We start from the raw sequence: 115,343 nt of genomic DNA on the forward strand, positions 1-115,343 counted from the left end.
CGACGGCGAACAGGGTCGCCGCACAGACGGCCGCCACGGCGCTGACCGGAATGCCCAGGGGCTCCAGGGCGAAGAGGCCGGCCAGCAGCACCAGCAGGGTCCACCCACCCACCACGAAGGTGGCGCGATCGCGGATCGCTGTCTCCGGCGCCGGCAACGCCTCCAGGGCGTAGCGCCGGGGCAGGTCACGGCGGAAGAACAGCCACAGCACCAGCAGCGTGGCAGCGACGCTGGCCAGGTTCACCGGCACCATCACCGCGGCGTACTCGCTGAAGCCCAGGCCGAAGTAATCGGCGGAAACGATGTTCACCAGGTTGGAGACCACCAGCGGCAGGCTGGCGGTATCGGCGATGAACCCGGCCGCCATGACGAAGGCCAGCGTGGTGGCCGCCGAGAAGCGCAGCGCCAGCAGCATGGACATGACGATGGGCGTGAGGATCAGTGCCGCGCCGTCGTTGGCGAACAACGCCGAAACCGCGGCGCCCAACAGCACGCAGAAGCAGAACAGGCGATGACCGCTGCCCTTGGCCCAGCGGGCTACATGCAGCGCCGCCCACTCGAAGAAACCGGCCTCATCCAGCAGCAGGCTGATGACGATGACGGCGATGAAGGTAGCGGTGGCGTTCCAGACGATGGCCCACACGACGGGGATGTCGTGCAGCGACACCGCCCCCACGCCCAGCGCGATGACCGCGCCGAGGGTGGCGCTCCAGCCCACCCCCAGGCCTTTGGGTTGCCAGATGACCAGCACCAGGGTGAAGACGAACACGGCAATGGCGACAAGCATGAACCAGCGCTCCAACAGGCTTAGCAGCAGGCGGCCGCACGGACGGGGCGGTCATCCATGTTGTGCAGGCGCGAGGCGTTTTCCCGCAGCCACTCGGCATTGGCCTTGAGCGTCACCTGCAGCATCTCGTGCACCCAGGCGGGCAGCTCCGGGTTGAGGCGGTAATACACCCACTGGCCTTGGCGGCGATCCAGCAGCAAGCCATTGCTGCGCAGTTGGGCAAGGTGGCGGCTGACCTTCGGCTGGCTGTCATCCAGGGCGCACATCAGTTCGCAGACACACAACTCGCCAAGGTGGGCGATAAGCAGCGTGGCGCGGGCGCGCGTTTCATCGGCGAGGCTTTTGAAGACGTCGGTCGGGGTGATCATGGGAGGGCCAGAACATATGGGAAATCGAATATACGGATTTCCATATATCCAGAAAAGACATTTCGACGCCCAGACTCACGCCTGTGCGGTTTTTTTGCCCGCCGCCCGCAGCTCGGGTGCTGACCGACATGTAGGGTGGATGACGCTCTTTTCATCCACCAAGCGATGCCGCCAGGGGCAACGTGTCAGGGTAGGGTTGCGAGCGCTGGGCGTGTTTCTGCTTCCCGTGGTGCGGTGTTCTTGCACCCAGATGACCACGCTTGACTCTGACCCTAAGGGCAACCTGCATGCTGCCGGCTCTCCTTCATAACCAGGGCTAGCAGATGAGTGCTTTATCGATGGTGACCGGTGCCAATGGGCATCTTGGCAACAACCTGGTTCGGCAGTTGCTCGCTCGCGGGCAGCCTGTGCGTGCAGGTGTACGTGATCTGCGGCACGGCTCCGCACTGAGTGGCCTCGGCTGCCAGGTGGCACGCGCAGAGTTGCAGGATTTCGACTCCCTGCGCCACGCGCTACAAGGTGTTGATGTGCTGTACCAGGTCGCAGCCGTTTTCAAGCACTGGGCGAAGCACCCGGACGCCGAGATCATCGACGTCAACGTGCAAGGAACGCGCAATGTGCTGCGCGCCGCTGCCGAGGCAGGTGTTCGCCGCGTGGTTTATGTCAGCTCTGTCGCGGCAGTTGGCCACAACGGCCACTACCTGGACGAGAGCACCTGGAACACCAACCTGCAGAACCCCTATTACCTGTCGAAGATCCTCTCCGAGCGTGCCGCCTGGGAGGCCGCGCAAAACCACGGCCTGGAAATGGTGGCGGTACTGCCCTCGGCAATCACCGGCCCCTATGCCGAACGCCTGACCGACACCATGGGTTTCCTCACCGCCGTGCCGCAGCGCAAGCTGGTACTGGACCCCAATTTTCACTTCAATTTCGTCGATGTGCGGGACGTGGCCGACGGCTTGATCCGTGCAGCCGAGCAAGGTCGCCCGGGTCAGCGCTACATACTCGCCAACCGGCAGTCGTCTTCATTGGCCGAGGTGATCGAAGCGCTCAACGGGCTTGGCTCGGCATACCGCCTGCCGAGGCAGGCTCCAAAAGCCTTGCTGTTGCTGGTCGCCACGCTGCAAGAGTGGCGGGCACGGTTTACCGGCCAGCCCGCCGAGTTGCTCCGTAGCCAGGTGCGGATGTTCTATGGCGTGCGCCAGCACTACTGCATCGACAAGGCCGTCAACGAACTGGGCTACCAGCCGCGCCCACCCCAGGAGGCTCTCAGGCAGGCGTTTGAGTATTTGCTGGCGCGCTGACCTTGGGAGCGAACTGCTGGTTTATCTGCGCCTGTAGCTCTGCCAGGCGCTGCTCTCGCAGCTTCAGGGCTTTTCTCTGTGCTTTCAGTTCGAGGCGCTTGGCTTCGATGCCCTTGTTGGCCAGCTCCAGGGGAAAGGGCGCTTGATGTTGCTTGGCCGCCAGCAGCTCGCTCATCTCCCCCAGTTTGAAGCCAACGTCCTGGGCCATACGGATCATCTGCAGCAGCTTCAGGTGATGGGCCGTGTAGTGCCGGTATGTACCCAGGCGCTGCGGGCTGATCAGGCCCATCTGCTCGTATAAACGAATGGCTTTGGGCGTGCACCCCGACAATCTGGCCAACTCACCGATATACATATAGCCCCCTTTTCACCGCTCAGTTCGAGCCCGGAGATTACCGCCCGCCCAGGTGCGCTGTCTTGCAAGCAGCCTCCCTGCAGGGGTGCTTGGCGAATGAGTTCCCCCATCGCGTGATGGGTTTCGCTGCACTCGCGGAGCGCCGCCCGGCGCATCCCTCGGCGCTGACCGATATGTAGGGTGGATGGCGCTCTTTTCATCCACCAAACGGTGCCGTCGGGGAGCACCGCGTTGGGGCAGCCCTGCGGCCTGATTGGCGACTGAAGTCGCCCCTACAGGGGCTATGTATGGCCTGTAGGTCGGGTGCAACCTGGCGTTTGCGGTGATGGGTTTCGCTGCGCTCGCGGAGCTCCGCCCGGCGCATCCCACGGCGCCGCCTCGTGGGAGATTCTATGTCAACCAGCCGTAGCGTCCCGGTGTCGGTACGGCTGTTGGCTGGTCATCAGGGCAAAGGCGATTCTGGCCAGTTTCCGGGCGAGAATCGTTAGGGCCTCGGTCTTCTTCAAACCCCGCTGCAAATAAGCTTGATAGCGTTCCTTCCAGGCGGCTGTGCGACTGGCGGCCATGGCGGCGTTATGCAGTAGCCGTCGTATCTCCGGATCCCCCTGCTTGGTCAGCTTGCGCCGGCCGATGTAGCGCCCCGATTCCCTGACCCGGACATCCAGCCCGAGAAAGGCGATGAACGCATCGCTACTGCGGAAGGTGCCCCGCAGGAAGGCCAGGTTCAGCGCGGCAGCGGTGATCGGGCCAACCCCTTCGATCTCCTGGCAACGTTGTGCCTGCGCGCTCAAACCGGCCTCTTTCAGCGTGGATTGCAGCGCTGCGTTAAGCGTCCACTCCAGGTCTTTCATCTGCTGCAGGACGGGCTTCAATGCCTCCGCCAATTGGCGATCCTGGGCGAAGCTCAGGCGCAGAGCCGTCGTTACTCGCACCAGGGTGGCGCGACGGTGCAACAGGGCCTGCAGCTTGCGGTACAGGCGGCTCGGCGGCGCCCAGGGGTGCAACTGCTTCTGTTCATGAGCCAGGTAGCAGGCCAGCAGACGGGCATCGCTCAGGTCGTTCTTGACCCGGCCACCGATGCCTTTGCGGTAGTTGCTCAGGCGGTAACCATCGATCACGTAGACCCTGTGGCCACGTTTGTGCGCCAGCGTGGCGACGGCAACGTGGTAGGTGTTGGTGGCTTCGTGCAGGCAGGCTCTTGAGCCAGGTGGCGATAGCGTGCGGCTCATTGATGAGCTCGCTGGCCTGCTCCAGATCTGCTCGATACAGACTCAGACTGTCTTTGGCGACATCGATACCGATTACGGTGCTCTGCATTGTCATGACGAACTCCCAGGGCCAAGATGGAATGACCTGTCGGGGGCTCACGATGGCGCAGGCTTGCAGATATGGTCGGTCTCGGGGGCGGACCTGAGCCGATGGATTCCTTATCGGCGCTTGCAGTGAGGTGAGGGGCGGGAGAAATCTCCCACGGTCTGGCTTGCAGAAGCGATTTCGCTCCCTCCGCCCCCCGACAGGTTCCACCCTAGGACATACAAGCGAATTCATTCGCGATGGAATAGCCGGCCACTCGCAGCCCAGTGCCGGCAGTGCTTCTTTCGCGGCTGAAGCCGCTCCCACAGGGAGCGCCCGCAGCGAGACCGGACAGGGTGGCGTTGGGCCTCGCTGCGCTCGGCGCCAACCTACGGCACCGTGCCGTTGTAGGTCGGGTGCAACCCGACGGGGCCCCAGCACGGAACCTCGCGGGTTTCCCCCGCCCTACGCCGAACCGGGCGGCCTCTTTTGTGGGAGCGGATTCATCCGCGATCAACCTCACCGCCGGCCTCCGGCCCTCCGGTTGACACCCCGCCCCGAATCCATAACGTTGCCCCGCTGTCCAACCTGGGCAGCCGGGATTGGCGTCCCGAACGAGAACAGGTGCTGGGGACGTGGTTTCCCACCTTCAGATGAACGTCGCTGACTCGACCAGTGGACACCCTGCTCTGCGCCACGTCATGCCGCGCTGATCAAAGCAGGGGTGAGGATTACTTGGAGCTCAGAGATTCTCCGGAATCATCAATCCCTTGAGACGGTAGGACTCTATATCGATACCGAATGCCCCGCTCCCGTGTACCTCACGCACTCTCACGGCCTTGTCGGCGAGATCAATGACCCTTTCCTGACATGCGTTTTTTTCCGCATCACGCACGATCAGTACTTTGGGCCTGAGTTTATTACCCGGAGGGCATCCAATGATGATGCCCACTTCCCCGCTGCTTAACTCGGCAATCTCGCCTGGGGGGTAGAGGCCGATCAGCCGGATAAAGCACTCGACAATCGCCTCATCAAAATGGCAATTGACCGCGTCCAGCAGAATACGCAGGGATTCGAGGCTGGACTTCCCCTTGCTGTAGACCCGATCACTGTTGATGGCGTCATAGCTGTCTGCCACAGCAATGACCTTGGCAAAGTAGGGAATCCTGCTGGCGTCCAGGCCACGTGGATAGCCTTTTCCGTCCAAGCGCTCATGATGCGAATAGGCGACATCGACGGTCGCCGGCGTGATCTGCTGGTTGCTCATCAGCAGCTTGCGCCCTTCTGCTGCATGGCTTTGCATGATCCGCAGCTCTTCTGCGGTCAGTGCACCGGGCTTATTGAGTATCTCGTTGGGAACCTTGATCTTGCCCACATCGTGGAGCATGCCGCACACACCGATCTGCTCCAGTTGATAAAGAGGTATGCCCAGTTCCTTGCCCAGGGCGATGGACAGAATGGACACCCTCAAGGAATGTTCAGCGGTGTAGTGATCACTGTTCTTGATGCGAGCCAGCCAGAGCATCGCGGCAGGATTGCGCAAGATGCTTTCGACGCACTCCTTGACCACGACTTTGACAGCCGCCACATCCAACTCCTGCCCCATCCTCAGCGTATGCAGGATTCGCAACGACTCCTCACGCGCGGCATGCCACACAGGAGTTGCCCGTTCCACCTCCACATTGAAGTCGACCTTAGCAATGGCAGGGATCAAGGGAGCCGCCTGAGCGTAGTTCTCCACAAGCTGCCCACGCACGTCGAGCGAGCGTCGAGCATCCACCCAGACATAGCGGCAAATCTCCTGCAGCAGGCGTATCTCCTGCTGCTGGCGTATGCGAAAACCTTGAAAGAGAAAATTGGTGTCCGTCCATGGGCGATCCAGCTCCACCACATACATGCCGATGGTCAGCTGCGCTGCTTCGACTTTGATGTGGTCCATCCCGGCGCCTTCAGCCATAGGACACTCCAGAGAAAGCGATACCTGTAGAGTCATTTGGATATCAAGTCAGCTCTCGGCAGCCAATTGAATTTCGCTATGAAATCACGAGAGCGCATAGGCTCCGTGCGCTTGGCTGTGGGCGGCCAGATGGTGCGAACATTCGGATCATCTACAAAAAGTACGCTGTACGCTGCGATATGCAGGGGCCGGCATGACAATCACAAGCTACCCGCCGGCATGTCGCTGCAAGTGTTTCGGTTGGCTGAAGCGACCTGCGCCGAAAATGGCCGTTGAATGACGCGATGAAGTCGCTCTACAACCGCATAGTCAGGCTTACCTTTTCCAGGCGGAGTACGCCTCCTCGCCGCGGGCGCTGCGGCAATCCGCCGTGTTGAACCCGGGCGAAATGAATCTATACTCCGCGCACCTTCGAGGATGCCCGCCCTGAACCCACTCAGCCGAAACCTTCGCGACTGGCTCTACGCCTTTGCCCTGGTGGGCATGCTGCTGCGCGTGACCATGCCGCTGTGGGCGATACCGCAGATGAGCGGTGGCGGCTTCATGCTCATGTGCACCTCCCAGGGCATGCAGTGGCAGCTCGGCGACAAGGACGACGGGCTCGCCGGCCAGCAACTGCCCTGCACCCAGTGCGGCCTGCAGTCGGTTGCGCTGCAGAGCCTGCCGTTCACCCCGCCAGCGCCACCGCCCGCGCTGGCGACGCAACCCGCGCGGCACCTTGCGCCCCCGGCCAATGCCCCGCCCTTCCTGCTCGCGCCTCCCAACCGGGCGCCCCCTTCGTTTTCCTGAATCGTTGAAGCGCGCCTTCCTGCGAAGGCGTACTGCTGTTCATCCATTTAGGAACAATCATGTCTGCAATCCCTTCCCTTCCGGGTCGCGCCGCCCTGCGCGTGCCTTTCCTGCTTCACGCCTTGGCCCTGGCCGTGGCCATGCCCTCACTGCATGCCGAAGAGCAACAGCACGATAAGGACGAACTGCCCCCCACCGTTATCACCGCGGTCCAGCAGAGCTCACCGCTGACCATCGTGGCCAACCCCAAGGACGCCCGGCAGCCGGTGCCGGCCAGCGATGCCACCGACTACCTCAAGACCATCCCCGGCTTCGCCGCCATCCGCAGCGGCGGCAGCAACGGCGACCCGGTGCTGCGCGGCATGTTCGGCTCGCGCATCAACCTGCGCACCAACGGCGGCCTGATGCTGGGCGCCTGCCCCTACCGGATGGATGCTCCGAGCTCGTACATCGCCCCGGAAACCTACGACAAGCTGACGGTCATCAAGGGACCGCAAACCGTGCTTTGGGGACCAGGTGCTTCAGCAGGCACCGTGCTGTTCGAGCGCGGCCCGGAGCACTTCGGCGAGCTGGGCAGCCGCCTGGACGCCAGCTTCCTGGTGGGCTCCAACGGCCGCTTCGACAAGGTGCTCGATGGTGCGGTCGGCGGCAGCGAAGGCTATGTGCGCTTCACCGGCAACCAGGCGCAGTCGGATGACTACGAGGATGGCGACGGCGACACCGTGCCCTCGCGCTGGAAGAAGTGGAACGGCGACCTGGCCATCGGCTGGACACCCGATGAAGACACCCTGCTGGAGCTCACCGCTGGCAAGGGCGACGGTGAGGCGCGCTACGCCGGTCGCAGCATGGACGGCGCCCAGTTCACCCGGGAAAGCCTCGGGCTCCGCTTCGAGAAGAGCAACCTCGGCGACGTCCTAACCAAGGTGGAGGCGCAGGTCTACTACAACTACGCCGACCACATCATGGACAACTTCAGCCTGCGTGACCCGGACCCATCCGGCATGATGCCGATGCCCATGGCCGCGCAGGTCGACCGCCGCACGCTGGGCGCCCGCTTCGCCGCCACCGTCAACCTGGGCGAGGTGGAACTGGTCACCGGCGTCGACGCGCTACGCAGCGAGCACCGCTGGCGCAACTCCAGCGCCGACATGATGACCGGCGACTACATCGACACCGACCAGTCACCCTGGGACAAGGACGCCGTCACCCACAACTATGGTGCCTTCGCCGAGGCCACCTGGTACCTCGCCGAGCGCAACCGCGTGGTCAGCGGTGCGCGCCTGGACAGGTCCAGTGCCAAGGATTTCCGCTCGTTCCAGTGGAGCGGGATGATGACCGTCGACAACCCCACCGCCGGGGCCACCCGCGCCGACACCCTGCCCAGCGGCTTCGTGCGCTACGAGCACGACCTGGCCGAATCGCCCACCACCCTGTATGCGGGCCTGGGCCATGTGCAGCGCTTCCCGGATTACTGGGAACTGTTCTCGGCGGAAAGCGGCCCGTCCGGCAGTGCCAACGCCTTTGACGGCATCAAGCCCGAGAAGACCACCCAGCTCGACTTCGGCGTGCAATACGCTGGCGAGAACCTCGACGCCTGGGCTTCCGCCTATGTGGGCCAGGTGCGTGACTACATCCTGTTCAGCTACAACACCGGGATGATGGGCATGACCAGCTCCTCGGCCGGCAACGTGGACGCCCGCATCATGGGCGGCGAGCTGGGGGCCAGCTACAAGCTGGGCGAACACTGGAAAACCGACGGCTCTCTCGCCTATGCCTGGGGCAAGAACAGCTCCGACGGCGAAGCGCTGCCGCAGATGCCGCCGCTGGAGGCCCGCCTCGGCCTGACCTACGAGCAGGATGACTGGAGCGCCGGCGCGCTCTGGCGCCTGGTCGCCCAACAGGGCCGGGTGGCCGAGGGCAAGGGCAACGTCGTGGGCCAGGACTTCGGCAGCAGCGCGGGCTTTGGCGTCTTCTCGCTCAACGGCGCCTATCGCGTCAGCAAGAACGTCAAACTGAGCGCGGGTGTCGACAACCTGTTCGACAAGGACTATGCCGAACACCTCAACCTCGCCGGTGACGCCGGCTTCGGCTACCCCGCCGAACGCGTCGCCATCGACGAGCCGGGCCGCACCCTCTGGGCCAAGGTCGACCTGAGTTTCTGAAGCGACACGCGCGCAGCCGATCCGTGAGTCGGCTGCCGTGCTCCACCTGAAAGCCAACCGATAATTGAAAAAACAGGAGTTGATCATGAAAAAATCCCTGCTCTTCGCAGCCTGCCTGCTGGCCCTCCCCCTGGCCCAGGCGGCCCAGGAACCCGAGGCGGTGTTCACCCGCGCCTGCGGCATGTGCCACAACGGGCAACTGCCCACCGCGCCGAAGAAGGGCGACGCCGCGGCCTGGAAACCCCGCCTGGAAAAGGGTGACGAGGTACTCGTGCAGCACGTGACCCAGGGCTTCAACGCCATGCCGCCGCGCGGCCTGTGCATGGATTGCAGCCCCGAGGACTACAAGGCCGTGATCCACTGGATGGCCCAGTAACGCTGTGCCTGGGTTCGCTCCCGGCGGGCGAACCCATCCACCGCCCTCGTCCCGATGCACAAACCTGCCCGCCCACACCTGAAGAGCGCCCGTCGTAGACCAGGCTCCCTGATCGCCTGGATGCTCTACGCCTGCGTCCTGTACAGCGTATTCAGCTGCGGCATCCACCATGGCCAGGCGGCTGGCCTGCAATTGAGCGGGCTGGAGACACCGTTCTGCAGCGCCGACGGCCAGCCATCTGCCGGGTCAGGCACGAGCCTCCCGCTGCCAGCTGCTTGGCTGGCCTCTTTCACCTGCCCGCTTTGCGCCTCGGTGCCACTCGGCATCGGCCTGCTGCTGGGCCTGTCTTGGCTGTTGCGCGGCGGCCATGCGCCACACCCACGGCCGCGCCCCCGTCCGAGTGCACCTCCCCGCCATGCGTGGCCTCCCGCCAGCCCACGGGCTCCGCCTGCCCCCTGCTGAACATCCATTGCGCTACGCCGGGCACTGCACGTGCTCCGGCGCCCGTTCAGAGAAGCACACAGCCTGCACGCCGCCAGACGGCAAAGCCCGGTGCGGGCGGCGGCTGAATAAAAAAGCAGAATCAAGGAGTAAGTGGCATGTTGATCAAACGTCTGAGCTACGGCATTTCCCTCGCCTTGTGGGGAATGGCCAGTGCCACCGCAGCCCAGGTCAACCCGATCGAGCTACCCGAGTCGAAGGTGACGGGGAAAGCGGTTATCGATGAAAACGCCGTGGACGCCTTCGCCAGCATGGCGACCCTTGTGGGCGAAGAGCAGATCCGCGACCTCAACGCGCTGGACCTGTCGTCCGCGCTGCGTCGCACGCCCGGGGTGACGGTGTCGCGCTTCAACCCGGTCGGCTCGTTCGGCGGAGCCGAAGGTGGGGCGGTCTACATCCGGGGCATGGGAGCCAGTCGCCCCGGCAGCGAGATCAAGACCTTCATCGACGGCGTTCCCTTCTACATGCCGGTTTGGAACCATCCGCTGCTGGACTTGCTGCCCATCAATGGCATGGAGCGAATCAGCGTCTACAAGGGCCCGCAACCGCAGAACTTCGGCAACACCTTCGCCGCCATCGACCTGACGCCACGCGCGGCCGCAGCGGGTGACCACCAGAACGGCACACTCCAATTGACCGGAGGCAGCTTCCGCACGTTCACCGAGCAGGCCAGCCTGACCGGGCGCAGCGGCGCACTGGGCTACAGCCTGGCGCAAGGCACCGCCCGCTCGGACGGTGACCGTGCCGATGGCGACGGCCGCCTGAACAATGGCCTCGCCAACTTCAGCTACCAGCTCGATGACAACTGGTCGGTGGCGCTGCTCGCCTTGCACGCGGACAACCGTGCCTCCGACCCCGGCCAACAAGGGCGGCCCGACACCAGGACCGGCGAGTTCAATACCCGTGGCAGCCTGGTATCGATGACGCTCGCTCACGAACACGAGGAGTCCCGAGGCAGCCTCAAGCTCTATTACAACGAAGGTCGCGGCAGCGCCCTCGACCAGACCGGACTCGACGGCGACACCATCACCGACTTCAGCATGCAGGGCCTGCGCTGGTCCGAAAACCTGATGCCCTGGAATGGCGGCGAGATCGCAATGGGGCTGGATATCGACCAGATGGAAGGCCAGGCGGCCTTCAAGCGCGTGGCGCCGGCTCCCCGTGACGACTTCGATACGCCCACCCTGCGACTCATCTCCCCGCACCTGGGGCTCAGCCAGGCGATCGAACTGAACCCGGACTGGACGCTCACGCCTTCGGCCGGCATCCGTGGCTATGACCACAACGTCTACAAGAGCGAAACGGCACCCCATGCCGGACTGCTGCTTTCCACCCACAACCTCGAGTTCCGGGCGAACCTCTCCAGGGGCGTCAACTACCCCGGCCTGGAAACCTCCGTTCTCTCGCACCTGATTCCAGCCCTGGGTGAAAGCTGGCGTGAGCTGGAGCCGGAGCGCATGGACCACAGGGAACTGGGGGTCAAGTTCAACCCGACCCAGGGCGCGACCCTCGACCTGGCCGTATTCAAGGACAAGCTGCAGAACCGCTACCTGTTCGCCTTCCCCCCGGCCGTGACCCAACCCGCCTACGTGAACCTGGGCGACTACGAGATAAAGGGCGCCGAAGCCTCCTGGCAGCAGAGCTGGAACGAGAGCTGGAGCAGCTTCCTCGGCTTCACCTGGCTCGACCCCAGCCTGCGCAACCTGCCTTACGCGCCGCGACGCTCCTTCTCGCTGGGAACCACCTACACGACCGGCCCCTGGCGCCTGAGCGCAGACGCGCAGTACCAGAGCGGGATGTACGTGCTGCAGCAGGAGCGGGTCGAGGGCGCGAGCAACTTCGAGCAAGTGGACAGCTTCACCGTGGTCAACCTGCGCCTGGGCTATGCCCTGCCCGAGCTCGGCGAGGAAGGCGAGGTGTTCCTGGCCGTCGAGAACCTGTTCGACCGTGACTACGCGTACCGCACCGGCTACCCCATGCCCGGCACCTCAGCCCAGGTGGGCGTGAGGATGGGCTTCTGAAATTTCACGACCTGGCTCATCGAGGAGACAAGCTTATGAAGTGGACAAGACACCTGATCGTGCTCTGGGCGCTCACCGGCGGCTACGCACTGGCCGACAGCCAAGCGGACCGACAAGCCATCGAGCACCTGATGAAACACACCTGGGAGCGCCCGGAGGCGGCATTGGACGTCGGCCCGGTGACCCTGGAAGGCGACTACGCCATAGCGGGCTGGACGCAAGCGGAACGAGGTGGGCGCGCCCTGCTCACACGCGTGCAGGATCACTGGAAAGTGGTGCTGTGCGCGGGCGACGGGCTACTCGACGAAGCGACCCTGAAGGATGCCGGGCTGGCCCAGCGAGAAGCGAGCGACCTATTGCGAGCCGTACGCACGGCGGAGTCGGTGATAGCGCCGGAACGGGTCCGGCAGTTCTCGCGCTTCAAGGGCACCGTGCGCGTGGATGCTCACGCCGGGCACGGTGACCCGCAACACTGACCTGGGGCCGGGTGTATGCGAGGACATGCACCCGGCTTGCACTCAAGCAGCCGCGTGGTGCAAACGCACGTTGAACAGCGGGCCTTTGCTGTAGCGCGACAGCGCCTTGGCCAGAGCCAGCACGCCCAGGTCGATCAGGGGCTCCACCAGGATCACACTCATATAGGCGATGCCGAAGGTGCCGACGGAGGCCAGGGTCTCGCTGGAAAAACCATGCCCGTAGAAGGCCCAGAACCCGACCCAGGCGACGATGCCGCCCTGATAGGCGGTGGACAGCGCCAAGGCCTGGGTGTAGCGCGTTTCCACATAGGGCGTAGCAGACGGAATGAGACGGTTCGCCAGCAGGCTGATGCCCCACAGCGGCACCAGCAGGGTGGTAACGTTCATGCCGTACTGGGGCAGGTCGAAGGGCGCGAAGAACAGGCCCTGGATGAGCAGCCCGGCAGCCAGCCCGACCACCGCCGCCCCCGCACCGAACATCAGCAGCAAGGTCGAGCCGAGAATCAGGTGGACCTCGGAGACGCCCACTGCGTGGTGCGGCAGCACCTCGAAGAAGCAGAACACCAGGGCGGTGGTGATCAAACTACGCAGCGCCAGCACGGTCACACCGCCGTTGCGGCGGATGCTGTCGACGGCCATCTTGGCCGTCAGGCCGAAAGCCGCTACTGCCGTGCCATAACTGAGGAAGATCTTCGCGCCTTCTACGACGCCAGGTTCGATATGCATGGGTGGTGCTCCGTGCCGCGCCCACCGCGCGACGATAGGGATGACTAAGGGGGCCGGGCTTTCGCCCGCTTGCTGATGGCAGGTCTCCTGGCTCGCAGTTCACCGCTCCACCCACCTTCCCAGCCGTCGCCAGTGGTACATCGGGCATCGCGCTCTGCTCACAGTTGCGGGGGCAGCCATGGCTTGGGCATCTCGCCGACCATGTTCCCTCTTAGTTCCGGGGCACCCGGAAAACCATCGGCGGAAATGGTACCGATTCCCGCCACGGCGGCATAGAAATCCTTGCCCCCCGATCACCGGGGGTGCGACAGCTCGCCACAGGGTCATCACGCACGGGGCCTGAGGCGGTCGCTCGGGACGAGCGGCACGGCTGCCTGCGGTGGAACGTCGCAGTTAAGCCCCGGCGCCGGCCTTGCTAGTTTCCCGTCCCGGGCTGACCAATCCCATGGATCGGCAGCCCGACCGCATGCGGGCACCCCTCGGGTGCCCGGCCACCATCCAGGGATCGGATACCTCGAGGCGCTCAAGGCACGCCGCCGTTCCCGGATCAACCGGTGCACCCGCAAGGGCGCCCGAGAGTCTGCGAGAGAAGGGAAAAGGCATGGTTGTCTCTGCATCGTTTCGTCCCCTGTGGTTGCGCCGCACGCTGTCCATGGGGCCTGCCACGGCCTGGCCATTGCTGCTGGCGGCATGCGGGCAACTCCAGGCCGAGGAGCGCCCCACGCTGGTGCTCGACAGCACCACGGTCACCGCCACACGCAGCGCCAACAGCAGCTTCGCCCTGCCCGCCTCGGTCTCCACGGTCGACCGCGAGAACCTCGACGACGCCCAGGCGGACACCCTCTCCCGAGTACTGCGCAGCCTGCCCAACGTGAACGTCGGCGGCGGCCCGCGCCCGGCTTCGCAGAGCCCTGCCATCCGTGGCCTGCAAGGGCCGCGCATCATCCTCAGCGTGGATGGCGCCCGGCGTAACAACGAAGGCGGCGTGAACAGCCCCCTGCTGCTCGACCCGGATTTCATCCGCCAGATCGACGTGGTGCGCGGCCCGATGTCGGCCGCCTACGGGAGCGGCGGGCTGGGTGGCGTAATGGCATTCGAGACACTGGCGGCGGAGGACTTCGTCGCCCCCGGGCAAACCTTCGGTGGCCGCGCCAAAGTGAGCTATCGCAGCGGCGACGAATCCGCCTCCACCAACCTCACCGCTGCGGCCTTGAACGACCAGGGCGATATGCTCGCCAGCGCCACCTACCGCGACTACGGCACCATTCACACTGCCAAGGGCGGTACGGATGCCGAATACCCCAACGATGGCGACCTCACCGCCAGCCTGTTCAAGGCGGGGCTCAACCTGGGGGACCTGAACCGCCTGGAGCTGGGCCGGCAGACCTTCGACGACGACTTCACCGGCCCCACCAACCCCGGCGGCAACCTGCTCTTCCCTTTCGATCAGGACAGCCACCGCCGCCAGGAGCAGTACACCGGCAACTGGCTGTTCCACGATGCCGACCGGGCCCTGCTGGATGGCAGGCTCTCCCTCTATCGCACCCGTTATAGCCTGTCGGGCCATAGCCGCTCCACACCGCCCCAGCCGGACACCTCGGGCATGACCCGCACGGACGGCGGCAGCCTGCAGAACACCACCACCTTCGAACTGGGCGAGGACTACCGCCAACGCCTCACCTACGGCCTGGACTACTACGAGGACACCGCCGAAAACACCTCCGCCGGCCAGGCCAACTCGGTGCTGCCGGACGGCAGGATGCGCGCGCGCGGCGGCTTCCTGCAGAGCGAACAGGAGCTGTTCCAGCGCTGGACGCTCATCGCGGCGCTGCGCCATGACGACTACAAGCTCTCCTCCCCCGGGCAGGACAGCACCCACCATGACCGGCTCTCGCCGAAGCTGGCGCTCAAGTACCAGCCGCTGGATGCCCTGGGCCTGTTCGTCAGCTACGGGGAAGCCTTCCGCGCTCCCACCATGACCGAGATGTACGGCAACCTGAACACCAACAGGGCGCTGTTCAACTTCCGCGCCAACCCGAACCTGAAGCCCGAGGCCAGCAAGACCTGGGAAGGCGGTTTCACCCTGGACTTCGGCCAGCTGCTGGCCCCCGAGGACCGTTTTCGCCTCAAGGCCACCTGGTTCGACGAGGAGGTGGAAGACCTCATCGACCAGCAGACCGTGGGCACCTACACCCGCCAGGCGCCCTTCGCCGGTACCGGCCTGATCTTCCAGCGCCGCAACGTCGCCAAGGCCGAGCGCCGTGGTGGAGAGGTCGAGGCCGCCTACGAGTACGACCGCCTCACCCTCGGGTTGGGGTATTCACGCCTGCGGTCGCGCAACGCCCAGACCGGAGCAGACCTCTACGCCCCACCGGACAAGCTCGCCCTCACCCTGGACTACCGCCTGGATGAGCAGTGGTCGGTCAACTACCGCAGCCAGTTCGTCCGTGCACAGGACTACGACGACACCCTGCTGCGTCGCCGCGACGGCTATGCCCTGCACGATATCGGCCTGACCTGGGAGCAGGACCCCTACCGCGTGGACCTGGGCGTCAGCAACCTGTTCGACCAGGCCTACGCCACCTACCAGCAGAGCCAGGCCAATACCTTCACCTACGAGGAAGGCCGCAGCGTCAACCTCACCCTCAGCTCGCGCTTCTGAGAGACCCTGCCATGACCGCCGCCCGCCTCACCCTCCTCGCCTTCGCCGCCCTGCTCGGAGCCTGCGCCAGCCCTCCACCGCCCGGCCCTCGCACGGTGGTGATCGACTTCGCCCTCCAGGCCAACGGCCAACCCGCCCGTTGCGGTGCCACGCTGGGGCCACTGGGGGTGGACGCCCGCCCGGCGACCCTGCGCGATGCCCGTTTCTACGTGCAGGACCTGGCGCTGATCCGCGCGGACGGCAGCCACGAGTCGGTGGCGCTGGAGCGGGACGACTGGCAGGACGGCCAGGTGGCCCTGCTGGACTTCGAGGACGCCAGCGGCGCCTGCCAGGGCGGCACGACCGCCACGCGCCACCAGATACGCGGCCAGGTGGCAGCCGGCGACTATGTCGGGCTGGCCTTCAGCCTCGGCGTGCCCGAGGCGCTCAACCACACCAGCACCGAACTGCAGGGGCCGCCCCTGGATATCGCCGCCATGGGCTGGAGCTGGCAGGCGGGGCGCAAGTTCGCCAAGCTCGAGGTCAACCCGGAAGGGGGCGTGGCCAAGGCCGACGGCTCACGCGCCGCCAGCTGGTACCTGCACCTGGGCTCCACGGGCTGCAGCGGCAACCCGCTCACCGGCGAGACGGTCGCCTGCCTGCGGGGCAACCGGGTGCCGGTGACGCTGCCCCGCTTCGACCCGGCGCGCGACGCCGTGGCCCTGGACCTCGGTAGCCTCCTGGCCGGCAGCCAGGTCGGCCGCGACCTGGGCGGCGCGATGGGCTGCATGAGCGGCCCGGACGACCCCGAATGCCCCGCCGTCTTCACCCGCCTCGGCCTCGACCTGGCCAGCGGCCAGCCGCTGCCCGCCGGCCAAGTGGTATTCCGCGTGGTGCCGCGCCCATGAAGCCGAGCCATCGCGCCCTGCTGGCGGCCGTGATGGCGCTGCTGTCGGCCGGCGTACAGGCGCAAGAATGGGACTGGCGGCTGCCCAGCCACGTGCCGGCCCCACGGGTCCCCGCCGACAACCCCATGAGCGCCGCCAAGGTGGAGCTGGGCCGCCGGCTGTTCTACGACCCGCGCCTGTCCGGCAATGGCACCCTCGCCTGCGCGGGCTGCCATGACCAGGCCCGGGCCTTCAGCGACGGCACGCCGCGCTCCCGTGGCAGCAGCGGCGCCGCGACCCATCGCAATGCACCCGGCCTGACCAACGTCGCCTGGAACGCCACCTACAACTGGGCCAACCCGGCGGTGGTGTCCCTGGAGCGGCAGATGGAAGGCCCGCTGTTCGGCGACGACCCGGTGGAGATGGGCGTGAACGATGCCAATCGCCCGCGGATTCTCCAGCGCCTGCGCGACGAGCCCCTGTACCCGGCGCTGTTCGCCAGGGCCTTCCCGGACGATCCCGAGCCCATCCGCATGGCGTCGGTGATACGCGCCATCGCAGCCTTCGAGCGCAGCCTGGTGTCGGCCGACAGCCGCTACGACCGCTTCCTGCAGGGTCGCCTGCAACTGACCGCCGCTGAACAGCGCGGCATGAACCTGTTCTTCGGCGAGCGCGCCGAATGCCACCACTGCCACGGCAGCTTCAACTTCAACGACCAGGTGGTCCACGCCCGCACCCGCGAGGTGGAAACGCCCTTCCACAACACCGGGCTCTACGACCTGGATGGCCAGGGCGCCTACCCCTTCCCCAACCGGGGCGTCTTCGAGCTGACCGCCCAGGCACAGGACATGGGCGCCTTCCGCGCCCCCAGCCTGCGCAACGTGGCCCTCACTGCACCCTACTTCCACGACGGCAGTGCGGCCACCCTGCGCGAGGTGCTGCGCATCTACTCGGCCGGCGGCCGGGCAATCACCGACGGGCCGCTCAAGGGAGACGGTCGCCTCAACCGGCACAAGAGCGGGCTGATTGCCCGCATCGAACTCAGCGAAGCGGAGCTGGGCGACCTCGAAGCCTTTCTCGGCAGCCTCACCGACCTGAGCCTGCCCAACGACCCCCGCCACGCCAACCCCTGGCCGGCGGGCACGGAGTTCCTACCCACCCACACCCAGGAGGTCGCGCAACCCCAAAAAGCCAACCGCTTCACCACGGAGCCATGACGGCCTGGCCGTCGAACACCCTTCATTGCTGATCCATCAAGGAGAACCACCATGAACATCAAGATCGCCAGCAAGAAAACCCTCACCGTCGCCGGCCGTGCCGGTGCCTGCTGTGGCGCCTGCTGCGCCCCGGTCGGGGTGAACTGAGCCCAGCCCGCGTCGGTGCCCCGCACCGACGCGGTCCATCCAGGGAAGCCGCGCCAAGGAGAAACCATGCGCCTGGGATTCAACTTCACCCTGGGGGAAACCACCCCCCTGGTCCGTCGCCTGCTGGCCGAAGGGCGGATCGACTACGTGGAACTGCTGATCGACAACTTCCTGACCCTGGAGCCCGACGCCATCGCCACCGCGTTTCCCGCGCCCATGGGCTTCCACATCATGTTCTCCCGCTTCATCGAAGCCGAAGAGGCCGCTCTCGCCGACATGGCCAGGCGCCTGCGCCAGCTGATCGACCGCGTGCAGCCGCTCTACGTCTCCGACCATGTGGCGCGCTTCAGCCACCAGGGCCGACAGCTCTACCACCTCGCCGAAATCGACTATGCCGCGGACTACGAGCGGGTGCGCCGGCGCGTGGACAACTGGCAGCAGTTGCTCGGCTGCCAGGTGCTGCTGGAGAACTACCCCTCCATCCTGGACGGCGGCCGCGATGCGCCAAGGTTCTTCGAACGCCTGTGCCGGGACACCGGGGCGGGGGTGCTGTTCGACATCTCCAATGCGGTCTGCGCGCACCGCAACTGCGGCCTGCCCCTGGACGCCTGGCTGCCGGTGATCGACGCGTCTCGGCATTTCCACGTGGCCGGCTACAACCTCTCCATCCTCCAGCCGCACCTGGTGCTGGACACCCACGACCAGCCCCTGTCGGACGACACCCTGGCCTTCATCGAGCGCTATCGCACGCGCTTCGAGCACCCCGGGGCCACCCTGACCTACGAGCGCGACGACGCCTTCGTCGACCGGGATATCGACGCCGACCTGAAGCGCCTGCGCACCCTGTTCCCCCTTGCGGAGGCCCGCCTGCATGCCTGACAGCCCGCGTACCGACAGCCAGCTCCTGCACGCACTCTTCCACCCGCAGCGCCAGGGCGACTACCCCCGGGATTCCAGGGCCTTCGTGCGCATCGACACCAGCCTGCGGGTCTACTGGCACAGCCTGTTCGACATCTGCCCCGGCCTGCTCGCCCTTTCCGGCCCCGATGGCCTGGCGATCTTCCGCCCCTTCATGGCCTGGGCCGTTGAGCAGGAGCTGTCGTTCAACTGGGCCTGGTACCTGTGGGTCGACCTCTGGCTGCGCCAGTCGCCCTTTCACCAGCAGGTGGAAGACGAGCTGCGCTACAGCCTGATGGCGGCCTCGGCGGCCCGCTGGGCGACGGGTGATCGCTCGTCCCACCGGGGCATCGTCCTGGGAGCGGCCGACCTGCCCGACCTGGTATGCGGCTGGAAAGCCACCAGCCTCGAGGCCGGTCGCCAGGTCGAGCGCCTGGAGCTGGAAGAGCCCCTGCCGCCGCCAGGCACGGCCCATGGTTACTTCACCTGCGAGCAGCCCGACCTGTCAGGTGGCTTCCCCGGATGGACCCAGACGCCTCGATGAAAACGGGCTTCTGGCGAGGTTTCGGCGCCCTGCTGCTGGCCTTCGCCGCCGGTCAGCTCGGGCCGCAGCTCGACCTGGCGCTGCTGGCCCATGCCGGCCAGGGCGTGTCGGGGCTCTACGTGCTGGTGACCCGGCTGGCGATCCTCGAACTGGTCATCACCCTGGCACTGGGCGCCAGCCTGTCGGTACTGGCAGCCCGCGGCGAGCGCTCCGGGCAGCCTGGAGAAGGCCTGCGGCCCGCGCTGCTCCTCGCCGCCGGCGTCGGACTGCCGCTGGGCCTGCTCGGCGGTCTGGCCGGCTACCTGTTGCTACCGCGTCTGTTGTCCGGCGACCCCGGGCAGGTGGTCACGGCGCTGGCCGCACTGCCCTGGTTCTTTGTCGCCGCACCGCTGCGGCTGCTCAACGGCTGTGCCGCGTTCCTGTTGCACGCACGCGGAGAAGGGCCTCTGGCGCTGCGTTGCAAGGCAGTGGAGCTGCTGGCCAGGCTGCTGCTCGGCGTGGCGCTGATCCAGGGCCTGGGAATGGGGTTGGGCGGGTGCTTCATCACCGGGCTGCTGCTCAACCTCGGCACCGCTCTGTGGCTTACCCGGCACCTGGCGCGTGCCTCGTCGGGCCAGCCCTGGTGGCCGCGGCGCGACTGGCGTTCCCAGGCCCTGCGGGGCTGCGCCTGGGAAAGCCAGCGCCTGCTCGCCATTCAGGCCTTCGGCCTGCTGGCGGTTGCGCTGTTCGCCGCCGAGCGGTTCTGGCCGCCAGCGCCTGGCCGCCTGGACGCCTTCTCCAGCGCCCTGACCCTGGCGCTGCTGGTATTCGCGCCGCTCAGTGCCTTGCTGCGCTTCCTGAGCATGCGCCTGGCCGCCTCGCCTGCCGAGGCCCATCCCGAGGCGATCCGCCAGGTGACCCACCGCGCCCTGCCCGTCGCCGTTGCCGTAGCGGCCCTGCTGGCACTGTCGGTCCACAGGCTGGGGGCGCTCTACGGGCAGGCCGGCCCCTGGTGGACGACCTACGTTCTGATCCTCGCCGTCTCCCTGCCCGTGCGCGTGCTCGGCAACCTCCGCCGAGCGCAGCGGCAGGCCGCCGGCCAGTTCGCGCTCGTCGGCCGGCTCGACGCCGGGCTCCTGTGGCTGATCGGGCTGCCGACACTGCTGGCCGGCCTCGCCATGAACAGCCCGCTTCTGGCCTATGCGCACCTCGTGCTGCCGGAACTCTGCATACTGGCGAGCCTGCAGAGAGCCCACACAAAACAGCCGGAATTCTGCTAGCATCCGGCGCGTTGTCCTACACCACGCCTGGAACAGCCGAGAACAGCCCACCGATGAGATTGGCCCGCCGACATCGCTCGCTGATCGCCTGGATGCTCTACTGCAGCATCCTGCTCGGCGCGCTCGCCTGTGCCATCGGTCACGGGCAGATGGCCGGCCTGTCCCTCAGCGGCCTCGACGGGCAGTTCTGCGCCCTCGATGGCCCCCAGGGCGGCACGGCGATGGGGGATGACGGCCTGCCGTTCGGCAACCTCGCCTCGGGCTCCGGCTGTGCGTTGAGCTCCAGCTTCGGTGCCCTGCTCCTGGCGGCCTTCTTCGGCCTGCTGGCCCTGCTCGCTCCCTCTCGCGCCTGGTCATTGTCCAGCCGCCCCCACCTGCATCGCCCGCCTCGGGCCTGGGTGCTGGCCAACCCCCGAGCCTCACCGCCCCTCGCCTGAAACCTGCCCCAACGGGGACGGGCGGCTCGGCCATGGCACCCACAACACCACGGCCCCGGCTGAATCGTCGTCTCCATCGTCAATGCACGGGCGCTCGCCCCCCTTCGAAAAGGGGCCCCGCACCCGTGCCTGGTCAGGCGCTACCGGCGCCTTCGCAAGGCTGATCGACCCTATGCCGTTCAATTCCCGTGCTGGCCTCATGGCCAGCCTGTTCACCTGCTCCGCCCTGCCCGCGGCACTGCTGTGCCCAGCCGCCCATGCCGACAGCACGCTCACCCTGGGCACGGTCGAAGTATCGGGCCAGCAGAGCGGCCCCCTCTCCAGCCGTGACATTCTCAGCTCCGTGGACATCCTCGGCAGCGACCTGCTGCGGCAGCAGCCCGTCCAGTACAGCTGGGAACTGTTCAACCGCGCGCCCGGCGTGATGCTCACCCAGTTCAACCAGGGCACCACCTCCGGCAAGCTGTCGTTCCGCGGCTTCAACGGCGAGGGTGAAGTCAACGCGGTGAAGCTGCTGATCGATGGCATCCCCAGCAACACCAACGACGGCAACATGCCCTTCATCGACATGCTGTTTCCCGCCGACATCGAGGACATCGAAGTGGTGCGCGGCACCAATGATCCGCGCTACGGCCTGCACAACATCGCCGGCAATGCCAGCATCCGCACCCGCCAGGGCGGCAACGACAGCCAGGTGCGCCTGCGCAGCGGCAGCTTCGATACCCAGGAGCTGCAGGCCAGCACGGGCATCGAAGACGGCCACTGGTCGCAGAACTACTTCGTCGCCTACCAGAAGAGCGGTGGCTACCGCGACCACGCCGACAGCGAGCGCCAGAGCTTTGCCGGCAAATGGTTCTACACCGCCGACGCGGGCTGGCGCGCCGGCCTGATCGCCCGCCATTACAGCGCCGATGCCCTGGAAGCCGGCTACCTCGGCCGCGCCGACGCCCATGACGACCCGCGTCAGTCCTACGCCAACAACGCGACCGACCAGGGCAACCGGGAAATGAACCAGCTCAGCCTGCACCTGGACGCCGACCTGGCCGACGACCTCGCGTGGTCCGCCAAGAGCTACGTGAACACCTTCAAGGACGAGCGCTGGACCCAGTACTGGCGCACTGTCAGCCAGCAGGAGCGGGTCGCCGACGAGACCCAGTACGGCGCACTCAGCAGCCTGACCTGGCGCCCGGTGGTCAGCGGCCTGCATGACTTCGCCCTGGAGGGTGGAGCGGAAGTCCAACGGCAGGAAAACGAGAGCCTGCGCTACCGCACCCGCCAGCGCACACGCCTGGCCCAGACCCGCGATCAGCGCTTCGACCTGAACATCTACGGCGCCTACGTGCAGACGGTGATCGAGCCGGTGGAATCGCTGCGGCTGGTACCCGCCTACCGGGTCGACCGCCTGTATGGCGACTACAAGAACGGCCTGACCGGCGAACGCGCCGAGGTGAACGACTACGGCAGCATCCGCCAACCCAAGTTCAGCATCGTCTACAGCCCCTGGCGCGAGGCGAGCCTCTACGCCAACTGGGGGCGCACCTTCCAGGTGGGCGTCGGCTCCGGCGCCTATCGCCTGGCCAACCAGAGCGACGACCTCAAGCCTTCGATCAACGAAGGCTGGGAGACCGGCCTGAAATTCAGCCCGGTGCAGTGGCTCGACGGCCGTATCGCCTACTGGGAGCAGCACGCCACCGACGAGGTGCAGCGCAAGCTCAACGACGCCATCGGCGACTCGGAGAACGTCGGCGAGACCCTGCGCCGGGGCTATGACCTGCAGCTGAACCTGAACCCGGACGAGCGCACCCGCGTCTGGCTGTCGTACTCGCGGCAGTTCTCCGAAATCCTCCAGCCCAACCCCAACCTGCCGGACAGCAAGGGCAAGGAGATGGACCACGTACCGCATCACCTCTACGCCCTGGGCACCGAGTACCAGGCCAGCGAGAAGCTGCAACTGAGCGCCTGGGTCAACGGCCAGAGCGACTATTACCTGGAGCGCACCAACAGCACGGGCTCGTTCGGTGGCTTCGTGCTGCTCAACCTCGGTGCGACCTACCAGGTCAGCGAAAACCTCAGCCTCGACATGCAGGTGAAGAACGTCACCAATCGCTACTACGAGTACGTCTGGTACGACTCGACCGCCGGCGTCCAGCAGTCCCTGCACGCCCCAGGCGATGGCCGTGCCCTGTATGCAGGGCTGACACTGGACTTCTGACACCGGGCCGCCCAGGCGGGCGGCCATTCATTCCAAACGCAAGGGAGACACCCCGATGACACTGTTCAAGGCCGTTCTACTCAGCGCTCTGATGGCATCGCCGCTGATGGCCGGCGCTCACGAATACGACGTGGGCGACCTGCATGTCGACCATCCGTGGGCGCGCGCAACGCCTCCGGTCGCACCGACGGCGGCGGCCTACTTCATCATCCACAACAAGGGAACCGCTGCTGACCGCCTCCTGGGTGCCGAGACGGCTGCCGCCGGTCGCGTCGAACTGCACGAGCACGTACACCAGGACGGGCTGATGAAGATGCAGCACGTCCAGGCCGTGGAGGTGCCCGCCCACGGCGAGGCGAGGTTCGAGCCCATGGGCTACCACGTGATGCTGTTCGACCTGAAACAGCCGCTGGCGGAAGGCGAGCGCTTCCCCATGACGCTGCACTTCGAGAAAGCGGGCGACCTCAAGGTCGAGATCGCCGTCCAGAAGGACGCACCCCAGGCCCATGGCGAGCATGAGCACGGAGCCGAGCACAGCCACTAGCGACGGGCACGCGACAGCGAGCGCACGCCTCAGGCGTGACTATGCTTGATGCGAGCGCTGCTCTCGCCGCCACCCACCGACCCTGCGAGCCTGGACCATGAGTGCCGTACGCCGTCACCGCTCGATGATCGCCTGGATGCTCTACGCCTGCGTCCTGTACAGCGCGTTCGCCTGCAGCCTGGGGCATGGCCAGCAGAGCGGCCTGGCGCTGAGCGGTATCGGCGGGCTCTACTGCACAGCCAACGGCGACCTGGGTGCGTCACCGAGCAAGACTCCGGCCGGCACCGGCGGCGCTTCGTCGATGCCGGCCATGGGCTGCCCGCTGTGCAGTGCCTTCACCCTCACCACCCTCCTGCTGGGCGGCCTGTTGCTGCCTGGCAGGCCTGGCGGCCATCCACCGCACCCCGGCGTCGTCGAGGGCCATACCCACCCTCGCCTCACCTGGCCCTCGGCCAACCCCCGCGCCTCCCCCGCCTGACCTTCCCTTTCCCTGCACCGGCAGTCGCTTGCCGCTACACGGCGGCCGCTGCCGTTCGACTGACACCCGGCCCGCGCGCCTTCGCCGAGAAGGCACGGTGCCGGGTACCGTGAAGGAGACAGGTCATGAACGACACCAAGGTACTGGTTCTGCCGATCGCCGAGGGCACCATCGGCAATCCCGCCCGCGCATCCACGGCGCAGCGCATTGCCGGGATCAGACGCTGGGGAGCGATCGTCTGGCGAGACCATGAGAAACCGGGAGGCGTGCTGCGCGAGTACCTCGCCTCCAGCCGCGAGGGCCGCACGCTGTTCGTGGCGAATCTGCTGGAAGGGGCTTACGTCGAGTTCGCCATCGCCTACCAGCGGCAGGGGCGCATCAAGATGCGTCGCTACTACCGGGTCACGGCCGTACTCCCGGACGCACTGCACCTGCTGGAGGTGCGCCAGGACGACCTGCCTTGCAGAGCCGTCCGGGCGGCCTAGGGACGCGCGATGATCTGCTGCGGCATGCGCCGTGAGGCGCATCACAATGCCTGGGTGGCGGCATTCCTGGCGATCGTGCTCAAGGTCATGGCGTTGCCGATGGCCACGGCCTTCGGATCGCTCAGCCTGGAGCAACTGCTGGCCGGGAGCTTCTGCTCGTCGGGTGGTTTGCAGCAGAGCGCCCTGGTACTCGACAAGGACAGTTCCGGCTCGCCCGACGCAGGTGGCACGTCCCACTGCTGCTGCTCACAATCCGTCGGCGCGGCCCCCCTGCCGCCGTCGCCTCTGGCTGCACCGGGGCGGCTCGCGGCACTGCGCCCGACGCCCGCCGCCCATCCCTTCGCGGTCTCGCCCCGCGAGCGCTGGCCCTCGATCAACCCCCGTGCCTCTCCCGTCCTGCCTGGCTGCCCCTGATAGCAACCCCTCGGGCACGGGCTTCAACGCCCATCCGCCCCGAGGTAGACCACGCCTCTGCAAGGACGACACGACATGCTCCACAACAGGCTTGCCACCCGAAGAAACGACCTTCCGACGCCATCCCTCCCCAGCCCCCAACGAGGGGCAGGAGGACAGATGCGCTCACCGACCCTTGCCACCCGCCCAAGCGGAAACCGTGGCGACTTTCTGCTGCCCTTTCCCGACTACCCCTGCAACGCACGCAGCTTCGTGCACCTGGACGCACGCCTGCTGCCCTACTGGCACACCCTGTTCGATGTGTGCCCGGCTCTGCTCAAGCTGGACGCACCGGAGGGCCTCAATCTGTTCCGCAGCTTCATGACCTGGGCCTACCGCCGCCATCCCCCGCTGGACTGGACCTACTACCTGAGCGTCTGCCGCTGGCTGCTGGAGTCCGAGTACCGGCAACAGGTGCACGAGGAGCATGTGGAGGCGTTCATGGCAGCCGCCGCGGCACGCTGGGTGAACACCGACGACAGCCAGGCCCGGGGGCTCATCCTCATCTGGCGTGAAACCGCGGTGACGGTGACCGACTGGAAGGTCGCGCCCCGGGCGCTTGCGATGGTCGAGGCCGAGGAGGAGCTGCCCGCACCCCACTGGGACTTTGCCTGGAGCCCGCTGGCCGGGCGGGGAGCGAACGGGTTCCGGCGCTGGTTGCCGATTCCCGGCTGAGCCGGCTGCGACAGCCCGCCGCAGCCGCCGCCCGAGGCGTCGCGGCGCGCGACGGCGGGTGGGGCTGTGTCAGGCTGTCGCAGTGGCGGCAACCAGGCCCGCCCCCTAGAGTTCGACTGCCGAGGGCGGATGCAGGAAAGAGGCTTCCACGGTTAGCCCGAAGCAGCGACAAGGAGCGGGGACGCTCTGCAAAACCAGCCCTCTTCACGGAGGGCTTTTTATTGTGCGCAGGGTGCGACAGGCTGCCGCACCCAATGGCAGCTAGCTGACGGCCTCTGGGCTCGACGCCCGCCTGCGCAACGAGCGTGGCAAGTTGTCGCATCTCGCCCGTCAAAGGCCCGGGTGCTAACGTTTCCGTGACACGACGGTTTCCTTGGCAGGTACGTCTGGTCAAAGGCCGGGGCTCAAAAAGCCCCGGCCTTTTCACATCACGCAAAAGATAAAGGTGCGCAACGCTGCCACCTGCCGGCAGGGTGTGCGCCCGGCCGGCATTGTGCGCTTTGACCCTGTGCGGAGCTGATCGAGGTGGATGACGCTCTTTTCATCCACCAAAGGGTGCTACCGACGAACGCATTGCATGGGCCGTGGCAGGCCTGTCGGTCGGGTGCAACCCAACAACGCCGGTACCAGGCACTCGCGGGTTTCACCCGCCCTACGCCGATCCGGGCTGCCTCTTTTGCGGGAGCGGACTCATCCGCGATCAGCCTCGCCAACAAACCGTTGGGCCTCGCTGCGCTTGGCGCCAACCTACGGCGCCACCCCCACCCACGATGCCCACCCATGCGTAGGGTGGATGGCGCTGTTTTCATCCACCAAACGATGCCACCGACGAACGCATTGCATGGGCCTTGGCAGGCCTTTAGGTCGGGTGCAACCCGACAACGCCGGTACCAGGCACTCGCGAGTTACACCCGCCCTACGCCGATCCGGGCTGCATTTCTTTTGGGAGCGGATTCATCCGCGATCAGCCTCACCGCTGGCCTCCGGCCCTCCGATTGACACCCCGCCCCCGAATCCATAACGTTGCCCCGCTGCCCAACCTGGGCAGCCGGGATTGGCGTCCCGATCAAGAGAAGGAGCATGGGCCTCGGTTCAGCTCCTGGCATGGTCGCACCCGTGTTTTTCATGGGAGGACCGTGCAGGGCATCTTCGGATGCGCCGGTTCTCTTGACGGTTACGCCAACCTGCACGGTCCGCCCACCCTGATTGGCGTCAGGGAGCGGTTCTTGGCTCCAAGAGGCTACGACCATGAACTCCATCAAACTCCCCCACCCGCACCTGCCGCTCCTGCGCATCAAAAAGGAGAGATCGGCATGAACAGCGACCTCGAACACCGCCGCCTGCATCAACTGGCCGACCGCCTGGAATCGCGCCTGAACACCGTACGGGTGCTCGCCGAAATCATCCTGGACAACGCCGCCATGCGCGAAGGCATTCCCGGGCCCTACCTGGATGACGTGCGGGAGGCCGCGCTGATGGAGGCGGTGATTCACCTTTCCCGCAGCAACCAGGAAGACTTCCAGCACGTGGCGAAGCTGGCGCAGTTGCCGTTGCGTTGAGGGTGTTGGGACTTTGCGGCCCGGGTACGCCTGTAAAAGGCCAGGGCTCAAAAAACCTGGCCTCTCCCTATTACCCAGCCGCTAGATATCCGCGACCCTGCCACCGCTGAAGAAGCCCTGAGCAACCACACCGGTTCCATTGGTGGAGTTCTGGCTGGTGCCCCATGTGCTTAGGTGCCCCATCTTCGCCAGCGACTGGATCATCAGGCTGATGGAGCCGGAGACCGAGTGTTGGTAGATGCGCAGCCCCGTTCGCGAGTCGGTCAGCGAGGGCTCGAAATCGAGATCGTTGGTCTCGCAGAGCTGTAACAAGGTAGCGAGAACAGCCTTGGAGAGCGGCGTTTCATCGTCATCGCCGATCACGACCGAGATTTCCTTGGCCGTCTTGATGCTGCCGAGGTTGCTCAACGCTTGGAGGAAGGGGGCTTCGACGCTCTGCGTCCAGCTCTGTGCACTGAACGTACTGCTGATATGGGTCACGAAGATCTTCGGTGGGACTATCACCCCCACCCCGACGCAACCGGACAGCCCGTCCGTCCAGAGTGATAGGTCGTTGTAGCCGGTTGTGTCGAGCACGACCCATTCGTTCAACCCTACCTTTACGCTCGGCATTGGACTCTCCCTCTCCGCGTGTGGATGTTCATCAGTTGCCCGGGGCCGGGACGTGCGCGGCACTACCCAATCCGGGCTACACGCCAGGCGAGCCTCTGCAGCGGGCCCATCCCTGGCTGGATAGGACAATCCAAGCACATCGGTGCGATGGCGCAACGGCTTTCACCCCACCGGTCGGCCCCATTGCGGGCGGGCGAAAAGTCTGTCTTCCAACTACCGTCCGATAGCAGCAGATGCTGGAGAGACGATGACGCGGGTGAATCGGCTTTCCCGGGCCACGACCTGTCAACGACACACCGAAGGCGGTACTTATGGAATCAGTCCTGATCGCAGCGGGCGTCTTCGTATGCCTGATACTGGCCTCCCTGCTGATGATGCATTGGTATCCCAAGCTTTCGGCCCGTCACAAGGACGAAGAAACCAACACGGTGGTCCGCCTGGTGGCCAATATCTTCGTGGTCATGACCTCACTGGTGTTCGGCCTCATGATCAATTCAGCAAAGAACACCTTCGAAGCCATCGACACCAACATGCACGCCTACGCCACCAGCCTGATCATCTTTGATCGCACCTTGAAGAATTACGGAGAAGCGGCACAGGAAACCCGCCTGCGCCTGGCTGCGTATGTGGAGCGCGCCATTGCCAATCCCTATCGTGGGGATGAGGCGCTCCAGCATCGGAACAGCCCCGCCACGCAGTTTCTCGACAACATCGGCGTGGCTCTTGCGGCCATCACACCCGGGAGCCGGTATCAGGAAACCCAGCTCACCGATCTTCGTCGCCAATATCACTCGCTCATCGAGCAGCGCTGGAGAATCGTGGAGCAATCCGAAGGCACGATTCCGATGCCGCTGATAGGCATGCTCGTCGCGTGGTTGACGCTTATCTACGCAAGCTTCGGCTATCGAGCGCCACGCAACCCAATGGTGATCGGCATGTTCACCGTGTCCTCCTTGCTGATCGCCACCTCCGTGTATCTGGTGCTGGACATGGATATCCCCTTCCACGGCCCCATCCAGATATCGGACGCCCCCTTGCGCAGGGCATTGGCAGAGATGCAGATGCAGGGGTGACTTCAGCGCATCGCGCTGGTGCGGGCGTTCATCTCGGCGGGCAATGGCGCTCTTTCATCCAACGTGCGATGCCGCTCCCGCCTGAAAAGCGAATACCGGAGGCGTAGTGGTCACGACGGAACACTGCACGCCCGAATCGGGTACCCGCTGGGCGAATCATTCGAACTTATCGGCATGGCCTCTGCCCATTCAGAAGACTCTCGTGTTCTCCAACACGTGTCCCCGCGCCTAGCGAGGCGCTTCTGCGAAGAGGTCCATCATGAGCATGAATCTGCAAGGCAAGAAGGTTCTATTCATCACCGCCAACACCGGGATCGAGCGCGATGAGCTGCTCAAGCCCATGGAGGCCCTGAAGACCCAGGGAGCCGAGGTGATGCATGCGACGGTCAAGGGTGGCGAAGCCCAGACCTGGGTCCAGGACAGTGAAAAAGACGTGACGGTGCATTCGGACACGACCCTCAAGGGCCTGGGCGCGAGCGATTTCGACCTGCTGGTGATCCCGGGCGGTACGGTGAATGCCGATACGCTGCGCCAGGATGCGGACGCCCAACGTCTGGTGCAGGAGTTCGCCTCGGCGGGCAAGCCGGTCGCGGCGATCTGCCATGGGCCCTGGCTGCTCATCGACGCTGGCGTGGTCGACAGCAAATCACTGACCTCCTACTCCAGCGTGCGTATCGACCTGGTCAATGCCGGTGCGAGCTGGGTAGATGCAGAAGTAAAGGTCTGCCCAGGCAAAGGCTGGACCCTGATCACCTCGCGCAACCCCAACGACCTGCCCGCCTTCAACGCGGCCATCGGCAAGGCCCTGCAGGCGGCCTGATCGACACTACAAAGAGCGCCGCCGAGCACGTCACGGCGGCGAGCCAGGGCCACCTCTTTGTGGGAGCGGATTCATCCGCGATCAGCCGCGCCGACGAACCGTTGGGCCTCGCTACGCTCGGCGCCAACCTGCGACGGCCACCCCAACCGGGGTGCCGCCGGGAGCACATGGCGGAGACGGTGATTGGCCTGTAGGTCAGGTGCAATCCGGCGTTTCGGTGATGGGTTTCGCTGCGCTCGCGGAGCGCCGCCCGATGCATCCTACGGTGCCGATCCCACTCACGATGGACAACCCATGCGTAGGGTGGATGGCGCTCTTTTCATCCACCGAGCGGTGCCACTGGCGAGCACATCGCGTGGTCCGTGAATGCGCGCGCCGGCCCGGTTGAGTCTCCAGCACACACTCGCCCGCCGCCCCTGAATCCGCCTGTTACCCAGGTGCCCGCCGCTGAAGGCGAGCGCGCCGCACCCCAGCCTTTGGCTTGGCTTACAGCCGGCAGGCCTCACCTAGCCTCAACGGACTGTCCAGCAACGCTGGAGAGAAGGAGCAGTTACCCAAACGGCAGTTTGCAGGGAAGAACGCGGACCTCTGCAAGATCAGAGCGAACAGGGACACGACATGAACGCCTATTTCAAACCGCTATGCGCCTTGGTTTTGACAGCCCTTTGCAGCATCGCCCATGCAGCGACATTGTTGCCGCCAAGCACGGCATTCACGGCCTACGGCATGTTTACATTGCAGTCCGGAACCATCCCGACCACAACCTGCAACATCAGCCTCTCCGGCACGACGGGCACCAGCAACACGGCAAGCATCACCACGGTGAGCATTACCGGCACAGGCTTTTGCCCGGCCATCACTGCCTCCTGGCTGCCCTGGACCTGGACAGCGACGAGCACCACGGCGGCGACCCTCTCGGGGGTCAAGCTGTTGGTCCAAGGGAAGTCCTGCACCATTTCCTCTGCGACGCTTAACGGGTCGTGGTCGAACGCTTCAAACACACTTTCCTTCTCGCCCAACCAGTTCTTTGGCGACTGCATCCTCGGGAACCTGCGCTTCAGTCCATCGCCCATGTTCACCGTCGTGCCTTGATCGAAGGTGCCGGTTTTACCAGTGCCCGGCACCGACTCGAACAGCGCGGTGCCGCTCACACCGCGCTATGGCTGGCCAGGTTGCGGTACTGCCCTTTGAAGTACAGCAGGGGCTGCGTGGCCGCGGCATCCGGCAGGCTCAACGCCTTCACTTCACCGATCACGATCAGGTGGTCGCCGGCGGCGTGTTCGGCGTGGATTTCGCAATCCAGCCAATGCAGGCTGCCGGCGATGATGGGGTTGCCCAGCGGCGATTCCTTCCATTCGACACCCTGCCATTTGTCCGTGCCCTTGCGCGCGAACTGGTTGGACAGGGTGGCCTGTTCACCCGAGAGGATGTTGACCAGGAAGCGACCGGCCTGGCGGATTCTGGGGTAGCTGGCCGAGCTGCACATGACGCTGAACGACACCAGCGGCGGGCTCATCGACACGCTGTAGAACGACTGGCAGGTGAAGCCGACCGGCTCGCCATCGTGATGCGAGGTGATCACCGTGATGCCGGATGCGTAGTGCCCGAGCACTTCGCGAAAGCGGCAGGGCTCGATGGCCGTACGAGGGAGTGACATGGCAGGTCCTGGACAGTGGGTGCAGCTCGGAGGTGCAAAGGAGGGTTTGAGCGGCGACGGGCTTCAGCCCTCCCCTGCACCGCGTCCGAATTCAATCCGGCACTAGGCCAGGAGTTCCCTGCGGACGATATCTGCGCCGGCACTCAGGGCATTGAGCTTGCCCCGTGCAACCCGACGGGACAGGGGCGCCATGCCGCAGTTGGTGCACGGGCAAAGCTTGTCGGCATCGACGAACTGCAGGGCTTTGCGCAGGGTGTCGGCGACCTGCTCCGGGGTTTCGATAACGTCGGATGCCACGTCGATGGCGCCCACCATCACCTTCTTGCCCCGCACGAGTTCCAGCAGCTCCATGGGGACGCGGGAGTTCTGGCATTCCAGCGAAATGATGTCGAGGCTGGACGCCTGCAGCTTGGGGAAGATCTCTTCGTATTGCCGCCACTCCGACCCGAGGGTTTTCTTCCAGTCGGTATTGGCCTTGATGCCGTAGCCATAGCAGATGTGCACGGCGGTTTCGCACTTGAGCCCTTCGACAGCGCGTTCCAGGGCAGCGATGCCCCAGTCATTCACCTCATCGAAGAACACGTTGAAGGCGGGCTCGTCGAACTGAATGATGTCGACGCCGGCGGCCTCCAGCTCCTTGGCTTCCTGGTTGAGGATCTTGGCGAATTCCCAGGCCAGTTTTTCGCGGCTTTTGTAGTGGGCGTCGTACAGCGTGTCGATCATCGTCATGGGGCCTGGCAGCGCCCACTTGATGGGTTGCTGGGTCTGCTGACGCAGGAATTTGGCATCTTCGACGAAGACCGGCTTCTGCCGGCTCACAGCGCCCACGACCGTCGGCACGCTGGCGTCGTAGCGATCACGGATTCGAACCGTCTCGCGCTTTTCGAAATCAACGCCGTCGAGGTGCTCGATGAAGGTGGTGACGAAGTGCTGACGCGACTGCTCGCCGTCACTGACGATGTCGATACCGGCGTGTTGTTGTTCCTGCAACGACAGGCGCAGCGCGTCCTGCTTGCCTTCGATCAACGCCTCGTCCTGCAGCTTCCAGGGGGACCAGAGCGTCTCGGGCTGTGCCAGCCAGGAGGGTTTGGGCAAGCTGCCGGCAGTCGACGTGGGGAGCAATTTTTTCACGATGGATGACCTTGTAGATTGATGAGTCAAAGAGCGCAGCCGGCGGACCACTGCTGAAGAATGCTGTGGTACGGCTTGATGAAGTGCTCTTCGACGAACTTCCCTTGTTCGATAGCCAGCCGGCTGCGCTCTTCCCGGTCGTAGACAATCCGGGTCAGCGAGTAGTCCTCGTGCTTAAGGCTCGGCTGATAGGATTTGCCCGCTGCAGAGTTCGCGTTGTAGATCTCCGGCCGGTAGATCTTCTGGAAGGTGTCCATCGTGCTGATGGTGCTGATGAGTTCGAGGTTGGTGTAATCACCCAGCAGGTCGCCAGCAAAGTAGAAGGCCAACGGCGCCACGCTGTTCGGCGGCATGAAGTAGCGCACCTTGAGGCCCATCTTCTGGAAGTACTCATCCGTCAGGGAGTACTCATCCTGCAGGTATTCAAAGCCCAGTACGGGGTGCTGGTTCTCTGTCCGGTGGTAGGTCTTGCTGCTGGAAACGCTCAGGCAGATGACGGGCAGCTTCTTGAAGTGCTCGCTGTAGGCATCCGAGTTCAGGAAGCACTTGAACAGCTTCCCATGCAGATCGCCAAAATCGTCTGGCGTGCTGAAGCCGGCCTGGCTCTTGTTGTGCTCCAGCAGCAGTACGCTGAAGTCATAGTCGCGCACATAGGAGGAGAAGTTATTCCCCACGATGCCTTCAGTACGCTCGCCGGTCTTGCGGTCAACGATATTGGTTTTCAATATCTCGATCAGCGGCAACGCATTGTCGCTGCCCGCCACATCGATATTCATTTCAACGGAAATGATTTCCAGCTCGACGGCATAACGATCGCCCTTGGGGTTGTCCCAATGCGCCAGGGCATTGAAACGGTTGTCGATCATTTTCAACGCGTTGCGCAGGTTCTCCTGGCGGCTCTCGCCCCTGGCCAGGTTGGCGAAATTGGTGGTGATCCGCGTGTTCTCGGAGGGGTAGTAATGCTCGTCGAAACGAATGCTTTTAATGGCAAAGGTGAAGTCGTTGTTCATCGCAATCCGGCACCTGAATACGTGAGAGAAACCTGAGTCTGCTCTGTACTTGCGCAGCACTTTTCAGCCTTCTTCTGGTTGTTTCTGCTCAGCGATATTTAGATTCACTGAAAGTAAAACCATTCTATGCAGCGCCATTAATTGATTGAAAATGAAATGATCTCACCGGGTCATTAGCCATGCTCATGACGTCATCCACGGGTTTTAACGGCCGGATGATCAGGCTCTGGAATGCCCGCTGCCCCTGTAGAGAAAGAGCGATAGGCGGACGGAACTCCGACTGCAACCAGGCCGACGTCAGTGAGAGTTCTTGCAACTGACGAAGCTGACGCAGTGGCCCACCGCGTCGCGCTGGAAAGCGTTTATTACTAGGCTGCGCCAACCTGCCTCCAGCTCCCCAGGAGCCCCCATGCCCTCCCCGTCCCCCACCGTCTCGGCGGAGCCTTCTTCGGCCGTTTCCGGCAGCTCGGGGAATGACCTTTCCGACATCGAACTTCTGCACCAGATCAGCATCGCCCTGATTGGCGAGCAGGATCGCGAAGCGCTCTACGGCAAGATCGTCGACGCGGCAGTGACCATCACCGGCTCGCAGTTCGGGACGATGCAGCGGCTTTGCCCTGATAGCCACAGCTCCGGGCACGGGGGGTGAACTCCAGCTTCTATGTTCACGCGGGCTGCCGCCCGAGGCAGTTGGCTTTTGGCAATGGGTGAGCCCCAACGCCTACAGCAGCTGCACCATGGCGCTGAAGCTCGGCGAGCGGGCGGTGATCCCCGACTTCGAGCAATGGGACGCCATCGCCGGCACCGAAGACCTGCTCGCCTTCCGTCGCACCGGCATCCGCTCCGCCCAGACAACGCCACTGATTTCACGCAGCGGCAACCTGCTGGGGATGATCTCCACCCACTGGCGAGAGCCCCACGAGCCTTCCCAGCGGGACCGGCGCCTGCTCGACATCCTGGCGCGGCAGGCGGCCGACCTGCTGGAGCGCACCATGGCCGAGGAGGCCTTGCGCCAGGCCGAGGTCGATCTGCGCGGCCTCAACGAGACGCTGGAGCAGCGCGTGGCCGAGCGTACGACCGAGCTGATGCAGGCCGAGGAAAAGCTCCGCCAGTCCCAGAAAATGGAAGCGGTCGGCCAACTGACCGGCGGCCTCGCCCACGACTTCAACAACCTGCTGGCGGGGATCGCCGGCTCCCTGGAGCTGATGGGCAAGCGCATTGGCCAGGGCCGCGTCAACGACATCGACAAGTACATGGCGATGGCACAGAGCGCCACCAAGCGCGCCGCAGCGCTGACCCACCGGCTGCTCGCCTTCTCGCGCCGGCAGACGCTGGAGCCCCGCCCCACCAATGTGAACGCACTGGTGCATGGGATGACGGAGCTGATCAACCGCACCGTGGGGCCCGCCATCCAGCTTGAAACGCGAAACGCCCAGGAGCTGTGGCCGGCGCTCGTCGACGCCAGCCAGCTGGAGAACGCCCTGCTCAACCTGTGCATCAACGCCCGCGACGCCATGCCGGATGGCGGCTGCATCACCCTCAGGACGGCCAACCTGGCGCTGGACCACGAGGCGGCCCACGCCCACGACATGCCGGAGGGGTATTACCTCAGCCTGTGCGTGAGCGACACGGGTACCGGCATGACGCCCGATGTGATGGCCCATGCCTTCGAGCCCTTCTTCACCACCAAGCCCATCGGCCAGGGCACCGGGCTGGGGCTTTCGATGATCTACGGCTTTGCCCAACAATCCGGTGGGCAGGTGCGCATCAGCTCCACGGTGGGTGAAGGCACCCGGGTGGTGATCTACCTGCCCCGCCACGACGGCGACGCCCCCGATGATGAGCATGCGCCCTGCGTAGCCGACACGGCGATCACGCAGCACGGCGAGACGGTGCTGCTGGTGGACGACGAGCCGGCGGTACGCATGCTGATGGCCGATGTGCTGAACGAGCTCGGGTACACGGTGATCGAGGCGGCCGACGGCGCTGCCGGGCTGAAGCTGCTGCGCTCCGATGTGCTGATCGACCTGCTGATTACCGACGTGGGCCTGCCCGGCGGCATGAACGGGCGGCAGATGGCCGATGCCGGCCGCGAGCTTCGCCCCGGACTCAAGACCCTCTTCATCACCGGCTACGCCGAGAGCGTATTCACCGGCAATACCCCGCTGCAGCCGGCCATGCACGTGCTGACGAAGCCCTTTTCCGTGGATGCCCTCGGCAGCCGGGTGCGCGAGCTGCTGGCGCTCTAGCGGCCGCGTTCCCGCCGCGCAAGGGCGTTGCCCAGGGCGATTGGAATCGCTCCGGCCTGGGCCGCAGGAACCCATGGAATACCGACACGGCCGCGCCGCATAATCAGCCGCACCGCTTCCAGAACCCCATGTGATGACAACGCCTGCACACCGCGACCAGAGGCCCTGGGCCGTCTTCCTGATATTCCTGCGCCTCGGGCTCACCAGCTTCGGTGGGCCGGTGGCGCACCTGGCCTATTTCCGTGACGAGTTCGTCACGCGCCGGCGCTGGCTGAGCGAGCGCAGCTATGCCGACCTGTTGGCGCTCTGCCAGTTCTTGCCCGGGCCGGCCAGCAGCCAGGTGGGCATGGCGCTGGGGCTCGGCCGTTGCGGCTACCTCGGCGCACTGGCGGCCTGGGTGGGCTTCACCCTGCCATCAGCGGTGCTGCTGATGCTGCTTGCCCTGGGCATCACGGAGCATGGCGATGCCATTCCCGAGGGTGCCGTGCACGGGCTGAAAGTGGTGGCGGTGGCCGTGGTGACACAGGCGGTGTGGGGCATGGGACGCAACCTGTGCCCGGACGCGCCGCGCGTGGCGATCATGGCCGTGGCGGCGGGGCTTGCCCTGCTGGCGCCCCCTGCCTGGAGCCAGGTGGCGATCATGCTCGGCGCCGCGGTGCTGGGGCTGCTGGTGTTCTGCCCTACCCCGGGTGCTACCCATGACCCGCTGCCGATCCGCATCGGCAAGCGCTCCGCCGTGTTGTGGCTGGGGTTGTTCTTCGCCCTGCTGGTGGCCTTGCCGCTGTTGAGCCGGCTCTACCCTGCACCCCGGCTGGCCATCATCGACGCCTTCTACCGCAGCGGCGCCCTGGTGTTCGGCGGCGGCCACCTGGTGCTGCCGGTGCTGCACAACGAGGTGGTGCCGCCGGGCTGGGTCAGCGAGACAACCTTCGTGGCCGGCTATGGGGCCGCGCAGGCGGTTCCGGGGCCGCTGTTCACCTTCGCGGCATTCCTGGGCGCGGCCATGAGCCACTTCCCGTCGCCCTGGGTGGGCGGGCTGGTTTGCCTGGCGGCGATCTTCCTCCCCGCCTTCCTGCTGGTGGCCGGCACGCTGCCGTTCTGGGAGCAGGTGCGCCACAACACCCGCATGCAGGCGGCGATGATGGGCCTCAACGCCGCCGTGGTCGGCCTGTTGCTGGCCGCCCTCTACGACCCGGTATGGACCAGTGCCATCCACCAACCGGCGGACCTCGCCCTGGCACTGCCCGCGCTACTGGCGTTGACTTGGCTGAAGCTGCCGCCCTGGCTGGTGGTAATCGCCAGCAGTGCGGCGGGTTGGGCGTTGTCGGTGGTGGGCTGACGGTCGCGTTTCACATCCCGCCTGGGTGCTCGAATGGAGCCCCGCTGGTGGACAAAAAAAGCGTTGTCCACCCTACGAAAGCCACTCCGCAGCCATGCCTGGATGTAGGGTGGATGGAGCTTTTACATCCACCACGCGCGCTCAACCGGAGCTCCGTTGGTGGACAAAAAGAGCGTAATCCACCCTACGAAAGCCACTCCGCAGCCATGCCTGGATGTAGGGTGGATGGCGCTTTTACATCCACCACGCGCGCTCAACCGGAGCTCCGTTGGTGGACAAACAAGCGTTGTCCACCCGACGAAAAGCAGCTCCGCAGTCTTGGGCTTCGGCCTGTAGGGCTGGTCGCGGTTCAGGCCGCGTGGCGTTGCAGATCCTGCTTCATGGACTTTTTCAGCGCCTCCATCTCGGCTCCCAGCTCGGCGAGTTTCTGCTTGCCCAGCAGCTTGGCGGCCTTGGGGAACATCTCGGTTTCCTCTTCCTCGATGTGGTGCTCCAGCAACTCCTTGAGCACCTTCGCGCGGCCGGCGAATTCGAGGGAAGACGGCGAGGTCTGCTTGAGGTCCGGCAGCACCAGGGAGTCGACGGTGCGGTGCTCCTCCTTGGCCTCGGCCGACATGATGGTCTCGTCCTTGCCGCCGGCGGCTTTGAAGGCGGGGTAGAAAATCTGCTCTTCGAGGGTGGTGTGCACCAGCAGCTCCACCTCGATCTTGCGCAGCAGCTCGGTGCGCGTCTTCACCCCGCGCTCGGTGGTGCTGCCGAGTCGTTCGAGAAGGGCTTTCACGGTGACGTGGTCCTGCTTGAGCAGTTCGATGGCATTCATGGTCATGTCCTCATCGGTTGTGGAGGCCGGTTCATGCCGGCGCCTCTCATAAGAACTGACGCGTGTGCCGTCGGCTTGTTCAAGGTGTTTGCAGGGCCGGGGAAGTTGGATTGGCATCGCGCCCACCCGGTTGGCGTGCGGCCAGGAGCGGTACTACTGATTCGAACAGCGCTTCGTCATGGTGATGTACGAGAAAGACTGCCCATCGATCTTGAACATCTGCGGCACCTCTCCCACCTGGATGAAGCCTGCCTGCCGGTAGAGGGCAATGGCTGCTGCATTGCTGCCAAGCACTTGCAGGTCGATCCACTCCAGCAGGGCCGTGGATGCAGCCCATCGCCCAGCCTGCTCGATCAGCAAAGCGCCCAGCCCACGGCGTCGGTGGGCGCAGTGCACACCCATGCCCAGCAGGCAGCGATGAGTCGCGTAGCGCTCGGCGTGGCTGCGGAGGTCGATGTGCCCGGCGATCTGCCCATCCTCGGCTCGCGCGACCCAGGCCCGGCGCCAACCGGGCTCGCCGAGCGCTATCTCCAAGCCAGCGCGGAACGCCGCTTTCCGCTCAGGCGGGTAGGAAGAAGCGCTGCGCGACAAAGGCTGGAAATAGCCGACTTCCGGCGAGCCGTTCTCGCGCAGGTGATCGTCGAGATAGACCATGAACACATCGAAGTCGGCAGGTGAAACAGCGTCTATCGAGTATGTCTGCATGAATGAACCGCCTGTTGGCCAAGGTGTTTCAAGAGTGCCGGCTGCCGGGGTGTTCTGATTGGCCAGCGGCTAAAACCATTCAATATGCAGCTATCCATCAGCCGCAGCGTTTTTACACAGCCAGGGCCGCAAGCAGCCTGCTGTGATCCCCGGCGTTCAACCAGAAGAAGTACCACAACCCCAGGGTGCTTTGACTAGCCCACCACCAACCCACGCACCCTCGCCACCAGCGCTTCGAGGGTGAAGGGCTTGGTCAGCACCTCCATCCCCGGGCCGAGGTAGCTGGGTTCAAAGACGGCGTTTTCGGCGTAGCCGGTGATGAACAGGGTCTTCAGGCCGGGGCGGATCTCCCGCCCGGCGTCCGCCATCTGTCGGCCATTCATGCCACCGGGCAAGCCGACGTCGGTGATCAGCAGGTCGATGTGCACATCCGAGCGCAGTACCTTGAGCCCGGCCAGGCTGTCGGCCGCCTCGATCAGGGTGTAGCCCAGGTCGCCCAGTGCTTCCGTCAGCAGCATGCGCACCGACGGCTCGTCGTCGACCACCAGAATGGTTTCGCCGGTTTCGGCACAGGCGGAAGGGTTGCCGGGCGTCTCGGCCTCCTCCCCGCTCATGTCGCCGTGATAGCGCGGGAGGTAGATGCTGACGGTGGAGCCCCGACCCGGCGTCGAGTGGATGCGCACCTGCCCGCCGGATTGCTGGGCGAAGCCGTAGATCATCGAGAGGCCCAGGCCGGTGCCCTGGCCGATGGGTTTGGTGGTGAAGAACGGGTCGAAGGCCTTGGCCATGGTTTCCGCCGTCATGCCGATGCCGTTGTCGGTCACCGACAGGCACAGGTATTCACCCTCGGGGAGGTCGAGTGCGCGGGCCGCACTCGGGTCCAGCATCAGGTTGGTGGTTTCAACCGTGATGGAGCCGCCCTCGGGCATGGCATCGCGCGCGTTGAGGCACAGGTTGAGCAGCGCATTCTCCAGTTGGCTCGCATCCACCAGCGCACGCCACAACGTGGCCGCGCCGGAGGTCTCGACACGGATGCTGGGCCCCACGGTGCGCTGGATCAGCTCGGTCATCCCGGCAATCAGCAGGTTCACGTCGGTGGCCCGCGGAGCCAGCGTCTGCCGCCGGGAGAAGGCCAGGAGCCGATGGGTCAGGGCCGCTGCTCGCTTGGCCGCGCCCTGGGCGGTGCCGATGTACCGTTCGATGTCCTGCCAGCGCCCCTGGGCGATGCGCAGGCCCATCAGGTCGAGGGCGCCGGAGATGCCCGCCAGCAGGTTGTTGAAGTCGTGGGCCAGGCCGCCGGTGAGCTGACCCACGGCTTCCATCTTCTGCGACTGTCGCAACTTTTCCTCGGCCTGCATCAGCTCGGCCGAACGCTCGGCGACCCGCTGTTCCAGGGTGTCGGTGAAGGCACGCAGGGCGGCGATCGCCCGGTCGCGCTCGGCCTCGACGGCGCGGCGCCCTTCGACGTCGATGAGCACGCCGGGGAAGTTGAGCGGGCTGCCGTCATCGGCCAGCTCCACGCGCCCGTTCGCTTCGATCCAGTAGTAATTGCCGTCTCTGCGACGGACCCGGTACTGGTGGGCGTAGGCGCCGCCACGGGCGATGACTTCGTCTATTGCCGCGATCAGGCCTTCGCGGTCCTCGGGGTGCACGTTGGCAATGATCTGTTCGAGGGCAAGGCCCTCGCGGCCCAGCGCCGGGTCCAGGCCGAAGGAGTCGGCGAAGGGCTTGTCGACGGTGAAGCTATCGGTGGGCAGGTGCCAGTGCCAGGTACCGATGATGGCGCCGGCCGCCAGGGCCAGTTGCACGCGCTCGCCGTTCTCGCGGGCCTGGGCCTCGCTGATGCGCAGGCGCTCCTCGGCGTCACGCCGCTGGGTGACGTCGCTGAAGATGATGGCGATCTGGCGCTCGGCCGGCTCGCCGATCCGCACCGCGCGTACGTCGAACCAGCGCTCGAAGGCCTTGGCGTAGTTTTCGAAATTGGCCGGCTCGCCGGTCTTCGCCACATGGCCGTAGGTTTCGAACCAGAAGCGCTCGAGATCGGGGGCGAACTCGGTGACCCACTTGCCGCGCAGGTTCACACCCGACTCGCGCTCGAACGCCGCGTTGGCCTCGACGAAGCGGTAGTCCACCGGCTCGTCGTTTTCGTCGAACTTTACCTGCACGATGGCGAAGGCCGCCTCGGTGGTTTCCAGCACCGTTCTGAAACGCTCCTCGCTGCGCAGCAACGCCGCCTCGGCGGTGCGTACCTTGGTGCGGTCCAGCATCGCGCCGATCATGCGCAGCGCCCGGCCTTGCGCGTCCCGGATCACATGGCCGCGGTCGAGCACCTCGGCGTAGGAACCGTCGTGGCAGCGGAAGCGGTAACCGTCCGACCAGGCCGTGCCGGTGCCGTCGATCACCGCGTGGATGGAGGCGCTGATGCGCTCCCGGTCATCGGGGTGGATCTGCGCGATCCACCAGTCGCCCGTCGGCTCGACGCTATTGGCGGGGTGACCGTAGGCGTGCTCCAGGGCATCGTTCCACAGCACGTGGTTGGCGAGCAGGTCCCAGTCCCAGATGGCGTCGTTAGTGGCCTTGGCGGCCAGGCGGTAACGCTCCAGGGTTTCGTCCCGCGCGAGTTCGGCGGGTTGCCGCATACCCGCCTGCGCCGCATCCAGCGCGGCGCGCAGGCGGGCGACCTCGGCCTGCAGTTCTTCTCGGGTCAGGTTGTTCAGGGTCCGGTACTCGCGTGTGGTGTTGGATGGACGGAGGGGTCGCATCGGGTGCGCCTGCATCAGACCAAAATCCAGGCCGGTTTGCACGAGGTGGCTGTGCCGCTGGGGATTCGACGCATTGCGCGCGCACAAATCGGCCAGGCCGTTGTCTCTAGTTGCTCGGACTCCCAGGGTGCCCCATGCCTCTCGTCAAAGAACCCACCCGCACGCCCCGGCGCAAGGCCCAGCGCCAGCCCCGGCAAAGCCGTGGCGAGCAGCGCGTCACGGCCATCCTGGAGGCCTGCGAGCGGCTGTTGGTGGAGGAAGGCGAAGCGGCGCTCGGCATGCACCGGATCGCGGCGGAAGCGGAGACCTCCATCGGCTCGCTCTACCACTTCTTCCCGAACAAGCAGAGCATGCTTCTCGCCCTTTCCGAGCGCCACGAACTGGCCATCCAGGCGGTCGCCGAGGAGATCGGCCACATCGACGACGCCACCTGGCAGGCGGCCAGCGCCGAGCGGCTGATCACCCTGCTGGTCAAGCCGCTGCTGGACTACGTGGCGCAGAACCCGGTGCTGCTGTCCCTGATCCGATTCGACAGGGCGGCGGGCAAGTCCCCCACCGACACCCCCGTCCAGCCCCTGCTGCAGGCCTTGTGCATACGCATCCTGACGCTGCGCCTGCCAGGCACCGACGAGCGTGCCAGGAAGGCCTATGCGGCCACCCTGCTCGGCCTGCCCCTGGGCCTGGTGACCGACCTGATGGTGGATTACGACAAGGACATGCGGGCCGCGGTGCTGCACGAGGAAATCCCCCGGGCGCTCACCGCCTACATCCAGGCCATCGAGGCGAGCCAGGGGCGCCACGCCCCCTGAGGTGCCGGGCGCCCACAGGCGCCCCGCTCGTCACAGCCAGGTGGACAGGGTGACCGAGCCGAACTGGTCGTGCTCCTGCTGGGTCTTGAACTCATGGCTGCGCCAGACGTTGGCGAACGACAGTTGCCAGCGGTCCCACAGCATGGCGAACCCCAACTGAGCGTCGCCCACCCACTTCTCGCGGTCCACGGAGTGGCTGTCCTTGAAGGTGTTGCCGTCCAGCAGCATGTTGTGGGCCATGAAGCGCCCTTCGAGGTTGGCGAACACGAACCAGCCGAAGCCTTCACCGGGCTTGAAGTACTGCGCGCCGCTGGGCGCCGGCGTGACGGCGGGTTGGCTCAGGCTGCGCGAAAGCCCCTGGCCGAAGCGCACGCCCGCGCCGGTGGAGGCGTAGGTGTAGAGGTTGCCCACCGCGCCCCCGACGCTGGGGCCGTATTCCAGCTCCAGGCCACCCAGCTGATGCTGCAGCCACCAGCGCTTCTCGTAGCCCAGGTTGACGAAGGGTTCGTTCTCCAGCTGGTTGTCCCAGCCTTCCGGCGCATCGCTGCCGGTGACCTTGTGCACCGCCCGCTGCAATCGCTTGCCGCCCGCGCCCTGGCCGACCAGGCCGGCGTCGAGGGTGAAGGTGTCGCTCATGCGCAGCCCTTCCCGCTGCTCATCGGCGAACAGCGTCACCCCGCCGAACACCAGCCCGGCGTAGGGGCGGTCCTGCTCCTGCAGTTCGGCGGTCTCGATCTCCTCGGGGGTGTAGAGCTGGTGGCCGAAGCGGTAGGCGGCGTAGCTCAGGTCGCTGGTGGACCAGCCGGGCAGCACGCCTGCCAGGTTGCGCGTCCAGTGCGCCTGCTCGGGTTCGAAAGCCAAGGAGCCCTCGATCCCGTTGGTGTAGTGGCCGTCCTGGCCGCCGGTGAATACATCGTTTTCGACCTTCAGCGAAAAGACTTCGGCGTTCACGCCGCTGGCAACTAGCAGGGAAGTGACGAACATCGCGCTGATAGCGGAGGCTTTCATGGGGGGCTCCAGGTTGTTTTTAGTGGCTTCCGAGGGGCAGGCGGCTGGGCCGCAAAACTATGAAAGCCGGCGCGAAAAACCGTTCAACAAAAATAGACGATGGATTCTAGTTTCCGGCCAAGGCCAGGCCGTGCGCGCCTTGCAGCGCTCCAAGCCCCGCCGCCCCGCCCGTCACCCCAGGGCGGGCCGAGCCGAACCGCACCCGCTCACAGGCCTCCAATGCACCAGGAACGCAGTGGAGACCAGCATGATCAGCTATCACGGGCAGGCCATCGTTTCCTTCAGCGCGCGTGCGGGCCCGATGCTCGGCATCCAGAGCCGGCGAATCGAAATCGGGCTCGAAGAAACCGCCCCGGGCGTCTTCAATCTCACCTGTGGGCTGAACCTCAGGGGTGCTGAAGAGGTTCGCATCACGCTGCCCGAGCGGCAGCACATCAGCGGCACGGTGGCCGTCCAGGAGGGCCAGGTCGTGACCCTGGTGGCAACCGGGCAGGAAACCGCGCCCAATCGCCCCGAGCAGGCCAGGCACCAGGAGCAACGTGGATAGCGCAGGCAGCGCTGCCAGCAAGGAGGAGCTGCAGATGACCAGGTACGAAGGACAAGCCATCCTCACCTACACGGGAACCCATGGCGAGCTCGCCGGCACCTTCCAGCGCCGAACGCGCATCCTCCTGAAGCGCACGGCGCCCGGCGTCTACGACATCACCTGCAGCGCCGACCTCAGGCAGGCCGGCGAGGTGACGGTAGCCCTGCCCAACGGCCAGACCTACAAGGGCAAGGTGCTCTGCCAGACGGGCCAGACCGCGACCCTGGTGACCTCGAGCGATGAGCCGGCCTACCGTGGCTTGAGCGGGTTGCTGGGGTGAGACCCGAACTCATCCGCTGATGCCGATCAGCCTTCCACCTGCGGCGTGCTAAACCACGCCGCATCGGAGGCTTATGTCGGCTTGGAGCCTCGGGGCTCACGCCACCACAGCCAAGCGCTTGAACCATCACGGCGTAACGGCTTCACCCCGGAAGCGTTGCAGCTCTTCACGGGTCACCTTGCGGTCACCGTCTGAGTCGGCCAGCAGCATCATGTCGACCGAAGCCTTCACATACTCCTGCTCGGTCACCTTGCCGTCGAGGTTGCCGTCCCAGTACTCCAAGGTTTTCTGTGAAACCGACGCCAGCACCTCGGCGGGCCAGACCATCTCGGGGGCACTCTCGGCGGCGGTGTAGGCAGCGATCTCTTCCACCGTGAGCACGCCGTCGCCGTTGCTGTCCATGGCGCGGAAGGTCTTGGGGGCCGCCGCCTGGGCTTCCACCACGGACAGCGCGCCATCGCCGTCGGTGTCTTCCGAGCGGAAGATCTCATCCACCGAAGCGGCGGCGACGTGAGTGGCGGCCAGCGTGAGCAGCAGGCCAGCGGAGAACATCCGGGTGAGCAATGGCATGTGCAACTCCCTGTAGAGAACGGCGGAGTCTCGGGGCAGCGCCCTCCCCGCGCGAAGAACAAAGGCTGGGAATCTAGAAGTGGTGGAATGAGGGGTCAATTAGCACATGCGCACTAGCGCTCGACTCACGCGTTGCGGACGATCTCGTCCCAGGTCGTAGGGTTCGGGAACAGCTCCTCGAGAAAGCCGACGAAGGCCTTGACGTTGGGGCTGCCCCGCCGGCTTTCCGGCCATAGCGCGGTGATGGAGGAGCGGTCCACCGCGAACTCCGGGAACAGCGGCGTCAACTCGCCACGGGCCACATAGGGCGCCGCCACATAGGTGGGCGAAATACCGATTCCACCACCCGCGGCGACCACTGCGGCGACCGCATCGCTGGCGTCGATGACGATGGCCGCATCCGGTACCAGCTCGACCACCTTGCCGTCCACGCTGAAGGGCCAGCGCAATGCCTGGCCCGAGCTCTGATAGCGGAAGTTCACGCAGTCGTGGTTCGCCAGGTCCCTGAGCTCCAGCGGCGTGCCGCGCCTGGCCAGGTAGGCCGGTTGGGCGGGCCATCCACCAGATCCACAGTAGCTACCACGAGCACCTGGATGTGGAAGCCCTGGCCCGGGAAGTGCAGATGAGCGTGCCCAACTTCCACATGCACTTTCGCAAGGTGACCGACACCTCGCCCATGCAATACCTCAAGTCGACACGCCTGCACCAGGCGCGCCTGCTGATGCTGCGCAACGACCTGACGGCCGCCCACTCGGCCTTCCTGGCGGGCTATGAAAGCGCCTCGCAATTCAGCCGCGACTTCAAGCGCCTGTTCGGCCGAACGCCGCTGGCGGAAGTGGCCTGGATGAAGCGGACCTATGCGCTGCCGGCACCGACGAGCCCATCGCCCTTTGTCTCGTCGCATTGAGTTTGAGTCGCTTGGGCCTGGTGTTTGGGCGCGACCGGTATACACGCAGTGGCATCGTCGAATCGTCTCAGTGCGCGGAACTGCATGAGATGTTTGCTGGAGGCAAACGGATCGACAGAGGCGGCAGTTATCGGCCTAGGCTGTGTAAAAACGTGTCCAGCGACCTTGCTATGCTGCCGGCAGGTTTCATAGCAGGGGCATTCCATGAAGCGTTTCATCCAGGGCGAATGTCGAGGCCAAAGCACGCTGCTTCCCGAGAGCCTGGATGACTACGTGGCGGACACCAACCCGGTGCGGGTGGTCGATGTTTTCGGCGATGAACTCGACCTTGGCCAGCTGGGTTTCGAGGGTGTCGTCCCGGCTGAAACAGGTCGGCCCGCTTACCATCCTGCTGACCTCCTGAAGATCTACATCTACGGCTATCTCAATCGCATCCAGTCCAGCCGCCGTCTCGAACGTGAGGCTCAGCGCAACCTTGAGTTGATGTGGCTGACCGGGCGTTTGATGCCGGACTTCAAGACCATCGCTAACTTCCGCAAAGATAACGGCAACGCAATCCGTCGCGTCTGTCGGCAGTTCGTGGTGCTGTGCCAGCAGCTTGGCCTGTTCTCTGAAGCACTTGTGGCCATCGATGGCAGCAAGTTCAAGGCGGTCAACAACCGCGACCGCAATTTCACCAGCGCCAAGCTTCAGCGGCGAATGGAGGAGATCGAGTCCAGCATCAATCGCTACCTGAGCGCACTGGATACCGCTGATCGTCAAGAACCTGCCGTGGCGCAGGTCAAAGCCGAACGCCTCCACGACAAGATCGCGACCTTAAAACCAAGCTGCAGGAGCTCAAGGAAATCGAGGTTCAGCTCAACGAAACACCGGATAAGCAGATCTCCCTGACCGATCCCGATGCCCGTTCGATGAAGACCCGCGGCAGCGGCGTGGTCGGCTACAACGTGCAGGCGGCGGTCGACGCGAAGCACCACTTGATCGTGACCCACGAAGTAACGAACGATGGGGCTGATCGAGACCAGCTAAGTACCATGGCCAAGCAGGCGCGAGAGGACATGGGCGTCAAGAAACTCTCGGCGGTCGCAGACAGAGGGTATTTCAAAGGCGAAGAAATCCTGGCGTGCCATGAGGCTGGAATCACTGTTTTCGTGCCCAAGCCGCTGACCTCGGGAATGCAAGTGCCGCCAAAGAGTGCGCCGGGGTTTACGCGCGACCAGCGTGCGAATAAGTGATAGCGGCTGCCCATGTGACAGCGAGCTGCTGAAGGGTTATGCCCAAGAACATTCGCTGGGCGTATTGATGGCCAATCATGGAGCCTCTTCCGGTGGCTGGAGTTGTGAGGGCCGCAGTGCGTTCTGGGCTCCAGGGGGCAGCTGGTGGTGAGCGCGGCGGGTACGGGCGATAGCCTGATAATTGCAAGCCGCCGACAAGGCATCTGGCAGGGCCAAGCTATGGAGTATGGAGTGCCCTCGATCCGGTAGGCATTCCCGGGCAATAACTACCTTTCAACTAGTGATATTGCACTTGTCACACGTCATCTACGGCTTAATCCCGAGGCGCGCAACCACTCCAATAATTCCATCTCCACGCTATCCGGTTCGAATGCTGTCGGAGAAATTAGGCAATACCGCGAACCATCCTCAACGAACCCAGAAGGTGCTGCCAACACGCCGTTATGAATATCGTCTTGCACCAAGTTCCAGGGGCCAATGGCAACACCAAGGCCGGCGACTGCTGCCTGCAAGCTAAAGTAAAAGTGCTCAAAGCACTGCCCCTCCGCCGGAGGCATGGATCGGCCTGTAGCAGCGGCCCATTCTTGCCAAGCGTTAGGGCGTGTTCGGGTGAGTAATTTAGGTGCGGCCGCAACGAGCTTGCCGTCTGCAGTGAACCACTCGCAAACCTTGTCAGGCCGGCACACCGGGGCAACTCTTTCACGGAACAACTCTTCGGCATAGTAATGAGCAGGGCGGGGGAAATCGTCGCGGCGGATCGCGAGGTCTATCCCGTGATCGAAGGAGAAGGCCCCACCTCCTGCCACAAGATGAATGTTCAAGTCCGGGCGGCGCATCTGGAATTCACTCCAGCGTGGAATCAGCCAGCGCATTAACAGCGTGGGCTCGCAAGAAAGCACTAGTTGTCGATCGCGACGTGCCTTCACACGTATTTCCGTTACTGCCTGAGTCATCAAGCCCAAGCCTTCGCGGACCGCGATTGCCAGCTTGCGCCCGTCATCGGAGATAAACACACGCCTACTACGACGGTCGAACAAATCGACGCCCAGCTCATCCTCCAGCAAGCGCACAGCGCGGCTTATCGCGCCCGGAGTGACATGCAACTCTGCGGCTGCACGGGCAAAATTCTCTAATCGGGCGGCGGCCTCGAAGCAGCGCAATGCTACCAGCGAGGGCAGGCGAGAAATCGATAATGGTGACTCAGGCTCACCTTTTTCTTGAGGAAGCATCGTTAGTCATCCGCTTAATGCACAGCAAGAATATGGCCATCTCTAACCAGAGCCAAATTACCTCATGAACGAATGGATAGCTGTAGTCACTATAACGTTGTTGGCATGCATCAGTCCCGGGCCCGATTTTGCCCTGGTTTCTCGCAATAGCCTGATGCTTTCACGCCGTACCGGAGTCCTTACGGCAGCTGGTATCGGCCTTGGGGTCGTCGTGCATGTCTGCTACACCCTGCTGGGGCTTGGACTGGTTCTTCAGCACTCGCTCTGGCTATTCAGTGTGCTGAAGATGGCCGGCGCCGCCTATTTGATTTATCTCGGGATAAAAATGCTGGGCGCCATGCCCGCCGCAGGTCAGTTTGCTACTCCAGCCGCTGCACAGTCAGATATCGCCGCTCTTCGCACAGGGTTCCTGACTAATGCACTGAATCCCAAAACATCGATTTTCATCGTTAGCCTTTTCATAGGTGTAGTGCGTCCCGAAACAACCTTACCCATGCAAATTGCCTACGGCGTATTCATTTCAGCGGCCCACATCACCTGGTTCAGCCTTGTCGCGATGTTTTTTTCGACCTGCCAGATTCGGGAAAAATTGATTGCGATTCGGCATTGGGTGGATCGCGCTTTTGGAGGATTGCTAGTGAGTTTCGGTGTGATGCTGGCTATAACATTGTGAATGCACTGAGCGTCCGCTCTTGGTCGATAGCAGTCTTTCGTATGAGCAGTTGTCGACCAGAAGCAAAACCAGCCATCGACTAACCACCACACCTTCAGCTTTACTCCAGCCCACGACTCCAATCACCGCATCAACCGATGCAACACCCTCCCCCACAGGCCATCACATGCACTATTCCACCACCGCTCTGGCCATGCTCGACAGGCTGGGAATCCCCGTCGGGCTGATCATTGCCAAAGGCCTGCAGGAGTTCACCGAGGCGACCGTTCTGGAGGTGGCCGAAGTCGATGCGAATGGCAGGGAACATCAGCTGGCACCATCCGCCGCCAAAGCCTGGGCAAGGCTGAAGTCCGGCGCGAGCGTGGATGGAGTCGACCTGCATATCGTCTCGGCCTTCAGAAGCGTGGCGCGACAGGTGTCGATCATCGAGCGAAAGCTCAAGGCCGGGCTGAGCCTCGAGCAGATCCTGGCCGTGTCGGCACCGCCACTTTTCAGTGAACACCACACGGGGCTGGCGGTGGATATCGGCACACCGGGTTGCCCGGCGCTGGAGACCGAGTTTGAAAACACACCGGCGTTCGCCTGGCTGGAAAAACACGCAGCGACGTTCGACTTCCAGCTGTCGTACCCGCGAGGCAACCCGAACGGGTTCGACTATGAGCCCTGGCATTGGCGGTTTACCCCTACCGCGGCCTGAGCAGCCAGAACCCAATAAAATCAGCGACTTGAATCAGCGGATGCATCATCCTGCCAGCAGGGATGGCCTCGCCGACTCGAAACCGACTGGCGCTCATGGAGGATGAATTGCGGATCTACATTACAGGCGCCTCGTGTTCAGGCGTGACCACCCTGGGTCAGAATCTCGTGCCGCTGCTCGGCGTCCGCCAGGTGGATGTCGATGACTATTACTGGATGCCCACGGACCCGCGCTTCACCACCAAGCGGCCACCCAGTGAGCGGGTTTCCTTGATGCAGCACGAGCTCGGTGACGACAACTGGGTGCTGACCGGCTCCTGCATCAACTGGGGCGATGCATTGATTGCCCATGCCGACCTGATCGTGTTCGTGGTGACGCCTACGCCCATTCGCCTGGAGCGTCTGGCCGCCCGTGAAAAGGAACGCTTTGGCGAGCGGATCGCGCCCGGCGGTGATATGCATGGCATACACGTGGCCTTTCGCGAGTGGGCTTCGCAGTACGACAACCCGGAGTTCGACGGGCGCAACCGGGCCTGGCACGAGGCGTGGCTGGCCGGGCAAACGGCACCGATCCTGAGGGTCGACGGGGATAGAAGCGCTGAGGCGATGACGGCGAAGGTCATTCACGCCCTGTCACAGGTGGCGCGCTAGTCGAGGCAGCCCGGTGTCGTAGCCGGTACGTCTAGAAGCCGATCGAACGCCCCGCCCATTCGACGCGATTACGCCCCGAGGCCTTGCCCTGGTACAGGGCCTTGTCGGCCTGCTGCATGACCCCGTCAAGGGCTTGCGAGTGGGTGAAACCTTCCGATACACCGATGGTGGCCGTGCAGCGGATCGGCGTTTGCTGATCGTCGCCGGGCGCCTCGCAGCCCTCGATGGCCGCGCGGGTGCGCTCCGCCAGTTGCAAGGCACCCGCCCTGTCGGTGTCCAGGGTGATGATCACGAACTCCTCCCCGCCCAGCCTGCAGATCAGGTCGCCCTGACGGGCGGTGGCCTTGAGGACATCGGCGACTCGGCACAGGACGAGATCGCCGATCTTGTGGCCATGGCTATCGTTGATGTTCTTGAAGTGATCGATATCCACGATCAGCAGATATGCAGGCCCGGCGCTGCGGGAACGGAAGTGCGCATCCAGGCCCTCCATCAGCCCCCGGCGGTTGAGCAAGTGGGTGAGCGGGTCATGGGCGGCCATGCTGCGCAGCTCATCGGTTAGGCGGCGCAGCACCAGCCACACGGCGCACGGCGGCAGCACGGTCGCCAGGAAAGACATGTAGATGTAGAAGATCTTCTGGAAGCCGGTGTTCATATCCAGCGCCGCCATACCGCCGGTGAGGATCATGCCGAGCTTCGCGGCGTTGAGGCCGCAGATGCCGGCGACCAGGACGGCGAACACGGCCATCTCGACGCGCAGGTCCCGGGCAATGGTCCGTCCCGTATAGAGCAACGTCCCCGTCATGCCCAGGAAGAGCAACGCACAGGCCCCCGCCAGCAGTGCATGACGCGCCTCGCTGCCCAGCGCCCATTGCACCAGCACCTGCACCACGGTGTAGGTGCCGGCGAGGATCAGCAGCGGGCGCACCACAGGCGTCGGGCGGTCGAAAAAGCGCAAGGCGCCCAGCACATAGGCCACAGGGGCGCACAGCGTCAGCGAGTGGTTGACCACACTCACCAGCCCCCAGCCCGCAGGGCCGTCCACCAACTGCAGGATGTAGGCGAGCCCAAGCAGGAAATTGCCCAGGGCGAAGACTTCCATGCCCATCTTCTTGCTGTTCAGCCGGGTGCTGATCAGCAGGAACATCACGCAAAAACACAGCAGGTGCACGCAGAGCATGCCGAGGATGACGGTAGCGACCATGTAGTTGCACAACGAGTGGAGTGGCAAGGGGAGCCAGGGGGTGGAGGAATGACGGAAGCGTATGTGCCAAGGGCTGAGGAACGCTTCCTACACTTTCGGCATGGCCATTTAATATCGCAAAGCCCGATCAATCGCCTCAAGTTATTCCGATGAAAGTGTCAGGGTATTGCTTCGCTGTCGCGCCGCATCCTGGCATGGGCAATCTACACGCCCCCTGTGATGATCCTGCCTTCTACTTCGCCGGAAAACGTTCGAACAACTGCTGGGAGAACGCGTTCAGAGCCTTGAACTCTTCGAAGTCGGGTGTGTAGTCCATGCGCTTGGGCCACTGCTCGGCAGCGGTTCTGTGCCAGTAGAGGATGGCGTCGTGCCCGGCAACCGAGTCCGGCATCTGCCGCCGCGTATATTCCCAGGGTTCCCGGTTCACCCAGCGCCACTCGCGTGATACCCGGTCCGCCTCACCGTCGGTGGCCGCCTGTATCAGCGTGCCCGCCTGGTAGCTGTAGAAATAACGCAGGTACATCTCATCACCGGTGCCCGTCAGCCAGATGTTGCACACCTCGCCATTCGGTTTGCTGGTGACGTAAACCTCGGCCTCATGCCGGTACGGCCAGCCCGTGGCGACCGGTAGCGTGGCGAAGTAGGTGCTGTTCACGTAGCTCTGGTTGGCCGGCAACGGGCAGCGATCGTCGAGCAGATCGCGGTCCGTCGCCGGGTTCCACCGCCAGCGATGGTCGGCGCCCGGGATTGCCGGGAATGCGTTGAGCAGCTCGCTGCTGACCATCTGCTGCTCGTCGCCGAAGTGGCCACGCACGCGCGCCATTACCGTCTCCCGGTTGGCCCAGCTGACTTCCCGGCCGACCTTGAGCCCGCACTCGGCCACCTCTCGAGCAGCCTTGGCGCCGCGTGAGTAGCTGAGCAGCAGGCCGGCGGCGAGCACCTCGCCCGGCTCGGTGTCGTCGGCATAGCAACTGAGCGGGATATCCACGCGCTCGATCTCGCAGCCTTTGGCGCAGGTCATGTATTCCAGGGCCAGGCTGTCGATCCGGAAGGTGCCGCCGTGGTCCTCGATTACCGGGGCGAAGTCCAGGTCCAGGGCGTGCGGGCCTGCCGTCATGACCTGCGCGGCGGGCAGCTTCAGCCACACCGTCCGGCTCCAGGTGCGGGTGCAGCGCTTGAGTGACGGCACGCTGAAGCGCGACGACGAGCAGTTGGCGCGGGAGGTGGTGGTCTCCGTGGTGTTCGGCGAGCCTTCCACCAATGGCCGGTAGGTCGCGTGCACCTTGACCCGCCAGGTGCCGACGGCGGGCACATCGGGGTCGAGCACCTGCACGCCGACGCGATGGTTTTCGGCAGCAAGACGCTGAGCGGCGCACGGCAGGGGCGCCCCTAGGCAGATGGCGAGCAACGGGGCGAGCCAGGGCAGGCTGATTTTCATGGCGATGGGACCGTTGAGAGGGAGGGGCCGCAGGCTGGCCGGCCAGGTAATCGAAGCAGATTCTGCCACCCTTGTACGAGCAGGCGAAGGACGCCTGGGTGAATCCTGGTTGCTAAGATCAGCAGCCACCCAAAGCGCAGGCCGATACGCCCCATGACCCGCCTCCTGTTCACCACCCCTCGCCTTCGCTGTCGGCAGTGGGCGGCCGAGGACCTCGACGTGATTCACGCGGTTTATTCCGACCCGGAGGCCATGCGCTGGGTGGGCGACGGGCAGCCGATCAGCCGCACCGCCTGCGAACACTGGCTGGAAGTCACCTGGGCCAATTACAGCGAGCGGGGCTATGGGATGTTTGCGCTGGAAGGCATCGACTCAGGGGCGATCATCGGCTTTTGCGGCCTGGCTCACCCTGGCGGGCAGGTCGAGCCTGAAGTGCAGTACGCCCTCCTCCGCTCGGCCTGGGGGCAAGGCCTGGCCAGCGAGGCCATTCCTGCGCTGCTGGCTTATGGGCACGCCAGGCACGGGCTCGACTGAATCATCGCCACAGTGGCGCCGGAGAACCTGCCCTCGCAGCGTGTGCTGCTAAAGGCCGGCATGCGGCTGGTGGAGCAGCGCCGGGATGAAAGCGGCGCGCTCGACCACGTCTACGCCTGGCTGGCGCCGGGCACTGCTGCCACTGGCCAGACGCCGTAGCAGGTTCGTGCCCGGCCGGTGCCGTCAGCTCTCGGGTTGTTGCGCCTCGGCAACGACGACAGGCTCTTTAGGGCTCTCTTTGGCGCCCTCTTTACGCTTCGCCTGCTTGCGTCGCGCTTGCCCACGCTGGCGCGCAGCCTGCTGCTTGGCGTGCAGCGCCTGCCCGGCCGTCACCGTACCAACGGCTTGGCCGTTGAGGTCCAGACGGGGCGCGTTCTCCACCATGCTTGCCCAGTAGCGACTGCTCGTGCACCAGGCGGCAACGCCCAGCTTGAGCTGTTCGAGGCTCAACCCCAGCAGCGCCAGGTGTTGCTCGGCGTCCTTGAGGATGCCTTCCTTGAGCGGCACCTTGGGGGCGGGGTTGACCGGGAAGGCCAGGGGGAAGTGCTTCTGCAACCGCCAGATCGCTTCCACCGCAGGGTCCTGCTCACGCGGCTTGGCCTGCTGGGGCGCGGCGTCTCGCTTGCGCTGTTTCGGGCGTTCAGGGCGCTCGGGGCGCTCACCCTGTGCCTGTTGCTTTTCAGCCCGCAGGCGGTCCCGTAGCTCAGCTAATTGCTCAAAACCCATCGTTCAAATCACCGCTTCATGGTTGTTTCGTGGCGCAAGATTATCCCATGCGGTCGCCTGTAGGCGATGGGACAGCGCGGTAAGCGTCAATTCCAGACGAACTGACGGTGAATGGAGCACAGGCCGCGCGCGCCCCAAAGCCGTTCGGAACGGTGCGCAACTGACCCCTATTGGCCGTCCTGAACCCGAAATAGAAGGCTCTGTCTACGTTAGCTGTTGTGGTTTTAATGCTGACAGAGCCGCCGTTTTCGCCCCATAGCCGCCCTCTGCGGGCGGGTCGTGTCGCGACGGGCAGATGTCAGCCTGAAGAAGGCTCACTTGGGCGGCTAGACTTACCGTTTGCAGTTCAGATGAGCATCCGCCTCGTGTGATTCAGCGTGGGCGTTGAGGGAAATCCCTCATTGTCTGGCGGTGTTGCGCCTCCCTAGGATGGCTCCGGGTAATCGACCCGATCGACGGAGAAAAACCATGGCTACCGCACAAACTGACGACAAGCGCCCGACCCCTGATCCGGCCGAGGACAATGCCTTCTTCCCTTCGCCGTACTCGCTCAGCCAGTTCACGTCCCCCAAATCCGACCTCAGCGGTGCCGACTATCCGAACCCCTATCGCGGCGGGCGTTGGAAGGTCCTGATGATCGGAGCCGATGAGCGTTATTTGCTGACGGACAACGGCACCCTGTTTTCGACGGGAAACCACCCCGTAGAGACATTGCTGCCCATGTACCACCTAGATAAGGCCGGGTTTGCCTTCGACATCGCGACCCTGTCCGGAAACCCGGTTAAATTCGAGTTCTGGGCCATGCCCTCCGAAGATGCCGAGGTAAAAGGGCAATACGCCAAGTATCGCGATCAGTTCAAGAGCCCGCTCAAGCTGGCTGATGTGATCGAGCAGAAGCTGGGCGAAGACTCCGACTATATCGGCGTGTTCATTCCGGGCGGGCACGGGGCCTTGATCGGTCTGCCTGAGAGCGAAGACGTGAAGAAAGTCCTTCAGTGGGCTGCGGCCAACGACAAGTTCGTGATCTCCCTTTGTCATGGCCCTGCGGCCCTGCTCGCAGCAGGCATCGGTGAAAGTCGGGACACCTGCATCTACAACGGCTACAAGATCTGCGCGTTCCCCGATGATCTTGATGCGAAGACCCCAGATATCGGCTACATGCCTGGCCATCTGACCTGGAAGTTCGGTGAAGAACTTCAGGCGCTGGGCCTCGAGATCATCAACAAGGACATCTCGGGAGCAACCCACCAGGACCGAAAACTGCTCACGGGTGACAGCCCGCTCGCGGGCAACGCCCTGGGCAAGCTGGCAGCCGCCGCGTTGCTGAAAGAGGTTGCCGCGGGGTGAATCAGAACGTGGCCGAGGCGGCATTTCGAGTCGTCCTTGAGATCGAGCGTGCGCAGACGCTTGCGGTGATCCAAAAGTCGGTCCGCGCCTTTGCCATGCCCTTTGGCTACGACCGCTTTGTCCTGTTTTCCGCCACATCCGCAAGGGACGAAGTGGTCGAGCGCGTCTACTGGGTGGAGGGGAACTGGTTCGATGACCAGGCGACGGTCGACGCACAGACCTATGTCCGCCATTGTCCGGTGACCCGTCATATCCTCGAGGCCCGCGAGCCCTTTTACTGGAGCAAGGTGAAAGGCAATGGCGGCGAGCTGTACCGGGTGGTACGCGCGCCAACGGGCCCCGGGGTTCATGGGATGCAAATACCCGTATTCGGTCCTCTGGGGCTTGAAGGCGCCATGAGTCTTGGCGGGGAGCAGGTGGAGTCGGCTCCCTGGGTTCGCCTGGCCTTGTGCATTGTGGCCAGGGCCGCATTCTTCGCCGCACGCCGCTTGCTCGAGGCGCCGGCAGGCGAGGTGTTCAGGAAGCTTTCCGAACGCGAGCGCGAAGTTCTGGCTTGGACTGCTGCTGGAAAGCGTCAGGCGGATATTGCCGCAACACTGGGCCTGTCAGAGCGAACGGTGGAAAACCATTTGCGTTCGGCACGCCGCCGTCTTGGCGTTGCAACGACTGCCCAGGCCATTACCTTTGCCATGCGCAACGGCGATCTGGAGGGCTAGGGACCGCAGGGTGAGCACCTGTGCGCTGCAACCGGATCAGCCTGCCTGATGGCCATGTCCGCGCCTGGCCGACAGCGCCTTCTCACCAGCGCCCGCCTCCGGCCGGATGCGGGCACTGGTAACAGCCAGGCAGAAAGCCCCCCACTCAGAACCGCGTCTGCAACCCCACCCGCCAGGTGCGCCCCGGCGCCGGCATGAAGCTTTGCGCCAGCGGGTCGAGGTAATAGCGGTCGGTGAGGTTCTGCACCGAGACATTCATCTCGGTGTGCTCCAGCAGCTGGTACTTGAGGAACAGGTCGAGGAGCGTCACCGAGCGGTAGTCGATCTGCGGGGTGGTGGCGCCGGTCTGCCAGGGTTTGTCCATCTGCGCGGTGGGGCCGGAGCTGTAGGTCATGCGCCCGCCCAGGGTCAGGGCCTCGTCGAAGAAGCGCAGCCCGGCGAGCAGGTTGGCCGAGTACCGCGGCGGGTTCTGGGTGTTGGTGTACGAGCCCATGTAGCTGCCCGGCGTGCAGTCGGGCGTGTCTTGCGTGGGCTGGTACTGGTTGGCGGAGGCGCGCAGCTTGGCGGCGAAGGCCGCGTCGCAGGTTTCGGTCTTCAGGTAGTAGGTGGCCGAGAGGTCGGCGAACACGCGCCCGGCGTCGTAGTGCGATTGCAGCTCCAGGCCCCGGGTGCTGTAGCTGTCGGTGTTGCTGAAGGTCATCTGCCCCCACAGGCCCGGGCTCGGGTCGTAGTAGCGGGTGATGTAGTTGCGGATGTCGTTGTCGAAGTACGCCAGCTTGGCCGAGGCCGAGTCGCCGCCCACCAGCAGGTCGCTGCGCAGCGCACTGACGCCCACTTCCCAGCTGCGCGAGCGCTCGGGCTTGAGGTGCTTGCCCGGCGTCACCTGCTGGGTGCCCTGGCTGGTTTCGAACAGCGACGGCAGGCGCAGGCCCTGGGTGTAGGAGGCGTAGACGAAGGTGTCGGGCAGGAATTCGACATTGATGCCGAAGGCCGGCGAGAAACCACCGCCGCTGCCGCCGCGCTGCGGGGTGTAGTCATAGCCGGTGACCACGTTGCTGACGCCTTCCGGGTGCACGGTCACGTTGGTGGCGCCGGATTCGTTGAACGGCACGCCATTGAACGGCTCGTTGCTGTTGCCGAAGACGATGCCGTTGTTCAGGCGCGGGTCGGTGGCGTCGGTGTACTGCCCGTTTTCGTCCGGGAACCACATCATGCTGCCCCAGCTCGTGGGGCTGCTCACGGTGATCCAGCGCATCTGCCGGTCCTGCCGCCGGGCCTCGGCCAGCAGGGTGTTGTCCTGGGTGCGGTAATGGCTGTAGCGGCCGCCGCCCCAGAGCGTGACCTCCTCGATGGGCTGGTATTCCAGCTTGCCGTTGAAGCTGAACTCCTGGCGCGAGGCATCCCGCAAGCCACGGTTGGCGTTGATGTCGTGCTGGGTGGTGACCACGCTCTTCTGCGGTTGCAGGTCTTCGAGCTGGAAGCCGCCGCCCAGGTCGAGGGTGAAATCGCCGTGGCGGGTGGCGAAGCGCGAGATGTTGTTGAGGTCGCCGCCGATGCGTCGGTTGTCCTGGCGGGCCCAGCTGCGGTCGGTGCGGAACAGCTGGGATTTCGGCGCCATCCAGGCCGCGCTCAGGGTGCTGGTCTTCGAATCGGTCATCCACAGGTTGCCGGTGAGGTCCACCAGCGGGTTGCCCTCGGGCAGGTAGTGGTAGCGCGCGGTGTAGCCGTCGATCTTCACTTCTCTGGTGGGGTACTGGTAGATGCCGGCGGTGCCGTAGCGGAAGATGTCCGACGGCATGATTTCGCCCATGTTGCCGTCGAAGCGCCGGTAGCCCAGGTCCAGGGTGTGTTCGTCGGCCAGGCGCCAGGTGGTCTTGAACAGGTAGGAATCCGTCTCCGCGGAGGAGTTGAGCACCTCTTCGCCCGGCTCGTAGGTGTTGGCCACGCTGGCCTGCTCGTCGCCCCAGCGGTCGTAGAGGCGATAGCGCTCCTGCCCGTGCTTGCCCGAGAAGTAGTTGCCCTGGTTGCGGTGGGCATAGGCGGCGACCAGGTCGAAACGCTCATGGCTGTAGGCGAAGGCGGCGCTGCCGGACTCGGCCGCCGAACCGAACAGGCTGGCCCGGTCGTCACGCGGCACGGTGCTCAGTTCCTCATCCTTCGAATGGCGGCTGCGGTGGGCAGGTTCGACGCCGTTGTTCCACAGGTTGCCGGTGAAGCGCACACCGATGTCCTTGCCGTCCACCAGGATGTCGTCCACGCCGAGGGTGGTCATCTCCACCGCACCGCCGATGGCCCCGGAGCGCAAGCTGGGGCCCTTGTTCACGGTCACGCTGCTGAGCAGGTCCGGGTCGATGTAGCTGCGCTGCTGGGTGCCGCCGTAGCCCCGGTAGACATCCAGCGCCTGCTCCGAGCCGTCGACCCGCACCGCGACCCGGCTCTGCCCCTGGATGCCACGGATGTTCACGTCCAGCGCACCGCCGTTGCGGCTGTCACCCACCTGCACGCCGGCCACGCCCTTGAGCGTGTCGCCCACAGAGACCGTGCCGAAGCGATCCATGTCCTCCCGCGAGAGGCGCACCGAGGACCGGGGCGCGCGGTAGGTGTCCTGCTCATCCAGGCCGGTGGCGCCGACCACAGTGGGCGTCAGCTCCAGCGCGGCCTTCGGCTCCGCGCCCTGGGGCACGAGCACATAGGTGCCAGGGGAGCTCGGCAGCAGTTGCAAGCCGGAGCCCTGCAGCAGGCGCCGTGCACCCTCCAGCACGGTGTAGCGCCCCTTGAGCGACGGCGCGGTATGGCCCCGCGTCAGCTCGGCGTCGTAGGACAGCAGCAGGCCGGACTGGCTGGCAAAGCGGCCGAGCACCGTACCCAGCGGCCCCTGGGCGATGTCGTAGTCCCGGGGCGTGGCATCGTCCAGCCGCGTGGCGGTGGTCGCCGTAGTGCCGGCGGCGTGGGCACTCATGGGCACACCGCTCGCCAGCAGGCAGCCGATCATGGCGCAGCCCATGGCCAAGGCGACCGGGGACAGACGTTGCGGGGGGCGCGGAACAGGGGAAAGCCGGTGTACTGCGGGCATGCTTCTCTCGCTCGTAGGGTGTATGCCCGGCACTCGATGCGGGCTCTCACTCCCTCTGTCGCACGAGATCAAAAAAGGTATATGCGGAATATTCGTATTTTCATCTGGGCTTGTAGCGCAAAAGATTTTAGTGATAATTGTTTTCATTTGCGACAACCGCCTGCCGATTCAGCTCACCATGAACCCCCTCGACACCCCGCCCCTGCTCACCAACCGCTGCGCCCTCACGACGCTCTATGTCGAGAACCACGCCTGGCTGCGCACCTGGCTGACGTACCGGCTCAGGTCCTGGGGGCGCGGCGTGGCCGACGACCTGGCCCAGGACGTATTCCTGCGCGTGCTGGTCAGCCGGGAGGCGAACCAACCCGAAGCCATCCGCCAGCCACGGGCCTACCTCACCCGTATCGCCAACTGCGTGCTGGTCAGCTGGCGGCGGCGCAATTCGCTGGAGCAGGCCTGGCTGGCAGCGCTGCTACTGCTGCCCGAGCCGGAGCATCCATCGCCCGAGCAGCAAAGCGTCATCCTCGAGACCCTGCATGAGATCGACGCCCTCCTCGAAGCCTTGCGCCCATGGGTTCGGCAGGCCTTCCTCATGGCGACCCTGGACGGCATGAAACAGAAAGACATCGCCCAAACCCTCGGCATCGCCCTGCCCACCGTGAAGAAGTACATCCACGAGGGTTATGTGGCCTGCCTGAGCCAGATGCCCGATGCATGACGTCAGCGCCAATGGCGAACCCATCGCCCAGGCCGTACTCGCCCAGGCCGCCTCCTGGCTGCTGTTGATGCAGGAAGGGCCGCTGAGCCCTGCGCAACAGGCCGAACTGGAGCGCTGGCGGCACCTCGCCCCGGAACACGAACGGGCCTGGAAGCGTGCGCAAAGCCTGCTCGCCCGCCTCGGCACCCTGCCACCAGCACTGGCCAGGCAAACCCTCGACCGCCCGGCTGCCAGCCGCCGCACCGTCCTGCGCGGCTTGCTCGTGCTCATGGGGGCCGCGCCACTGGGTTGGTGGGTGTGGCAACGCAGCAGCGCGGGCACCGACTACCTCACCGCCCTGGGCGAACGCCGGGACCTGGTGCTGGAAGACGGCACCCAGGTCTCGCTCAACAGCGACACCGCCCTAGCCGTGCGCTTCACCGCCGAACAGCGCCTGCTGCACCTGCGCCACGGCGAGCTCTACATCGCCACGGCGACGGACCGGCACGCCCCTCCCCGCCCGCTACGGGTACAGAGCGAACACGGCCTCATGCAGGCACTGGGCACCCGCTTCAGCGTGCGCCAGCTCCCCCAGGAAACCCTGCTCGCCGTCTATGAAGGCGCCGTACAGGTACAGCTCGCTGGCGCGCCACAGGGAAGCATCGTCCACGCCGGCCAGCAGGTCCGCTTCAGCCGCGACCGCCTCGGCCCCCTCGAAGCGGCCCGCGACACCTCACTGGCCTGGCGCAACGGCCTGCTGGTTGCAGACGACATGCCCCTGCAGCAATGGACCCAGGAGCTGATGCGCTACAGCGCCCAAAACATCACCTGCTCCCCTGCCCTGGCGAACCTGCGCGTCTCCGGCACCTTCCCCCTCGACGACCTGCCGCTGGCGCTGGCGATGTTGGCGCAGAGTCATGGGTTGCGGGTTCAGGCGGGGGCGAAGGGGATGGTTATTGGACGATGAGTCGAGCGGGAAGCCTGACGCCTGGCGTACAGGCTCTGGCGTCGTAAGGCTGCGAGAACAGTGCTATCGAACGAGGCAGTTCGGCTACAGCGGTATTGGCCGAGTCCGACTTTTGTCTCGATGGGAAAGCGATAGCATCCCCTGCCCCATGCACTGACCATCGAGGCCGGCATGAATCACATCGGACGCATCGAACGGGCTGTGGTTCTTTCGAGTCGTCTCGCATCAGGGGCAGCCCAGGGCGCCGCTGGCTGCTTCGGCCAAGCCCCCTGCGGACCCGGCCTGCAAGGCGTGGAGCCGATGCACGGCAACCTGCTCCACCCGATCGGCATCGGCGGAACCGCGCTCGCCGGCCAGGGTGGGGAAACGCACGAAGAAGCCGGTGCGCTTGCCCGCCTTGGCGAACAGCGCGGTGCGGCTTTAGTGGGTGATATCGCCGGTGACCGTGAAGGTGTCGTAGGCGCCCGAGCCCTTGGCGTGCATGCCCTGCTCCCGGATCACCTCGCGGTCGAAGCGCGCCAGCTTCTCCAGGCCACAGATGTCCTGCCGCAAGGCCGGGCCGCGGAGACCGGTCGCCTCAGGTGCGGCGACCGGGAACCCTGCTTAAGCCAGCACTTCGGCCGTTGGAGTTGCGGTGCCGTCGACCTGTGGCGGTGGGGTTCGGACCGTCGTCGAGCGCAGCAGGAAGCACGACAATGCCGGAATCAGAATCAACGCACCGAGCATGTTCCAGATGAACATGAAGGTCAGCAGCATACCCATGTCGGCTTGGAACTTGATCGGCGACCAGGCCCAAGAGACAACGCCAATGGCTAGTGTCACGCCAACCAAGCAGACCACCTTGCCAGTGAAGGCCACAGCGTTCCGGTAGGCGTCGGACAGTGACATACCTTGACGTTGGTAGTGCAACTGCACGCTAAGCAGGTACAGCGCGTAGTCGATGCCGATACCGACGCCAAGAGCGATCACCGGCAAGGTAGCGACTTTCACGCCAATGCCCATGTAGACCATCAATGCCTCGCAGAGGATGGAGGTCAGAACCAGTGGCAGCATGGCCACCAGCGCCGCAGCCAGACTGCGGAACGCAATCAGGCAGAAGACGAACACCGCGAGGTAAACGTAGAGCAGCATGGTGCGGTTCGCCTCGCGTACCACGATGTTCGTGGCAGCCTCGATTCCGGCACTACCAGCGGCGAGGAGGAACTGGCGGTCGTCAGTGCTGTTTTCTTTGGCGAATCTATCGGCGACGGCTACCACGTTATCCAGGGTCTCGGCCTTGTGGTCCTTGAGAAAGGCAATCACCGGCATCATCGAGCATTCTGTATTGAGTAGCTCTGAGGCATTGACCGAGGCCTGCTGCGCCGCATAGTTGAGCATGTCCTGGTTGCGCTGGATGCTGGCCATTTTCGGGTTGCCTTCGAAGGAGCCAGCAGTGATCTGGCGCACCGCGTTGACCAGCGAAACCGTGGTCTGCACGTGCGGGAGTTGCTGCAGTTCCCAGGCCAGCCTATCGGCGAGCATAAGGGTGTGATAGTTCAGGCAACCTTCGGGGCCTGTCTTGATCATCACTGCGAACAGGTCGCTGGAGAGACTGTAGTGGCTGGTTATGTAGGCATTATCGAGGTTGTAGCGAGAGTCCTGGCGCAACTCCGGGGCGCCACTGTCGAGGTCACCAATCTTCAAGCTCTGGCTGTAGAAGAATCCGGCCACTCCAAGCGCTGTGGAAACCAGCACCGCGCAGGTCGCCCAGCGACGGGTGGTGAATCGGTCAAGCAGATCCCAAAGCTTTCCCAAGCCGTGATGATGGGCGGTGCTCGCGTCAACGATAAGTGCACGCTTGGCAGCTTTGGTGCTGACACCGACGAAGGACAGCGCCACAGGCATCATTAGCAGGGTTGTGAAGATCAACACGGCCACGCCGATACTGGCGGTGATAGCCAGCTCCTGGATCACCGGGATGTCGATTAGCATCAGCACGCCAAAACCCACCGCATCGGACAGCAGCGCAGTAACCCCGGCCATGAACAAGCGGCGGAAGGTGTAGCGTGCTGCCACCAAGCGGTGGGTGCCACGACCGATGTCCTGCATGATGCCATTCATTTTCTGGGCAGCATGAGACACGCCAATAGCGAAGATGAGGAAGGGCACCAGAATCGAGTACGGATCGATGGCATAGCCCAACCAGGAGATGATGCCCAGCTGCCATATCACCGCCATGAGCGAGCAGCCGATTACCAGCAGGGTGCTGCGCAGGCAGCGTGTGTAGACGAGGATAATGACGAAGGCACTGATCACTGCCAGGCTGAAGAACATCATGACCTGGAACAAGCCGTCGATCATCTCACTGATCAGCTTGGCGAAGCCGATTACGCGGATCTTGTACTGCCCATGGCCTTCTTCACCAGCAAGACGCGTGGCACGCTCTCCGTTGAATTCGTACTTATCGCGCATTGCATCGAGTTTCTTGGCGAACTCGTAATAGTTGATGCTCTGGCCGCTGGCGCTGTCCTTGTCCAGCAGAGGGACGATGATCATGCTCGAGCGGAAGTCACCGGCGACGAGACTGCCGGTGATGCCGGCGCGGTTGATATTCTGCTTGAGCTGTTCAATGTCCGCTGGTCGCCCGCCATAGCTGTCGGGCATCACTGGGCCACCTCGGAAGCCTTCTTCGGTGACCTCGGTCCAGCGAACGGTCGGGGTCCACAACGACTTCATCCAGGCGCGGTCGACTCCGGCGGTGAGGAACAATTCGTCGCTGACCTGCTTGAGTACTTCCAGGTAAGCGGGGTCGAAGATGTCGCCGTTGGTGTTCTCTACCACCACCCGCACCGAGTTCCCCATGCCGCGCAGCGAGGTGCGGTTTTCCAGGTAATTCTGAATGTAGGGTTGGCTCTGCGGAATCATCTTTTCGAAGCTGGGCCGCAGTTCCAGGCGGGTGGCCGCCTTGTAGCCAAGCAGCAGGGTAAGAAGTGCCATGAGCATGACGAACAGGCCACGGTGGTTGAACACCAGGCGCTCGATCAGGTTGCCGCTGCTCGGGTCGAAGTCCCGTAGATCAGAGATCACCGGCCATTGTTCTTGTTTGATAGTGCCCATTTCAGCTACTCGCTTAAATTGTATTTATTCAGCGGAAAGTCGACGAACGCCACGGTTGCCAACCAGGATCAGCGGGCCTTCGGTAGTTTGCAGCGCACCAGCAATCGGGGCAGGTTCGGACAGGGGCAGCAGGCGCAGTTTTCTTGCGCCAGGTTCGGCGAGCAATTGGTGGCCGGCCTGGGTGAACAGTCGGTAGCTGCCATGTGGGCCGTTAGTTGCGGCGGTGAAGCTCACCTCCAGATCGGATTGCAGCGTCTGCCAGCTGGCGCCTCTATCAAGGCTGCGTAGTACGTTGCCGCGCAGGCCATAAACCAATACCTCGCCATGCTGGCCGGTGACGCCGAAGAAACTGCCCTGATAGGGCGTTTCGATCCGATCGAAGGTCTGTGTCCCTTGGTCGAGCCGGCGTACCAGGCCCTGTTCGCCAACCAAATAGAGCGCATCGCCTGTGTTGTCGATGGCAAACAGGTTCAGGCCCTGCGGGTTGTCGGTGCGATCCTGCCATGGTGTCCAAGTCTGCCCACCGTCGGTGGTGGCAAGAATCAAGTTGAATACGCCGACGACATAGCCGCTGCGCTCGCTCTCAAACCAGACATCCAAAAAAGGCTTATCGGCACCCTCGGCCTTGAGGCGCTCACCTTCGGCGACCAGCAATGGCCACTGCTCATTCTCCGGCTCGGCTGACGCCCGTGCACCGTAGTGGTCGATAAGCAGGTCGCCAATCTGGCGGCCGTCGAGCTGCTTGCTCCAGCTCTGCCCCGCATCACTGGTGTGCAGGATCACCCCATCGTTGCCCACTGCCCAACCTTGTTGGGCGGTTGGGAAATGCACGGCGTTAAGGTCGACGCTGACCGGAACCTGTGCCTGCTTCCAGGTCTGGCCAGCGTCATCGGAATACAGTATGTGCCCGCGCTGGCCAACGCTGACTAGCCGAGATCCAGCCTGGGTCACATCAAGCAGGGGGCTGCGTACGGCCAGCTCGCTGGGGCGCGCGGGCAGCTCCAACACATCCACATAGGCAGCTGCCCGAGCGGTACCCCCAAGGATGATGTAGAGGACCAGAGGCCAAAGCAGGGACTTTCTGAAGGAGCACATCAATTTGTCCTCTTAAAGAAACCGGATTGCCAAAGGGCGGCAATCCGGCCTAAAGCTCGCCCGGCTAGCAACCGGACGAGAGGAGTAGCCGATTGACGGCTATCAGCGGATGCCGGCTCCCGCCAGCGACTCGGGGGCCCACTGGATATCACTGAGCGGTTCTCCGTATGTGATGCCACCATGCGGACCGACCAAGCCGTTTATGTTGTAGGAGCCGCTGACCAGATCGTGGATCAAGGTCGGTGTGGCATCCGGGTTCTGTTGGTCGTAGCTCTGGGTCAGGAAGGCGAATGATCCGCGGTAGAGTTGGCCGCGAGCGTCATACTGATCAGAAGCCAGGGCGACCCAACTGTCCTCATCCAGGTAGAAGCGGCGCTTGTGATAGATGTGACGCTTACCCTCCTTGAGACTGCCTTCCACAACCCACACACGGTGCTTCTCCCAGCGAACCAGATCTGGATTTGGGAAGTTCGGGGTGGTGAGCTGCTTGGGGTCTTTCACATAGGTCAGCGTGTAGGTGTTGTAGGGCACGTACATTTCCTGCTTGCCGACCAGCTTCCAGTCGAAGCGGTCCAGTGCGCCGGCGAAGACAAAGGAATCGTCATACGCTGCTGCGCCCGAGGTACTGGGGTTGGGAGTGTCGTACGCCAGGTCTGGAGCCATCTTCACGCGGCGTACACCCGGCAAGTAGGACCAGGCGCGACGTGGCTGCTCCAGCGGGTTGGCTGCATCGCGCAGCAAAGTGGCTTCTCCAGCACGGCGAGCCGGACCGGTGTAGTACAGCTTGATCAGATAGATGGTGTCGGAGCCTTGGATCGGCTTGTTCAGATCGTTGTAGGACGCGTAGTTGATGAAACCTCTACCGGTGGTAGCCAGGGTAGCCACACCAGCAGAATCGACGTTCCAAGAGTCGAACTTGGACGACGTATTCACGCCCTGGTAGCGGAGCAGGTGGTTCCACATGGCCTCGGCGCCGGACTGCGGGATCGGGAAGGGCACGCCCGGCAGCACGTTCTCGATTGCATTGCCACCTTCCAGCGACTTGGCGTTGACCGCGTTTTTCACTGTGTTGTCCAGCACACCCTGCGGTAGGGAGACACTGCGGTGGGTTGGGTAGACGTTGACCTTGAAACTTGGGAAGCGCTTGGCCAGTTCGGCGGTTACCGCCGTCAGCTTGTCCCTGTATTGCTCGACGTTGCTACCATCGATTACCAGTAGCGGTTTCTCGCCTGCGAAGGGATCGGGGCGAAAGGCATCACCGCTCTTGAAACCGGCCGGCACGGTGGTCAGCCCGCCCTCGTATGCCGGAATAGAACCGTCGGCGTTAGCGGATTTCTCAGCCCCAACCTGGGTCAACGCATTGCCCAGCTTGGCAGCTTCGGCAGGGGAAACAGCGGCCAGGGCCTGGCCGCTGCCGATGACGGCCAGCGAGGCCGCCAGAAGGCTTTTCATGAACATCATCGCGTGTGCTCCGCTATGCATCAGAAGGTGGTTTTGAGGGTCAGGTAGACAGCGCCACGATCTTCGGTAGCACCTGCACCAGAGAAAGATGAATAGCCGCCGGGATAGCAGGTGTAATCAACGCGAGCCACACCGCTTCCCACAGTCGGTAGCAATTGCGCGCCATCACGGACTGGGTCGTCGCACTTGCTCGCTTCGCCGAAGGCATCCACATACTTGAGGTCGACGAAGTACTGGTTGTAGATGACGGCGCCGACGCCCACCGAATAGGTGCCGGTGTTCTCGGCCCCCCCTCCGGCGACTGGCGAAACTCCATCAATGCCATAGTTGATGGAGAGCGGCATGTTCATGTCGACACCCGGGAAGACCTGGTACCAGGTTGGGGTGAAGTTGACCGCGATGCCCCAGTTGTCGCGGGTGGGCTGATCAACGCCGTTGTAGGTGTTCTTGCCCTTGTATAGAGCCTCGTTCTTGCCATCCAGGCTCAGCAGGTTGCTGTAGTACAGCTCACCAAGCAGGCTGGCCGCATCGAATAGTGGGGTTTCGCCGATAGTTGCCAGGCCATTGAGGGTCCAGTGCAGGGTCTGGCCTGTGGCGGCCATCGGGTCGCCGTCTTTGAACGGCGTATTCACCACACCTGCAGTTGTTGGGTTGATCCCCGCTGCTGCCAGGGCCGCGTAACTGGTTGGGTTGTAGTTGGGCGCGATGCTGGCAAGGGTCATATGCTCGCGATAGTTCAGGTCACTGCCTACCGAAACGCCACCGATGTTTTTCGACAGGCTGATGCCATAGATGTCGATGTCGTCGTTATAGGCAAACTGATAGGTCAAATTGGGCAGACCAGGAGTGATGCGAGTATCCAGCGTGACCTGCGGCATGATGTCGGAGGTCTGGCGGTAGTAGAAGCCGAGGGTGCCGTCGAGCCACTCCGGAGACCACTTGGCCATCACGCCCCAGTCACCACGGTCATCTGGAGTGAAATCATCACCGCGGCGCAGAGTGATCTGGTTCTGCACATTTGGGACTGCTGTTGGGTCGATAAATGGCAACACAGTGGGTACGAAGCCGTTCCCGATAAACAGGTTCTGTGCGCCTTCGCCCACGACATCGGAACCTGCGTAGTAAGTACCAGCCTCAGGAAGCCGTGCAGGGCTCCAGTCGAGGAAGTACTGAGCACCGAAACTCAGCTCGGGGTTGAGATTGAAAGTGGCGGAAATCTGGTTACGCGGCAGAAACAGTTCCTTGGCCTCAATGCCTGGTGAAGCAGCAGACTTGGCAAGGTCCAGACCAGCCTGGCCGTAGCTCAGGGAGTGCGCGGCGCTGAGGATGGTCTCCCCCCAGAACACATTGTGCTGGCCGAGTTTGAGACCCAGAAGCGATCCATCACCTACCTCGGTGTTGTAGAACAGGAAAGCATCGAGAATTTCACCGGACGGTCCGCTGTAATAGCGCTTGGCATAACGACTCAGATGCGCGCTGCCAAACCCATCAGCTGCGCGGCCGGCTCCTCCGAGAGGGTTGGCTGCGGTGATGTATCCGGAGTTGGCATCGTTGCCGTTGACCATCGGATTGGCGTTGGATCCAGCGTTGTCGTAAGCCTTGTCGTACCAACTGGCTGCACTGACACGAAAGCCCGTGCGCTCCTGGAACACCACATCGAGTTCGGTCAGAAGATCGATCCGATTGGTGATGTTGGTGCCGGCCTTACGGAAGTTGTAATTGCCATCATTGTTGTTGGGGGTCCCCAGCATCCGGGTGTCGGCACTCTGGGTACGCACCCCGTAGTTGTATTTGATGGTGTTGTCGAATCGTATCGACCAGTCCGTGCTGCCTGTGTCGATTTCGAAAGCCTGGGCGGCAGGCATGCCGGCCACCAAAATGGCGACGGCCAGCGAACTGCGGCGCAAGTGGCAGGGGGGAGCCATCTTCATGGGCTGAGATACCTTTTTTGTTGTGGGTTTTAGTAGGCAGTCATCGAATTAGCTGCTGGTTCGCTGCAGCAATGTCAGGGATACCGCGCGGCCCAAGGCCATGCTGTGCTGTAGCGCCGTGCGGGCATGCGTGACCTGGCGCGCTCCGGCTCTGCCGCTCAGTTGCAGGGACAGCTCAACCAGTTGGGCGATGGCTGTGGCTCCTGGAGCGTGGCCGCGACCGAGCAGTCCGCCGGAAGGGCAAATAACTGCACCCCCTGGGCTGCGACCAAAACCATCCTGGGCAAAGCTCACCAATTGCTCATCGCGGCAAAACCCCAAGGCGGCGCTGTTGATCAGGTAGTCGCCAACGCTCTGGTCATGCAGCTCCACCACATCGACATCCTCAGGACCAAGACCGGCCTGGTCGTATATCTGCCTGACAAGGCGATGGGTGGTGGAGCGGCCGAGTGCGTCGAAAACGCTGGGCGGGTCGAGGTCGTCGTCGAAATCGGCTCCACGCAAGCTCGCCAGGCAGGCGATATCAGCCTGGATGCCATAACGCCGGGCAAAGGCCGGGGTACACATCATCAGGGCAGCGGCACCACAGGCCGGTGTTGCCAGGTAGGGTTGCTGCCAGCCGCTTCCAGGAAGTCCAGCGAGCAGCGCGCTGGGGTCGAGAAGGGCACGCTGGCGAGCTGCATTGAGCACCTGCTGCAGACATTCGGCGCTGAGGCCGAAGTCTTGCAGTAGTTGGCGGGTCTGAGCGGCGTAGAGCTCTAGTGGCTGCTGTCGGCTCGCGATGCGCTGCTGCAGTAGGCCGCCTCCAACCGCCTGGCAGGGGGAGTCGGGTGACGGCTCTCGCAGACCGAAAAAGGCGTGGCTGCCTATTTCGACAGGCATAGCGTCGCAGCCGACTACCAAAGCGCACGCGCTTTCCCCAGACAGCAGGCTCTGGCGTGCCAGATGGAATGCAGCGTGACCGGAAGCGCAACCATCGCTGAGATTGATCAAGGGAATACCACTGAAGCCCAGAGGCGCTAATAGCTGCTCGCCGTTCCCAGCACCGCCCTGGGCACAGGCCAGGACTATGTGGTCTATCAACTCGAAGTCGATTGAGGCGTCGGCCATCGCCATGCGTACTGCGCAAACTGCCAAGGCACGGGCATCACCCTGGCCGAGCGGCACGAAGGGTGTTACCCCCACGCCAGCGAGCAGTACCTGTTGATTCATCACCGTCACCCCGTTGCCGATTCGGATCGCCATTCGCGGCGGATCGCAAGCCGTCCACGCTTGTGGAAGGCAGCTTTTCATGGGGTTTCAGGATAAAGAGCCAGCGCAATCCCCCCACCCCAGCGGCGAGGGGGGGGGCGTGACTTCGAAGGGGGGCTTAGGGGGGGGGATGAACGGCTAGGACTGCAGTATGCCAAGCAGATAAGCCCGATCGACCAGATGCTTGCGGTTGCTCGCCTGGAACTTACTGAGCAGATTCTTCATGTGCCACTTCACTGTTTCCTCTCCTATGTCCAGGGCGAGGGCGATCTGCTTGTTGGACATGTTCTGCGTCAGCAGTTGGAGGATCTCACGCTCCTTCGGGGTGAGCATGCGGCTTGGTGAAACACTGACGAAGCTCCTGGCAGGCGCCGGGGTCTGGGGTTGGCGCTCCTCGTCATTCCCGGCCGGGCTGTTCTGCTCTGTTTGCCGGGCCCAATGTGGCAGGTCCGGGTGAGTATCTTCAAGAATGCGCTCAAGGCCCAGTTCCTTGGCGAGGCTGATCGCCTCGCGCAGCGACGGCAGACCGTCTTCGCCTAGGCGCTGTTTCGCCAGGGCCTGCAGCAACCTGACTTGAACCGATTCGCGGCTATGGCGTTGCTGGTCTGCAAGGCGTGCAGCCTGCTCCAACGGCCCGAGCATCTGCTGCCATGCGCCACGTGCAGCACTGGAAAAAGCTTGTACCAACTGTACCTGCAAGGCCAGCTCCGGCCCTTGCAATCCGCGCTCATCGCGGACGAAGTCGGGCAGCCGGCGCTCAAGGCGCTGCCACAGCGACTGACAAGTCTCGCCATGCCCGCGGAGGGCATGCAGACGAATCTGTTCAGCCTGGGCGGCAATCGAAAGGCGGGGCATTTGCCGAGTTTCGCCCAGTGCGTAGAGCTCGTTGAGCAGGTCATGAGCTCGGTGGGTCTGCCCTTGCAGGGCGGCCAGGCGCGCGGAGGTCAGGTAACCGAGCAGGATTCCTTCCGGCGCAGCCAGGTGAGCCAGTACATCCATACGATTGGCGAGCAGGGGGCCGGCTTCCTCCGGGTCGTTGCGCTCAAGCAGTGTTGCGGCAAGGGTGGCGGCCAGTAGTACGGAGATGCCGTTGCGCCGGCCCAGCTCCTGATCAGCCTTACTCAAGCTGGCCCGAAGGAAGCGTTCAGCACTGAGCACTTGGCCCTCTTTCAGGTAGGACAGGCCGAAGATCCACTCGCGATAACCTGACATGGCGTTGGTGCCCGCTGCCGCCTGCGCGCGCGATATCTGCTGGCAGTAGTAGCGGGCCAGCTCGGGCTGACCGGCAGTGAGAGCCAGCAGTGCCCGGTGGTTGGTCAGCACGGCCTGCAGGTCGGGTGACTTGGCCGACGGGCGTTGCAACCAAGTATCGATGATGGCCTGGGATCGGTCCGGCTGATCGGCGAAGAGAGCTGCGGTCGAGGCAATGGCCGTCGCCTCCAACTGTTCCTCGTCGGAAGCCTGGGCATCGGCGTTGATCTGCTCGACCAGTTGCAGAGCCTCAGCCTGACGCTCGCTGCTGGCCAACGACCAGGCAGCCGCCAGGCGCAGGCGCGGACGGCACTTCAGCTCCTCGGCTGGCAACTGTTCAAGCCAGTCCAGTACGCGGGAGAAGTGACCACGAAGCATCAGGTCGTAGAGACAGGCTTCTGCCAGGCTGTAGGCACGGTCGTTCTGTCCGCCCAGCAATGCCTGGCGGGCGGCGGCCTCGACCAGGTCATGCTCCGCCAGCCAGGCAGAGGCTCGCTGATGCAGGGACTGACGTTCAGCCTCTGGCAGTACGGCGAATCGCTGGTGCAACAGCTCGCGGGCAAGAGGGTGAATGCGTAGCCAGTCGCTGTCGTCTCCCTCAACCAGGATCGGAGTGCTGGCCAGCAGCTCCTTGAGCCAGACCCTGGCTCGCTCATCATCGAGCAATACCACGCAGAGGTCTGGATGAATCATCTCGAACAGGGATATCCGCGTCAGGAATTCGACCTGCTCCGGTGACAGTTGAGCCAACAGAGAATCAACCAGATGCTGCTGAAGGTTGCCGCCGCTTGAAGCCAGGTTATTGGTCGCGACGTGCAAGTCGGTGGCTTGCTCGATGGCAGAGATCGCCAGTTGCAGACCCAGAGGCCACCCCTCGGTGAGTTCGTGCAGGCGAGCGCTGTCGTCCAGTTCCAGGCGTTCGCCAAATCGGCCGTTGAGCAAAACCAAGGTTTCGTCGAGTGTGAAGCGCAGGTCGTCGACGCCGATCGATCGCAGTTGGCCATTGACTAGCAACTCTGCTGTGGACAAGCCAATGCGCCCGCGTGAGGCCATAGCCACGTGCAGGTTGGCCGGAGCATTGCGCAGCAAGTAAGGCAGGGAATGGCGGATGGTTGCGGTTGGAAGGTTGTGGGCGTCATCGAGAATCAGCAAAGTCTCGGCGCCCAGCTCGGCGATCTCCGCCAGCCAGTTTGTCAGCTCATCGAGTTCGTTAGCCTCTTGGCCTAGCCGCTGGTGAGCCGCCAGGGGCTGCACAGGGCGGCCGCTGCCGACCGCTTTAGCCACGGCAAGGCCATGGACCAACCGTAGAGGTACATCCCGTTCATCCAGGCTCAGCCAGATCACTACGCCGCTCTTGGCCAACCACTCGCGTCGCCACTGGGCAAGCAGCTGGGTTTTGCCAAACCCAGGCGGAGCCTGCAACGACAGCACTATCTTGTCTGCCAGGCCTATGGCATCGAGGTTCAGGCGGCTGCGTTGCATTGCCGCCTTCAGCAGGCGCGGTGGAGTGGTTTTGAGGATCAGGCCTGGTTCCGTACTAACTAGGCTCAAGTGCTGTTCTCTACGCTAGTGGGCGACCCATTCGAAGGTCTGCCTCGCTGAACGTTCTTATGATTATTTTTTGTTTGGCAGGTCAGGCACACGGGCGCAGTACCTTTTTTCAGTATGGCCTCTCCCGGACGCATGCGTCCAGATGCCGAACTCCCCCTCTCCTCCCCCCCTATAGCCCACCCCTCCCCCCCCGGCGCTGGGGTTGGGCTATTGCCGGCAAACCCTATTCTCGGTGGGCATGCAGAAACCCACCCGCGGTCATTCGCTCCAGCTACGAAGAGCACCCTGCGGGCCCGTCCGAGGAAATCAAACACATGAAAATGAACGCCTACATCGCCGGGATCGGCATGACCAAGTTCGGCAAGCATCTGGACAAGACTCTCAAGGGCCTTGCCGGCGAAGCCATCCAAGCGGCGCTGGTCGATGCGGGGCTGGACAAGTCGGCGATCCAGGCGGCGTGGATGGGCAACGCCGCGGCTGGAGTGGTCACTGGCCAGGAAATGATTCGCGGTGAGGTGGTGCTGCGCAATATGGGCATTGGCAGGATTCCGGTGGTCAACGTGGAGAACGCCTGCGCCTCCTCTTCCACCGCCTTCCAGCAAGCCTGCGCCATGGTCAGTGCCGGGCTGTACGACATTGTTCTGGCCTGCGGCAGCGAGAAGCTCTACCACGAAGACAAGAGCAGGAGCCTGGGTGCCTTTTCCAGCGCTGTGGATATTGAGGATCCGGATGGTGCTGCGAACGTGGTCAAACGCATCGCGATGGAGATCGGCGAACCCTTTGATGCGTCAGCTGTAGCGGTAAATCACTCGGTGTTCATGGACATCTACTCGATGATGGCCAAGAAACACATGCAGAGATACGGCAGCACACAGGAGCACTTCGCCATGGTGGCGGCGAAGAACTCATTTCACGGCAGCATGAACCCCCGCGCCCAGTATCAGGGACTGCTAACCGTGGAGCAGGTGCTGACCGCTCGCTCGATCATCGGCCCGCTAACCCTGCCGATGTGCTCGCCCATCGGCGATGGCGCTGCGGCGGTGATCATCGTCAGCGATCGTAAGGTCCGCGAGCTTGGCCTGCGCCAGCGGATCAAAGTAGCGGCTTCTGCTCTGGTATCCGGCTGGGACTTCACAGGCCCGGGCGAGTCGGTCGGCGCCCTGGCCGCCCAGCAAGTCTACGAAGCATCCGGGATCCCCCCCAATGAACTGTCCTGTGTGGAGCTGCATGACGCCTCGGCACCATCTGAAGTAGCCGCTTACGAGTATCTGGGCCTGTGCGCACCTGGCGATGGCGCGAAGCTGATCGAAACTCGCGCCACCTACCTGGGCGGGCGCATCCCGGTCAATGTTTCAGGCGGTTTGTTGCGCAAAGGCCACCCGGTCGGCGCCACCGGCTGCGCCCAGATAGTCGAGCTCACCGAACAGTTGCGCGGCCAGTCGGGTCACCGCCAGGTTGAGGGAGCGCGTATAGCCCTCGCACACAACGGCGGCGGCGCCATTGGCACCGATGCCGCTGCCACCGTAGTCAGCCTGCTGATGCGGGAAGCTTGAGATGATGCAATACGATCCCTTGACCCTGGCAGGCTTGATCCAGCTACAGGTCGCTGCGAATCCTGACTTAACCGTGCTGACAATCGAGGGTGCCGGTGTACGACCCGACGATACTCGAACCTACGCCCAGTTGTGGGAACTCGGCCAGCGTCTTGCCTGTGGTCTAAGACACCTGGGTTTGCGCCCCGGCGACAAGCTCGGCACCTTGCTGGCCAACCACGCCGAGTTCGTCGAGCTGATGGTCGCAGCATCGCTGCTGGGCCTCGTTCTTGTACCGATCGACCCGCGCACCAAGGGCGACAAACTGATCTACATGCTCGGTTCGGTCCACTGCAAAGCGGTGGTGGCCGGCGATTACGCGCTGACCGAGGTGCGTGCCGTGCGAGATAGGATCGCCAGCCTGAACTGGTTGATCGGTCTGCCCAGCGATGAAGGCAGATCCACCAGTGGACAACTGCACGAAATTAATACGATTGCCTATGCCAGCCTGCAGGAAAGCCTGGAAGAGGTTGACGCGATGCCCGGAGCCCACCCCGACAGCGCGTTAGAGCTGATCTATACCTCCGGCACCACCGGTGACCCCAAGGGTATCGTCATGACGCACCGGCGCTATGTCGAAACTGCGCGCATGATGCCCGCGGTGTTTGGCTTCCGGGCCGATGATCGCCTGTATTCCGGTTTGTCGCTGACCCACGCCAACGCCCAACTGATCACCCTCGGCACCGCATTGGCCAATGCCATTCCCTGCGTACTGTCGCGCCGCTTCACCAAATCGCGACTGTGGGAAATTGTTCGCCAATACGGTTGCACCAGCTTCACCCTGCTTGGAGGCATGATCACAGCTATCTATGCCGAGCCCCCAAAACCTGAGGACTCCGACAATCCGGTGCGCCTCATCGTCTCGGCCGGTATGCCGGCGGCGATCTGGGAAGACTTCGAACACCGCTTCAACGTCAGCCTGTTCGAGTTCTATGGCGCAGCCGAGGGTGGCCTGATCGGCAATCCGGCCGGTGTCGGCCCGATCGGCAGCATCGGCAAGCCAGTGCCCAGCTTGGACTACCGCCTGGTCGACGACGAAGGTCGGGATGTCGAGCCAGATGCCAAGGGCGAACGTATCGGCGAGCTGCTGTTCCGCCACAAGGACGGCACACCGTTTAACGTCGAGTACTACGGCAATGCCGAAGCCAGTACCAAGAAATGCGCCGGTGGCTGGCTGCACATGGGCGACGTGGTACGCGAAGACCAGGCCGGCTGGCTGTATTTCATGTTTCGCAAGGGCAATGGCATTCGCCGCAATGGCGACTTTATCAACGCCGCCTTCATCGAGAAGCTGATTGCCGAGCAACCGGAGGTAGATGACGTCTTCGTCTACGGCATCCCCTCGGCGAATGGTGTGCCCGGCGAGAAGGATGTAGTGGCAGCTGTAGTAGCCAAGCATCGCGGGCTGGATGTGCAAGGGCTTTTCCGTACCTGCCGCGCGGGGCTGGAAGCCAACTTCGTGCCCAGCCATATCCAGGTATTGGCACAGATTCCCAAAACTGCCTCGGAAAAGCCCCAGGAGCGCTTCCTGGTCGAGGAGTTACAAAACAATCCTCAAGACGTGCACCAGGAGCAGCGCTGAGATGACAGCCCGCTCCAGGGTTCTGCCGGTGTCTCCCGGCCGGAATCGTTTTCCCCACAAACCAGAGCGCCACTAACGCCAGCGGCGCCCAGTCTACTGGCCTGCCGCCGCCCCATCCCAGGAGATAGACCATGCCCCGATTGATTGATCTGACCCAGACGCTGGACCCAGACAACCGCGCCAAGCTACCGCCTCCACTGGCAGGCGCAGCGCCTGTGGTGGCCCCGCTGATCGAGTACCTCCATCCAGCCACCAAGGGCGCCGATGATTTCTGCCGCTATCTCGGCTGCACCCACGACGAACTACCTGGCGGAGAGGGTTGGGGCGCAGAGATGCTCAGCGACATGTCATCCCATTGCGGCACACACGTCGACGCACCTCTTCACAGCGCCTCTCAGATCGAAGGCGCGCCTGCTCGGACTATCACCGACATCGACCTGGAAGAGCTCTACCGACCCGGCCTGGTGCTCGACGTTCGACCGTGGGCGAAACTCGGCGAGCCCATCACAATCGAGATGCTAGACGCTGCGATGCATGCTACCGGCCAGAAAATCAAACAAGGTGATGCCGTGCTGATCCGTACGGGTCAGGAGCGCTACGGCATGACTGATCCTGAGTTCTATCAGCAGCCCGGCATGACACGCGAAGCAACCCTGCACCTGACAAGTCAGGGCGCCACCATTCTCGGTACTGACGCGCTGGGCTGGGATCTGCCGTTCGGCATCATGGCGCGCAAGTATCAGGAAACCAAAGACCAGACCGTACTCTGGGATGGCCACAAGGCCATCGTTCAACGCGAAGCCTTTATCGTGCAGCAGATGACCAACCTCGGCGCCTTGCCCCTGAGTGGATTCATGGTCGGCTTCTTCCCGATCAAGCTGGCCCACTGCAGCGCTGCTCCTGCTCGCGTTGTCGCCTTCGTCGACTGAGCTCGATCATCCCTCGACTCAACGGAGAGATCATATGAAGCTCATTCGTTTTGCCCGCGGTGAAACCGCCCCCGAATTCGGCCTGGTGATCGGCGAACACGCCATCTCATTTGCCAGCCTGCAGGCAAGCAGTGGCCGCCGTCATACCTGCCTCGATAGCAGTGACGCTTACCTAGCCGCATTGCCGCAAAGCGAGCTGCTCGCACGTGAACTGCAGGCCTGGGCCGAAGCCCATCTAGAAAGCTTCAGTGCAGCAGAAAAGCCGCGATTGAATAGTGTGCGTCTGCACGCGCCCATCGAGGTCAGGGCGCTATTCGACTTGGGACTGACCCCACGTCACCTGAGCAACTCGGGCGACACACTGGTCCATTACGAAAAGGACAACCCCGATACCGGCCCTCTGCTCGCGGCCTTCCGCAAAATGCTGTTGGCCCCTCGCGCCAAACCCAGTCCCGGCGTGCCGGAGCGATTGTCTTACTACAAGGGTAATCTCAACTCCATCGTCGGCGACGACGTCGAGGTCCCCTGGCCGGTTTACACCTCACGCCTGGACATCGAGCCGGAGCTGGCAGTGGTTTATGGCAATGCGCACCAGCCGGTGGCCGGCTACTGCATATTCAATGACATCTCGGCCCGTGACGTGCAGGCCCTGGAGATCATTGGCGGCTTCTGCCTGACCAAGGACATGACAAGCGGTAACCAACTTGGTCCTTGGCTGGTGACTGCAGACGAGGTCGGAAATCCGCTGGACCTGGCCGTTCATGTGGCAGTCGACGGAGCACCGCGCTTTCAGGGCTCGACCCGCGAGATCAGCCATCCGGTAGAAGACGTGTTCGCTTGGCTGGGGCTGATCTGTCCGTTACAGCCGGGCTCGGTGATGGGCATGGGCACCATTCCCGACTGCACAGGTCTTGACCACGACGACTTCCTTGACCCAGGCGCAGACATCCGTATCAGCATCGAAAGACTCGGCACTCTGCGCTGCCGCTTCGGTGAGCCCAAGCACCTGCTCCCCAGCCGGTGGCCACTGCGTCAAGCGCTGCAGAAATATCGCGGCTGAGCCAGTTGCTCTCAACGTTGCCCCGTCGGGCCCCAGGGCTCGACGATTTCCTCCGAGCCTGCCCATGATGCAGACCAATAGCGGGGTATCTGCGAGAAGATGACTTTCACCACGCGACGATCGCCGCCGCAGCGGGCTGCACCTTCGCCTCGTTGCACCATTTGTTCCGTACCAAGGACGAGCTCTTCTACGCCGTCTACGAATCGCTGTTCACCCTGCCGCAGCAGGCCCTGGACCAGGTACCCGCAAGCGCCGCCCCAGCGGCAACGGCTGCCGCACGCTCATCCTCCTGTTCGACGGCCTGCTGGTGGCCTGGTCCGCCCATGGCGACATGGACCGCCTGCGAGCGGAAACCGAAACCGCCTGCCGGGCTCTCGCATTGCTAGTGGCGGACTATTGAGTCGTGCCCCCATAACCAGGCTCAAGTTGCTGGAATGGTTGCTTTCGGCCAGGAGCAGTCACTCCAGTGATCGATTGCTGACTGAGCACCACCTTCTTCCAAAAAGCAGTACCTCACTAACGCACAAGGCCCATCCAGGATGGGCCTTGTGTTCAGGTCAGCAGAAGGTCACTGCCAGTTAGCTGCAATCACCGACTCCAGGGCAGACTGGTAGTTGCCTGGCAAGGTGGTTTGACCCGCAGCGGGAGGCGCAAAGGACGCCATCGCATTCACGAGATTCTGCACCTGGCTGTCCAGCAGCGTTTTTCCATCCGTGGTTTTGAACTGCTCAACATGGTAGGCATTGCCCAGGTACCAATCCTTCATGGTGAGCTTGTCGCTGGTACCGATGATGCTCACTTCGAGGTTGTTGGTTCCCGAAACGCGACGGAACCACAGCTGGTCGGCGGCGATACCACCAAGGAACTGGGCAACGTCGGTATTACCAGCCGTCGCGTCGTTCTCCACCACGGTATCGGCACCGTATCCTCGCCCAAGGACGTAGGTGTCGTTGCCCACCCCGCCGGTCAGCGTGTCCGCGCCGGCCAGGCCATCCAGCCGATCGTTGCCCGCAGCGCCCGTGAGGCTGTTGGCACCGGCATTGCCCAGCAGCACGTTGTTGAGCGCGTTACCCGTGCCGCTCAGCGCGGCAATGCCCGTCAACGTGAGGTTCTCGATGTTGTTGCCGAGCGTCAGGGTGATGCTGGACTCGATGGTATCGGTGCCTTCGTTGGCGTTCTCCGTCACCGAATCGCCGGTGGCGTTAACGACATAGGTATCGTCGCCGATCCCGCCGCGCAGCGTGTCGTTCCCCGCACCGCCATCGAGGCGGTCATTGCCGGCGCCACCCACCAGGGTGTTGGCCCCGCTGTTGCCGATCAGGATGTTGTCCAGCGCGTTACCCGTCCCGCTCAGCGCTGAGGAGCCGGTCAGGGTGAGGTTTTCCACGTTGTCGCCCAGCGTCAGCGTGACGCTCGACTCGATGGTGTCGATCCCTTCTCCCACCGCTTCCGTCACCACGTCGGTGGTGCGCTCGACCACATAGGTGTCGTTGCCCAGGCCGCCCTGCATGGTGTCCGAGCCGGCCTTGCCATCGAGGCGGTCGTTGCCGGCGCCTCCGACCAGCAGGTTGGCTCCGGCGTTACCGGTGAGCGTATTGTCCAGTTCGTTCCCGGTCCCATTGGTCGAGCCACTGCCCGTCAGCAGCAGGTTCTCGACGTTCGCGGCGAGCGAGAGGGAGATCGAGCTTTCGATGGTATCCACGCCGCTGTTCGCCGACTCCATGACCACGTCTTCGACGTTGTCCACGACATAGGTGTCGTCGCCCGAACCACCGAACATCAGGTCGGCACCGGAGCCACCGTTGAGACGGTCGTTGCCCTGCCCACCCACCAGGGCATCGGCGCCACCGGAGCCGTTCAACGTGTCGTTACCACGGCCCCCTTCGATGAAGTCGGCCGAACTGGTTCCCGAGCGGGTCTGGTTCGCGGCGTCTTCCACGACGACGAAGCTGAAGTAGGTCCCCGAAGCGGTGACGTAGGCGATCGAGGTGATGCCCGAGAACCCCGCGCTCGGCGTAATGGTGACGGCGCCTGTCTGCGGGTTGAAGGTGAGGACGCCCGTGCTGTCGTCTTCTATCCACGCGTCGAGGATCGTTTCACCATCGTTGGAACCGTCGGCATCACTCGCCAGTAGCACTGCCGAACTCAAGGTCAACGCGCTGCCCTTGTTCACTTTCAGTGACGGCATGACCTCTATATGAGCGGTACCCTGAGAGGTCGCCAGGCCATCGGTGACGGTGAACACGAACGACGCCTGGCCGATGAACCCTTCCTCGGGGATGAAGACGACACCGCTCAGGTCGGGCGAATAGAAGGCATGGCCGCCGACGGTGGAAATCACCTCCGAGACATAGGTGGCGTCGGACTCCTGGTCGGTCACGCTCCCCATGAAGTCGTTCAGGCTGATCAGGCTAGCGGCGCCCGTAGGCACGGACAGGTCGATGCGCCCGACGGTGGGTGCGTGGTTGGACTCGATCAGCCGCGCCCTCAATGCGGCAGCGTCGAGGAATACGCCATCGGCCGCCCGTACCATCAAGGTCGAGTAGTAGCTGGACAGCTCCATCGAAAAGTCCATGAACGACTGGACCTTGAGACTCCCGCCATCGTTCAGGAAGTCGATGAACAGGTCTCGCGATGAGCGCCGGAACGCCAGCTCATCGGCCTTGAAGTCATCGAGACGGACAAGCACCTGAGACCCCGTGGCATTCAAGACATCATTGCCATCGCCGGCATTGATGATGATCGTCTTGTTACCCGATCCGCTCAGGTTGTAGCGATCGTCACCCTGCCCACCTACGAGCGTATCGTTACCGTTCTCTCCGTAAAAGGCATCGCGTCCTGCCATGCCATACAGCACATCGTCGCCATCGCGACCATTGATGGTGTCATCCAGGTGCGAGCCATAAAGAATGTCGTTGCCGATATGGCTGCCTCCGACGAAGTAGCCACCCGAAGCATAAGACCCGTACTGGCCAATGGTGTCGGCATTCGGACTGTAGGCGGTGCTAGTGTAGTACGCCGCCGAGAGATAGTAGGTGTCCATGCGAAGGTCGAGGCAGACGCCGCTCATCTGCGACAACGGGATGTCCCTGATCACCGTTCCATCAGAGAAATTCAGGGAGAAATAATCGGTCCTCGTCTGGACGTCCTGGGCGTTGGTGGAGAAGAACTTGTCGATTCGCAAGCGATCGTTGTAATTCGTGTTGCTGACGATCAGCAGGTCGTCGACAGAGCGGATATATCGCCAGTCACCGACGACGGAGCCGTCTGTGATATTCACCCTGGACAAGGTGGTTTTGTCCTCTCCGTAACCGGCACCGAAGACCAGGGTGGACTGTGGCGTCAGGTAGATGGTGTCGTTGCCCGCCCCGGGATCGACCCAGTCCACGCCGGTGCCTCCCTGTATGTAATCGAAGCCTTGCCCCCCGATCAGGGTGTCGTTGCCGGCCCCGCCGTTGATGTTGTCATTACCGGCGCCGCCGTTCAGGAAATCATCCCCTCCACGTCCTTCTAGAACGTCATTCCCGCCCAGCCCATCGAGGGTGTCGGCGCCGGCTCCTCCAGCCAGATAGTCATTACCCTCCGTTCCCAGCAGAACGATCTGCCGGACTTCCGCCTCACTGACAACGGTGCCGTCGGCGAACCTGAACTCCTTGATGCTGGACAGGTAAGGGCCAGTCTCCCCTGTGCCGTTGCGGTTGAAGTAGTCCCGGATGGTCAGTATGTCACTACCTCCCGAGATGTAGATTTCCAACTCACCCCAGGAAGTCTGCTGGAAGGTGACGTCCCCTCGCTGGACCCCCTGACCGAACACAACCACATCCGCCCCTGAATTGTCGTAGATACGATCCTGTCCATACCCCCGGTCAAAGAGGTAGGTGTCATTCCCCGCATCACCATGCAGATCATCAACGCCACTTCCACCATCCAGGAAGTCGTTGCCAGCTCCGCCGATCAATGTGTCGTCGTCCCCTGCGCCATACAGACTGTCATTACCGGTATTGCCAAGCAGGTAGTCCTGCCCATCCAGCCCGTAGAGCGTTGCGTTGGTGCCAGCGGCTGCAGTGAGCGTGTCGTTATCCGCAGTCCCCGTCATGATCGCAAGGCGCTGGCGAATCACGTCAGGCGTCCACAGATCGCCATTGTCGAATTCGATCCGCTGGATCGTCGGGTTGTCGTCCTGCAGCCAATTGACCAGCGTGAGCCTGTCGCCCGTCGCGGCGATTTCGATGATCAGGTTCTGTTCGCTGCCCACGATCAGGGAAACGCCGAGAGGGTCGATGCCAGCGCCGAACTTCAGCACGTTGACCGAGCCATCGACACTCTCCACGAGCGTGTCCGAGCCATCGCCCAACGCATAGAGGTAAGTATCGGCACCTTCGCCGCCATTCAACGTATCCGCGCCGGCGCCGCCGATCAGTGTGTCGTTGCCCGCATCGCCACGTAGGGAGTCCTCACCCGCCTCGCCGAGCAGCCGGTCATTGCCTGCACCACCGGCAAGCGTGTCGTTTCCAGCGCCGCCAGACAGTTGATCGTTGAGGTTGCTGCCGGATATGACATCGCTGCCACCACTGCCGACCTCAGTGAAGCCAGTACCCAGGATGTCCTGGTAGCTGACTGAGGTTCCATCAGCGAAATCGAAGAAGCCGATGACTTGCGATTCGGCCGCATCAGAGGGATCGAAGTTGTGGATGACCAACTGGCCGGGCGGATCACCCGCCACAGAGACCAGCAACGTGTTCGCCGCCCCTAGGGAAAGCGTTACATCGCCACGGGTGATCCCGCTGCCGAAGCTGATCCGGTTAGCGGGTCGGTCATTTGGCAGGCTGTAGCCGAACCGGGCGTCTGTGTCGTAAATCTGGTCGATGCCATCGCCACGGTTGTAGCGGTAGATGTTCCCGCCGCCCGTACCAACGAGAGTGTCGTTGCCCCTCCCGCCGCGGAATGTGCTTCCGCCCCCGTTCCCGGTGATCGTGTTGGCAATGGAGCTGCCGATCAGGGTTGCGTTTGAGGCATTGGTGAATGCATCCAGGTCGTCCTGACTGTAGGTGGTGTAGACGTCCTGAATGTTGTAGGAAGTGCCGTTGGCGAACTTGAGCGTCTGCGTATTACCCGTCAGGCCATCCATCAGCATCACGAAGTCCGTGGCGCCGTATTGCAGGCGCACCGGTCCATTCATGTACTGGTAGAACTCGATATCTCCGATGTCGATGCCGGCGCCGAACGATAGGGTGTTCTGGCCGTCACGGTCATTGATGAATTCGTCGGAGCCATCCGAGGCCTTTTGCCCATCACCCACATTGAATACGTAGGTGTCATTGCCCTCGTCGCCGGACAGGTAGTCGTACCCGGTGCCACCGGACAGGACGTCGTTCCCAGTGCCGCCCCACAGGCTGTCATTGCCGGCACCGCCTTCGAGAGTATCGTCCCCGCCCTGGCCGAGCAGCCCGTCGTTCCCCTCACCACCGTCGAGCAGGTCTTTACCGTGGTGCTCAGCCGCAGCCAGGGAGTTGTCGCCCTCGAGATGGTCATCGCCGATACCGCCGATAAGCGTGTCGTTGCCGGCATCGCCCCACAGGGTATCGTTCCCAGCCCCGCCGTCGACGTAATCGCTCATCTCGTAAAGGGAAAGCGGCGATTCGATCAGTCCATCTCCCGCGATCTGATCGTCGTCCTCATTTCCATACAGCTCATCCCGCCCCGCCCCGCCATACATCGTGTCATTGCCTATGCCACCGATCAGGGTGTCATTGCCATGATGTACAGCGGCCAGCGCCGATTCGATGTAGTCCCCCTGAAGCAGGTCGTTCCCGTCGCCACCGAAAAGGCGGTCATTGCCCCCACCACCGTAAAGTTTGTCGTTCCCAAGGCCGCCATCCAGGATGTCGTCCCCGTGAAGGGAAGGGGCTGACTGTCCGTTGTCACCCGACAACTCGTCATCATCGTCACCGCCAAACAGTATGTCGTTGCCGCCATCTCCATAGAGTTTGTCATTTCCCGCTCCCCCTACGAGCAGGTCGTCGCCGGTGTTTCCGATCGATGACACGCCGTAATCGCCGACTAGTACATCATTCCCGTCCCCGCCCACGAGAGAGTCATTGTCGTCCTGGCCGAAGATCACATCGTTACCGAGGCCGCCTTCGACAACGTCGTTGCCATAGCCGGAAAATATCCAGTCATTCCCGGCACCGCCGTATATAAAATCGTCGTAATTCCCGGTCTTTGCTTCCAGCTCGAAATAGATTCCTGTTACGGGGGTGAAATACTCCGTGATATCGCCCCTGACTTGAACGACCCGTTGGACCTCCCAATCCTTTGAAGCCCCCAACAAATCGACGTCGCCATAAAAGACATCATCCCCGGCACCACCCCAGAGCGTGTCGCTTCCTGAGCCACCATAAAGAAGGTCATTTCTCCGATCGCCCACAAGAAGGTCGTCGCCGCCGCCGCCGCCCAGCAGATCGCCTCTCTCGGCTATGGCGTTCTGGGCCTGGTTCGCGGCGATGATCTCCGCATCGGTCATCTGCTCTTCGGCGAATATCCGGTCACTACCTTGACCTGCGCCCAATCGGTCGCTTCCCGTGCCACCGATCAACGTATCGTTTCCGCTCCCCGCCAACACGCGGTCCGATCCACTCCCACCATCGATCAGGTTGTCTCCGCCGCGGGTGGCCTCGACTTCGTCGTCCCCGCCTTTGGTATATATCTCGTCGTTACCGACACCATCGCGAAGCCAGTCTTCGCGATTGGCTTCGTCGACAGCAGGGTTGGTAATGATGTTGCCGAGATCGTCGATTCGGGTCTGAACGCCGTCGGTGAACGGATCAAAATCCACCGCTTCCTTGTCACCGACGATGACGCGATCCGTCGTTCCCGGCGATGTTTGCTCGGCGCCCTCCAGCGCAATGCCAAAACGCCCGGGTCGCCAGTCCTGAATGGTCACCGTGCTGGCGCCGACTGTAATGATGAGGTTCTTGACGTCACCCAGGTCCACCAGGGTGTATCTGATGGAGCCTTCCTGCCACGTCTGGGCACCAGGGTGAACGGCCTTTCCGCCGTGCAGCACGGCGCCGTTGTACTTGAGCACGCCACCATCGTCGACAATGATGTCGCTTCCCGCAGAGCCATCTATGACATAGGTATCCAAGCCCTCCCCGCCGACAAGCAGGTCGTTGCCGGAGCCGCCGTCGAGCACGTCATTGCCCCGTCCACCATATAAGGTGTCGTCGCCTCCCCCCCCTTCCAGGGCGTCGTTATCCGCCATGCCCAGAAGTACGTCCGCCTCACGTCCGCCATACAGCTTGTCGTCACCCGCGCCGCCTTCGAGATAGTCGCTCCCCCGCTCGCCTTTCAGCGTGTCTGCGCCGGCGCCACCGTAGAACCTGTCATTTCCGGCTTCCCCGACAAGCTCATCGCCGTTGTCACCGCCAAACCAGACTCTATGTACCTTAGGGCTGAATGCTGTTCTAGGATCGGGCAGAACCATAACCTCTTGGCCAGATGAGATATCTCGATAGTGATAGCCCTCCTGTGCCAACCGATCTGTAACTTGCTGGTCGTCACTCAACGCCCAATCCACTCGAAGCCATGACAGCATTTGAGCACGGTCGGAAATCCACTCGTTTGTCAGCGTTCCTGCGCCTGTTTCGGCGTCATACAGACCCAGCCCTATCGATGTGAGCGGATCAACCACGAATACGCTCAGGCCAGCAAGCGCACTACGATAAGCGAGCCCCTGCAAGTTATTATTCTTAGCAGCCTCGACCCACTCACTAGCATTTCCGTCCAACCAATTCAGGCTCTTGACTCTCTCATCCCCAATTGCCGGATCATTGAAGAATTCATACGCCTTCTGAATGAAATTATCGGGAGTTACTTCCGTGACAACCCGCCCCTGAAAGCTGCTCATCAGCATGTTTAGGACTTTGTCAGAGCCAAGCGTAACTATCTCATTCAAATATTTCTTCGCGGCAGACCCTGTAGGCTCGATCAAATTCAAATATAGCTGACTGGGAGGGATATCCCCTATATCCGAGAGACTCATGATATTGGCGCTGACCGCTATATCAGCCAGGGTGGCTTTCCAGACGACCTTAAACGTATCCCAATAAGCCGCTTCGAAAGCAGCCCAAGAGAACAGCATATTTTTGAGATCACCAACCGTATCAACATATTCTGTCTGGTCGCTTTCGCCCACCTGAAGCAATCTATCAACAAAAGCCGTCTCTCCCAACTTATTAAGCATAACAATGCCAGGCCATGCTTGATTAAGATACAACTCACCACCGTCTAAATTGTCACCGTTACTAGTAAAAAGCGTGTCTCGAACCCCAACAAGATCACTCTCGCCAATTTGTTTGATCGTTGGCAGCACCCCATCTAGTTTTTTATCTGATCAACCACTAACGCCCCCACCGCATTGGAGGCCTTCTGAACTAACGAACTTAGCGCCGTGGAGTCAGTATCTGTGCCATAACGCATAGCGACTTGGTAAACGTTGTACTCACGAATGACATTTGAGAACACCCCTTCACTCGCATTGACCCCGGATGCCCCAATTAGCCATATCACACTCTCCTTAATGCCATCATCCAAAGCCGCAATTGCAGTCGTGAGCGCAATCGCGACTGGCCCATTAATAAGAGAGTTACCGGGAGGTGTAGGTAGACTCAAAATCGTGGCTACGCTGGGAGCGAAGCACTCAATCAGATAACCGTATAGTTCTACATAAGCACCTTGGGCCGTAGCGTCGTTGCTTGCCTTGACCAAGGCCTCATCGGCCATTCGATAAAATTCTTGGAGTTGCTCCGCCGTCATAACCGCATTCATCATCCTTCTCCTTTCGCCAATGCAGCGTCGATATTCCCTTTAGTCGCTTGGTAAATCCTCGTAAAATCACTCAACTGCCTTCTCGGAAAGCGGTAGAGCAACACGATATTGTTCCAAGCAGTGATTTTTGCAGAACAAATCCCAGCCGATATGCTTTTACCGCAGGAAATTGCGGGAAAGCTCATATCCACCGCGCCATTGCGATGCATATAAAAATAATCAAATGCATGACTCCCCTGACCCAAAGCCTGATAAAAACCAAGCTCTTTATTAAGAGAGAGGGAATACGTTGAAGGCCCGCCCATCAGTTGACTGAAAACGCGATCAAATGACAAGTATCTTTCAGGAAAGGGAGCAACACCCACCCTGCAATCCATCTTTATAATAATTCTTGGATTGCCCGGATCTATATTGGATAAAATTACACCAGGCATACGCTCCTTCATATGCACAACGCTCTCCCTGTAAATCAGCGTTACGCCCGGTTGAAACTTCCCATTATGCACCCATACATCTGAATTTCGAAAAGTTGACTTATAACCTCCTGACTCGGGCCTCACATAGCCGAAATCAAAGCGCCTTCCTGCAACCCATACTGGCTCGCCATCATCTAGTGCCTTATCCGTATAGCGTGAATAGTCCTCTCCGCGTACTGCAATCGCCTTCTTGGTGTACTCAATGCACTTTTTCTCTTCGGGGGAAATATAATTTCGGCCACCATTCCCACACGCAGAAAGCAATACCGCACCGACCAAGACTGCAACCCCAATAAATACGCATCTCGAATAGTGAGCGAAGAAACTTCTCTGATCTGAAAGATCATGCATGGAATATCCTTGATCCCTTTAACGGGTTATGGCGCAAGCGCATCTGTTTGCGGCAAGCAGGCGTCGTCTTCCGGGCGAATTGCCTAGCCGCATAAGGGATTTTCGATTGGATAAGGGTTTCGCGTTGTAGAGCGAATTCGTGCGCAAGCAGCTTGGGGAAGGCAAGAGGTCTGTAGAGACGCACCTGCTTGGCCAGACAGGCAAAATCGGCATTCGCGGCCGAGGCGGCATCGCCTTCCTGGCGGTCGTCTGACATCAGCATTCCTTTGCTTGAATCCGTGCGCGCGGAGGGCGCACAGCGATCAGTCGCTCAATCTAGTAGCCACTTGGTGGCATGACAAGGAAGCCATTTCCCGTATTTTTGCTCTCAACGGTATTTTGCGACGCAGGTCTCTTAGCGCCCCGCCCATACGACATGAGAGCGAGGTGGGACAGTCGATCCAAGTCGCTGTAGCACAGCGTCATGAGCTGCGAGTCCGCATAGGCGCCAGACAGGTATTCATCAGCCGTTGAGTAGTGAAGGCACCGACATGCAGACAACGAAAGCCAAACCCCTGCATCATCCATCGGTTGAAGACGCACCGTTGAACGCCACTGAACCGAGGACACGACGATGGACGCAGCGAACAGCCCCGAACCGCTCTACCTGGACGACCTGGCAGTGGGCGACCTGTTCACCAGCGCCACCCATGCGCTGGATGCCGAGCAGATCGTCCAGTTCGCCTCTCAGTTCGACCCGCAGCCTTTCCACCTGGATGCCGACGCGGCGCAAGGCAGCTTCTTCCAGGGCCTGGCCGCGAGTGGCTGGCACACCACAGCTCTCACCATGCGCCTCATCGTCAAGAGCATGCACTTCGCCAAGGGCGTGATCGGCGCCGGCGCGGAGGTGTCCTGGCCCCAGCCCACCCGCCCCGGCGACGTGCTCAAGGTCACCAGCACGATCATCGAGATCATTCCTTCCCGCTCCAAGGCAGACCGGGGCATGGTCATCCTCGAATGCATCACCTCGAATCAGGACCAGCAGGTGCTGCAACGCATGGTCACCAAGGTGCTGTGCTTCAGGAAGGAAAGCTGAGCCGCTAGAAGAGCTTCTCGTAGGTCAGCTCGCCCGGCGCCTTCCTCAGTTCACTCTCCCCTACGTAGAACCTGTTGCCGTTGTCGCAGACGACCGAAACCACCACCACCGTGGGCGGGGTGCTTTTCGCGCTCTTGGGTTCGACGGTGATGATGCGATTGCAGGCGGGCGACAAGGCGACATGGGCAACGGCCTTGCGCTCCATCACCTTGATGCGCTCTATGCCTTCCTTCCCCCACAGCGCATAGAGTTCGGGCTGATCAGCCTCGGAATAGTCGAGGTAGGTGCTTTCAGCAACGGGGGCCGGAGTCGCCGCGAGAGCCAACCCGGCAGTGCCCATGCCGCTGGCCAGCAATACGGCGGCCAGAAGCCGAAAGGCGCTCGAGCGCAGCACCTCGTTAAGTAGATTGATCATCGGAACGTGCATCGGGACGCCCTTCTTTAGCTGAAGGGCGTGAATGTAACTCGGCTTGAGGGGCTCTTTCGAGCTACCGATCAAGCCCCCTCCCCTGGTCGCCTATACGCCATCCCCACCGAGCGCGGCGCGGTATGCACGAAGCCGAACTGCGCGTAGAGGTCCTGTGCCTGGCCATCCGCAATAAGGCTGACGTAGCCGCTTTCCGGAACATGGGCTTCGATGTACTTGAGGATCTCGCCCATGATGCGTTTGCCCAGGCCCTTGCCTTGGTGCGCCTTGAGCACGGCGATGTCCACGACCTGAAAGAAGCACCCGCCGTCGCCGATCACCCGCCCCATTCCCACAGGTTGCGACTGGTGGAGAATCTGCACGGCGAATAGCGTATTGGGCAGCCCCCGCACCGCGGCTTCATCGGTCTTGCCGCTGAGGCCGGAGCCCGTGCGCAGCGCCTGGTAGACCTGGACGGAAGGCGTCTCCAGCAGGCAGGAATAGTCAGTCAATCGAGTCACCCTGGTTGAGTTCGAGGTAGTCGAGCCGTTGGCTGGTAAGCCAGATGGCCCCGCCATGGACAGAAGCTCTTCAGCCCGGAGGCTAAGAAGCCGCTCGCTGACTGTACAGGGCTTGCCCTGGGATGGTGAATCGATCCGCGAAGTATCAGGAGCAGGTAGCTGCGGACATTGGAGCGGGCGAGGAACCGGTGCTCCGCCCCTCCTGCCTCGCCGCCATGTATCGAACCGGCTGCCCCCTTGCCCTCCCGCGCCCGCCTCCCTATCCTGCCCCGGCCACGGTAAATCCCGTGGCCGGGTTTGACAGCCCGTCATCAGGCGCGATTGCGCCGCAAGGTGCATGCGAGAAACGGCGAATGTTTCTTGCAGGCCTTTGCTCGCATGCAGTTTTCAACTGCACTGCTCTATGGCAGATCGCGCGGGGAGACCCTCGGGTCTGCCGGTTCCTGATGCCGGTCTGTCAACCCTGCGCGGTCTGCCACCCTTTGACTGACAGCGAACGGTGGCAGCTTCCTCACTCATCAGGAGCTTTGCCATGAAAAACGTATTCACCCCTCTCGTTTTCTATCACCACCAACAACGCCTGCGCGCGGTGATGGTCGACAACCAGCCCTGGTTCGTCGCCCATGATTTCGCGCAGTTGATCGGCCTGGCCGATGCCCTCCCCTTGCTCCCGGCCCTGGAGCCGCACGAGCAACAAACCCTCTCCCTCAGCTACACCGAAGACTTCCATGAAGAGGTGGTGGTGATCAGCGATATCGGCGCCTACCGGGAGCTGTTCCAGTTCAGCAAGCCCAAGCACGGCGATGTGGGCCGCTGGGTGAACGAAGTGCTGGTGCCGACGATGCATGACTATCACCGCACGCCCGATGCGGCCCCCAGTCGAGAAACACTGACCTACGAGAGCCGGCGGCTGGATGTGGTGCGCTGGCAGGGTGAGCTGTGGGTGGCCTGGCGGGACTTGCCGCTGTTCATGGCCAGCGACAAGGAGGTGACGGCATGAGCAGGGATGTGGAGCAGCAACGCCTGTACGACCTGCTGGAGCGCCTGGACTCACGGCTGAACGCGGTGCATATGATCGCGGCGATCATCCAGGACAATGCGGGCCGCCGCGAGGGCATCCCCGGGCCCTTTCTGAACGACGTCCGCGAGGGCGCGCTGATGGATGTGATGGTGGACCTGTGCCAGAGCAACCAGCAGGATTTCTGGCAGTTGATGAAGCTGGAGAAGCTGCCGCTCTTTAGAGACTGATTTGGGCTGGCCCCTCTCGGAACTGGGAGGGGCCTTTGGGGCAACTGCGTTGCCCTTGGGCGATTGAAATCGCCCCTACAGGAACTCACCGATGAAGAACGGCTCCTCCTGCATCCAGGCATTCAGGTCGATGCGCGCCTGGCTGGCTTTTGCCTGGTTCCACATCGTCTGCAGCGGCTCCAGCAGGGGCCCCTCGTCCAGCAGCTGGCGCACTTCCTGGCAGTAGGCTGCCCGCTCGGGGTCCACGCCGGTTTGCGGGTAGCGCGCGACCAGCGGCAGGAAGCAGTTCAGATAGGCCTGGATCCCCTGGCTTTCTTCAATCTCACGCATGTAGCCAGCCGTCATCGAACGCACCCAGTGGGCGCCCAGGTAGTTGTAGAGGCAGTAGGTGTTGGTCGGTTTGGTGCCGTCCAGCCACAGGCAGGTTTCGTAGTAGTAGATATGGCCGAAGTATGAACTGGGCTCGAACAGCTTCTTGCCGTTGTAGAGCAGGTGCTCGCTGCCCGGGGTCTGCCCGTTGAGGAAGTGGTAAAGCTTCTTCTCGATGCCGCCCATGAATCCCAATGGCGGCACCACGTCTGACCCCTCATACGGCTGGCTACCGTCGTAATGACGGGCCCCGGCGTGCTGCACCAGGACCTTATAGGAGTCCGCCAGGCTTCTATCGATATGCCAGCCCCAGGCGTGCCCATTGTTCAGTTCCCGCCAGGACTCGCCATCGCCCGTGGGCTCGATGCTCACGGTGGTTTTCCAGGCTTCGGGGCCGGCGAGCAGCCGCTCGGTGATCGCCACCCAGCCTTCGATGCTTTGGTCAGGCGCCAGCCACAGGCGGTAGACCAAGGGAATGGGGTCATTCCGCATGGGGTGCAGATTGGGCTCCTTGCCCTTCAGGAAATAAGCCTCAAAGGCTTTCAGGGCCACCGGCTGCTTGGCGTATTGCAGCCGGAACTTGATATCGGCCCAGAGCGCCTTGCGCTCTTCGAGGGTTTGCTGGCGGGCGTCACTCACGTGAATGGATTCCTTTGATGGCTGGCGAAGCTTTCGCCCCTGGAGGCACCGATAGTGCAGCGACGGCGCGATGAAGAGGCGGCCTGTTTGCATCGCTGTGCGTTGCCTCACACCCAGATGCAGTTCACGGGCTGCCGAGCGGCTAGGCGCCCTTCCCCTCCGCCCCACCCCGCGCATTCAGGTCATCCCGCGGCGAGCGACCGAAGAAGGCTTTATAGGCGCGGCTGAAGGCGGCTTCGGATTCGTAGCCGATGGCGAAACCGATCTCGCCGATGCGGCTGTCGTGCCGGGCCAGCATGGTTTTCGCCAGGGTCAGCCGCCATTCGTTCTGGTAGCGCAAGGGCGAACGCCCCACCAGTGCACTGAAGCGCTCGCAGAAGCTGGAGCGCGACATGCCGGCCAGCTCGGCTAGGGCGTCGATGCGCCATTGCTGCCCGGGCTGCTCGTGAATGGCCCGCAGCACCCGGGCGATGCGCGCGTCGGCGAGGCCGCCCAGCCAGCCGGAGGCGGCGCCCTGCTGCACCCAGGTGCGCAGGATGCGGATGACGGTGAGGTCGATCAGGCGCGAGATCATCAAGGCGCCGCCGGGCTGGACGTCATGGGCTTCCAGCAGCATGAAGTGCATCAGCCCCTCGGACCAGGCCGCCGCGTCCATCTGGCGGATGTGGATCAGCCACGGCAGGGCGAAGAGCATGGCCTGGAAGCTGCCGGCGTCGAACCAGAAGCGGCAGATGACCACGGTGGTAGGCCCGTCGATTGCGGTGATGCTCAACCCCGACGGGTCGTGGGGCAGCAGGAGGATGTCGCCCTGTTCCACCGTCACCGCCGGCTGGCTGGTGCAGCGGATGTGCAGGCGCCCCTGCTGCAGCACGCAGATGTGGGCGCTGTTGCTGTCCAGCAGCAGGCGTTCCCCGCTGCCCGGCGCGGCGGAATAGACGCGGTCGCCGGTCAGGCGGATCTGCGCCAGCACCAGGGAGAGCAGGTCCCCGGTGGCGAGGCCCTCCAGTTGCATTTCCGGAAGAATGGTCAAGTTTTCCAGTGAATCCGTCATGTCGGGGCGGCCGCGCGTTGAATAATCTGGGGCCTGAATCATAGCCCTCCGGCGCCGCCCTGCAGAAGCACCCCTGCACAGGGGCTGGCGGCAACGGCTATGCCGATCGTCCAACCAGAAGGAAACAGCGAATGTTCGGAATCTCCCCCCTCGGCTGGCTGCACACCCTGGGCAGCCTGCCGGCCATTCCACTGGCGCTCTACATGTTCGCGCGGCATGGCCGCATCGTGCCGCGCTCAGGGGCGGGCCTGGCCTACTTCGTCTCGATGCTGCTGGGTGCCGGCACGGTGTTCCTGATTGCGCGGCAACCGGTGAGCAACGCCATCGCGGTGGTCACCCTGGTGCTGCTGGTCGCCGGCTACGGGGTTGGGCGGATAGGCGCACTGGGCCGCGCACGGGTGTACCTGGAAACCATCCTGCTGAGCCTGACGGCGTTCCTGCTGATGCTGCCCACCGTCACCGAGGTGCTGCGGCGCGTGCCGGATGGCCACCCGCTGGTGACCGACCTGCACGCGCCATTGCTGGTGGGCGCCCAGGGCAGCCTGCTGCTGGCACTGGTTCTCGGCGTGACAGCGCAGGTCGTCTACCTGCGCCGGCAGGGCGCGCGGCTCGGCACGCCCGGCAACGCCTGATCAGCGGTTGCGCCCCAGCGCCTCGTGGCTGCTGACCCAGTCACCGGCCAATATGGCCGAGGTCAGCGACACGTCCCCCGCCAGCACCACCGCAGCGATGATCTCCGCCAGCTTGTCCGCCTTGCCGGTGCCGTAACAGCCCAGCAGTTCCAGGCATTCGCGCTGGGTCGGCAGGCCGGTGCCACCGCCGTGGGTGGCGCAGATGACCGCGGGCAGGGTCACCGACCAGTAGTAGTCGCCGTTGTCCAGCAACTGGCCGTAGGTGATGCCGCCGTGGGATTCGGCGACATTGGCCGCGTCCTGCCCGGTGGCGATGTACAGCGCCGCCAGGCCGTTGGCCGAGTGCGCGCCGCTGTACGCCGAGCCGGCCTGGAAGGCGCCCACGGCGGCGATCTGCCGGTAGCGGTAGAGGTTGGCGGGGTCGACGCGCAGCAGCTCGTGGGCCACCTCGCGCTTGAGGGTGAACTCGGCGATCACCCGCTTGCCACGGGTCTGGATCATGTTCATCGCCGAGTGCTTCTTGTCGGTGTCGATGGCGCCGGAGAGGATGTAGCGCGGCTGCAGCGGGTGGTTGGCCTTGATCCATTCGCAGGCGGCGTAGGTGGCCTTGCTGGTCATGTTCTGCCCGGCGGCATCGCCGGTGGTGTAGCAGAAGCGGGTGTAGAGCATGTTGGCGACCGGGTACTGCTCGATCTCGAACAGCTTGCCGCTGCGGGTGGTGGTTTCGCTGGCCGCCTTGATCGCCTCGAACTCGCGCACCAGCCAGACGCCGAACTCCCGGGCCTGCAACGCGTCCTCGAACATGAACACCGGCGCCCGCTGCATGGAGTGCTTGACCACCGTGGTCTTCACCCCGCCAGAAGCGCTGATGGCGCGCATGCCCCGGCTGTAGCTGGCCAGCAAGGTGCCTTCGGTGGTGGCCATGGGCACGTAGAAGTCGCCGCGCGCGTGCTCACCCTCGATGCGCAGCGGGCCGGCCAGCCCCAGGGGCATCTGCACCACGCCGATGAAGTTCTCGATATTGCCCTGGGTAACGGCCGGGTCGATGGCGTACTGGCCCACCACGTCCAGCGCGGCACCGGTCCGCGCCTTGATGAAGTCGCGGCGCACGCCGGCCTGCTCGTTGGAGTAATCGTTCTCGGGGTTGCGGGGAATCGGGGCGCCTCTGGACATCGTGCTCTCCTGATGGTCGGGCGGATCGCCCTGGGTGAAATCCGTTGCCCCGAGTGTGCCCAAGGGCGCCGGAGCCGGCATGACCGATCACGCCAATCAGGTGATCCAACGCGTCAATCTTAGTGAGGATGGCCGCTGGCGCCAGAACCACGGGCGAAGGGCCGCGCCTCACACCCCTTCGTCATCCCCCCGGCGCAGCAGGTAGGTGTCCATTATCCAGCCGTTGGCCTCGCGCGCCTGCTGGCGGGTGCGGGCGATGTCGGCGGCCACGTCCTTGAGCTTGCCGGCGATGAGGATTTCATCCGGCGTGCCCACGTAGGCGCCCCAGTAGATGTGCAGGTCGGGGGCGTCGAGGCGGGTGTAGGTGTCTTCCGCGTCGAGCATCACCAACACGCTGTCGACGTTGCTGGGGAAACCCTCGGCGAGGCGCCGGCCGGTGGTGATCTCGATGGACCGGCCGATGCGGTTCAGCGGCACCTTGTGACGGGCCGCCAGCGCCTGGATGCTGCTGATGCCGGGGATGACCTCGTACTCGAACGCCAGCCGCCCGCCCCGGAGGATCGCCTGCAGGATGCGCAGGGTGCTGTCGTAGAGCGACGGGTCGCCCCAGACCAGGAAGGCGCCGCACTCCCCCTCCCCCAGCTCCTCGCCGATCAGCCGCTCGAACACCTGCTGCTTGGCCAGGTTCAGGTCCTTGACGGCCGCGTCGTACTCGCCGCCGCGCTCGCGCTCGGGGCTGCCCGCCTCGACGAAGCGGTAGTCGCGCCCGCTGATGTAGCGCTCGCAGATTTCCCGGCGCAGGTGGATGAGCTTGTCCTTGCTGCTGCCCTTGTCGAGGATAAAGAACACATCGACCTGGTTGAGCGCCTTCACGGCCTGCAGGGTGATGTAGTCGGGGTCCCCCGCCCCGATGCCGATGACCAGTAGTTTCTTCATGGCGGCTCCTCGCCCGTTCACAGGCCGCCATGGTGAGCGCAAAGGCGGTGGTGATGAAAGAGGCGCAGCCCGTTCCCAGGGCCTGCAACCACCCGCGCCAGCCCGACACCGGCCGTCGCCACGGTCGGGTAATGGCTGCATCCGGGCAGGTCAGCCTGGGCACTGGCCGCCAATTCCCCTATCCTTCCCGCCGGCGAACCCACTGCGGCATCGAATGCCGGTCACAGGACCGCTTCCATGCACGCCCTGCGCAGCCCGATCCCGCCCCGCTCCCTCCGCTGGAACCTGCACGCCCTGGCCTGGCCACGCGCGTTGCCGACGGGGCCGATCGTCCCGGCTGTTCAGTGCGCCCCCTTCATCGCTCCACTTTTTACGCTGGTACCCCCGCATGGAAATCAAGGTCAACTTTCTCGACAACCTTCGTCTCGAAGCCAAGTTCGACGACTTCACGGTCATCGCCGACCAACCGATCCGCTACAAGGGCGACGGTTCGGCACCGGGTCCGTTCGACTACTTCCTGGCCTCCTCGGCCCTGTGCGCGGCGTACTTCGTGAAGCTGTACTGCCAGACGCGCAACATCCCCACCGAGAACATCCGGCTGTCGCAGAACAACATCGTCGACCCGGAAAACCGCTACCAGCAGATCTTCAAGATCCAGGTCGAGTTGCCGGCGGACATCTCCGAGAAGGACCGCCTCGGCATCCTCCGCTCCATCGACCGCTGCACCGTGAAGAAGGTGGTGCAGCAGGGCCCCGAGTTCATCATCGAAGAGGTGGAGAACCTCGACGCCGATGCCCAGGCCCTGCTGATCCCGAGCAGCAGCGAGCAGAGCACCTACATCGCCGGCAAGGACCTGCCGCTGGAGGAGACCATCGCCAACATGTCCGGCATCCTCGCCGGCCTGGGCATGAAGATCGAGATCGCCTCCTGGCGCAACATCGTGCCCAACGTCTGGTCGCTGCACATTCGCGACGCGGCCTCGCCGATGTGCTTCACCAACGGCAAGGGCGCCACCAAGGAAAGCGCCCTGGCCTCCGCGCTGGGCGAGTTCATCGAGCGGCTGAACTGCAACTTCTTCTACAACGACCAGTTCTGGGGCGAGGACATCGCCAACGCCGACTTCGTCCACTACCCCAACGAGCGCTGGTTCAAGCCGGGCCCGAAGGACGCGCTGCCCGCCGAGATCCTCGACGCGCACTGCCTGGAAATCTACAACCCGGACGGCGAGCTGCGCGGCTCGCACCTGTACGACACCAACTCCGGCAACACCGTGCGCGGCATCTGCTCGCTGCCCTTCGTGCGCCAGTCGGATGGCGAGACGGTGTACTTCCCGTCCAACCTGATCGAGAACCTCTACCTCAGCAACGGCATGAGCGCCGGCAACACCCTGGTCGAAGCCCAGGTGCAGTGCCTGTCGGAAATCTTCGAGCGCGCGGTGAAGCGCGAAATCCTCGAAGGCGAGATGGCCCTGCCGGACGTGCCCCAAGCCGTGCTGGAGAAGTACCCCTCCATCCTCGCCGGCATCCGTGGGCTGGAAGAACAAGGCTTCCCCGTGCTGGTGAAGGATGCCTCCCTGGGCGGTGAATTCCCGGTGATGTGCGTCACCCTGATGAACCCGCGCACCGGCGGCGTGTTCGCCTCCTTCGGCGCCCACCCCAGCTTCGAAGTGGCGCTGGAGCGCAGCCTCACCGAGCTGCTCCAGGGCCGCAGCTTCGAAGGCCTCAACGACCTGCCGCAGCCGACCTTCGAAGGCCACGCGGTGACCGAGCCGAACAACTTCGTCGAGCACTTCATCGACTCCAGCGGCGTGGTGTCGTGGCGCTTCTTCAGCGCCAAGGCCGACTTCGAGTTCGTCGAGTGGGACTTCTCCGGCCAGGGCGAAGACAGCAACGCCGAGGAAGCCGCCACCCTGTTCGGCATCCTCGAGGACATGGGCAAGGAAGTGTACGTGGCCACCTACGACGACCTCGGCGCCAACGCCTGCCGCATCCTGGTGCCGGGCTACTCGGAGATCTACCCGGTGGAGGACCTGATCTGGGACAACACCAACAAGGCGCTGCTGTTCCGTGCGGACATCCTCAACCTGCACAGCCTGCCCGACCGTGGCCTGAAGTCCCTGCTGAAGAACCTCAACAACACCGAGGTCGACGACTACACCGACATCACCACGCTGATCGGCGTCGAGTTCGACGACAACACCGTCTGGGGCCAGCTGACCATCCTCGAGCTGAAACTGCTGATCCATCTGGCGCTGAAGAAGTTCGAAGACGCCAAGGAGCTGGTGGAAGCCTTCCTGCAGTACAACGACAACACCGTCGAGCGCGGGCTGTTCTACCAGGCCCTGAACGCGGCGCTGGAAGTGACGCTGGACGACGACCTGGAGATGGACGACTACGAGACCAACTTCCGCCGCATGTTCGGCAACCCGCGCATGGACGCGGTGCTGGGCTCGCTGGACGGCAGCGTGCGCTTCTACGGCCTGACGCCCACCAGCATGAAGCTGGAAGGCCTCGACCGGCACCAACGCCTGGTGGAGAGCTACAAGAAGCTCCACGCCGCGCGGGCCAAGGCAGCAGCCAAGTAACCCGCCCCGCCAGCGACCCTCGCCCCTTCTCGGGCGGGGGCCGTCTCTACCTGCCCCCTCCTTCCGTCACCAGGTCCGCTCGCGGTAGGCGTCCTGGGATTTCTGCAAACGGCGCTTCACAGCGGTGGCCTGGTTCCTGCGGCCGATCACCCGCCGCTGCCACAACCGCTCCTGCCCCAGGGCAGCCGACTCCGAGGTACTCCAGGCGCCGATCAGCAGGTGCTTGGCGGCGGCCAGTGCATCCGGCGATTGCTGGGCGATGGACGCGACCATGCAGATATCCGCCTCCAGCGCGATCTGGCGCTTGATGTGCTTAACGAAAATAAACTCAACAGAAAACACCTAATTTTTTTTGGAGAGTTACTGCATTAACAGTCCAAACCTTTCAGAACTACATATATAAGGAAAAATGGAAATAGGATTATTACCAAATAGCCTAGAGCCTGTACGCTGATACTCACTCGCAGGTAGGAAACTTCCTAATTAAGCAAACCGCTTGACACCCCCAATAAGCAGCGATATTCATTCCCAGGCCTAACTGGCATACAACCAAAAACCAATCAAGGGAATAAATCATGTTCAAATGGAAAAAACACACCCAGACCACCTCAACCAAAAATTTTCTAACATTCAAAGCCAACACCACAATAAACGGCCAAAGTGGTGGTGCTATATACGAGGGGAAATATATGGTCTGGAGAGCAGGATGCACTAACTGCCCATCCGTATAAATCAGCAATCACTGAGTACCCGATAGTGGGTACTCAGTGATAAGCCATACCAAAACCACAACGCCAAGGACCGGTCGTGAGCAAGAGAGAAAACACCAGCCAGACGCCTACTCACAACGCAACAGAAACCTCAAAAAAAGAAACAGTTTATACAAACCCCGCCTCATCCTCCCAAATCATATTCGTCAACACGCTCACTGGTGAGCTAGCCACCAATAGCGACTTAAACAAAAATCCACTCAAGAAACTTGATAGAGAGGTAACTCTCTCGCAGATCGCGTACAGCGAGAGGATTCCAATATCCAGTTACTGGGAGAATTTTTCGCTACTCCCTCCAGGCTGCAGATATACGTACAACCACATTTCCCACTCCGGGAAACTAGAAATAGATCTATTCAACACAAAAAAAGAAACAACCGACACCCCATTAGAAGTACTGACATCCTCCATTAGTAGCAGGTGTAAAACCAATTATTACAAACGTCTCGTAGTACGCCTATCTGGCGGAGTCGACTCGACATGTATTCTTCTCTCTGCAATTGAAGCAGTAGGGGCAGACCGCGTTACTGCCATAACTTGGCTTGATGAAAAAAGCAGTGCTAACGCAGACTTCAAAGCTGCCACAGCCTTGTGCGAAAAACTAAATATTAGCCATTTACTATTCAAATTCGAGCCTTGGTACTTTTTTCAAGAAATCAACCTTGAGGACCATATATCCGTCAGTGTCAGCATGGCCTCCAATAAGGTCTTTGAAAAAGAAATAGAATTCATATCCAGCAAGATAAATGGTGATTTCATCATATTGGATGGCCACGGAGGCGATCACTTATTTTTAGACCCCGTCCCACCCGCGGCATACCAGAGCCTGCTTAAGGACAAGAAAATAATAAAAGCAGCAAAAGCATTCTCAATGTTCTCTAAACTATCCGGCTTGAGTTTTTATGAGGCATTAATTAGCAGCTACAAACAGCGCAACCACGACAATTATCAGCGCAGTCAGTTTTTCACAAGACACATCACACCGCCACCTGCAATAGAAAGACCCAGAAGTCTAAAAGAAGAATACTTGCAAGCCATAGCACAGGCTATCTATCAGAACACCACGCACTCAAATATTAGTACAGATATCCTGTACCCTTTCACCAGCAAAGGAATGATTGAATATGCCTTAAGCCAAGACCCATATGACATGTTTGATAATTACAACACTCGACTACCACTAAGGCGCGCAGCCAATGCAAAATACCCAAATATAGAGCTAAGACGTGACAAGGGGCACATTACTAGCGCTTACCAGAAGGCACTCAAATACCATTCAAATCACATTATTGATCGTTTAGAAAGCAGTTGGCTCACGCAAGAAAAACTCATCAATATCTCACATATAAAAAAAGCAATACGCTATTCGTCAATGGGATTTGGAGGGGCAGACCAAACGCTTATAAAGATAGCCTGCGCAGCCTTGATCAAAATTTGACAACGAGGATAGCTAGATGAGCTTTTCATTCCAGCCCCACATACACCACCTCGTCATGCACAATCAAATTATCCTACTTGACGAAAAGAAAGATCATTTCATGATCCTTAGCGAGAGCCAAACCACTTTACTAACAGAAAGCAGTAAATCATGCGCACAATATGAAAATCTCCTCAACGAACTCACTCAATTAAATCTAATACACCGCACGCCCTATAGCCAAGCACTAAACAGAGTCGACGAAGAATACGAAGGGATAGACAATTACACGTGGCGAATAAGTAGGTGCAGCTCCTCAAGCAGCCTTAGCCTGTTACCAACCATATGGGCTCTTCTGGATCTATTGCGCCTAAAGATAAGCCTAAAGAAACATGGGCTTGGGTACGTGCTTAACAGCATGAGAAAAGCAAAAATTAACAAAAAGAACGGCAGCACACTATCTCAAGAAGCACTGAAAAACTATGTAAACAGTGTCCACCATGCATCACTGCTCCTACCCCTCAAAGTCAAATGCTTAGAATCCTCAATCTGCATATTCAACTACGCCATTAAAAACGGAGAGAATTGCAATTTTTTTATTGGAGTTCAATTGTTTGATTTTCTCTCGCACGCATGGGTAGAAATTGATGAAAAAGTGGTATCTGACGACCAACACCTTTCAAGCAAACTTCCCAAAATCCTGTCTATATAGTGGAATCGCGCCATGGAATGGATAAATCACTATTTAAAAAGCTTCAGAATAATATCAAGAAACTACCAATGGTTCGCAGTTAGCTTTATTGGCGTATCGGCGACGTTCATATTCTGCAGCGCACTGAACTCACTACTCCCCGTATTGCTTAGAAATGCTGCCAACTCTCTTGGAGAGATCAACAGCCTACATACACAGTTTTTAATCTTCTCTGGAGCTTATGCGATCCTATGGACCTTCTCACAGGTACTTTCCAGCATGCGTGGAGTGGGATCAGCCTGGATACTCGCCAAGTGCGACGCGACGCTGTATGAAGCAATCATCACCAGAATTCTCAAGTACCCATACACAAAACAGCAAACGCTGGACCCAGGGTATGTAGTCGCCGACATCAATAGGTCTGCCAGCAGTTTCAGCCTGGTCACGGTTGGAGTTTTTTGGACAATTGCACCTATTGCAGTGGAGATTTTCATAGCGATTAGCGTGCTCTACACCATCATGGGCACACTGTATGCCGTACTATTCCTGGTCTCATCCGCAGTACTGGCCTTCATATCCATTTACATCGCCAAGACCAGCGCTGATATTCATCGGATATTGTTTGAGGCTGACAACAGCCTCTCAAGCTATACAGTTGAGAGGCTCAACAGAACGTACGACATCAAGCTGAACAATACATTCACCAAGGAATTCACTTCAGGCAGAGAATTTTTCGACAACTACGTCAAGTCAATCAGAAAATCCAATTTACGAATGGGTCTTCGAATCGCTTATCAAGGGCTCGCTATTGGTGCAGTGCTCGTCCTCTTCGTAACACTGTCGGGCGTGTATTACCGCACAAGCCTCACAGCAGGAGACTTCATTATGATCGTGGGGTACATCACCATGCTCACGTCTCAGCTGCATCTGCTCGCAGGCACATTATTCAACCTTCAAGCTCATCTTATTTCGTTGAATGACGGCATCAAATACCTTGAAGAGAGCATTGAAGAGCAATACCACCCAAAGCACTACGACAACACCCCAGGCTTTGTTCTTCAAGGCGTGTCACTCGTAAAAGATGGGCACCTAATTCTCGATAATATCCACTGCAAACTTGGCCAGGGCGTGAATATAGTCTCTGGCAAGTCAGGTGCAGGAAAAACGACACTCATAAACACGCTTCTGGGCCTTGAGGAAAACTATACGGGCACAGCCTATTACAAGGGGCACCCGATAAATGGCTCCCTGAGCGAATTCATACTTTCCGATGTATCAGTGGCACCACAGAGGCCTGTATTGATATCGGGCACCCTTGAAGACAATCTACTCTACGGCGCCGACAAGGTAGACCCGCAGAGGTTGCGGCAAGTGGTCGAGCTCTTAGGATTCAACCGCCAGAACACGACTAATGTCGACGCATTACTCGCCATGAACATAGACATTTCAGGCAGCGGACTCAGTGGCGGAGAAAGACAACGAATTGCCATAGGCCGTGCGATTCTGAGAGAGAAAACAACCCTGATATTGGATGAGCCGACTTCAGCATTAGATGAGAGAACGGCGCAACGAATCATTGATTGGCTGACCCTGAGAACTGGCTGCCTGATAATCGTCACTCATGACGAGAAACTAAAAGAGCAACACGGAATAGCGGTAGAGCTACATGGCTCCGCTAGTCCAGCCTATTAACGGGGTGCTCAACGCGCCGGCATGGCGTTACACCGAGACGCTCATTGTGGTTTACCTCAGTCATTGACTCTTGTTAACGGCCACGCAGGCACTCCTGCCCTGATCGGCGTCGAGCGAGGGCTGTTCTGTGGTCGCCAGCGGCCCTCGCCCCTTCTCGGGCGGGGGCCGTATCTACCTGCCCCCTCTTCCCCTCACCAGGTCCGCTCGCGGTACGCGTCCTGGGATTTCTGCAAGCGGCGCTTCACGGCGGTGGCCTGGTTCCTGCGGCCTATCACCCGCCGCTGCCACAACCGCTCCTGCCCCAGGGCAGCCGACTCCGAGGTGCTCCAGGCGCCGATCAGCAGGTGCTTGGCGGCGGCCAGTGCATCCGGCGACTGCTGGGCGAACTCCAGGCAAAGCGCGCGGGCCTGCGCCAGCGGGTCATCGGCCAGGTGGGTGACCAGGCCCAACTGATGGGCCTGCGTGGCGTCAATGATGCGCCCGGAGAACGTCAGCTCCATCGCCACGTCCTTGGGCAGCAGCTCGCGCAACAGCACGGTGCCACCCATGTCCGGAACCAGGCCCCATTGGGATTCCATGATGGACAGCTGGGCGGTGGGCGCGGCGACGCGGATGTCGGCACCGAGGGCGATCTGCAGGCCGGCGCCAAAGCAGTTGCCGTGGATGGCGGCGATGACCGGGACGCTCAGCGAGCGCCACACCAGCGAGACCTTCTGGTATCGGTTCATGCTGGGCTTCCACAGCGGCAGGAGGGCCATGATCTTCTTCAGCGGGCTGCCGGTGACGATGTCCTTGAGGTCCATGCCGGAGCAGAAGGACGGGCCGTTGCCGGCCAGGATCACCGCGCGCACCGCCCGGTCACGCTTGAGGAATTCGCCGCAGGCGATCAGCTCCAGCAGCAGCTGGGTGCTGATCGAGTTGTGCTTGTCGGGGCGATTCAGGCGCACGGTGGCGATGGCGCCGTCATAACTCAGGTCTACATGGTTCCATACGGGCTGGGTCACGCCGGCAGGTCCTCTTTTTGTTGAAAGGGTGGATAGGCATTTCGCCGCTCATGGTAAGCGCGCTCCGGCGGTTTGGGTGCGGGGGGCGTGGCAAAAAAGGGCCGGCCGGACACCGGCCAACCCAAAGGCCAGTGCGACGTGGGGGCCGGTAGGATGGGTAGAGCTCTGCGAAACCCATGCTGTGCAACTGCACGAAATTGACCTGGCGTGGATGACGCTCTTCTCATCAACCCGCGGTGCCCGCATGACCACGAAGGCGGACCGGTGGAGCCTGGTCCACCCCGCGTGTCGGTCCGTGATTGGCCGGCGACAAGGCTTCGACTGTCGACCTACATCAAGGCCCTGGACCTGGGCACGATGATGAAATACGAGTACGAGCCGAGGGCCAGGCCTGTCTCGCTACTGCGGCGCACCGATCACGACCGGGACTTCCTGGAAGGCGTTCACGCGCCAGAACTTCACCTGGATGGTCGAGCCGATGGGCTGCTTCAGGACGATGACGAAGAACTCCGAAGCGTCTGCGACGGGCGTGCCGTTGACCGCCACCAGGGTGTCACCACGGAGCAGCCCGGCCGCTGCCGATGGGCTGCCGGGCAGGGTTCCCTCAACCCAGACCCCGGTGCTTGGAAGCTTCAGGCGTGGGGCCTTGACGGGGTCGATGGTGGATATCCTCGCCCCGATGCGGCCCCCCACCCAGGAAGCCGGTGCGCAACGCTTTTCCGCCAGGGTCTGGGTGACGACGGTTTGTGCCTTCTGCACCCATTGCTTGATTTCGGGGTCTTCGCTGGCGAACCCCGGAGAGGTTTCGATCAACCGCGCATGCAGGTAATCGCAGGAGCGGTTGCGGTAGCGCTCCGGTGTTTCCATGGCGATGTACTCTGCAATCGACGTGCTCAACGCCCCGCTGCTGGCGGGCGTTACGGCAGGAGCAGGCGCCGGAGAGACAGGGGTGGACGGGGCCGCTGCGACCGCCGCCGGTGCGGCGGCGGTCTTGCCTGCATCCGGCTTCGTCTGGGCAGTGCTTTCTGCCAGAGGCGCTGGCACTGTGCAGCCTTTTTCGGCGATCACCTGCTCACGCGTTTCGATGAACATCTGCCCGTTTTCAGCGTCCTTCTGATGCAGCGCCTTGACCTCAGGCCATAGATTCGTTAGCTGCGTGCAGGATTGGGTGCGAAAGTCGGCGATCACCGACTCGCGGACGGAGCGGTCGAACTCGGCCTGGTATTCGGCCTCGCTGGGGCCGGCCGCATCGGCGGCACTCATTGCCAAGGTTATGGGGTCCAGCATGCAACCGCTCAGTGTTCCAGCGACGACGAAAAGTAACGGCAATGCCTGTCTCATGAGGTGACCAGTCCCTGTTTTATTTGCGGGCATACTGCCACCATTGAATAGGCAAAGGCTAACGCACGTCACACGGATGGCTACAGCGTCTCAGCGACAGCCGGAAGCGTCAGGGAAGGCGGCCCCTCCGCTCCCGGTTACATCCGTTCAGAAGCGCTCATCCCTGATCGCTGGCAACGTCAGCTCGCGCACGAACGAAGCGGCGGAGAGCCGCAGCAGCGCATCCACCATCGTCACCACGTCATGCACCGGTACCAACTGCCCCTCCCCGCGCGCGGCGGCTGCCGCCAGCGGCGTGGACAGCGGGTCGTCGGTATTCAGGTAGCCCGGGTGCAGCACGGTCACCGCCAGGCGCTGATCACGGAAGCCTTCGCGCAGCGCATCGGCCATGCCATTGAGGGCGAACTTGGAGGCGCCGAACGCCACTTCCGGGCGCCCGCTCTGGCGCAGGGCCGAGGTGGAGCCAATCAGGATCAGCTGCGGCCTGGCGGACGCCAGCAACCGGGGCACCAACCGCTTGAGCAGCAACAGCGTGGCGGTGATGTTCACCTCCACCAGCCGGCCGATGGACTCATCGCTGTCGCCGAGAAAGTCGTAGTGCTCGCTGAAAGCGTGCTCTTCCCAGATGCCGACATTGCACACCAGCACATCGAGCGCGGCGGGCGCCCCGGCCTCGATCTGCGCCACGGCCACCGCGGGGCGGGCCAGGTCCGCCTCGATCCAGCCGAGCTCGACGCCCGGAGCCAGCGGCAGGTGCTCCGGCCGCCTGCGCGAGACACCTATCACCTCGTCACCCGGCTTGCCGAGCCCTTCCACCAGCGCCCGGCCCAGCCCCCTGCTCGCCCCTACGATCATCATCTTCATGCCATTGCTCCTTGTCCGTTCCTTGCCCGCTAGGCCCAACGCAGGTTGAGCACGACGAAATCCAGCAACACCCAGATGACCAGCACCAGGTGGGTCAGCTGCAGCCCTTCCTGGCGTATCCAGTAACCGAACCAGAGCCCGCCCAGCAGCATGGCGAACAGAAAACCCAGGGCAGCGCTCAAAGCCAGGTTCAGCCAGGGCCGGGCGGCCTCCAGCCCGGTGCCGAGCAGCAGTTGGTAGCAACCGGCCCAGGCCGCGAGCACGGCAGCCGCCTGCAACACCACGATGACCAGCAGCGCCAGGCGATGCATGAAGGGGGAATCCAAGCCACGCCGCAGCAGTGGGATGTCGATCACCGGCGGCTGTCGCAGCGGCGCCATGGACATGGTCGCGCCGATGGCCCCGACCGAACTGGCGAAGGCGTGCAGGTTGTTGATCAGCGCAACGCTCAGCCACAGGCTGAAGCCGAGAAAGCAGGTGCCCTGGAAAATCATCAGTGAGGTCTGGGTATCCATTCCTGGTCCTTGTGCGTGGGTTCGGAAGCGCCTGAAGCGAACCCGGGCGGGCAGCGACAGGCGAGCCGAGCGGCACTCTAAAACCTCAACTTAACTTGAGGTCAACAAGCGCAGCACAAGAGCGATGGCCAGCCCCTGGGAAGGGGCAAGGGGGCGGTCACCTAGGGCGCGGAGGCGTCGGCGGGCAGCAACCGGGCGATGTCCTCGTTGAAGGTTTTCCACTCCGCTTCCGAGATTTCCATGATGCCGAAGGAGCGCAGGAAGAAGGCCCCGGTGGCCGCGAGAAAGGCCAGCCGCACGCGCTTGCCGCGCTCGCTTTCGAACGCTCCGCCCAGCAGCAGGGAGCGGTACCAGTCGTTGGCCTGGGCGCGCAGACTATCCTGGCTGAACATCGCCGTAAGGATCGCCGCCGCCCGCTTGCTCAGCTCTTCGTCCGGGATGGCGATGATGTGGATCTGCGCGGTCAGCAACTCCAGCACCCCCGCATCCGGTGCCAGCTGGGCCATCACCGACGCCTCGTAGTCGGCCTTCCAGCGGTTGACCATGGCCTCGACCAGGCCGTCCTTGGTACCGAAGCAGGACTGCACGCCGCCCTTGCTTATGCCGGCGGCCTTGGCCACCTCACCAATGCTCAATGCAGAAATGCCTTGGTCCATCACCACCGATATGGCGGCATCCAGCACCAGGTTCCTGTCGATCACAGGGCGTTTACTCATCAGGCTTTCTCGAATTAGAATACGATCGTATTTTTATTTTCCACCCCCTCACCGGGGCTCACAGTGAGGTCCATCCCGCTTATGGCACGTGCCTCGCCCGTTACAGGACCAGGCTCCGACGCGCGCACGAATGCACCTCTGCCCATCGACCGGAACCGCTGGCGAATTCCCTCGGGAACCCCACACCCGCGCACCCCGGTTTATTCAAGGCATACAGCGGTAATTTTACCGCCAATCCGCGAGGGCTCATGGCTTTTGATCGTACTAGGGGCGCGGGTATCGGCTTTGCCAACCGCGTCTACAAACCACGAGCCCTGGGCTGCGCGCTCAGCTTTATTTTCGTCGCCACCACCACCTACCCCGGGCCCTCGCCGCTCTGGGTGCTGATGCTGCTCAATGCCTTCATCTGGCCCTGCCTGGCGTACCAGCTGGCAGTGCGAGCCCGCGTGCCCTACCGCACCGAGCTGCGCAATCTTCTGCTCGATTGCGTCTTCGCCGGCGGCTGGGTCGCTGCGATGCAGTTCAGCGTGCTGCCATCCTTGCTGCTCCTGTCGATGGTCGCCATGAACAGCGTCAGCGCCAAGGGCATTCGTTTCATGCTCTACGGCCTGGCCGCCAACCTGCTGGGGATGGCCCTGGCCGGGGCCGCCCTCGGCTTCGAAGTGGCGCTGGAAACCCCGCCGGCCGTGGTCTGGGCCTGCCTGCCGATGCTGGTGATCTACCCCTTCGTGGTCGGCTGGACGAGCTACAGCCTGACGCAGCGGCTGGTCAGGCAGCAGAAGGCGCTGTCCATTGTCAGCGGCTTCGACGAGCGCATGCTCACTTCCCACAATCGCTGGATGTACCAGTTGGCGCGGGTCTTCCTACGCTGCCGCTGCGGCTCCGGCCAGGCCACCGTGGCGCATATCCGCATCGATGAATTCCCCTTGCTGCGCGAGCGCCACGGTGCGCTGGTGGCGGACGCACTGAGCGTTAGGCTCGGGCACCTGATCAAGGCCGGGATACGCAGCACCGACCTCTTGTGCATGAAGCGCCGGGGGGAATTCCTGGTGCTTCTGCTGCAGGCCAGGCGACTCGGCGCGCAATCCCTTACCGACCGCATCGAAGACGGTTTCGCCCACTGTTTCGCCGGCGGCACCGGGCTGCCGGAGGCGCGCATCCGTGTTGGCCTCGCCGAGTTCAGCAACAGCCTGGCCAGCGAGAACGAATGGCTGCGCCTGGCAGAACAGCGCTCGGGCCAGCCCCGGCCCCAGGCGTCACGCCCCTTGGAAGAAGCCCCGCGAGCCCCCCCGGCCGCCGGCCCCCTGCCCGTTCCCTAGCTGCGCCCCGCCGCCACACGTAGCGACACCTGATCACCGATTCCGGCCACCCGCTGGCGCTCGCCTGCACCCGGCTTTCAGCCTTTTCAGCCACCACCAACTGTCGTTTGAAGGAGTATTCAGTTGAGAAACCTTGCCATCGGAAAACGCGCGGGACTTATCTTTTCACTGCTGGCCCTGCTGGTCCTGGCCATGGGCGGCAGCAACCTGTACCAAACCAACAGGATGGACAACGCGTCGATCGAGGTCCGTGGCACCTGGCTGCCCGGGATCATCGCACTGAGCGAAATAGGCACCGCCATCGGTAATGGGCGAGCACTGACGCTGCGCGGCATCATCGTCGACGAGCGGGCCGAGCAGCTCCGCGCCGTGTCCACCATCCGAGGCATCCAGGCCGCACTGCCTGGGCAGTTCGCCGCCTATGAAAGCACCATCGCCCAGGCGCAGGATCGCGAACTTTTCAAGCGCTTCATCCACACCTACGAAACCTACCGGGGGCTGCAGGAGCAGATACTCGACGCCATCGATGACGACCACCTGGACGAGGCCGACCGCCTGGTCAATGGCCCCCTGGTGGATTACGCCAACGCGATGATGAGTGCGCTGGGCGAGCTGATCCGCTTCAACTCCACCGGGGCATCCGAAGCGGCCAAGCGCAGCGACGAAGCATCGGACGACGCCTTCTTCTTCGCCCTGGTCGCCCTGGTAGTGATCCTCGGCGTCACCGTCACCGTCGCCCTGGTGCTGACCCGCAGCATCGTCACTCCGCTGGGCGAGGCGGTGGTCATCGCCGAACGCGTGGCCAGCGGCGACCTGACCCGCGACATCACGGTCATCGGCAAGGACGAGCCGGCCATGCTGCTGGCCGCCCTGCGCACCATGCAGGGCAACCTGCGGGCCACCATCCAGCAGATCGGCAGCTCGTCCGACCAGTTGGCCTCCGCCTCCGAAGAACTGCACGCAGTGACCGAAGACGCCAACCGTGGCCTGCACCAGCAGAACGCCGAGATCGAGCAGGCCGCCACCGCCGTCAACCAGATGACCGCCGCCGTGGAAGAAGTGGCGCGCAACGCCGTGAGCACGGCCGCCGCCTCGAAGGAAAGCGACGAAGCCGGCCGCCAGGGCTTCATCCAGGTCAACGACGCCATCACCTCGATCCGCACCCTGGCAGGCCAGGTCACCCAGGCCTCCGTCCGCGCCTCGGAACTGGCCAGCCAGACCCGCGACATCAGCACGGTGCTCGACGTGATCCGCGGCATCGCCGCGCAAACCAACCTCCTGGCGCTCAATGCCGCCATCGAGGCCGCGCGTGCCGGTGAGGCCGGCCGTGGCTTCGCCGTGGTCGCCGACGAGGTGCGCTCCCTGGCGCAGCGCACGCAAAGCTCCACCGAAGAGATCGAAGAGATGATCGACAACATCCAGACCGGCACCCAGGGCACCGTGGACGCCCTCCTCGCCGGTGCCGGGCAGGCCGAGCAGACACTCAAGTCGGCCGCAAACGCCGGCATGGCACTGGAACGCATCACCGCCTCGATCACCCACATCAACGAGCGCAACCTGATCATCGCCAGCGCCTCGGAACAGCAGGCCCAGGTGGCCCGCGAGGTGGACCGCAACCTCACCAACATCCGCGACCTGTCCCTGCAGACCGCCGCCGGCGCCAACCAGACCAGCGCCTCCAGCCAGGAACTGTCGCGCCTGGCCATCGAGCTCAGCGGCATGGTCACCCGCTTCCGCGTCTGATGCCGGCCCGCGCCTGCCGCCATCGCGGCAGGCGCGCTCTGCGCACCACATCCATGCACGCTTGCACCAATCGTCAGCATCCAGGCTGCATCCAGCGCTTACCCGAATCCACCCGCGCCAGGCCCTACAAGGGTTACAGGACCTTGGCCCGGCGGTTGCAACCCTGCACTCCAACTTGGATACAAGATGGAGCACCTCATGCAATCCGCGACTCCGCACAGCCTCGGCTGGACCCTCGGCCAATGGCAGGCCGCCTACCGCGACGCCACCCTCAGCCCCGCCATCCTCTTCGAGCTGCTGCAGCAATTGCAGGACGAAGACCCGGCCTGGATCGTCCTCGCCTCCCCTGTGCAGTTGAGCGAACGCCTCGCCGCCCTCGCCGAGCAGCTGGCCGCCGTCGACGGTGACCTCTCCCGGCTGCCGCTATATGGCGTGCCCTTCGCCATCAAGGACAACATCGACGCCGCCGGCTGGCCCACCAGCGCCGCCTGCCCGGCATTCGCCTACCCAGCCGGTGAGGACGCCACCGTGGTCGCGCGCCTGCAGGCCGCCGGGGCGGTATTGATCGGCAAGACCAACCTCGACCAGTTCGCCACCGGCCTGGTGGGCACCCGCTCGCCCTTCGGCGCGGTGCCCAACAGCTTCGATGCTGCCTACGTCAGCGGCGGCTCCAGCTCCGGCTCCGCCTCGGTGGTCGCGCGTGGCCTGGTGCCCTTCTCACTCGGCACCGACACCGCCGGCTCCGGCCGCGTGCCGGCGGGCTTCAACAACATCGTCGGGCTCAAGCCCAGCCGGGGCTGGCTGTCCAACAAGGGCCTGGTGCCCGCCTGCCGCACCCTGGATTGCATCTCGGTGTTCGCCTTGACGGTGGAGGACGCCGAGCACGTCGCCGACATCGCCGGGGGCTACGACGCCGCCGACGCTTACTCCCGCACCAACCCCGGCACAGCGCCGGTGGCCATCGGCGCCAAGCCGCGCCTGGCAATCCCGGATGCCCTCGAATTCCACGGCGACGCCCGCAACCAGGCGGTCTTCCAGCAGGCCCTGGAGCGCCTGCGCGAGCTCGGCGCTGAGCTGGTGCCCATCGACTTCACGCCCTTCCGCCGCCTGGCCGAACAGCTCTACCAGGGTTCCTGGGTGGCCGAGCGCACCGTGGCCATGGCCGGCATGCTGGAAAACGCCGCCGAGGCGATTGACCCCGTGGTACGCGGCATCGTCGAGAAGGGCTTCGGTTACAGCGCCTGCGACGCCTACCGCGCCGAGTACCTGCGGGCCGAGCTGAGCCGGACCATCAACCTCGCCCTGGCCGGCTTCGACGCCCTGGTGGTGCCCACCTCCCCCACCCTGCGCACCCTGGAGGAAATGGCCGCCGAGCCCGTGCTGTTCAACTCGCAGTTCGGCACCTACACCAACTTCACCAACCTCGCCGACCTCAGCGCCCTGGCCCTGCCCGCCGGCCTGCGCGACGACGGCCTGCCTGCCGGCATCACCCTGCTCGCCCCGGCCTGGCACGACCACGCCCTCGCCTCCCTGGGCAAACGCTGGCAAGCCGCCCTCGGCCTGCCACTGGGCGCCACCGGTCGCCCCCTGCCGCCTGCCGCCACGCCCGTTCAGGCACCCGGCAGCGTGCGGGTCGCCGTGGTCGGCGCGCACCTCACCGGTATGCCGCTGAACTTCCAGCTGGTCACCCGCAATGCGGTGTTGGTGGAACAGACCCTCACCGCCCCCACCTATCGCCTCTATGCGCTGCCCGGCTCGGTGCCGCCCAAGCCGGGGCTGGCCAGGGCGGCCGAAGGCGCGTCGATCATCGTCGAGCTGTGGGACATCCCCCTCGCCCGCTTCGGCGAGTTCGTCGCGGAGATTCCGCCGCCCCTGGGCATCGGCAACCTGCAGCTGGAGGACGGTCGCTGGGTCAAGGGCTTCATCTGCGAGCCCTGGGCCCTGCACAGCGCCGAAGACATCACCGCCTTCGGTGGCTGGCGCGCCTTCATCGCCAGCCGCACGCCGGCCTGAGTCGCCACCATGCAACTCGCCACCACCGCCACCCGGGCCGCCAAGGAGCGGCCCGACAACCTGGTCGAGCGCATCTACCAGGTGTTGAAGGACGATATCTTCGAGTTCCGCCTGCTGCCCGGTGATCGCTTCAGCGAAGGCGACGTCGCCGCGCGCACGGCGGTCAGTCGCACCCCGGTGCGGCAGGCCCTGCACCGGCTGGAACGCGAGGGCTACCTGGAGGTGCACTTCCGCAGCGGCTGGCAGGTCCGGCCCTTCGACTTCGAGCATTTCGAGGAGCTCTACGACCTGCGCATCGTGCTGGAAATGGCGGCGGTCCGGCGCCTGTGCGAGATGGGCGCCGAGCTGCCGCAGCGCCTGGACGAACTGACCCGCACCTGGCGGGTGGAAGCGCATCAGCGGCTAACGGATGGGCGCGCGGTATCGGAGCTGGACGAAGCCTTCCACTGCGCCCTGGTGGCGGCCGCCGGCAACCGCGAAATGGCCCGCACGCACCGCGAGATCACCGAGAAGATCCGCATCATCCGGCGCTTGGATTTCACTCAGCAGCCACGCATCGCCGCCACCTACGACGAGCACGGGCGCATCCTCGAAGCCATCCTGCAACGGCACGCCGAGCCGGCCTGCCAGCTGCTGCGCGAGCACATCGAAGTGAGCAAGGCGGAGGTGCGCAAGATCACCCTGCACAGGCTCCACTGCGCCCGGCAGCGGACTGGCGACAGGGACGGGGTGGATTGAGGCGCACACATCCAGGTGCCTGGAACGTGCAGCCGCCGCTCACTCCGGACGTAGGGTGTGCTGCGCGCACCTGGAATTCGCCGGAGGCACCGAGCGGAGGTGCGCACGGCACACCCTACGGCACGCGCTCATCCTGCCGAGTTCTCAGATGACTCATGACCACGCTCAGATGAAAGGCGCGGGGTTCAACGGCTGGGCCGGCGCCACGCACTCCATGGGGAACAGCAGCTGCGGCAGCAGGTAACCGGCCTCCGACTCCGCCCAGCGCTGCACACCTGAAGCGTCGCGGGTGGGTAGGTCCGGGGCGTCGTTCCACTGCAGGAGCGCGACGGGGCGGGCATTGGCTTGCGGTTTGTCGAACATGTCATCACCTCGTCAGAGATCGAGCACAAGGGGCTGCGGGCCATCCTCGCCCTCGGCCGGTACGGCGCAGCAGATCAGCACCATGTCCGCCTCCGGCAACTCCGCCGGCGGGTTGGGGTAATGCACCAGGCCACTGACCCGGCGCGTCTTGCAGGTGCCGCAGGAACCGCCCCGGCAACTGAACTCGGGCGTCAGCCCACGGCTCTCGGCCAGCTCCAGCAGGCTGCCGCTCTCGGGCGTCCAGCGCGCTTCCTTGGCCGAGGCGGTGAAGTACACCGGCACCGCCGTGGTCGCCGCCGGCGGCTGGGACGGTACCGCGGCCTGGGCCTCGCTGTGCCGCTGCAGGGCCGAGGGGCCGAAGGCTTCGGCATGGATGCGGCCGTCGGCGACATTCAGCCCGCGCAAACCGTCGTAGAGGGCCTGGATGAACCCACCCGGGCCACACAGGTAGAAGTCGTAGTCATCGAAGGACAGGGCGGCCTGGATCTGCGCCAGGCCCAGCCGGCCGCTCAGCTCGAAATCGCGCCCCGACTGTGCTTCGGCCTCGGGGGCACTCAGGGCGCGGGTCAGCTTCAGCAAGCCATTGCCGCGCTGCACCAGGGCCTGCAGCTCGGCCTGGAACGGCAGGTCGTGCAGCGTCCGGGCGCCCTGGAACAGGTGGATACGCCGACCCTGCGCCTGCCGCTCGTTGAGCGCCACCAGCTCACGGGCCATGGAAACCATCGGGGTGATGCCCACCCCCGCACCGATCAGCACCACCGGGCGCTGGCTGTCGGTCTTCAGGGTGAAGCTGCCCAGGGGCGGGCGCGCCTCCAGCACATCACCGACCTGCACCTGTTCGTGCAGGTGCCGCGAGCCCTTGCCCTGCGCCTTGACGCTGATGCGCAGGTAACCGTCGCTCGGCGCGCTGGAGACGCTGTAGGTGCGCACCAGGGCTTCACCGTCAGCGGTGAGCAGGCGCAGGGGAATGTGCTGGCCGGGGGTGAAGTTCACCTCGCCCTCGTCTTCCGGGGCCAGGACCAGGGAGCGGATATCGGCGCTCTCCTGCTGCTGGCTGAGCACCCGCCACTGCTGCCATTGGCGCCGCCGTTCGCCCTCACGCAGGCGCTCTTCCGCTTCGGCCCAGGTGCCGGTCATCAGGCTGGTGGGGGCGTATTCGTCGAAGGCCCAACGCAGCGACATCGCGCCGGGGCGGAACACCACCTGCTCGATATCCAGGGTCCAGATGCGTTCGGCCCCTTCGAACGCGGCGATCAGCGGGCTGTCGAGAATCACCTCGGCACGGCCCTGCACCTGCAGCACATTGCCCTGCTCGAAATCGACGAACAGCAGGCCGGCGCGCGGGTTGCTGATCAGGTTGCCCAAGGTATTGAAATGCAGGTTGCCGGCGTAGTCCGGGATGGTCAGGCGGTTGCCTTCCACCCGTACGAAACCGGGGCGCCCGCCACGGTGGGAAACGTCCACGGCGCGGTCACCGTCCTCGTGGTCGACGTAGCTGGCAACGAAGAAGGTGTCGGCAGCGAGGATCATCGCCCGGGCGCGCTCGTCCAGCTCGCTGGCGTCCTGGCGGACCGTGCCACGGGGCTCGGGGGAACTGCTCCATTCACGCAGCTGGATGTACTGCGGGCAGTTGCCGAAGGAATGCTCGACCTGCACCTCCAGTTGCTGCGCCGAAGCCTGGCCGATCGAACCATTGAGGCGGTTGCGCCGCCGCGTGTGCAGTTCGATGCCGAGCAGGCCGAGGGCGGCGCCGGCACCGAGGCCGGGGGTGGCCGGGTCCAGTGGGTCCAGCGGGCGCGTGGCCAGGTCGAACACCAGGTGTTTGGGGTCGGGCGAGGTGACGAAGCCTTCCGGGCCTTCGACCAGGGTTGCCCAGGGGCGGCCTTCGCCATCCACCGCACCGGCGATCAGGAAGGGCAATTGATGGAAAAAGGCGCGGTGCTGGTCGGGCATGTAGTCGCGGATGACCTTCTGCCCGTGGGCTTCCATCCGCT

General features: G+C 63.2%; 99 protein-coding genes, 5 pseudogenes and 1 riboswitch (2 of these 105 running past the window's edge). Of the genes and pseudogenes, 57 read left to right on the forward strand and 47 right to left on the reverse strand.

The window, feature by feature from the left end; genetic code table 11:
- Together PI990_RS18130 and PI990_RS18135 are read right to left on the reverse strand one after the other, a co-directional pair.
- Window positions 1-787, reverse strand: partial view of an arsenic transporter gene (locus tag PI990_RS18130; protein WP_271657986.1) — the 5' portion only. It extends 497 nt beyond the left edge of the window; the window shows 787 of its 1,284 coding nt (coding positions 1-787); its start codon is at window positions 785-787; the stop codon falls past the left edge of the window.
- A 20-nt stretch (window positions 788-807) separates the two neighbouring features.
- Window positions 808-1,155 (reverse strand): metalloregulator ArsR/SmtB family transcription factor, encoded by a 348-nt coding sequence (locus tag PI990_RS18135; RefSeq protein WP_021220155.1) that lies wholly within the window; start codon window positions 1,153-1,155, stop codon window positions 808-810.
- Window positions 1,156-1,478: 323 nt separating this feature from the next.
- Between PI990_RS18135 and PI990_RS18140 the strand changes: the two genes are divergently transcribed.
- Complete coding sequence (locus PI990_RS18140) at window positions 1,479-2,459, forward strand: NAD-dependent epimerase/dehydratase family protein (RefSeq protein WP_271657987.1); 981 nt, start codon at window positions 1,479-1,481, stop codon at window positions 2,457-2,459.
- On the opposite strand, the gene PI990_RS18145 is transcribed toward PI990_RS18140, so the two are convergent.
- From PI990_RS18145 to PI990_RS18155, 3 genes and pseudogenes are all read right to left on the reverse strand, one after another.
- Window positions 2,425-2,814, reverse strand: coding sequence for a MerR family transcriptional regulator (locus PI990_RS18145; RefSeq protein WP_271657988.1), 390 nt, complete (start codon window positions 2,812-2,814; stop codon window positions 2,425-2,427). The two genes, PI990_RS18140 and PI990_RS18145, sit on opposite strands and share 35 nt — an antisense overlap.
- Window positions 2,815-3,209: 395 nt before the next feature.
- Window positions 3,210-4,137: pseudogene (locus tag PI990_RS18150) on the reverse strand (IS110 family transposase).
- 712 nt (window positions 4,138-4,849) lie between these two features.
- Window positions 4,850-6,064 carry an HD-GYP domain-containing protein gene (locus PI990_RS18155; RefSeq protein ID WP_043245598.1) on the reverse strand — a complete coding sequence of 405 codons (1,215 nt, stop codon included), beginning with the start codon at window positions 6,062-6,064 and terminating at the stop codon, window positions 4,850-4,852.
- Window positions 6,065-6,481: 417 nt separating this feature from the next.
- Between PI990_RS18155 and PI990_RS18160 the strand changes: the two genes are divergently transcribed.
- From PI990_RS18160 to PI990_RS18185, 6 genes are all read left to right on the forward strand, one after another.
- The gene (locus tag PI990_RS18160) at window positions 6,482-6,853 is read left to right on the forward strand and encodes a DUF2946 family protein (protein WP_271657989.1); all 372 of its coding nucleotides are present in this window, start codon (window positions 6,482-6,484) and stop codon (window positions 6,851-6,853) included.
- A gap of 59 nt (window positions 6,854-6,912) precedes the next feature.
- Entirely contained in the window at window positions 6,913-9,015 is a 2,103-nt protein-coding gene (locus tag PI990_RS18165; RefSeq protein ID WP_333945552.1) for a TonB-dependent copper receptor, read from the forward strand.
- Window positions 9,016-9,100: 85 nt separating this feature from the next.
- Window positions 9,101-9,391, forward strand: a complete 291-nt coding sequence (locus PI990_RS18170) for a c-type cytochrome (protein ID WP_043245594.1) — start codon at window positions 9,101-9,103, stop codon at window positions 9,389-9,391.
- A gap of 120 nt (window positions 9,392-9,511) precedes the next feature.
- Window positions 9,512-9,853, forward strand: coding sequence for a DUF2946 family protein (locus PI990_RS18175; protein ID WP_271657990.1), 342 nt, complete (start codon window positions 9,512-9,514; stop codon window positions 9,851-9,853).
- Between the two features lie 137 nt (window positions 9,854-9,990).
- Window positions 9,991-11,913: a TonB-dependent receptor plug domain-containing protein gene (locus PI990_RS18180; RefSeq protein ID WP_271657991.1), complete on the forward strand. Its 1,923-nt coding sequence runs from the start codon at window positions 9,991-9,993 to the stop codon at window positions 11,911-11,913.
- Window positions 11,914-11,948: 35 nt separating this feature from the next.
- The gene (locus PI990_RS18185; RefSeq protein WP_236234019.1) at window positions 11,949-12,389 is read left to right on the forward strand and encodes a copper uptake system-associated protein; all 441 of its coding nucleotides are present in this window, start codon (window positions 11,949-11,951) and stop codon (window positions 12,387-12,389) included.
- 42 nt (window positions 12,390-12,431) lie between these two features.
- On the opposite strand, the gene PI990_RS18190 is transcribed toward PI990_RS18185, so the two are convergent.
- Window positions 12,432-13,115 (reverse strand): energy-coupling factor ABC transporter permease, encoded by a 684-nt coding sequence (locus tag PI990_RS18190; RefSeq protein ID WP_271657992.1) that lies wholly within the window; start codon window positions 13,113-13,115, stop codon window positions 12,432-12,434.
- 60 nt (window positions 13,116-13,175) lie between these two features.
- Window positions 13,176-13,369, reverse strand: a riboswitch (cobalamin riboswitch).
- A 347-nt stretch (window positions 13,370-13,716) separates the two neighbouring features.
- Here PI990_RS18190 and PI990_RS18195 point away from each other — a divergent pair.
- The 15 genes from PI990_RS18195 to PI990_RS18265 all read left to right on the forward strand — a co-directional run bounded on the left by PI990_RS18195 (window position 13,717) and on the right by PI990_RS18265 (window position 27,550).
- Entirely contained in the window at window positions 13,717-15,777 is a 2,061-nt protein-coding gene (locus tag PI990_RS18195; RefSeq protein ID WP_271657993.1) for a TonB-dependent hemoglobin/transferrin/lactoferrin family receptor, read from the forward strand.
- Between the two features lie 11 nt (window positions 15,778-15,788).
- Window positions 15,789-16,664, forward strand: coding sequence for an MbnP family copper-binding protein (locus PI990_RS18200; protein WP_271657994.1), 876 nt, complete (start codon window positions 15,789-15,791; stop codon window positions 16,662-16,664).
- Window positions 16,661-17,860 (forward strand): methanobactin export MATE transporter MbnM, encoded by a 1,200-nt coding sequence (locus PI990_RS18205; protein WP_271657995.1) that lies wholly within the window; start codon window positions 16,661-16,663, stop codon window positions 17,858-17,860. The genes PI990_RS18200 and PI990_RS18205 overlap by 4 nt, the downstream gene beginning before the upstream one ends.
- A gap of 51 nt (window positions 17,861-17,911) precedes the next feature.
- A complete protein-coding gene (mbnA, locus tag PI990_RS18210; protein ID WP_236234024.1) occupies window positions 17,912-18,007 on the forward strand; it encodes a methanobactin in 96 nt (31 codons plus the stop codon).
- Window positions 18,008-18,073: 66 nt separating this feature from the next.
- A complete protein-coding gene (gene mbnB / locus PI990_RS18215) occupies window positions 18,074-18,886 on the forward strand; it encodes a methanobactin biosynthesis protein MbnB (RefSeq protein WP_271657996.1) in 813 nt (270 codons plus the stop codon).
- Window positions 18,879-19,448 carry a methanobactin biosynthesis protein MbnC gene (gene mbnC, locus PI990_RS18220; RefSeq protein ID WP_271657997.1) on the forward strand — a complete coding sequence of 190 codons (570 nt, stop codon included), beginning with the start codon at window positions 18,879-18,881 and terminating at the stop codon, window positions 19,446-19,448. The genes mbnB and mbnC overlap by 8 nt, the downstream gene beginning before the upstream one ends.
- Window positions 19,427-20,707: a hypothetical protein gene (gene mbnM / locus PI990_RS18225; protein ID WP_271657998.1), complete on the forward strand. Its 1,281-nt coding sequence runs from the start codon at window positions 19,427-19,429 to the stop codon at window positions 20,705-20,707. The genes mbnC and mbnM overlap by 22 nt, the downstream gene beginning before the upstream one ends.
- Before the next feature lie 53 nt (window positions 20,708-20,760).
- Window positions 20,761-21,144 carry a DUF2946 family protein gene (locus PI990_RS18230; protein WP_271657999.1) on the forward strand — a complete coding sequence of 128 codons (384 nt, stop codon included), beginning with the start codon at window positions 20,761-20,763 and terminating at the stop codon, window positions 21,142-21,144.
- 172 nt (window positions 21,145-21,316) lie between these two features.
- Window positions 21,317-23,356 (forward strand): TonB-dependent receptor, encoded by a 2,040-nt coding sequence (locus PI990_RS18235; RefSeq protein WP_271658000.1) that lies wholly within the window; start codon window positions 21,317-21,319, stop codon window positions 23,354-23,356.
- A gap of 55 nt (window positions 23,357-23,411) precedes the next feature.
- A complete protein-coding gene (locus PI990_RS18240) occupies window positions 23,412-23,900 on the forward strand; it encodes a copper chaperone PCu(A)C (RefSeq protein ID WP_271658001.1) in 489 nt (162 codons plus the stop codon).
- A 97-nt stretch (window positions 23,901-23,997) separates the two neighbouring features.
- The gene (locus tag PI990_RS18245) at window positions 23,998-24,378 is read left to right on the forward strand and encodes a DUF2946 family protein (protein ID WP_271658002.1); all 381 of its coding nucleotides are present in this window, start codon (window positions 23,998-24,000) and stop codon (window positions 24,376-24,378) included.
- Window positions 24,379-24,503: 125 nt separating this feature from the next.
- Window positions 24,504-24,863, forward strand: coding sequence for a hypothetical protein (locus tag PI990_RS18250; RefSeq protein ID WP_021220148.1), 360 nt, complete (start codon window positions 24,504-24,506; stop codon window positions 24,861-24,863).
- A 9-nt stretch (window positions 24,864-24,872) separates the two neighbouring features.
- Window positions 24,873-25,277, forward strand: a complete 405-nt coding sequence (locus tag PI990_RS18255) for a DUF2946 family protein (RefSeq protein ID WP_081711603.1) — start codon at window positions 24,873-24,875, stop codon at window positions 25,275-25,277.
- Window positions 25,278-25,436: 159 nt separating this feature from the next.
- Window positions 25,437-25,991, forward strand: a complete 555-nt coding sequence (locus PI990_RS18260; protein ID WP_184490080.1) for a putative natural product biosynthesis protein — start codon at window positions 25,437-25,439, stop codon at window positions 25,989-25,991.
- 1,313 nt (window positions 25,992-27,304) lie between these two features.
- Complete coding sequence (locus PI990_RS18265) at window positions 27,305-27,550, forward strand: hypothetical protein (RefSeq protein ID WP_271658003.1); 246 nt, start codon at window positions 27,305-27,307, stop codon at window positions 27,548-27,550.
- A gap of 81 nt (window positions 27,551-27,631) precedes the next feature.
- On the opposite strand, the gene PI990_RS18270 is transcribed toward PI990_RS18265, so the two are convergent.
- A complete protein-coding gene (locus PI990_RS18270) occupies window positions 27,632-28,126 on the reverse strand; it encodes a hypothetical protein (protein WP_271658004.1) in 495 nt (164 codons plus the stop codon).
- Between the two features lie 347 nt (window positions 28,127-28,473).
- Between PI990_RS18270 and PI990_RS18275 the strand changes: the two genes are divergently transcribed.
- On the forward strand, window positions 28,474-29,235 hold the full coding sequence (locus tag PI990_RS18275; protein ID WP_021220142.1) for a bestrophin-like domain: 762 nt from the start codon (window positions 28,474-28,476) through the stop codon (window positions 29,233-29,235).
- 259 nt (window positions 29,236-29,494) lie between these two features.
- Window positions 29,495-30,055 carry a type 1 glutamine amidotransferase domain-containing protein gene (locus tag PI990_RS18280; protein ID WP_184490084.1) on the forward strand — a complete coding sequence of 187 codons (561 nt, stop codon included), beginning with the start codon at window positions 29,495-29,497 and terminating at the stop codon, window positions 30,053-30,055.
- A gap of 719 nt (window positions 30,056-30,774) precedes the next feature.
- On the opposite strand, the gene PI990_RS18285 is transcribed toward PI990_RS18280, so the two are convergent.
- The 4 genes from PI990_RS18285 to PI990_RS18300 form a co-directional block, all read right to left on the reverse strand.
- The gene (locus tag PI990_RS18285; RefSeq protein WP_271658005.1) at window positions 30,775-31,206 is read right to left on the reverse strand and encodes a hypothetical protein; all 432 of its coding nucleotides are present in this window, start codon (window positions 31,204-31,206) and stop codon (window positions 30,775-30,777) included.
- Window positions 31,203-31,712, reverse strand: a complete 510-nt coding sequence (locus PI990_RS18290) for a flavin reductase family protein (RefSeq protein ID WP_271658006.1) — start codon at window positions 31,710-31,712, stop codon at window positions 31,203-31,205. The genes PI990_RS18285 and PI990_RS18290 overlap by 4 nt, the downstream gene beginning before the upstream one ends.
- Window positions 31,713-31,814: 102 nt before the next feature.
- A complete protein-coding gene (locus PI990_RS18295; RefSeq protein ID WP_271658007.1) occupies window positions 31,815-32,843 on the reverse strand; it encodes a methionine synthase in 1,029 nt (342 codons plus the stop codon).
- Between the two features lie 26 nt (window positions 32,844-32,869).
- A complete protein-coding gene (locus tag PI990_RS18300; protein WP_271658008.1) occupies window positions 32,870-33,853 on the reverse strand; it encodes a DUF1852 domain-containing protein in 984 nt (327 codons plus the stop codon).
- A 409-nt stretch (window positions 33,854-34,262) separates the two neighbouring features.
- Here PI990_RS18300 and PI990_RS18305 point away from each other — a divergent pair, with 409 nt between their 5' ends.
- From PI990_RS18305 to chrA, 3 genes are all read left to right on the forward strand, one after another.
- Window positions 34,263-34,502: a hypothetical protein gene (locus PI990_RS18305; RefSeq protein ID WP_271658009.1), complete on the forward strand. Its 240-nt coding sequence runs from the start codon at window positions 34,263-34,265 to the stop codon at window positions 34,500-34,502.
- A 25-nt stretch (window positions 34,503-34,527) separates the two neighbouring features.
- The gene (locus PI990_RS18315) at window positions 34,528-36,102 is read left to right on the forward strand and encodes an ATP-binding protein (protein ID WP_442969343.1); all 1,575 of its coding nucleotides are present in this window, start codon (window positions 34,528-34,530) and stop codon (window positions 36,100-36,102) included.
- Window positions 36,103-36,235: 133 nt separating this feature from the next.
- Window positions 36,236-37,441, forward strand: a complete 1,206-nt coding sequence (gene chrA, locus PI990_RS18320) for a chromate efflux transporter (RefSeq protein ID WP_271658010.1) — start codon at window positions 36,236-36,238, stop codon at window positions 37,439-37,441.
- Window positions 37,442-37,790: 349 nt separating this feature from the next.
- Here the strand turns inward: chrA and PI990_RS18325 are convergent, their stop codons facing one another.
- The 3 genes from PI990_RS18325 to PI990_RS18335 all read right to left on the reverse strand — a co-directional run bounded on the left by PI990_RS18325 (window position 37,791) and on the right by PI990_RS18335 (window position 41,605).
- Entirely contained in the window at window positions 37,791-38,261 is a 471-nt protein-coding gene (locus tag PI990_RS18325; protein WP_031287989.1) for a hemerythrin domain-containing protein, read from the reverse strand.
- A gap of 153 nt (window positions 38,262-38,414) precedes the next feature.
- Window positions 38,415-38,966 carry a GNAT family N-acetyltransferase gene (locus PI990_RS18330; RefSeq protein WP_271658011.1) on the reverse strand — a complete coding sequence of 184 codons (552 nt, stop codon included), beginning with the start codon at window positions 38,964-38,966 and terminating at the stop codon, window positions 38,415-38,417.
- A gap of 194 nt (window positions 38,967-39,160) precedes the next feature.
- Window positions 39,161-41,605 (reverse strand): PAS domain-containing protein, encoded by a 2,445-nt coding sequence (locus PI990_RS18335; protein ID WP_271661321.1) that lies wholly within the window; start codon window positions 41,603-41,605, stop codon window positions 39,161-39,163.
- Window positions 41,606-41,862: 257 nt separating this feature from the next.
- On the opposite strand from PI990_RS18335, the gene PI990_RS18340 reads away from it, so the two are divergent.
- Complete coding sequence (locus tag PI990_RS18340) at window positions 41,863-42,537, forward strand: TetR/AcrR family transcriptional regulator (protein WP_271658012.1); 675 nt, start codon at window positions 41,863-41,865, stop codon at window positions 42,535-42,537.
- A 30-nt stretch (window positions 42,538-42,567) separates the two neighbouring features.
- Here PI990_RS18340 and PI990_RS18345 read toward each other — a convergent pair whose 3' ends face one another.
- Window positions 42,568-43,545, reverse strand: a complete 978-nt coding sequence (locus tag PI990_RS18345; protein WP_271658013.1) for a lipid A deacylase LpxR family protein — start codon at window positions 43,543-43,545, stop codon at window positions 42,568-42,570.
- A 247-nt stretch (window positions 43,546-43,792) separates the two neighbouring features.
- Here PI990_RS18345 and PI990_RS18350 point away from each other — a divergent pair, with 247 nt between their 5' ends.
- Both PI990_RS18350 and PI990_RS18355 read left to right on the forward strand, forming a co-directional pair.
- Window positions 43,793-44,092 carry a hypothetical protein gene (locus PI990_RS18350; protein WP_271658014.1) on the forward strand — a complete coding sequence of 100 codons (300 nt, stop codon included), beginning with the start codon at window positions 43,793-43,795 and terminating at the stop codon, window positions 44,090-44,092.
- A 34-nt stretch (window positions 44,093-44,126) separates the two neighbouring features.
- Window positions 44,127-44,411 carry a hypothetical protein gene (locus PI990_RS18355; protein WP_271658015.1) on the forward strand — a complete coding sequence of 95 codons (285 nt, stop codon included), beginning with the start codon at window positions 44,127-44,129 and terminating at the stop codon, window positions 44,409-44,411.
- A gap of 126 nt (window positions 44,412-44,537) precedes the next feature.
- On the opposite strand, the gene PI990_RS18360 is transcribed toward PI990_RS18355, so the two are convergent.
- The gene (locus PI990_RS18360; RefSeq protein WP_271658016.1) at window positions 44,538-44,981 is read right to left on the reverse strand and encodes an EF-hand domain-containing protein; all 444 of its coding nucleotides are present in this window, start codon (window positions 44,979-44,981) and stop codon (window positions 44,538-44,540) included.
- 125 nt (window positions 44,982-45,106) lie between these two features.
- A complete protein-coding gene (locus tag PI990_RS18365) occupies window positions 45,107-45,517 on the reverse strand; it encodes a LysR substrate-binding domain-containing protein (protein ID WP_333945566.1) in 411 nt (136 codons plus the stop codon).
- On the opposite strand from PI990_RS18365, the pseudogene PI990_RS18370 reads away from it, so the two are divergent.
- Both PI990_RS18370 and PI990_RS18375 read left to right on the forward strand, forming a co-directional pair.
- Window positions 45,512-45,888, forward strand: a pseudogene (locus PI990_RS18370) (helix-turn-helix domain-containing protein); the annotation flags it as partial. The gene PI990_RS18365 and the pseudogene PI990_RS18370 overlap by 6 nt on opposite strands.
- A gap of 204 nt (window positions 45,889-46,092) precedes the next feature.
- Window positions 46,093-47,063 (forward strand): annotated as a pseudogene (locus tag PI990_RS18375) (IS1182 family transposase); the annotation flags it as partial.
- A gap of 362 nt (window positions 47,064-47,425) precedes the next feature.
- Here the strand turns inward: PI990_RS18375 and PI990_RS18380 are convergent.
- Window positions 47,426-48,352 (reverse strand): LysR family transcriptional regulator, encoded by a 927-nt coding sequence (locus PI990_RS18380; protein WP_271658017.1) that lies wholly within the window; start codon window positions 48,350-48,352, stop codon window positions 47,426-47,428.
- 64 nt (window positions 48,353-48,416) lie between these two features.
- Here PI990_RS18380 and PI990_RS18385 point away from each other — a divergent pair, with 64 nt between their 5' ends.
- From PI990_RS18385 to PI990_RS18395, 3 genes are all read left to right on the forward strand, one after another.
- The gene (locus PI990_RS18385) at window positions 48,417-49,025 is read left to right on the forward strand and encodes a LysE family translocator (protein ID WP_271658018.1); all 609 of its coding nucleotides are present in this window, start codon (window positions 48,417-48,419) and stop codon (window positions 49,023-49,025) included.
- Between the two features lie 166 nt (window positions 49,026-49,191).
- Complete coding sequence (locus tag PI990_RS18390) at window positions 49,192-49,722, forward strand: M15 family metallopeptidase (RefSeq protein ID WP_271658019.1); 531 nt, start codon at window positions 49,192-49,194, stop codon at window positions 49,720-49,722.
- 107 nt (window positions 49,723-49,829) lie between these two features.
- Entirely contained in the window at window positions 49,830-50,372 is a 543-nt protein-coding gene (locus PI990_RS18395; protein WP_271661323.1) for an ATP-binding protein, read from the forward strand.
- Between the two features lie 31 nt (window positions 50,373-50,403).
- Here PI990_RS18395 and PI990_RS18400 read toward each other — a convergent pair whose 3' ends face one another.
- Together PI990_RS18400 and PI990_RS18405 are read right to left on the reverse strand one after the other, a co-directional pair.
- Window positions 50,404-51,576, reverse strand: coding sequence for a GGDEF domain-containing protein (locus PI990_RS18400; protein ID WP_271658020.1), 1,173 nt, complete (start codon window positions 51,574-51,576; stop codon window positions 50,404-50,406).
- A gap of 232 nt (window positions 51,577-51,808) precedes the next feature.
- Window positions 51,809-53,014 (reverse strand): hypothetical protein, encoded by a 1,206-nt coding sequence (locus PI990_RS18405; RefSeq protein ID WP_271658021.1) that lies wholly within the window; start codon window positions 53,012-53,014, stop codon window positions 51,809-51,811.
- Window positions 53,015-53,167: 153 nt separating this feature from the next.
- Between PI990_RS18405 and PI990_RS18410 the strand changes: the two genes are divergently transcribed.
- A complete protein-coding gene (locus tag PI990_RS18410; RefSeq protein WP_271658022.1) occupies window positions 53,168-53,548 on the forward strand; it encodes a GNAT family N-acetyltransferase in 381 nt (126 codons plus the stop codon).
- 183 nt (window positions 53,549-53,731) lie between these two features.
- Here the strand turns inward: PI990_RS18410 and PI990_RS18415 are convergent, their stop codons facing one another.
- On the reverse strand, window positions 53,732-54,274 hold the full coding sequence (locus tag PI990_RS18415) for a ProQ/FinO family protein (protein ID WP_184490122.1): 543 nt from the start codon (window positions 54,272-54,274) through the stop codon (window positions 53,732-53,734).
- Window positions 54,275-54,742: 468 nt separating this feature from the next.
- Here PI990_RS18415 and hchA point away from each other — a divergent pair, with 468 nt between their 5' ends.
- A complete protein-coding gene (gene hchA, locus PI990_RS18420; RefSeq protein WP_271658023.1) occupies window positions 54,743-55,621 on the forward strand; it encodes a glyoxalase III HchA in 879 nt (292 codons plus the stop codon).
- On the forward strand, window positions 55,618-56,337 hold the full coding sequence (locus PI990_RS18425; RefSeq protein WP_271658024.1) for a PA1136 family autoinducer-binding transcriptional regulator: 720 nt from the start codon (window positions 55,618-55,620) through the stop codon (window positions 56,335-56,337). The genes hchA and PI990_RS18425 overlap by 4 nt, the downstream gene beginning before the upstream one ends.
- Before the next feature lie 145 nt (window positions 56,338-56,482).
- On the opposite strand, the gene PI990_RS18430 is transcribed toward PI990_RS18425, so the two are convergent.
- The gene (locus PI990_RS18430) at window positions 56,483-59,410 is read right to left on the reverse strand and encodes a TonB-dependent receptor domain-containing protein (RefSeq protein WP_271658025.1); all 2,928 of its coding nucleotides are present in this window, start codon (window positions 59,408-59,410) and stop codon (window positions 56,483-56,485) included.
- Window positions 59,411-59,588: 178 nt separating this feature from the next.
- Here PI990_RS18430 and PI990_RS18435 point away from each other — a divergent pair, with 178 nt between their 5' ends.
- Both PI990_RS18435 and PI990_RS18440 read left to right on the forward strand, forming a co-directional pair.
- On the forward strand, window positions 59,589-60,128 hold the full coding sequence (locus tag PI990_RS18435) for a sigma-70 family RNA polymerase sigma factor (RefSeq protein WP_271658026.1): 540 nt from the start codon (window positions 59,589-59,591) through the stop codon (window positions 60,126-60,128).
- Entirely contained in the window at window positions 60,121-61,074 is a 954-nt protein-coding gene (locus tag PI990_RS18440) for a FecR domain-containing protein (protein WP_271658027.1), read from the forward strand. The genes PI990_RS18435 and PI990_RS18440 overlap by 8 nt, the downstream gene beginning before the upstream one ends.
- A 321-nt stretch (window positions 61,075-61,395) precedes the next feature.
- Here the strand turns inward: PI990_RS18440 and PI990_RS18445 are convergent.
- From PI990_RS18445 to PI990_RS18475, 7 genes and pseudogenes are all read right to left on the reverse strand, one after another.
- Window positions 61,396-61,677, reverse strand: a pseudogene (locus tag PI990_RS18445) (catalase); the annotation flags it as partial.
- Complete coding sequence (locus PI990_RS18450) at window positions 61,678-64,170, reverse strand: efflux RND transporter permease subunit (protein ID WP_271658028.1); 2,493 nt, start codon at window positions 64,168-64,170, stop codon at window positions 61,678-61,680.
- A 24-nt stretch (window positions 64,171-64,194) separates the two neighbouring features.
- Entirely contained in the window at window positions 64,195-65,265 is a 1,071-nt protein-coding gene (locus tag PI990_RS18455; RefSeq protein WP_271658029.1) for a WD40/YVTN/BNR-like repeat-containing protein, read from the reverse strand.
- A gap of 102 nt (window positions 65,266-65,367) precedes the next feature.
- The gene (locus PI990_RS18460) at window positions 65,368-66,726 is read right to left on the reverse strand and encodes a DUF1329 domain-containing protein (RefSeq protein WP_271658030.1); all 1,359 of its coding nucleotides are present in this window, start codon (window positions 66,724-66,726) and stop codon (window positions 65,368-65,370) included.
- Window positions 66,727-66,746: 20 nt separating this feature from the next.
- The gene (locus PI990_RS18465; protein ID WP_442969284.1) at window positions 66,747-68,657 is read right to left on the reverse strand and encodes a DUF1302 domain-containing protein; all 1,911 of its coding nucleotides are present in this window, start codon (window positions 68,655-68,657) and stop codon (window positions 66,747-66,749) included.
- Window positions 68,658-68,705: 48 nt separating this feature from the next.
- Window positions 68,706-69,902, reverse strand: a complete 1,197-nt coding sequence (locus PI990_RS18470) for a thiolase C-terminal domain-containing protein (RefSeq protein WP_271658031.1) — start codon at window positions 69,900-69,902, stop codon at window positions 68,706-68,708.
- Between the two features lie 144 nt (window positions 69,903-70,046).
- Window positions 70,047-72,641 carry a LuxR C-terminal-related transcriptional regulator gene (locus tag PI990_RS18475; RefSeq protein WP_271658032.1) on the reverse strand — a complete coding sequence of 865 codons (2,595 nt, stop codon included), beginning with the start codon at window positions 72,639-72,641 and terminating at the stop codon, window positions 70,047-70,049.
- A 383-nt stretch (window positions 72,642-73,024) separates the two neighbouring features.
- Between PI990_RS18475 and PI990_RS18480 the strand changes: the two genes are divergently transcribed.
- The 5 genes and pseudogenes from PI990_RS18480 (at window position 73,025) to PI990_RS18500 (ending at window position 78,273) form a co-directional block, all read left to right on the forward strand.
- A complete protein-coding gene (locus PI990_RS18480) occupies window positions 73,025-74,263 on the forward strand; it encodes a thiolase family protein (RefSeq protein WP_271658033.1) in 1,239 nt (412 codons plus the stop codon).
- A 1-nt stretch (window position 74,264) separates the two neighbouring features.
- The gene (locus tag PI990_RS18485) at window positions 74,265-75,884 is read left to right on the forward strand and encodes an AMP-binding protein (protein WP_271658034.1); all 1,620 of its coding nucleotides are present in this window, start codon (window positions 74,265-74,267) and stop codon (window positions 75,882-75,884) included.
- A gap of 131 nt (window positions 75,885-76,015) precedes the next feature.
- On the forward strand, window positions 76,016-76,813 hold the full coding sequence (locus tag PI990_RS18490; RefSeq protein ID WP_271658035.1) for a cyclase family protein: 798 nt from the start codon (window positions 76,016-76,018) through the stop codon (window positions 76,811-76,813).
- A 34-nt stretch (window positions 76,814-76,847) separates the two neighbouring features.
- Complete coding sequence (locus PI990_RS18495) at window positions 76,848-77,873, forward strand: fumarylacetoacetate hydrolase family protein (RefSeq protein ID WP_271658036.1); 1,026 nt, start codon at window positions 76,848-76,850, stop codon at window positions 77,871-77,873.
- 77 nt (window positions 77,874-77,950) lie between these two features.
- A pseudogene (locus PI990_RS18500) lies at window positions 77,951-78,273 on the forward strand (hypothetical protein).
- Window positions 78,274-78,441: 168 nt separating this feature from the next.
- Here PI990_RS18500 and PI990_RS18505 read toward each other — a convergent pair.
- The 4 genes from PI990_RS18505 to PI990_RS18520 form a co-directional block, all read right to left on the reverse strand.
- A complete protein-coding gene (locus PI990_RS18505) occupies window positions 78,442-86,118 on the reverse strand; it encodes a calcium-binding protein (RefSeq protein WP_271658037.1) in 7,677 nt (2,558 codons plus the stop codon).
- A gap of 134 nt (window positions 86,119-86,252) precedes the next feature.
- On the reverse strand, window positions 86,253-86,702 hold the full coding sequence (locus PI990_RS18510) for a hypothetical protein (RefSeq protein ID WP_271658038.1): 450 nt from the start codon (window positions 86,700-86,702) through the stop codon (window positions 86,253-86,255).
- On the reverse strand, window positions 86,702-87,529 hold the full coding sequence (locus tag PI990_RS18515; protein ID WP_271658039.1) for a hypothetical protein: 828 nt from the start codon (window positions 87,527-87,529) through the stop codon (window positions 86,702-86,704). The genes PI990_RS18510 and PI990_RS18515 overlap by 1 nt, the downstream gene beginning before the upstream one ends.
- Window positions 87,522-87,785 (reverse strand): hypothetical protein, encoded by a 264-nt coding sequence (locus PI990_RS18520; RefSeq protein ID WP_271658040.1) that lies wholly within the window; start codon window positions 87,783-87,785, stop codon window positions 87,522-87,524. The genes PI990_RS18515 and PI990_RS18520 overlap by 8 nt, the downstream gene beginning before the upstream one ends.
- 357 nt (window positions 87,786-88,142) lie before the next feature.
- Between PI990_RS18520 and PI990_RS18525 the strand changes: the two genes are divergently transcribed.
- Window positions 88,143-88,604, forward strand: a complete 462-nt coding sequence (locus PI990_RS18525) for a MaoC family dehydratase (RefSeq protein ID WP_271658041.1) — start codon at window positions 88,143-88,145, stop codon at window positions 88,602-88,604.
- A gap of 4 nt (window positions 88,605-88,608) precedes the next feature.
- Here the strand turns inward: PI990_RS18525 and PI990_RS18530 are convergent, their stop codons facing one another.
- Together PI990_RS18530 and PI990_RS18535 are read right to left on the reverse strand one after the other, a co-directional pair.
- Window positions 88,609-89,019: a hypothetical protein gene (locus tag PI990_RS18530; RefSeq protein WP_148304219.1), complete on the reverse strand. Its 411-nt coding sequence runs from the start codon at window positions 89,017-89,019 to the stop codon at window positions 88,609-88,611.
- Window positions 89,020-89,099: 80 nt separating this feature from the next.
- On the reverse strand, window positions 89,100-89,522 hold the full coding sequence (locus tag PI990_RS18535; RefSeq protein ID WP_271658042.1) for a GNAT family N-acetyltransferase: 423 nt from the start codon (window positions 89,520-89,522) through the stop codon (window positions 89,100-89,102).
- 541 nt (window positions 89,523-90,063) lie between these two features.
- Here PI990_RS18535 and PI990_RS18540 point away from each other — a divergent pair.
- Both PI990_RS18540 and PI990_RS18545 read left to right on the forward strand, forming a co-directional pair.
- A complete protein-coding gene (locus tag PI990_RS18540) occupies window positions 90,064-90,531 on the forward strand; it encodes a BRO-N domain-containing protein (protein ID WP_271658043.1) in 468 nt (155 codons plus the stop codon).
- The gene (locus tag PI990_RS18545) at window positions 90,528-90,779 is read left to right on the forward strand and encodes a hypothetical protein (RefSeq protein WP_271658044.1); all 252 of its coding nucleotides are present in this window, start codon (window positions 90,528-90,530) and stop codon (window positions 90,777-90,779) included. Before PI990_RS18540 ends, PI990_RS18545 begins: the two co-directional genes overlap by 4 nt.
- Window positions 90,780-90,854: 75 nt before the next feature.
- On the opposite strand, the gene PI990_RS18550 is transcribed toward PI990_RS18545, so the two are convergent.
- Both PI990_RS18550 and PI990_RS18555 read right to left on the reverse strand, forming a co-directional pair.
- Window positions 90,855-91,787 (reverse strand): hypothetical protein, encoded by a 933-nt coding sequence (locus PI990_RS18550; RefSeq protein ID WP_271658045.1) that lies wholly within the window; start codon window positions 91,785-91,787, stop codon window positions 90,855-90,857.
- A 142-nt stretch (window positions 91,788-91,929) separates the two neighbouring features.
- Window positions 91,930-92,817, reverse strand: coding sequence for an AraC family transcriptional regulator (locus PI990_RS18555; RefSeq protein WP_271658046.1), 888 nt, complete (start codon window positions 92,815-92,817; stop codon window positions 91,930-91,932).
- A gap of 152 nt (window positions 92,818-92,969) precedes the next feature.
- Between PI990_RS18555 and PI990_RS18560 the strand changes: the two genes are divergently transcribed.
- Entirely contained in the window at window positions 92,970-93,470 is a 501-nt protein-coding gene (locus PI990_RS18560) for a hypothetical protein (RefSeq protein ID WP_271658047.1), read from the forward strand.
- Here the strand turns inward: PI990_RS18560 and PI990_RS18565 are convergent, their stop codons facing one another.
- Entirely contained in the window at window positions 93,471-94,643 is a 1,173-nt protein-coding gene (locus tag PI990_RS18565) for a hydroxymethylglutaryl-CoA reductase (protein ID WP_271658048.1), read from the reverse strand.
- A gap of 168 nt (window positions 94,644-94,811) precedes the next feature.
- Window positions 94,812-95,579: a precorrin-6A synthase (deacetylating) gene (cobF, locus tag PI990_RS18570; RefSeq protein ID WP_271658049.1), complete on the reverse strand. Its 768-nt coding sequence runs from the start codon at window positions 95,577-95,579 to the stop codon at window positions 94,812-94,814.
- A 388-nt stretch (window positions 95,580-95,967) separates the two neighbouring features.
- Between cobF and PI990_RS18575 the strand changes: the two genes are divergently transcribed.
- A complete protein-coding gene (locus PI990_RS18575) occupies window positions 95,968-98,163 on the forward strand; it encodes an OsmC domain/YcaO domain-containing protein (protein WP_271658050.1) in 2,196 nt (731 codons plus the stop codon).
- 66 nt (window positions 98,164-98,229) lie between these two features.
- Here the strand turns inward: PI990_RS18575 and PI990_RS18580 are convergent, their stop codons facing one another.
- A complete protein-coding gene (locus tag PI990_RS18580) occupies window positions 98,230-98,436 on the reverse strand; it encodes a hypothetical protein (protein WP_271658051.1) in 207 nt (68 codons plus the stop codon).
- A 534-nt stretch (window positions 98,437-98,970) separates the two neighbouring features.
- Between PI990_RS18580 and PI990_RS18585 the strand changes: the two genes are divergently transcribed.
- The 3 genes from PI990_RS18585 (at window position 98,971) to PI990_RS18590 (ending at window position 102,733) form a co-directional block, all read left to right on the forward strand.
- Entirely contained in the window at window positions 98,971-100,371 is a 1,401-nt protein-coding gene (locus tag PI990_RS18585) for an asparagine synthase-related protein (RefSeq protein ID WP_271658052.1), read from the forward strand.
- A 100-nt stretch (window positions 100,372-100,471) separates the two neighbouring features.
- Window positions 100,472-101,062, forward strand: coding sequence for a lasso peptide biosynthesis B2 protein (locus tag PI990_RS31620; protein WP_442969344.1), 591 nt, complete (start codon window positions 100,472-100,474; stop codon window positions 101,060-101,062).
- Window positions 101,063-101,074: 12 nt separating this feature from the next.
- The gene (locus PI990_RS18590) at window positions 101,075-102,733 is read left to right on the forward strand and encodes an ATP-binding cassette domain-containing protein (protein ID WP_271658053.1); all 1,659 of its coding nucleotides are present in this window, start codon (window positions 101,075-101,077) and stop codon (window positions 102,731-102,733) included.
- Between the two features lie 191 nt (window positions 102,734-102,924).
- Here PI990_RS18590 and PI990_RS18595 read toward each other — a convergent pair whose 3' ends face one another.
- The 5 genes from PI990_RS18595 to PI990_RS18615 form a co-directional block, all read right to left on the reverse strand.
- Window positions 102,925-103,737 (reverse strand): crotonase/enoyl-CoA hydratase family protein, encoded by an 813-nt coding sequence (locus tag PI990_RS18595; RefSeq protein WP_271658054.1) that lies wholly within the window; start codon window positions 103,735-103,737, stop codon window positions 102,925-102,927.
- A 399-nt stretch (window positions 103,738-104,136) separates the two neighbouring features.
- Window positions 104,137-105,024: a S1C family serine protease gene (locus PI990_RS18600; RefSeq protein WP_271658055.1), complete on the reverse strand. Its 888-nt coding sequence runs from the start codon at window positions 105,022-105,024 to the stop codon at window positions 104,137-104,139.
- Window positions 105,025-105,225: 201 nt separating this feature from the next.
- Window positions 105,226-105,942 (reverse strand): SDR family NAD(P)-dependent oxidoreductase, encoded by a 717-nt coding sequence (locus PI990_RS18605; protein ID WP_271658056.1) that lies wholly within the window; start codon window positions 105,940-105,942, stop codon window positions 105,226-105,228.
- 29 nt (window positions 105,943-105,971) lie between these two features.
- A complete protein-coding gene (locus PI990_RS18610) occupies window positions 105,972-106,457 on the reverse strand; it encodes a DUF2165 family protein (protein ID WP_021220090.1) in 486 nt (161 codons plus the stop codon).
- Between the two features lie 161 nt (window positions 106,458-106,618).
- On the reverse strand, window positions 106,619-107,173 hold the full coding sequence (locus PI990_RS18615) for a TetR/AcrR family transcriptional regulator (protein WP_271658057.1): 555 nt from the start codon (window positions 107,171-107,173) through the stop codon (window positions 106,619-106,621).
- Window positions 107,174-107,421: 248 nt separating this feature from the next.
- On the opposite strand from PI990_RS18615, the gene PI990_RS18620 reads away from it, so the two are divergent.
- The 4 genes from PI990_RS18620 (at window position 107,422) to PI990_RS18635 (ending at window position 112,986) form a co-directional block, all read left to right on the forward strand.
- Entirely contained in the window at window positions 107,422-108,492 is a 1,071-nt protein-coding gene (locus tag PI990_RS18620) for an MASE2 domain-containing protein (protein ID WP_271658058.1), read from the forward strand.
- A gap of 117 nt (window positions 108,493-108,609) precedes the next feature.
- Window positions 108,610-110,235: a methyl-accepting chemotaxis protein gene (locus tag PI990_RS18625; protein ID WP_271661325.1), complete on the forward strand. Its 1,626-nt coding sequence runs from the start codon at window positions 108,610-108,612 to the stop codon at window positions 110,233-110,235.
- A gap of 198 nt (window positions 110,236-110,433) precedes the next feature.
- On the forward strand, window positions 110,434-112,248 hold the full coding sequence (atzF, locus tag PI990_RS18630) for an allophanate hydrolase (protein ID WP_271658059.1): 1,815 nt from the start codon (window positions 110,434-110,436) through the stop codon (window positions 112,246-112,248).
- A gap of 9 nt (window positions 112,249-112,257) precedes the next feature.
- Entirely contained in the window at window positions 112,258-112,986 is a 729-nt protein-coding gene (locus PI990_RS18635) for a GntR family transcriptional regulator (protein ID WP_271658060.1), read from the forward strand.
- 165 nt (window positions 112,987-113,151) lie between these two features.
- Here PI990_RS18635 and PI990_RS18640 read toward each other — a convergent pair whose 3' ends face one another.
- Both PI990_RS18640 and PI990_RS18645 read right to left on the reverse strand, forming a co-directional pair.
- Window positions 113,152-113,349 carry a hypothetical protein gene (locus PI990_RS18640; RefSeq protein ID WP_271658061.1) on the reverse strand — a complete coding sequence of 66 codons (198 nt, stop codon included), beginning with the start codon at window positions 113,347-113,349 and terminating at the stop codon, window positions 113,152-113,154.
- 12 nt (window positions 113,350-113,361) lie between these two features.
- Window positions 113,362-115,343 carry the 3' portion of a pyridoxamine 5'-phosphate oxidase family protein gene (locus PI990_RS18645; protein WP_271658062.1) on the reverse strand. 79 nt of this gene lie beyond the right edge of the window, so only the last 1,982 of its 2,061 coding nucleotides appear in the window; its start codon lies beyond the right edge, outside the window; the stop codon is at window positions 113,362-113,364.

Source organism: Pseudomonas sp. TUM22785 (assembly GCF_028198105.1).
GTDB lineage: Bacteria > Pseudomonadota > Gammaproteobacteria > Pseudomonadales > Pseudomonadaceae > Metapseudomonas > Metapseudomonas solani.

Coding starts and splice junctions, on each gene's coding strand:
- PI990_RS18135 (WP_021220155.1), bottom strand. CDS start 1,155: ATGATCACCCCGACCGACGTCTTCAAAAGCCTCGCCGATGAAACGCGC.
- PI990_RS18140 (WP_271657987.1), top strand. CDS start 1,479: ATGAGTGCTTTATCGATGGTGACCGGTGCCAATGGGCATCTTGGCAAC.
- PI990_RS18145 (WP_271657988.1), bottom strand. CDS start 2,814: ATGTATATCGGTGAGTTGGCCAGATTGTCGGGGTGCACGCCCAAAGCC.
- PI990_RS18155 (WP_043245598.1), bottom strand. CDS start 6,064: ATGGCTGAAGGCGCCGGGATGGACCACATCAAAGTCGAAGCAGCGCAG.
- PI990_RS18160 (WP_271657989.1), top strand. CDS start 6,482: ATGCCCGCCCTGAACCCACTCAGCCGAAACCTTCGCGACTGGCTCTAC.
- PI990_RS18165 (WP_333945552.1), top strand. CDS start 6,913: ATGTCTGCAATCCCTTCCCTTCCGGGTCGCGCCGCCCTGCGCGTGCCT.
- PI990_RS18170 (WP_043245594.1), top strand. CDS start 9,101: ATGAAAAAATCCCTGCTCTTCGCAGCCTGCCTGCTGGCCCTCCCCCTG.
- PI990_RS18175 (WP_271657990.1), top strand. CDS start 9,512: ATGCTCTACGCCTGCGTCCTGTACAGCGTATTCAGCTGCGGCATCCAC.
- PI990_RS18180 (WP_271657991.1), top strand. CDS start 9,991: ATGTTGATCAAACGTCTGAGCTACGGCATTTCCCTCGCCTTGTGGGGA.
- PI990_RS18185 (WP_236234019.1), top strand. CDS start 11,949: ATGAAGTGGACAAGACACCTGATCGTGCTCTGGGCGCTCACCGGCGGC.
- PI990_RS18190 (WP_271657992.1), bottom strand. CDS start 13,115: ATGCATATCGAACCTGGCGTCGTAGAAGGCGCGAAGATCTTCCTCAGT.
- PI990_RS18195 (WP_271657993.1), top strand. CDS start 13,717: ATGGTTGTCTCTGCATCGTTTCGTCCCCTGTGGTTGCGCCGCACGCTG.
- PI990_RS18200 (WP_271657994.1), top strand. CDS start 15,789: ATGACCGCCGCCCGCCTCACCCTCCTCGCCTTCGCCGCCCTGCTCGGA.
- PI990_RS18205 (WP_271657995.1), top strand. CDS start 16,661: ATGAAGCCGAGCCATCGCGCCCTGCTGGCGGCCGTGATGGCGCTGCTG.
- mbnA (WP_236234024.1), top strand. CDS start 17,912: ATGAACATCAAGATCGCCAGCAAGAAAACCCTCACCGTCGCCGGCCGT.
- mbnB (WP_271657996.1), top strand. CDS start 18,074: ATGCGCCTGGGATTCAACTTCACCCTGGGGGAAACCACCCCCCTGGTC.
- mbnC (WP_271657997.1), top strand. CDS start 18,879: ATGCCTGACAGCCCGCGTACCGACAGCCAGCTCCTGCACGCACTCTTC.
- mbnM (WP_271657998.1), top strand. CDS start 19,427: ATGGACCCAGACGCCTCGATGAAAACGGGCTTCTGGCGAGGTTTCGGC.
- PI990_RS18230 (WP_271657999.1), top strand. CDS start 20,761: ATGAGATTGGCCCGCCGACATCGCTCGCTGATCGCCTGGATGCTCTAC.
- PI990_RS18235 (WP_271658000.1), top strand. CDS start 21,317: ATGCCGTTCAATTCCCGTGCTGGCCTCATGGCCAGCCTGTTCACCTGC.
- PI990_RS18240 (WP_271658001.1), top strand. CDS start 23,412: ATGACACTGTTCAAGGCCGTTCTACTCAGCGCTCTGATGGCATCGCCG.
- PI990_RS18245 (WP_271658002.1), top strand. CDS start 23,998: ATGAGTGCCGTACGCCGTCACCGCTCGATGATCGCCTGGATGCTCTAC.
- PI990_RS18250 (WP_021220148.1), top strand. CDS start 24,504: ATGAACGACACCAAGGTACTGGTTCTGCCGATCGCCGAGGGCACCATC.
- PI990_RS18255 (WP_081711603.1), top strand. CDS start 24,873: ATGATCTGCTGCGGCATGCGCCGTGAGGCGCATCACAATGCCTGGGTG.
- PI990_RS18260 (WP_184490080.1), top strand. CDS start 25,437: ATGCGCTCACCGACCCTTGCCACCCGCCCAAGCGGAAACCGTGGCGAC.
- PI990_RS18265 (WP_271658003.1), top strand. CDS start 27,305: ATGAACAGCGACCTCGAACACCGCCGCCTGCATCAACTGGCCGACCGC.
- PI990_RS18275 (WP_021220142.1), top strand. CDS start 28,474: ATGGAATCAGTCCTGATCGCAGCGGGCGTCTTCGTATGCCTGATACTG.
- PI990_RS18280 (WP_184490084.1), top strand. CDS start 29,495: ATGAGCATGAATCTGCAAGGCAAGAAGGTTCTATTCATCACCGCCAAC.
- PI990_RS18290 (WP_271658006.1), bottom strand. CDS start 31,712: ATGTCACTCCCTCGTACGGCCATCGAGCCCTGCCGCTTTCGCGAAGTG.
- PI990_RS18300 (WP_271658008.1), bottom strand. CDS start 33,853: ATGAACAACGACTTCACCTTTGCCATTAAAAGCATTCGTTTCGACGAG.
- PI990_RS18305 (WP_271658009.1), top strand. CDS start 34,263: ATGCCCTCCCCGTCCCCCACCGTCTCGGCGGAGCCTTCTTCGGCCGTT.
- chrA (WP_271658010.1), top strand. CDS start 36,236: ATGACAACGCCTGCACACCGCGACCAGAGGCCCTGGGCCGTCTTCCTG.
- PI990_RS18325 (WP_031287989.1), bottom strand. CDS start 38,261: ATGAATGCCATCGAACTGCTCAAGCAGGACCACGTCACCGTGAAAGCC.
- PI990_RS18330 (WP_271658011.1), bottom strand. CDS start 38,966: ATGCAGACATACTCGATAGACGCTGTTTCACCTGCCGACTTCGATGTG.
- PI990_RS18335 (WP_271661321.1), bottom strand. CDS start 41,605: ATGCGGCAACCCGCCGAACTCGCGCGGGACGAAACCCTGGAGCGTTAC.
- PI990_RS18340 (WP_271658012.1), top strand. CDS start 41,863: ATGCCTCTCGTCAAAGAACCCACCCGCACGCCCCGGCGCAAGGCCCAG.
- PI990_RS18345 (WP_271658013.1), bottom strand. CDS start 43,545: ATGAAAGCCTCCGCTATCAGCGCGATGTTCGTCACTTCCCTGCTAGTT.
- PI990_RS18350 (WP_271658014.1), top strand. CDS start 43,793: ATGATCAGCTATCACGGGCAGGCCATCGTTTCCTTCAGCGCGCGTGCG.
- PI990_RS18355 (WP_271658015.1), top strand. CDS start 44,127: ATGACCAGGTACGAAGGACAAGCCATCCTCACCTACACGGGAACCCAT.
- PI990_RS18360 (WP_271658016.1), bottom strand. CDS start 44,981: ATGCCATTGCTCACCCGGATGTTCTCCGCTGGCCTGCTGCTCACGCTG.
- PI990_RS18380 (WP_271658017.1), bottom strand. CDS start 48,352: ATGCTTCCTCAAGAAAAAGGTGAGCCTGAGTCACCATTATCGATTTCT.
- PI990_RS18385 (WP_271658018.1), top strand. CDS start 48,417: ATGAACGAATGGATAGCTGTAGTCACTATAACGTTGTTGGCATGCATC.
- PI990_RS18390 (WP_271658019.1), top strand. CDS start 49,192: ATGCACTATTCCACCACCGCTCTGGCCATGCTCGACAGGCTGGGAATC.
- PI990_RS18400 (WP_271658020.1), bottom strand. CDS start 51,576: ATGGTCGCTACCGTCATCCTCGGCATGCTCTGCGTGCACCTGCTGTGT.
- PI990_RS18405 (WP_271658021.1), bottom strand. CDS start 53,014: ATGAAAATCAGCCTGCCCTGGCTCGCCCCGTTGCTCGCCATCTGCCTA.
- PI990_RS18410 (WP_271658022.1), top strand. CDS start 53,168: ATGACCCGCCTCCTGTTCACCACCCCTCGCCTTCGCTGTCGGCAGTGG.
- PI990_RS18415 (WP_184490122.1), bottom strand. CDS start 54,274: ATGGGTTTTGAGCAATTAGCTGAGCTACGGGACCGCCTGCGGGCTGAA.
- hchA (WP_271658023.1), top strand. CDS start 54,743: ATGGCTACCGCACAAACTGACGACAAGCGCCCGACCCCTGATCCGGCC.
- PI990_RS18430 (WP_271658025.1), bottom strand. CDS start 59,410: ATGCCCGCAGTACACCGGCTTTCCCCTGTTCCGCGCCCCCCGCAACGT.
- PI990_RS18435 (WP_271658026.1), top strand. CDS start 59,589: ATGAACCCCCTCGACACCCCGCCCCTGCTCACCAACCGCTGCGCCCTC.
- PI990_RS18440 (WP_271658027.1), top strand. CDS start 60,121: ATGCATGACGTCAGCGCCAATGGCGAACCCATCGCCCAGGCCGTACTC.
- PI990_RS18450 (WP_271658028.1), bottom strand. CDS start 64,170: ATGGGCACTATCAAACAAGAACAATGGCCGGTGATCTCTGATCTACGG.
- PI990_RS18455 (WP_271658029.1), bottom strand. CDS start 65,265: ATGTGCTCCTTCAGAAAGTCCCTGCTTTGGCCTCTGGTCCTCTACATC.
- PI990_RS18460 (WP_271658030.1), bottom strand. CDS start 66,726: ATGATGTTCATGAAAAGCCTTCTGGCGGCCTCGCTGGCCGTCATCGGC.
- PI990_RS18465 (WP_442969284.1), bottom strand. CDS start 68,657: ATGAAGATGGCTCCCCCCTGCCACTTGCGCCGCAGTTCGCTGGCCGTC.
- PI990_RS18470 (WP_271658031.1), bottom strand. CDS start 69,902: ATGGCGATCCGAATCGGCAACGGGGTGACGGTGATGAATCAACAGGTA.
- PI990_RS18475 (WP_271658032.1), bottom strand. CDS start 72,641: ATGCAACGCAGCCGCCTGAACCTCGATGCCATAGGCCTGGCAGACAAG.
- PI990_RS18480 (WP_271658033.1), top strand. CDS start 73,025: ATGAAAATGAACGCCTACATCGCCGGGATCGGCATGACCAAGTTCGGC.
- PI990_RS18485 (WP_271658034.1), top strand. CDS start 74,265: ATGATGCAATACGATCCCTTGACCCTGGCAGGCTTGATCCAGCTACAG.
- PI990_RS18490 (WP_271658035.1), top strand. CDS start 76,016: ATGCCCCGATTGATTGATCTGACCCAGACGCTGGACCCAGACAACCGC.
- PI990_RS18495 (WP_271658036.1), top strand. CDS start 76,848: ATGAAGCTCATTCGTTTTGCCCGCGGTGAAACCGCCCCCGAATTCGGC.
- PI990_RS18505 (WP_271658037.1), bottom strand. CDS start 86,118: ATGCTTAATAAGTTGGGAGAGACGGCTTTTGTTGATAGATTGCTTCAG.
- PI990_RS18510 (WP_271658038.1), bottom strand. CDS start 86,702: ATGAATGCGGTTATGACGGCGGAGCAACTCCAAGAATTTTATCGAATG.
- PI990_RS18515 (WP_271658039.1), bottom strand. CDS start 87,529: ATGCATGATCTTTCAGATCAGAGAAGTTTCTTCGCTCACTATTCGAGA.
- PI990_RS18520 (WP_271658040.1), bottom strand. CDS start 87,785: ATGTCAGACGACCGCCAGGAAGGCGATGCCGCCTCGGCCGCGAATGCC.
- PI990_RS18525 (WP_271658041.1), top strand. CDS start 88,143: ATGGACGCAGCGAACAGCCCCGAACCGCTCTACCTGGACGACCTGGCA.
- PI990_RS18530 (WP_148304219.1), bottom strand. CDS start 89,019: ATGATCAATCTACTTAACGAGGTGCTGCGCTCGAGCGCCTTTCGGCTT.
- PI990_RS18540 (WP_271658043.1), top strand. CDS start 90,064: ATGAAAAACGTATTCACCCCTCTCGTTTTCTATCACCACCAACAACGC.
- PI990_RS18545 (WP_271658044.1), top strand. CDS start 90,528: ATGAGCAGGGATGTGGAGCAGCAACGCCTGTACGACCTGCTGGAGCGC.
- PI990_RS18560 (WP_271658047.1), top strand. CDS start 92,970: ATGTTCGGAATCTCCCCCCTCGGCTGGCTGCACACCCTGGGCAGCCTG.
- PI990_RS18565 (WP_271658048.1), bottom strand. CDS start 94,643: ATGTCCAGAGGCGCCCCGATTCCCCGCAACCCCGAGAACGATTACTCC.
- cobF (WP_271658049.1), bottom strand. CDS start 95,579: ATGAAGAAACTACTGGTCATCGGCATCGGGGCGGGGGACCCCGACTAC.
- PI990_RS18575 (WP_271658050.1), top strand. CDS start 95,968: ATGGAAATCAAGGTCAACTTTCTCGACAACCTTCGTCTCGAAGCCAAG.
- PI990_RS18580 (WP_271658051.1), bottom strand. CDS start 98,436: ATGGTCGCGTCCATCGCCCAGCAATCGCCGGATGCACTGGCCGCCGCC.
- PI990_RS31620 (WP_442969344.1), top strand. CDS start 100,472: ATGATCCTTAGCGAGAGCCAAACCACTTTACTAACAGAAAGCAGTAAA.
- PI990_RS18590 (WP_271658053.1), top strand. CDS start 101,075: ATGGAATGGATAAATCACTATTTAAAAAGCTTCAGAATAATATCAAGA.
- PI990_RS18600 (WP_271658055.1), bottom strand. CDS start 105,024: ATGCTGGACCCCATAACCTTGGCAATGAGTGCCGCCGATGCGGCCGGC.
- PI990_RS18605 (WP_271658056.1), bottom strand. CDS start 105,942: ATGAAGATGATGATCGTAGGGGCGAGCAGGGGGCTGGGCCGGGCGCTG.
- PI990_RS18610 (WP_021220090.1), bottom strand. CDS start 106,457: ATGGATACCCAGACCTCACTGATGATTTTCCAGGGCACCTGCTTTCTC.
- PI990_RS18615 (WP_271658057.1), bottom strand. CDS start 107,173: ATGAGTAAACGCCCTGTGATCGACAGGAACCTGGTGCTGGATGCCGCC.
- PI990_RS18620 (WP_271658058.1), top strand. CDS start 107,422: ATGGCTTTTGATCGTACTAGGGGCGCGGGTATCGGCTTTGCCAACCGC.
- atzF (WP_271658059.1), top strand. CDS start 110,434: ATGCAATCCGCGACTCCGCACAGCCTCGGCTGGACCCTCGGCCAATGG.
- PI990_RS18635 (WP_271658060.1), top strand. CDS start 112,258: ATGCAACTCGCCACCACCGCCACCCGGGCCGCCAAGGAGCGGCCCGAC.
- PI990_RS18640 (WP_271658061.1), bottom strand. CDS start 113,349: ATGTTCGACAAACCGCAAGCCAATGCCCGCCCCGTCGCGCTCCTGCAG.